Source organism: Butyrivibrio sp. AE3006 (assembly GCF_000424165.1).
Lineage (GTDB): Bacteria > Bacillota > Clostridia > Lachnospirales > Lachnospiraceae > Butyrivibrio.
On record NZ_KE384144.1, the window covers coordinates 151,265 to 265,425 of the forward strand.

110 protein-coding genes and 2 other annotated features are annotated in these 114,161 nt (G+C 40.5%); of the genes, 104 read left to right on the forward strand and 6 right to left on the reverse strand.

The window, feature by feature from the left end; genetic code table 11:
• Positions 1-510: 510 nt before the first annotated feature.
• From G603_RS0116410 to G603_RS0116500, 19 genes are all read left to right on the forward strand, one after another.
• Entirely contained in the window at positions 511-1,083 is a 573-nt protein-coding gene (locus G603_RS0116410; RefSeq protein ID WP_026670903.1) for a hypothetical protein, read from the forward strand.
• Positions 1,084-1,148: 65 nt separating this feature from the next.
• Positions 1,149-2,174: a hypothetical protein gene (locus G603_RS0116415; protein ID WP_026670904.1), complete on the forward strand. Its 1,026-nt coding sequence runs from the start codon at positions 1,149-1,151 to the stop codon at positions 2,172-2,174.
• A gap of 153 nt (positions 2,175-2,327) precedes the next feature.
• Positions 2,328-4,787: a polysaccharide pyruvyl transferase family protein gene (locus tag G603_RS0116420; RefSeq protein ID WP_026670905.1), complete on the forward strand. Its 2,460-nt coding sequence runs from the start codon at positions 2,328-2,330 to the stop codon at positions 4,785-4,787.
• The gene (locus tag G603_RS0116425; protein WP_026670906.1) at positions 4,778-5,842 is read left to right on the forward strand and encodes a hypothetical protein; all 1,065 of its coding nucleotides are present in this window, start codon (positions 4,778-4,780) and stop codon (positions 5,840-5,842) included. Before G603_RS0116420 ends, G603_RS0116425 begins: the two co-directional genes overlap by 10 nt.
• 19 nt (positions 5,843-5,861) lie before the next feature.
• The gene (locus G603_RS0116430) at positions 5,862-7,658 is read left to right on the forward strand and encodes a methyltransferase domain-containing protein (protein ID WP_081669962.1); all 1,797 of its coding nucleotides are present in this window, start codon (positions 5,862-5,864) and stop codon (positions 7,656-7,658) included.
• Positions 7,655-8,755, forward strand: coding sequence for a non-hydrolyzing UDP-N-acetylglucosamine 2-epimerase (gene wecB, locus G603_RS0116435; RefSeq protein WP_026670908.1), 1,101 nt, complete (start codon positions 7,655-7,657; stop codon positions 8,753-8,755). The genes G603_RS0116430 and wecB overlap by 4 nt, the downstream gene beginning before the upstream one ends.
• 25 nt (positions 8,756-8,780) lie before the next feature.
• A complete protein-coding gene (locus G603_RS21740) occupies positions 8,781-9,917 on the forward strand; it encodes a glycosyltransferase family 2 protein (RefSeq protein WP_081669963.1) in 1,137 nt (378 codons plus the stop codon).
• 72 nt (positions 9,918-9,989) lie between these two features.
• The gene (locus G603_RS0116445; RefSeq protein ID WP_026670909.1) at positions 9,990-11,384 is read left to right on the forward strand and encodes a glycosyltransferase family 2 protein; all 1,395 of its coding nucleotides are present in this window, start codon (positions 9,990-9,992) and stop codon (positions 11,382-11,384) included.
• A 265-nt stretch (positions 11,385-11,649) separates the two neighbouring features.
• A complete protein-coding gene (locus G603_RS0116450; RefSeq protein ID WP_051208022.1) occupies positions 11,650-12,612 on the forward strand; it encodes a hypothetical protein in 963 nt (320 codons plus the stop codon).
• Positions 12,613-12,706: 94 nt separating this feature from the next.
• Positions 12,707-13,969 carry a glycosyltransferase family 2 protein gene (locus G603_RS21745; RefSeq protein WP_051208025.1) on the forward strand — a complete coding sequence of 421 codons (1,263 nt, stop codon included), beginning with the start codon at positions 12,707-12,709 and terminating at the stop codon, positions 13,967-13,969.
• A 13-nt stretch (positions 13,970-13,982) separates the two neighbouring features.
• Positions 13,983-15,482 carry a glycosyltransferase gene (locus G603_RS0116460; RefSeq protein WP_026670911.1) on the forward strand — a complete coding sequence of 500 codons (1,500 nt, stop codon included), beginning with the start codon at positions 13,983-13,985 and terminating at the stop codon, positions 15,480-15,482.
• A gap of 36 nt (positions 15,483-15,518) precedes the next feature.
• Entirely contained in the window at positions 15,519-16,682 is a 1,164-nt protein-coding gene (locus G603_RS0116465; RefSeq protein WP_026670912.1) for a glycosyltransferase, read from the forward strand.
• A 53-nt stretch (positions 16,683-16,735) separates the two neighbouring features.
• The gene (locus tag G603_RS0116470) at positions 16,736-17,224 is read left to right on the forward strand and encodes a hypothetical protein (RefSeq protein ID WP_026670913.1); all 489 of its coding nucleotides are present in this window, start codon (positions 16,736-16,738) and stop codon (positions 17,222-17,224) included.
• 25 nt (positions 17,225-17,249) lie between these two features.
• Positions 17,250-17,657, forward strand: coding sequence for a hypothetical protein (locus G603_RS0116475; RefSeq protein ID WP_026670914.1), 408 nt, complete (start codon positions 17,250-17,252; stop codon positions 17,655-17,657).
• Position 17,658: 1 nt separating this feature from the next.
• Complete coding sequence (locus G603_RS0116480) at positions 17,659-18,705, forward strand: glycosyltransferase family 4 protein (protein WP_026670915.1); 1,047 nt, start codon at positions 17,659-17,661, stop codon at positions 18,703-18,705.
• Between the two features lie 26 nt (positions 18,706-18,731).
• Positions 18,732-19,853: a glycosyltransferase family 32 protein gene (locus G603_RS21750; RefSeq protein ID WP_051208028.1), complete on the forward strand. Its 1,122-nt coding sequence runs from the start codon at positions 18,732-18,734 to the stop codon at positions 19,851-19,853.
• A gap of 36 nt (positions 19,854-19,889) precedes the next feature.
• Positions 19,890-21,782: an adenylyltransferase/cytidyltransferase family protein gene (locus tag G603_RS21755; protein ID WP_051208031.1), complete on the forward strand. Its 1,893-nt coding sequence runs from the start codon at positions 19,890-19,892 to the stop codon at positions 21,780-21,782.
• 56 nt (positions 21,783-21,838) lie between these two features.
• A complete protein-coding gene (locus G603_RS0116495) occupies positions 21,839-23,014 on the forward strand; it encodes a radical SAM protein (protein WP_026670916.1) in 1,176 nt (391 codons plus the stop codon).
• A gap of 39 nt (positions 23,015-23,053) precedes the next feature.
• On the forward strand, positions 23,054-25,333 hold the full coding sequence (locus tag G603_RS0116500; RefSeq protein ID WP_026670917.1) for a glycosyltransferase: 2,280 nt from the start codon (positions 23,054-23,056) through the stop codon (positions 25,331-25,333).
• Positions 25,334-25,404: 71 nt separating this feature from the next.
• Here G603_RS0116500 and G603_RS0116505 read toward each other — a convergent pair whose 3' ends face one another.
• Entirely contained in the window at positions 25,405-26,325 is a 921-nt protein-coding gene (locus G603_RS0116505; RefSeq protein ID WP_026670918.1) for an Rpn family recombination-promoting nuclease/putative transposase, read from the reverse strand.
• A gap of 244 nt (positions 26,326-26,569) precedes the next feature.
• Here G603_RS0116505 and G603_RS0116510 point away from each other — a divergent pair, with 244 nt between their 5' ends.
• The 12 genes from G603_RS0116510 (at position 26,570) to G603_RS0116565 (ending at position 40,109) form a co-directional block, all read left to right on the forward strand.
• Positions 26,570-27,691 (forward strand): DUF4422 domain-containing protein, encoded by a 1,122-nt coding sequence (locus G603_RS0116510; RefSeq protein ID WP_026670919.1) that lies wholly within the window; start codon positions 26,570-26,572, stop codon positions 27,689-27,691.
• Between the two features lie 165 nt (positions 27,692-27,856).
• On the forward strand, positions 27,857-28,522 hold the full coding sequence (locus tag G603_RS0116515) for a ribulose-phosphate 3-epimerase (RefSeq protein ID WP_026670920.1): 666 nt from the start codon (positions 27,857-27,859) through the stop codon (positions 28,520-28,522).
• 17 nt (positions 28,523-28,539) lie between these two features.
• Positions 28,540-29,262: an IspD/TarI family cytidylyltransferase gene (locus G603_RS0116520; protein ID WP_242834902.1), complete on the forward strand. Its 723-nt coding sequence runs from the start codon at positions 28,540-28,542 to the stop codon at positions 29,260-29,262.
• 70 nt (positions 29,263-29,332) lie between these two features.
• Positions 29,333-30,394 (forward strand): galactitol-1-phosphate 5-dehydrogenase, encoded by a 1,062-nt coding sequence (locus tag G603_RS0116525; protein WP_026670922.1) that lies wholly within the window; start codon positions 29,333-29,335, stop codon positions 30,392-30,394.
• 82 nt (positions 30,395-30,476) lie between these two features.
• Entirely contained in the window at positions 30,477-31,445 is a 969-nt protein-coding gene (locus G603_RS0116530; protein ID WP_026670923.1) for an FkbM family methyltransferase, read from the forward strand.
• 33 nt (positions 31,446-31,478) lie between these two features.
• Entirely contained in the window at positions 31,479-32,957 is a 1,479-nt protein-coding gene (locus G603_RS21760; protein WP_051208034.1) for a LicD family protein, read from the forward strand.
• A gap of 117 nt (positions 32,958-33,074) precedes the next feature.
• The gene (locus G603_RS0116540; RefSeq protein ID WP_026670924.1) at positions 33,075-34,772 is read left to right on the forward strand and encodes a hypothetical protein; all 1,698 of its coding nucleotides are present in this window, start codon (positions 33,075-33,077) and stop codon (positions 34,770-34,772) included.
• Positions 34,773-34,868: 96 nt separating this feature from the next.
• Entirely contained in the window at positions 34,869-35,417 is a 549-nt protein-coding gene (locus G603_RS0116545; protein WP_026525937.1) for a helix-turn-helix domain-containing protein, read from the forward strand.
• A complete protein-coding gene (locus G603_RS0116550; protein WP_026670925.1) occupies positions 35,414-36,223 on the forward strand; it encodes a hypothetical protein in 810 nt (269 codons plus the stop codon). The genes G603_RS0116545 and G603_RS0116550 overlap by 4 nt, the downstream gene beginning before the upstream one ends.
• Positions 36,224-36,275: 52 nt before the next feature.
• Positions 36,276-37,937, forward strand: a complete 1,662-nt coding sequence (locus G603_RS0116555) for a glycosyltransferase family 2 protein (protein WP_026670926.1) — start codon at positions 36,276-36,278, stop codon at positions 37,935-37,937.
• 408 nt (positions 37,938-38,345) lie between these two features.
• Complete coding sequence (locus G603_RS0116560) at positions 38,346-38,678, forward strand: hypothetical protein (RefSeq protein WP_026496474.1); 333 nt, start codon at positions 38,346-38,348, stop codon at positions 38,676-38,678.
• Between the two features lie 159 nt (positions 38,679-38,837).
• Positions 38,838-40,109 carry a UDP-galactopyranose/dTDP-fucopyranose mutase family protein gene (locus tag G603_RS0116565; protein ID WP_026670927.1) on the forward strand — a complete coding sequence of 424 codons (1,272 nt, stop codon included), beginning with the start codon at positions 38,838-38,840 and terminating at the stop codon, positions 40,107-40,109.
• A 231-nt stretch (positions 40,110-40,340) separates the two neighbouring features.
• Here the strand turns inward: G603_RS0116565 and fliD are convergent, their stop codons facing one another.
• Positions 40,341-41,633, reverse strand: a complete 1,293-nt coding sequence (fliD, locus tag G603_RS0116570) for a flagellar filament capping protein FliD (protein WP_026670928.1) — start codon at positions 41,631-41,633, stop codon at positions 40,341-40,343.
• 294 nt (positions 41,634-41,927) lie between these two features.
• Between fliD and rpmG the strand changes: the two genes are divergently transcribed.
• The 18 genes from rpmG (at position 41,928) to G603_RS0116660 (ending at position 63,003) form a co-directional block, all read left to right on the forward strand.
• Positions 41,928-42,077 (forward strand): 50S ribosomal protein L33, encoded by a 150-nt coding sequence (gene rpmG / locus G603_RS0116575; protein WP_026496471.1) that lies wholly within the window; start codon positions 41,928-41,930, stop codon positions 42,075-42,077.
• An 82-nt stretch (positions 42,078-42,159) separates the two neighbouring features.
• Positions 42,160-42,366 carry a preprotein translocase subunit SecE gene (secE, locus tag G603_RS0116580; RefSeq protein ID WP_026525933.1) on the forward strand — a complete coding sequence of 69 codons (207 nt, stop codon included), beginning with the start codon at positions 42,160-42,162 and terminating at the stop codon, positions 42,364-42,366.
• A 14-nt stretch (positions 42,367-42,380) separates the two neighbouring features.
• Entirely contained in the window at positions 42,381-43,019 is a 639-nt protein-coding gene (gene nusG / locus G603_RS0116585) for a transcription termination/antitermination protein NusG (RefSeq protein ID WP_026525932.1), read from the forward strand.
• A gap of 148 nt (positions 43,020-43,167) precedes the next feature.
• Positions 43,168-43,593, forward strand: a complete 426-nt coding sequence (gene rplK, locus G603_RS0116590; protein ID WP_026496468.1) for a 50S ribosomal protein L11 — start codon at positions 43,168-43,170, stop codon at positions 43,591-43,593.
• Positions 43,594-43,607: 14 nt separating this feature from the next.
• The gene (rplA, locus tag G603_RS0116595) at positions 43,608-44,297 is read left to right on the forward strand and encodes a 50S ribosomal protein L1 (RefSeq protein WP_026525931.1); all 690 of its coding nucleotides are present in this window, start codon (positions 43,608-43,610) and stop codon (positions 44,295-44,297) included.
• A gap of 118 nt (positions 44,298-44,415) precedes the next feature.
• A complete protein-coding gene (locus G603_RS0116600; RefSeq protein ID WP_051208037.1) occupies positions 44,416-45,768 on the forward strand; it encodes a CapA family protein in 1,353 nt (450 codons plus the stop codon).
• 36 nt (positions 45,769-45,804) lie between these two features.
• Positions 45,805-45,927, forward strand: a sequence feature (ribosomal protein L10 leader region).
• A 23-nt stretch (positions 45,928-45,950) separates the two neighbouring features.
• On the forward strand, positions 45,951-46,556 hold the full coding sequence (gene rplJ, locus G603_RS0116605) for a 50S ribosomal protein L10 (protein WP_026670930.1): 606 nt from the start codon (positions 45,951-45,953) through the stop codon (positions 46,554-46,556).
• 56 nt (positions 46,557-46,612) lie between these two features.
• Positions 46,613-46,990, forward strand: a complete 378-nt coding sequence (gene rplL, locus G603_RS0116610) for a 50S ribosomal protein L7/L12 (protein ID WP_026525928.1) — start codon at positions 46,613-46,615, stop codon at positions 46,988-46,990.
• Positions 46,991-47,201: 211 nt separating this feature from the next.
• Positions 47,202-51,062 (forward strand): DNA-directed RNA polymerase subunit beta, encoded by a 3,861-nt coding sequence (gene rpoB / locus G603_RS0116615; RefSeq protein WP_026670931.1) that lies wholly within the window; start codon positions 47,202-47,204, stop codon positions 51,060-51,062.
• Between the two features lie 66 nt (positions 51,063-51,128).
• A complete protein-coding gene (gene rpoC, locus G603_RS0116620) occupies positions 51,129-54,824 on the forward strand; it encodes a DNA-directed RNA polymerase subunit beta' (RefSeq protein ID WP_051208051.1) in 3,696 nt (1,231 codons plus the stop codon).
• A gap of 182 nt (positions 54,825-55,006) precedes the next feature.
• Entirely contained in the window at positions 55,007-55,426 is a 420-nt protein-coding gene (gene rpsL / locus G603_RS0116625) for a 30S ribosomal protein S12 (RefSeq protein WP_026493590.1), read from the forward strand.
• A 165-nt stretch (positions 55,427-55,591) separates the two neighbouring features.
• A complete protein-coding gene (rpsG, locus tag G603_RS0116630) occupies positions 55,592-56,062 on the forward strand; it encodes a 30S ribosomal protein S7 (protein ID WP_022760818.1) in 471 nt (156 codons plus the stop codon).
• 52 nt (positions 56,063-56,114) lie between these two features.
• A complete protein-coding gene (gene fusA / locus G603_RS0116635) occupies positions 56,115-58,232 on the forward strand; it encodes an elongation factor G (protein ID WP_026670933.1) in 2,118 nt (705 codons plus the stop codon).
• 165 nt (positions 58,233-58,397) lie between these two features.
• Positions 58,398-59,588 carry an elongation factor Tu gene (gene tuf, locus G603_RS0116640; RefSeq protein WP_026525924.1) on the forward strand — a complete coding sequence of 397 codons (1,191 nt, stop codon included), beginning with the start codon at positions 58,398-58,400 and terminating at the stop codon, positions 59,586-59,588.
• Positions 59,589-59,930: 342 nt separating this feature from the next.
• Positions 59,931-60,605 carry a DUF3800 domain-containing protein gene (locus G603_RS0116645; RefSeq protein ID WP_026670934.1) on the forward strand — a complete coding sequence of 225 codons (675 nt, stop codon included), beginning with the start codon at positions 59,931-59,933 and terminating at the stop codon, positions 60,603-60,605.
• A gap of 235 nt (positions 60,606-60,840) precedes the next feature.
• Positions 60,841-61,599, forward strand: a complete 759-nt coding sequence (locus G603_RS21765) for a helix-turn-helix domain-containing protein (protein ID WP_051208040.1) — start codon at positions 60,841-60,843, stop codon at positions 61,597-61,599.
• A 39-nt stretch (positions 61,600-61,638) separates the two neighbouring features.
• Positions 61,639-61,938 (forward strand): hypothetical protein, encoded by a 300-nt coding sequence (locus tag G603_RS0116655; RefSeq protein WP_026670935.1) that lies wholly within the window; start codon positions 61,639-61,641, stop codon positions 61,936-61,938.
• Positions 61,939-62,475: 537 nt separating this feature from the next.
• The gene (locus G603_RS0116660; RefSeq protein ID WP_026670936.1) at positions 62,476-63,003 is read left to right on the forward strand and encodes a hypothetical protein; all 528 of its coding nucleotides are present in this window, start codon (positions 62,476-62,478) and stop codon (positions 63,001-63,003) included.
• 174 nt (positions 63,004-63,177) lie between these two features.
• Here the strand turns inward: G603_RS0116660 and G603_RS0116670 are convergent, their stop codons facing one another.
• Entirely contained in the window at positions 63,178-64,782 is a 1,605-nt protein-coding gene (locus G603_RS0116670) for a CTP synthase (protein ID WP_026670937.1), read from the reverse strand.
• 247 nt (positions 64,783-65,029) lie between these two features.
• Positions 65,030-65,290: a binding site (T-box leader), on the forward strand.
• A 95-nt stretch (positions 65,291-65,385) separates the two neighbouring features.
• Here G603_RS0116670 and trpD point away from each other — a divergent pair.
• From trpD to G603_RS0116725, 11 genes are all read left to right on the forward strand, one after another.
• Entirely contained in the window at positions 65,386-66,402 is a 1,017-nt protein-coding gene (gene trpD, locus G603_RS0116675) for an anthranilate phosphoribosyltransferase (protein WP_026670938.1), read from the forward strand.
• Positions 66,399-67,178, forward strand: coding sequence for an indole-3-glycerol phosphate synthase TrpC (gene trpC / locus G603_RS0116680; RefSeq protein ID WP_026670939.1), 780 nt, complete (start codon positions 66,399-66,401; stop codon positions 67,176-67,178). Before trpD ends, trpC begins: the two co-directional genes overlap by 4 nt.
• A 64-nt stretch (positions 67,179-67,242) precedes the next feature.
• On the forward strand, positions 67,243-67,845 hold the full coding sequence (locus G603_RS0116685) for a phosphoribosylanthranilate isomerase (protein ID WP_026670940.1): 603 nt from the start codon (positions 67,243-67,245) through the stop codon (positions 67,843-67,845).
• A gap of 12 nt (positions 67,846-67,857) precedes the next feature.
• Positions 67,858-69,333 (forward strand): anthranilate synthase component I, encoded by a 1,476-nt coding sequence (trpE, locus tag G603_RS0116690; protein WP_026670941.1) that lies wholly within the window; start codon positions 67,858-67,860, stop codon positions 69,331-69,333.
• Between the two features lie 13 nt (positions 69,334-69,346).
• Positions 69,347-69,952 (forward strand): anthranilate synthase component II, encoded by a 606-nt coding sequence (locus G603_RS0116695; protein ID WP_026670942.1) that lies wholly within the window; start codon positions 69,347-69,349, stop codon positions 69,950-69,952.
• 308 nt (positions 69,953-70,260) lie between these two features.
• On the forward strand, positions 70,261-72,030 hold the full coding sequence (locus tag G603_RS0116700; RefSeq protein ID WP_026670943.1) for an ammonium transporter: 1,770 nt from the start codon (positions 70,261-70,263) through the stop codon (positions 72,028-72,030).
• Between the two features lie 79 nt (positions 72,031-72,109).
• Complete coding sequence (asnB, locus tag G603_RS0116705) at positions 72,110-73,693, forward strand: asparagine synthase B (protein ID WP_026670944.1); 1,584 nt, start codon at positions 72,110-72,112, stop codon at positions 73,691-73,693.
• A 121-nt stretch (positions 73,694-73,814) separates the two neighbouring features.
• Positions 73,815-75,923: a glutamine synthetase III family protein gene (locus G603_RS0116710; RefSeq protein ID WP_035793711.1), complete on the forward strand. Its 2,109-nt coding sequence runs from the start codon at positions 73,815-73,817 to the stop codon at positions 75,921-75,923.
• A gap of 103 nt (positions 75,924-76,026) precedes the next feature.
• Positions 76,027-80,511, forward strand: coding sequence for a glutamate synthase large subunit (gltB, locus tag G603_RS0116715; RefSeq protein ID WP_026670945.1), 4,485 nt, complete (start codon positions 76,027-76,029; stop codon positions 80,509-80,511).
• A 16-nt stretch (positions 80,512-80,527) separates the two neighbouring features.
• Positions 80,528-82,015, forward strand: coding sequence for a glutamate synthase subunit beta (locus G603_RS0116720; protein WP_026525910.1), 1,488 nt, complete (start codon positions 80,528-80,530; stop codon positions 82,013-82,015).
• 140 nt (positions 82,016-82,155) lie between these two features.
• Entirely contained in the window at positions 82,156-83,370 is a 1,215-nt protein-coding gene (locus G603_RS0116725) for an LL-diaminopimelate aminotransferase (protein WP_026670946.1), read from the forward strand.
• Between the two features lie 15 nt (positions 83,371-83,385).
• Here G603_RS0116725 and G603_RS0116730 read toward each other — a convergent pair whose 3' ends face one another.
• Positions 83,386-84,186, reverse strand: coding sequence for a YlmH family RNA-binding protein (locus G603_RS0116730; RefSeq protein ID WP_026670947.1), 801 nt, complete (start codon positions 84,184-84,186; stop codon positions 83,386-83,388).
• A gap of 193 nt (positions 84,187-84,379) precedes the next feature.
• Between G603_RS0116730 and G603_RS0116735 the strand changes: the two genes are divergently transcribed.
• The 3 genes from G603_RS0116735 to G603_RS20870 all read left to right on the forward strand — a co-directional run bounded on the left by G603_RS0116735 (position 84,380) and on the right by G603_RS20870 (position 87,489).
• Positions 84,380-85,234 carry an endo alpha-1,4 polygalactosaminidase gene (locus G603_RS0116735; RefSeq protein WP_051208042.1) on the forward strand — a complete coding sequence of 285 codons (855 nt, stop codon included), beginning with the start codon at positions 84,380-84,382 and terminating at the stop codon, positions 85,232-85,234.
• Between the two features lie 40 nt (positions 85,235-85,274).
• Complete coding sequence (locus G603_RS0116740) at positions 85,275-86,498, forward strand: bacterial transcriptional activator domain-containing protein (protein WP_026670949.1); 1,224 nt, start codon at positions 85,275-85,277, stop codon at positions 86,496-86,498.
• Positions 86,499-86,643: 145 nt separating this feature from the next.
• Positions 86,644-87,489 carry a GTP pyrophosphokinase gene (locus G603_RS20870; protein ID WP_081667612.1) on the forward strand — a complete coding sequence of 282 codons (846 nt, stop codon included), beginning with the start codon at positions 86,644-86,646 and terminating at the stop codon, positions 87,487-87,489.
• A 130-nt stretch (positions 87,490-87,619) separates the two neighbouring features.
• Here G603_RS20870 and G603_RS20875 read toward each other — a convergent pair whose 3' ends face one another.
• Complete coding sequence (locus G603_RS20875; RefSeq protein WP_026525905.1) at positions 87,620-88,483, reverse strand: class I SAM-dependent methyltransferase; 864 nt, start codon at positions 88,481-88,483, stop codon at positions 87,620-87,622.
• Positions 88,484-89,046: 563 nt separating this feature from the next.
• Between G603_RS20875 and rpsJ the strand changes: the two genes are divergently transcribed.
• The 31 genes from rpsJ to G603_RS0116910 all read left to right on the forward strand — a co-directional run bounded on the left by rpsJ (position 89,047) and on the right by G603_RS0116910 (position 105,337).
• Positions 89,047-89,358 carry a 30S ribosomal protein S10 gene (gene rpsJ, locus G603_RS0116760; RefSeq protein ID WP_022761340.1) on the forward strand — a complete coding sequence of 104 codons (312 nt, stop codon included), beginning with the start codon at positions 89,047-89,049 and terminating at the stop codon, positions 89,356-89,358.
• A gap of 145 nt (positions 89,359-89,503) precedes the next feature.
• On the forward strand, positions 89,504-90,187 hold the full coding sequence (gene rplC / locus G603_RS0116765) for a 50S ribosomal protein L3 (protein ID WP_026525904.1): 684 nt from the start codon (positions 89,504-89,506) through the stop codon (positions 90,185-90,187).
• 25 nt (positions 90,188-90,212) lie between these two features.
• Entirely contained in the window at positions 90,213-90,836 is a 624-nt protein-coding gene (gene rplD, locus G603_RS0116770) for a 50S ribosomal protein L4 (RefSeq protein ID WP_026525903.1), read from the forward strand.
• Positions 90,836-91,135, forward strand: a complete 300-nt coding sequence (gene rplW / locus G603_RS0116775; protein WP_026496960.1) for a 50S ribosomal protein L23 — start codon at positions 90,836-90,838, stop codon at positions 91,133-91,135. Before rplD ends, rplW begins: the two co-directional genes overlap by 1 nt.
• Positions 91,136-91,220: 85 nt before the next feature.
• Entirely contained in the window at positions 91,221-92,063 is an 843-nt protein-coding gene (gene rplB, locus G603_RS0116780) for a 50S ribosomal protein L2 (protein WP_026496961.1), read from the forward strand.
• A 32-nt stretch (positions 92,064-92,095) separates the two neighbouring features.
• The gene (rpsS, locus tag G603_RS0116785; RefSeq protein ID WP_022761335.1) at positions 92,096-92,377 is read left to right on the forward strand and encodes a 30S ribosomal protein S19; all 282 of its coding nucleotides are present in this window, start codon (positions 92,096-92,098) and stop codon (positions 92,375-92,377) included.
• Positions 92,378-92,420: 43 nt separating this feature from the next.
• Positions 92,421-92,807: a 50S ribosomal protein L22 gene (gene rplV, locus G603_RS20880; RefSeq protein WP_035793715.1), complete on the forward strand. Its 387-nt coding sequence runs from the start codon at positions 92,421-92,423 to the stop codon at positions 92,805-92,807.
• A gap of 20 nt (positions 92,808-92,827) precedes the next feature.
• Positions 92,828-93,499, forward strand: a complete 672-nt coding sequence (gene rpsC / locus G603_RS0116795; protein ID WP_026496963.1) for a 30S ribosomal protein S3 — start codon at positions 92,828-92,830, stop codon at positions 93,497-93,499.
• On the forward strand, positions 93,499-93,936 hold the full coding sequence (gene rplP / locus G603_RS0116800; protein ID WP_026496964.1) for a 50S ribosomal protein L16: 438 nt from the start codon (positions 93,499-93,501) through the stop codon (positions 93,934-93,936). The genes rpsC and rplP overlap by 1 nt, the downstream gene beginning before the upstream one ends.
• A complete protein-coding gene (gene rpmC, locus G603_RS0116805; protein WP_026496965.1) occupies positions 93,926-94,129 on the forward strand; it encodes a 50S ribosomal protein L29 in 204 nt (67 codons plus the stop codon). The genes rplP and rpmC overlap by 11 nt, the downstream gene beginning before the upstream one ends.
• A 24-nt stretch (positions 94,130-94,153) precedes the next feature.
• The gene (rpsQ, locus tag G603_RS0116810) at positions 94,154-94,408 is read left to right on the forward strand and encodes a 30S ribosomal protein S17 (RefSeq protein ID WP_026496966.1); all 255 of its coding nucleotides are present in this window, start codon (positions 94,154-94,156) and stop codon (positions 94,406-94,408) included.
• Between the two features lie 45 nt (positions 94,409-94,453).
• Positions 94,454-94,822, forward strand: a complete 369-nt coding sequence (gene rplN / locus G603_RS0116815; protein ID WP_026493610.1) for a 50S ribosomal protein L14 — start codon at positions 94,454-94,456, stop codon at positions 94,820-94,822.
• A gap of 11 nt (positions 94,823-94,833) precedes the next feature.
• On the forward strand, positions 94,834-95,148 hold the full coding sequence (gene rplX / locus G603_RS0116820; RefSeq protein WP_026496967.1) for a 50S ribosomal protein L24: 315 nt from the start codon (positions 94,834-94,836) through the stop codon (positions 95,146-95,148).
• Between the two features lie 18 nt (positions 95,149-95,166).
• Entirely contained in the window at positions 95,167-95,706 is a 540-nt protein-coding gene (rplE, locus tag G603_RS0116825) for a 50S ribosomal protein L5 (protein ID WP_026525902.1), read from the forward strand.
• 19 nt (positions 95,707-95,725) lie between these two features.
• On the forward strand, positions 95,726-95,911 hold the full coding sequence (locus G603_RS0116830) for a type Z 30S ribosomal protein S14 (protein ID WP_026496969.1): 186 nt from the start codon (positions 95,726-95,728) through the stop codon (positions 95,909-95,911).
• An 85-nt stretch (positions 95,912-95,996) separates the two neighbouring features.
• On the forward strand, positions 95,997-96,398 hold the full coding sequence (rpsH, locus tag G603_RS0116835) for a 30S ribosomal protein S8 (RefSeq protein WP_026525901.1): 402 nt from the start codon (positions 95,997-95,999) through the stop codon (positions 96,396-96,398).
• Between the two features lie 15 nt (positions 96,399-96,413).
• Positions 96,414-96,953, forward strand: a complete 540-nt coding sequence (gene rplF / locus G603_RS0116840) for a 50S ribosomal protein L6 (protein WP_026496971.1) — start codon at positions 96,414-96,416, stop codon at positions 96,951-96,953.
• Positions 96,954-96,972: 19 nt separating this feature from the next.
• On the forward strand, positions 96,973-97,341 hold the full coding sequence (gene rplR, locus G603_RS0116845) for a 50S ribosomal protein L18 (protein WP_026496972.1): 369 nt from the start codon (positions 96,973-96,975) through the stop codon (positions 97,339-97,341).
• Positions 97,342-97,357: 16 nt separating this feature from the next.
• A complete protein-coding gene (rpsE, locus tag G603_RS0116850) occupies positions 97,358-97,867 on the forward strand; it encodes a 30S ribosomal protein S5 (protein WP_026525900.1) in 510 nt (169 codons plus the stop codon).
• A gap of 33 nt (positions 97,868-97,900) precedes the next feature.
• Positions 97,901-98,104, forward strand: coding sequence for a 50S ribosomal protein L30 (gene rpmD / locus G603_RS0116855; RefSeq protein ID WP_026496974.1), 204 nt, complete (start codon positions 97,901-97,903; stop codon positions 98,102-98,104).
• Positions 98,105-98,120: 16 nt separating this feature from the next.
• Positions 98,121-98,561, forward strand: a complete 441-nt coding sequence (rplO, locus tag G603_RS0116860; protein WP_026496975.1) for a 50S ribosomal protein L15 — start codon at positions 98,121-98,123, stop codon at positions 98,559-98,561.
• Positions 98,561-99,877: a preprotein translocase subunit SecY gene (secY, locus tag G603_RS0116865; RefSeq protein ID WP_026525899.1), complete on the forward strand. Its 1,317-nt coding sequence runs from the start codon at positions 98,561-98,563 to the stop codon at positions 99,875-99,877. The genes rplO and secY overlap by 1 nt, the downstream gene beginning before the upstream one ends.
• A gap of 100 nt (positions 99,878-99,977) precedes the next feature.
• Complete coding sequence (locus tag G603_RS0116870) at positions 99,978-100,619, forward strand: adenylate kinase (protein WP_026525898.1); 642 nt, start codon at positions 99,978-99,980, stop codon at positions 100,617-100,619.
• Between the two features lie 20 nt (positions 100,620-100,639).
• The gene (gene map, locus G603_RS0116875; protein WP_026525897.1) at positions 100,640-101,395 is read left to right on the forward strand and encodes a type I methionyl aminopeptidase; all 756 of its coding nucleotides are present in this window, start codon (positions 100,640-100,642) and stop codon (positions 101,393-101,395) included.
• 43 nt (positions 101,396-101,438) lie between these two features.
• Entirely contained in the window at positions 101,439-101,657 is a 219-nt protein-coding gene (infA, locus tag G603_RS0116880) for a translation initiation factor IF-1 (RefSeq protein ID WP_026496979.1), read from the forward strand.
• A gap of 119 nt (positions 101,658-101,776) precedes the next feature.
• Positions 101,777-101,890 carry a 50S ribosomal protein L36 gene (gene rpmJ, locus G603_RS0116885; RefSeq protein ID WP_022754357.1) on the forward strand — a complete coding sequence of 38 codons (114 nt, stop codon included), beginning with the start codon at positions 101,777-101,779 and terminating at the stop codon, positions 101,888-101,890.
• 167 nt (positions 101,891-102,057) lie between these two features.
• The gene (rpsM, locus tag G603_RS0116890) at positions 102,058-102,426 is read left to right on the forward strand and encodes a 30S ribosomal protein S13 (protein WP_026525896.1); all 369 of its coding nucleotides are present in this window, start codon (positions 102,058-102,060) and stop codon (positions 102,424-102,426) included.
• Between the two features lie 60 nt (positions 102,427-102,486).
• Positions 102,487-102,885 (forward strand): 30S ribosomal protein S11, encoded by a 399-nt coding sequence (gene rpsK, locus G603_RS0116895; RefSeq protein WP_026670951.1) that lies wholly within the window; start codon positions 102,487-102,489, stop codon positions 102,883-102,885.
• A 160-nt stretch (positions 102,886-103,045) separates the two neighbouring features.
• Complete coding sequence (gene rpsD / locus G603_RS0116900) at positions 103,046-103,639, forward strand: 30S ribosomal protein S4 (protein WP_026670952.1); 594 nt, start codon at positions 103,046-103,048, stop codon at positions 103,637-103,639.
• A 39-nt stretch (positions 103,640-103,678) separates the two neighbouring features.
• A complete protein-coding gene (locus G603_RS0116905) occupies positions 103,679-104,641 on the forward strand; it encodes a DNA-directed RNA polymerase subunit alpha (RefSeq protein WP_026496983.1) in 963 nt (320 codons plus the stop codon).
• Between the two features lie 159 nt (positions 104,642-104,800).
• Complete coding sequence (locus tag G603_RS0116910; protein ID WP_026496984.1) at positions 104,801-105,337, forward strand: bL17 family ribosomal protein; 537 nt, start codon at positions 104,801-104,803, stop codon at positions 105,335-105,337.
• A 133-nt stretch (positions 105,338-105,470) separates the two neighbouring features.
• On the opposite strand, the gene G603_RS22515 is transcribed toward G603_RS0116910, so the two are convergent.
• Positions 105,471-105,665, reverse strand: a complete 195-nt coding sequence (locus tag G603_RS22515) for a hypothetical protein (protein WP_155832710.1) — start codon at positions 105,663-105,665, stop codon at positions 105,471-105,473.
• Positions 105,666-105,824: 159 nt separating this feature from the next.
• Here G603_RS22515 and G603_RS0116920 point away from each other — a divergent pair, with 159 nt between their 5' ends.
• The 10 genes from G603_RS0116920 to G603_RS0116970 all read left to right on the forward strand — a co-directional run bounded on the left by G603_RS0116920 (position 105,825) and on the right by G603_RS0116970 (position 113,689).
• The gene (locus G603_RS0116920) at positions 105,825-106,688 is read left to right on the forward strand and encodes an energy-coupling factor transporter ATPase (RefSeq protein ID WP_026670954.1); all 864 of its coding nucleotides are present in this window, start codon (positions 105,825-105,827) and stop codon (positions 106,686-106,688) included.
• Between the two features lie 55 nt (positions 106,689-106,743).
• On the forward strand, positions 106,744-107,589 hold the full coding sequence (locus G603_RS0116925; protein WP_026670955.1) for an energy-coupling factor transporter ATPase: 846 nt from the start codon (positions 106,744-106,746) through the stop codon (positions 107,587-107,589).
• A gap of 51 nt (positions 107,590-107,640) precedes the next feature.
• The gene (locus G603_RS0116930) at positions 107,641-108,444 is read left to right on the forward strand and encodes an energy-coupling factor transporter transmembrane component T family protein (RefSeq protein WP_026525891.1); all 804 of its coding nucleotides are present in this window, start codon (positions 107,641-107,643) and stop codon (positions 108,442-108,444) included.
• A gap of 54 nt (positions 108,445-108,498) precedes the next feature.
• Positions 108,499-109,275: a tRNA pseudouridine(38-40) synthase TruA gene (gene truA / locus G603_RS0116935; RefSeq protein ID WP_026670956.1), complete on the forward strand. Its 777-nt coding sequence runs from the start codon at positions 108,499-108,501 to the stop codon at positions 109,273-109,275.
• Between the two features lie 149 nt (positions 109,276-109,424).
• On the forward strand, positions 109,425-109,853 hold the full coding sequence (gene rplM / locus G603_RS0116940) for a 50S ribosomal protein L13 (protein ID WP_026496989.1): 429 nt from the start codon (positions 109,425-109,427) through the stop codon (positions 109,851-109,853).
• A gap of 20 nt (positions 109,854-109,873) precedes the next feature.
• Entirely contained in the window at positions 109,874-110,272 is a 399-nt protein-coding gene (rpsI, locus tag G603_RS0116945) for a 30S ribosomal protein S9 (protein WP_026496990.1), read from the forward strand.
• 478 nt (positions 110,273-110,750) lie between these two features.
• Positions 110,751-111,179, forward strand: coding sequence for a hypothetical protein (locus G603_RS20885; RefSeq protein ID WP_051208045.1), 429 nt, complete (start codon positions 110,751-110,753; stop codon positions 111,177-111,179).
• A gap of 112 nt (positions 111,180-111,291) precedes the next feature.
• Entirely contained in the window at positions 111,292-111,714 is a 423-nt protein-coding gene (locus G603_RS0116960; protein WP_026670958.1) for a MarR family winged helix-turn-helix transcriptional regulator, read from the forward strand.
• Positions 111,715-111,729: 15 nt separating this feature from the next.
• Complete coding sequence (locus G603_RS0116965) at positions 111,730-112,383, forward strand: nitroreductase family protein (RefSeq protein ID WP_026670959.1); 654 nt, start codon at positions 111,730-111,732, stop codon at positions 112,381-112,383.
• An 85-nt stretch (positions 112,384-112,468) separates the two neighbouring features.
• The gene (locus G603_RS0116970; protein WP_181022460.1) at positions 112,469-113,689 is read left to right on the forward strand and encodes an alpha/beta hydrolase family protein; all 1,221 of its coding nucleotides are present in this window, start codon (positions 112,469-112,471) and stop codon (positions 113,687-113,689) included.
• Positions 113,690-114,161: the final 472 nt, after the last annotated feature.

Genomic DNA, 114,161 nt, shown 5'->3' on the forward strand with positions numbered 1-114,161 from the left:
GTAAAATAAAGATATAAATATTTGATAACAATACGCAAAAACGCACATTGAAAACTCAATAAAACATTAACTCATATTTAGAACTCCTTGATATCACTGAAACAAACAGTAGTTTATAAAATGATTATAATTTAATCAGATTTGCTTAATGGCATTTTAAATATGATTGATATAGACTACCTATAGGTGAGGGCCGTGGGTTATTCTGATTGATTATTTCGGTATTAGCCCCAAAGAAAAAAGAAATCTTTCGCTATAAAATATTGGTTTGAATATGACGATATATATCTTGAAACACTAAATTGTACAAGATGTATCTCAAACCGGTAATCGCGAAGGTACCATAGAAATGGGGTGATGCCTATGTGGGTTAAGAGGACACATAGTAAAGATAGTCAGAGGGACAAGCACCAAACCAGAGAGGTTCGAGAACCTCCTCCCATGAGACTATCCAATCGGGATACGGGGTAGATCTGTAATCAGATTTAAAACGAAAATGGAGGTGTCGATATGGCCGCACAGGCTAATGGACAGACTGGTAACGGAGGAAAAGGCAACAAGACAGTTGTAATCTTGCTGGGAGTGATAATCGTTCTTCTGATCGCAGTAGTTGGTGTGTTCGGAGCAATGCTTCTAAAGAGCAACAAAGCCAATGAAGAATTACAGCAAGCTGCTACTGAGACGCAGGAAAAACGAGAAGTGGTAGTATCACAGGACAATGCGGAAGAACTTGCCGAAGAGATGATTCAGCAGGAGTATGTTGAACCAGGGTATTACGAAGTTGTCATGAGTACAACATGGCATTTCCCAACAGGGGATGAAGAGTCAAAAGATTCTTATGTTGAAAATGTACCTTCAAACACAAATGACGTATACTTCGATTTATTCTTAAGTGATGATGAAGAGCATACTATTTATGAATCACCAATCATACCCCGAGGCGAAAAGCTGGAAAATATCAAATTAAACACAAAGCTTGAAGCGGGAACATACGATTGCTTGATGATATATCATCTGGTTGATGAGAATCAAAACAGCGTCAGTGAAGTTCGCGTTGGACTAAATGTAATAGTAGAGAAATAACTTAAGTAACAACCATTTCAAGGATGAAATGGATTATTTAACAAAAATCAAGGAGGAAACGAAATATGGTTAATTTTAAGAAATTTGTAGCACTTGCTCTTTCTGCAACAATGATCGTTGGCGGAAGTATGACAGCGTTTGCAGCTGCTCCAACTGAAGGTAGTCAGGATGGTTCTGGTTCCAATGAGGGACATGTAAATAAGGAAATTGTTGATGTCCTTATACCTACAACTACAACTACATCATTTGCTTATACTATGGACCCTGAGCGACTGATAACAGCTACAGATGCAGCTAAGTATGCTGAGGGAACAACTTTCCCTATTGGTGATGATGATACTGGAGTATATTTCTTGACAGCAACTAATACATATGCAAATACAAGCAATAAGGTTCAGGCTATCAACAAAGGTGCGGTTGCCCAGATGTTGACAGTAACTGCTAAACTTACCGCATCTGAAGGCGGAAAGGATATTGCTGTACTAACAGAAGCACCTGATTCCGAAGCAACTACTCCAGGATTGTATCTTGCAGCAAAAGTAGCAGGAGTAACAAATGCTTTATCAACAACAGGTAGTTCTTGGATTATTAATGTACCTGGTAACGAAGGTAATTATGAAGTTGCTGTTAAAGATGGCGCGTATGTATTCCAGAAGAAGACTTCAGGGCTTACCCCTTGGAAGGCTGCAGATATTGAGGTTACTGGTGCAGTAACTAATGGTATAGCTGTAGAAGATGGAACAACAGCACCCAAGATTACTCTTACTTGGAAGTTTGAGGCTGTTCCGCAGACAGCTCCTTCATGGACAGCAGGTACATCACTTAGTGATTTCTCTGATGGACCTGCTACAACTGCACTTAATGCAGTGGTTATTGATGGAAATGATGTTTATGTGAAGATATTTGCGGATAATTCATCAGTGGATGCAAGTAAGTTGACATCATTCAAATTGAATAATGTTGATAAGACCCCTAATGTGTTGTCAAATGGAGTTATAGAATTGCGTGGTGCAGCAACGGAGGCAGGAACATATAATGTAACTCTAGTATATGATGGAACTAATTATGCAGGGTCAGGGACAAAGCAGTAATTAGTTTATCTGAAAATATTAGTGATTGAGATAGTTTATAAAAGAGATGGGACAGTAGTTTCATCTCTTTTATGATTTTTGATGAGTATTATGAATATATAGGAAAGTGATAAAAAAGGGAATAACCATCGATTAACAGTAGGATAATTAAACATGAAAAGACTTAGCAAAGAAATAAATTTAAAAAAATGTACAGGATGTTTTTTATGTAGAAATCTTTGTGCAAGTAATGCGATAGACTATTCTTATGATTCTTTGGGGTTCAGATACCCAGTAATTAATACCGAATTATGCAAAAAATGTAATAAATGCGTGAATAATTGCCCTACAATGACAAAAATAAATGAGCATTCTTTGCCTGACTGTTATGCTGTACAGAATATAGATGAGATTCGGGCGATTAGTTCTTCTGGTGGAGTTTTCTTTGCTGTTGCGGAGGCATTTTTGAATTTAGGTGGATACGTATGCGGTGCTACTTTTATTGACGGTGAAGTTAAGCATATAGTTATAAATGATGCTAGTCAGTTAACATTACTTTGCAAATCGAAGTACGTTCAGTCTACCATAGATGATGTATTTAAGCCTATAAAACAACTTTTGATGCAAGGAAAACGAGTATTATTTTCTGGAACGCCGTGCCAATGTCATGCAATTAGTGTGTTTTGCGGAGAGACCGAAAATCTATATTTGATTGATTTGCTATGTATGGGGGTTCCATCACACAAATTGTTGGATAAATATATAAGTGAATCAATAGATATGAATGTCAAGTCGGTAGATTTTAGGCACAAACCGAATAATATGTGGAATTACTCTTTTTCGTTATCTTTTTTTGATGGAACTAATAAGATAATTATTCCTAATGAGGATTGTACATTTTTTAATTTCTTTAATAAAGGATTATCAATAAGAGAGTCATGTGTTGAATGTGAATATGCAACAGTAAATAGAGTTGGCGATATTACATTAGGTGATTTTTGGAATATTAAGTCTTATGACGAGAGTCTTGATGATGGGTATGGAACATCGCTTGTTTTGGTAAATGATTATAAAGGAGAGTTTTTAGTAAGAATAATTGAAAATAAAGTAAAACTTATAAAAAAGCTACCAATTGAAGTCGCAGTACAACTGTGTTCGTCATTAAGTAGTCCAATGGGAGATTCGTACTCTAGACAGCGATTCAAGCAGAAATGCAATGACGAATCATATGAAGAAATGATGATAAGCGTAATGAATGAAAAAGCTGATTGTGGAATATTAAATTATTGGCCATGTGACGATAATGGAGCAATACTTACTGCATACGCTTTACAGGTTAGTTTGGGAAAAATGGGATTTACAAGTTTGTTGATAGACTATGGGGTAAAAAGAAATCCTAGGGGAATATCACGTCATTTTGAAGCACAATATTTGAAGACTGCACTTTCTATTCCTAAAGCAGATAATAAGACATTAAATGATAGATTTGATAATTTTTTGGTTGGATCAGATCAAGTATTTAGAAGAGAATGGGTACCGGATTCATTTTTTTTGGACTTTGTAAACGATGAAAAAAAGAAAATCGCAGTTGCGGCATCTTTTGGTAAAGAAAATGTTAGCTGCGGGTATCAAGAAAAAAAGCAAATGAGCTATTGGCTAAGAAGATTTGATGCTGTTAGTACAAGAGAATTTTCCGGGATAAGGATACTGAAATCATTAGGGATTAAAGGAATACAAATCATTGATCCTGTTTTTTGGATACAATCACAAGAATATATAAAGAATTTTAGTTTAAGTAATAGAAAGCAAAACATGTTTTCAGTATATTATCGAGATATAAATGAGATAAATATTGAGACAATAATTGAGCTAGCAAAGAGTGAAGGCTGTTTTGTGAAAGTATTAGATGATAATACTGAAGTTACTGATTTTGTGGAATCAATATGTAATTCAAGATACGTGATAACGGATTCATATCATGGTGTATGTTTTTCAGTTATTTTTCATGTCCCTTTCCTTTGCACAATGAATGAGAAAAGAGGGAATGATAGGTTTTATTCGTTAATTGAAGGGCTTGGTATACCTTCATCAGCTTTTATAGAGGATAGTGAATTAAATAGCAAAAAATTGAGAGATATTGTATTTGATTGGGATGAAATTGATTATAGAGTTGAAAAAGAAGGAATAAAAGCAAGGTCATGGCTTTATAAAACGATTAAAAAGAGAAAGGGTAAAGCACCTCAAATTAGAGCGGAGGTATACAAATATAAAATAGAATTAGTAAATATGTTCAAACATTTTATAAATATTTATATATGGTGGATATCTAAAAAGAAACTAACTGTTTGTTATGGGGCAGGAAACTATGGTAAAAAAGCAATAACAGAGTTTGGTGATAGGATTGATTTCTTTATTGATAGAGACAAAAATAAAAAATTCATAGATAGATATTGTGTTTATCAATTCGGTAAAGCGCAAATGATAATGAATGAGGACACAGATATTATTATTACTGCCGCGGGTAATTTGTACGAAGAAATAAGGAGTATTCTCGTAAACAAAGGGTATAAAAAGATTTTTAGTATTGAAGAATACTCAGTACTATATCATTCAAGAGGTGATTTATGCAAATGAATTACATGGCGAATATTTTAGTTTGGCCTTGTGCGACCTTTAAAGAAGACGAGTATTTGTGGATTTTTCATGGGAAAATTAATGCATTATTTCGTTATAATTTAATGAAAGAAAAATTAGAATATATGGCATCTTTAGTAGATGAAAAATCTGTTCAAGAATCACTAATGTGTCAAATCGTTAAAGTATCAAAAAAAATTTACTTAATACCTCATTGGGGGAATCATATACATTTGTATGACGTTACATTGGGAAGAGATACTATAATACATTTGCGGAATGAAGAAAAGTATAGAGGAAAAAGATTATTTTGCGCCGCGTATTTGCTAAATAATCAAATATATTGTGTGCCAGATAGCTACAATTATTTTATTGCAATAAATCCGGAAAACAATGAGATTTACTATCTATTTGATGTAAAAAAACAACTAAGTGATTATGGTATAGATATGAAATACATTACTTCTTCAACCATCAATTTGCAACAAGAAATATATGCAGTTATGGCAGATAGTAATTTGCTTATTAAACTAGATTATGAGAAAAAATGTTTCTCATTGATAAAACCTATCAATGAGAAGTCGATAATTAGCCATTTGGTGTTCTTGAACGGCTGCAAGTATGCCATAGAATATGGATATGATGGAGAAAAGCGGAGAGTTGTTAGATTAGAAGACGGATGTGAAATTTATGAAGTTAATTCATTTATTACTTTTGGCGTACTAAAGGATTGCATTCTGGTTGATTCCGTACATGAGAATTGGATGGAAGTCATTGATGAACATGGAAAAGTTATTCAAAAAATTAGTGAAGAAAAATTATTAGGATATCCGATGTTATATTCATATAATCATGGAATACTAGTAGGAAATGAGCAGAAGGATTATTATTTTAGTAGAAGAACTAATAAAATTATGAAAGTTAGCAATGATAAAATTTTTACTCGAACGGGGAAACTATTATTCGGAAAGTGTCCGCTAAATCTTTTTTGTGGAAACAGTTTGTATGAGGATAGGTATACGAATTTAGAAGCATTGATGCGTTTATTAGGTTGATTCAGAAAAGAGAAATATTATGAAATATGTATTATTTGGTGCAGGGGAATATGGCCATAAAGCAGTACAGTATTTGGGTAAAGATAATGTTGATTTTTTTGTTGATAATTTCAAAGAAGGCATATCTGAAGATGGAATAGTTATATATAAATATAGTGAAGCAAAAAAAAATATTTTGAGAAAAAGAATAATTATCACTACATCAAATGATAGTATGGAAAAAATATCTAAACAATTATTACAGGATGGAATTAGTTTTATATCTTATGCCGATTTGCAAAAAGAGGTTGCTAAGAAAAATAGAGAATCCAAGCAAGATTTTTTATCAATATATAAAAATGCTATTCGCTGGATTAAGAATAATTCAAATATTGGAGAAGGAATATCTGTTTCAAACATAAATAGAAAAAGTTATCCAGAGGTAACTGGTTATTATATACCTACTTTATTAAGGTGGGGGTATAGGGAAACCGCTGTTTCATATGCAAAATGGTTAATAACGATCCAAAAAGAGGATGGTTCATGGTTTGACTCTGATGATAAGGATCCATATATTTTTGACAGTGCGCAGATAATAAAGGGATTGTTAGCAATAAGAATGATTCTACCGAGTGTAGATGAAGCCATTATAAAAGGTTGCAACTGGATTTTATCTTGCATGAATGAACAGGGAAGACTAATTACACCAAGTAAAGCTTCGTGGGGAAGTAGAGTAGGTGTTTGCGATGAGGTGATTCATCTATATTGTTTGTCACCATTAATAGAGGCTGGAAATATATTTATGAAACCACAGTATATAGAAGCAGCGAAAAATATCTTGGATTATTACAAATCTAACTATTACGATGAAATTATAAATTTTAGCCTATTATCGCATTTTTATGCTTATGTAATTGAGGGCTTGATTGATTTAGATGAAATCGAAATGGCTGAACTAGCCATGGACAATATAGAGAGTTTTCAAAAAGAAGATGGGGCAGTACCTGGGCTTAATAATGTAAGTTGGGTATGCTCTGTTGGATTATTTCAGCTCGCTCTTATATGGTTTCGATTAGGAAATATTTCAAGAGGAAATAAAGCATTTGAATATGCTTGTGGATTGCAAAATGCTAATAGTGGGTGGTACGGAAGCTATTTATATGACGCTAACAATGCAGAGGATAATTTTTATTTCCCAAATAGTGAGATAAGTTGGACGATAAAGTTTTTTTTGGATGCATTATATTATAAAAAAATGACTGAGTTTGATTTAATTTGCGACGATTTTTTAACTGATATAGACCGAGAAGATGGGAGATATAAGATTATTTTTGACGAGTTAAAGAAATTAGGAGAGGAAAAACATGCAATTTTAGATGTTGGATGTGGAAAGGGGCGATATTTAAATAATCTAAAGGTTGATTTACCTAATAATACCTATGCGGGCGTAGATATATCAGAAAAAATTTTGAGTTTTATAGATGACAAAAAAACTATGCTTAGGCAAGGTAGCATAACAAATATTCCATTTGAAAATGATGTGTTTGATTTTACCTATTCGTGTGAAGTCCTTGAGCATGCGATAGATATTGAAAGCGCAATATCTGAGATGGCAAGAGTGACGCATAAAGGTGGGAAGATAATAATAATAGACAAGAATATAGAGTGTCAGGGAAGATTGGAAGTAGACGATTGGGAACAGTGGTTTGATGTAGAAGAATTAAAAAACATTATTGCCAAGTATTGTTCAACTGTTAGTGTGTATAAAAATGTAAAATACGAAAAAAATAAGATGGATGGATTGTTTTGTGCATGGATTGGTACGGTAAATAGATGATAAAAATATTAACTGTATTTGGAACACGACCAGAAGCAATAAAGATGTGTCCAGTTATAAGAGAAATGCAAAGAAATAGTGATATAAGTAACATATTGTGTGTTACTGGTCAGCATAGAGAAATGCTTGATTCAGTACTAGATATTTTTGATATTTGTGCTGATTATGACTTGAATATTATGAAGGATAATCAAACATTATTGTCAGTTACGCAATGTGTTATAGAAGGGATTGATAAGATATTAGACAAAGTGTCACCAGATTTAGTGTTAGTTCATGGTGACACTACTACAGCTTATGCAACTGCTTTGGCTTGCTTCTACAGAAAAATTCCTATTGGCCATGTTGAAGCAGGCTTAAGAACCTATGATATAAAACAACCATTTCCGGAAGAATTTAATAGAAAATCAATAGATATGATGGCGGAAATTCTTTTTGCGCCGACCGAGAATGCAAGGAGGAATTTAATTGGTGAAGGGATTCCTGAGGACAAAATAACTGTGACTGGAAATACAATAATAGATGCTATGGGGATGACTGTTAAGCCAGATTATATGGATGAAAATTTGTTATGGGCTAGCGATAGTAGACTAGTACTTTTGACGGCACATAGGAGAGAAAATTTGGGCGAACCAATGAAACGTATATTTTTAGCGGTAAAAAGAATTGTGGAAGAGTATGAAGATGTTAAATGTATTTTCCCTGTTCATCTGAACCCATTAGTTCAAGAAACGGCTGAAAAGGTATTAGGTAATGTTGATAAAATAAGATTGATAAGACCGATGGATGTTGTTAGTTTCCATAATTATATAGCACATTCGTTTTTGGTTTTGACGGATAGTGGTGGAATACAAGAGGAAGCGCCAGCAATAGGTAAGCCGGTTTTGGTAATTCGAGATGTAACAGAACGACCAGAGGGAATACAGTCGGGTTCCCTAAAACTAGTCGGCACGGATGAAAAAAACATATATTCATCGATTAAATGTTTGCTCGAAAATAAGGATGAATATCATAAGATGAGTATAGCAAAGAATCCATATGGGGATGGAAATGCTTCAAAGCGTATTGTTGATACAGTATTGAATAGAATCAAATAGTTCATATAAAGCATTAAAGGGGAAAATGAGTAGAATGGTTTCTATTGTGCTACCTGTATATAATGGCGAAAAGTATTTAGATGAGTCTATTACAAGTATTATAGAGCAGAGTTATAAAGATTGGGAATTGATAATTGTAGATGACTGCTCTGAAGATGATTCGTACTATATAGAAAAAAAGTACGAACAAATTGACGGGAGAATCAAAGTTTATAAAAATGAAATGAATAAGAAACTACCGTTTTCGCTGAATGAAGGGTTTCGTCACGCGAATGGAGAGTATTTTACATGGACTTCTGATGATAATTTATATGATCATTTTGCAATCGAAAGAATGGTTCATGAATTAGATTCGGATAAAAATCTAAGTATGGTTTATGCAAATTATAGGAATATCGATGAAACGGGGTGTTTTATAAGGGAAAGTGATAATCAAGACGCTCAATATATGGTACACGGAAATGTTTTTGGGGCATGTTTTTTATATAGAAGAGATGTTGCCAATAAAGTTGGATTATATGATGAAGATTTGTTTTTGGCGGAGGACTATGATTACTGGATAAGAATATCAAAATATGGTCACCCCAAAAAGATTTCAGAAGTATTATATAGTTATAGACGGCATTTACAATCTTTATCTGAAACAAAGAAAGCGCTTGTTAATCAGCAGACGTATAAAGTATTGGAGAAACATTTTTTTTATCTATATAAAATTGCGTTAAAGTATAATCTTCAATTTCTGCTATTTGATCAAATGGTTAATAGAGTAGATGAGACTATGAAAGATGATATGATGGAAACATTATTAAATATGGATCCTGATTATGCTTTGAGAGTAAATAGAGGAGATGAAGTAGTAAAAATATCAGGAGTCATCTTTTGGGGGTGCGGGGTAATTGGACAAAAATCATTGGCATATTGGAAAATGTATGGACTAAAACCAGAATATATTTGTGATAGTAATGGACAATTAAAGGGAAGAGAGTATTATGGCGTTGAGGTAATAACGCCAGATATGTTGGATATTAATAAAATAAGATTGATAATTGTAACGGTAAAGGATGGTGGACCTATTATTAATTCATTGATAGATATGGGGGTTAAAAAAGAAATAATTAGCACCTCGATTTATCCATTTTCTAACGAGATACTTTTTAATTAATAAAAGGGTGTAATAACAGAGCTATAAGTTGATCAATCTACTATAATCTTAATTTGTATAGGAGCAGATTCTATGGGTGATATCTCAATTATTATTCCTGCATATAATGTAGATAAGTGGATTTCAGAATGTCTGGATAGCGTAGTGTGTCAATCGGAATACATAAAAGAAATAATAATAGTTAATGACGGATCAACTGATCGAACTATTGATATTTGCGAGAAATATAAAAAAAGGTGTCATAAGATATCTATTCTTACGCAGGAGAATAAGGGACTATCTGCAGCTAGAAACATAGGAATGGAGGTTGCTAATGCGGATTACTTGCTTTTTTTGGATGCAGATGATTATTTGGCGGAGAATTCTTTAGTTCAATTACATAAAATAATTAGTGAATTTAATTGTGATGCAGTATATTTTGATGCAGATATAATTGGGCGCAATATTACGCCCCCCAATCCATATGATAGAAAGAACATGATTGAAGAAGGTATGCATGATGGCAAGAGCTTTTTTGATTATTGTTACCCTGAAGCATATGTCGCATCCTCATGTATGACACTGTATTCAACTAGTGTTATAAAAGAGTGTGAAATCCAATTTCCTGAAGGAATATATTACGAAGATAATTATTTTACATTTGCGTTTATGCAAAGTGTGAGGAGCGTATATTATTTACCACTTAAATTATATCGTAGAAGATATAGGGAGGGAAGCATTACAACAAGTGAATATACGTTGTTACATTATGACAGTCATATTAAGTGTCTAGGATTCATAGAAAGCTTTATGTGGGATAATATATCAAGAAGTGGAGAAAAATGGGCACTGTATGTTCTGGATTGGCTGGAGTTGATAGTTCGTTATTCAGAAAGAGTAAAACAAAAAAACATATTTGAAGATAAGTTTTATGCTAATGCTATAAGGAATGTGTTTGATAATGCGACCGATATTATTGAACGTAATAATGTTAATGATTCACAATTAAATGATGAAATATGCTATAAAGTACTAGCTTTGGAAAAAGCATTGAATGATAAATCTATTTTACCTGGATATAAATGGGGTAGATGTGTAAAAAAATATTCTCTTTTTACTAAGGAAATTTGTAAATATGAAGCAATTAAAACATTACTATTTGATAGAGGAGTAAAGATTGCAATATTTGGTATCGGGAAACGAACGGATGATTTGTGGTTTGTTTTATCTAAGTTGGATATTATGATTCAGGCAGAAATAACATATATGGATAATGAAAAGCATGGACATAACTATCGAGGGGAAATAATAAAGTGGCCGGCTGATTTTGATATATATGATTTGATACTAATTACTGCAGATTATCCAGTAGCGGAAGATATTGCTAAAGAAGTAAAAATGACTAGTAGTGATGTTAATATACTACATGTAGCATCTTCATATAGAAAAACTTTTTTTAGAGCCTCCAGGATGATTGCATGGGAATGATATGGAATTGTAATCGGATTTTTGCAGGGTGTTTGAGAAAAATACTTAATCAATAAATGTACCTTGAAAAATTCATACTTTACAAATGGATAATAAGATGCTATCCTTACATCTGTGCTTTTTCCATGCACGGTGTATGACGTTTCGTCAAATATTCCCAATTAGAGATTTAGTGTAATGATATGCTTTTGTTAGTCTGTTGTTAATCTTTTTTCTCGCCAATGTATGGAGAAATCACAAAATCTACGCATTGGAGGTTAAATTATTGAACGAAAAAGAAGATAATTCTATATATTCTGACACAGCATATGATGATGCTTTCAGAACAATGGAGAGCGAATGTGATGATCTGATAATTCCTTTTATCAATCACATGTTTGGGGAACATTATGACAAAACTGCAGTGATACACAGGCTTCGAAATGAGCACTTCGTGGAACATGAGGATGGCTCAAGTGACAGGAGAATAACAGATTCTCATTTTGAGATTATCGCTTCAAGTATCAAGAAAAAATATCATCTTGAGTGTGAGAGCAAAAAATACGATGGTACCATTCTTGTTAGAATTTTTGAATATGATGCTCAAATCGCCAAGGATGAAGGAAAGAGCGACATGGAGCGTTTTCGCGTTAGATTTCCTAACACAGGACTTTTGCTTTTAAGAAGATCTTCAAAGGCACCATCAGATGCAATCATAGAAATAGAGCTTCCGGATGGGAATGTAAAGTCTTATCCTATACCAATCATGCAGGTGGCGGACTATACCATTGATGAGATTTTTGATAAGAAGCTCTATATGCTGATTCCTTTCTATATTTTCAATTACGAAAAACAGCTTGAAATAATAAATGAGGATGAAGCAAAGATAGAAAAACTGATGGCCTTTTATCGCGAAATGTTTGATAAGCTCTTATCAGAAGTGGATAGTGGAAACTTGTCGCCATTATCTTGTAGTGCTATTATTAAATTAACGTATAGGGTCGCTTACAAGCTGACAAAGAAACGTCAGAACGTTCAGAGGAAAGTAGGTGATGTGATGGGCGGAAAAGTTTTGGATTTACCCGAGTTTAGAATATATCATCAAGGTCTGGAGCAAGGAATAAAAATATATATCAAAGATAAGATTGATGATAAAGTTCCGGAAGAAAAAATTATAGAGAAACTTATCTATAATTTTGATATATCTCCTGAAAAAGCAAAAGAGTATTATGAACGATTTGCAAAATGATTGATCGCTATAATTTGAAATCCACTGTGAAGTATGGTAATGACATGTTTTACAGTGGATTTTTGTATAAATACTAAAAGGGAACCAAATAGTAATGAGTAAACCTTGGATTTCGATAATAATAGCTACATATAATGCTGACGAATACTTAAAGCAATGTTTAGATAGCATTGTTAGTCAGAGCATATTTGAAAAAATTGAATTGCTCATCATTGATGATGGTTCGACAGACGGTTCCTCCAAAATAATCAGTGAGTATCAGAATAAATATACGAATATTGTCTATCAATATCAGGAGAATCAAGGAGCCGGGCCTGCCAGAAACAATGCACTTGAATTAGTCCATGGTTCATTTGTGGCATATATGGATGCGGATGATTATTATCCAGATAATACATGCTTAGAGGATTTATATAATGTTGCAGTTCGAGAGAATGCACTTATGTGCGGAGGAAATATAAAGACCATAGATAATGGCGTTGAGAAATATCGTTATAAAGCCGGAGATATGGATGATAATCATACCCAAAATGGTTTTATCAACTCTTATGAATATGGATCTGCGTATGGACATACGAGATATTTGTATAGCTTAGAATTATTGAAAAAGAATGATATAAAATATTCAAAATGCAAAAGATATGATGATGTTATATTTGTTATTGATGCCATAGTAAGCGCTAAGAAAATTTATGAATTAGATAGAGATGTATATGTAGTTAGAGTTAATCATAAATCATCGGATTACTCGGTATATTTATGGAAAGATAAACTATATGGATATAGAGATGCAATAGCTCATTTACAGCAGCTCGATATGCAATATCTATATCAGCATACTATAACGGGTATCATAGAAGATAGACTTTTTTCAGTTATTGTAAATAAGAGATTATACGAGGATGAAGAAGCAAGGCGGGCTATATATGAGATTGAGAATCTGATATCTAAGCCTGAATGGCGAGAGTACTTGAACAGACCGAATAATATATTGGAATATATAGACAGTGGCCTAAGATTACGAGAAGAATTAAAGAGTGTAGCAGTTATTAATAAATGCATAATATATGGTGCAGGCAATTATGCAAAACAGTGCCTGAAAATTATTAGTGAATACGTAGATGATAATATTTTGGGGATAGCGGTCACTGAAAAAAAAGGTAATCCGGACTATATTGATAAGGTAAAAGTAAGAGAAATTAAAGAGTATATACAAAATCTTGATGCATATGTAATCATTGCTGTTTCTGAAAAGTTCAGAGATGGCATTGTTAACGAATTGAATAAATACGGATTTAGAAAATATAAATGTTTTGATATGGATTTTGAAGACTTGATTTCCAGATATTCTGTATAGAATGGGGTGGTAGATGAAAAAGCGAATAGCTATCATATGCCCTACATTGAGTGGTGGCGGAGCGGAGAGAATAGCAGGGTTATTATCAATTCGACTTGCAGATTTGTATGAAGTATATGTGGTTGTTTTATGTGAAGATAAAGTTACCTATGATTATGGCGGGAGATTAGTTCTTTTCAGTGATGTAGCTGATTATAGAAATATGTCTAAGCCAGAAATTCTTCGTGTAATAAAGATTAAATACCGGATCGATATTTCTATAAGCTTTTTAGATTTAATGAATTATTATAATTTGATTGCTCGTGAGCAGGATAAAATTATTATCTCTGAGCGTAACACTTTAAGTCACTCAGATGGAATAAGCTATGTTGAGAAGCATAGAGCAAAGCAGTATTATCCAGCAGCAGATCATATAGTTGCGTGCTCTGCTGGAGTTGGGCAGGAGCTTGTAAAGGATTACGCAGTTCCGTCCGAGCTTGTATCAACAATTTATAATTATGTAGATATTGAGGATATCCGAAAAAAAGCTAATATGCCACTGGAAGACGAGATTATAGATTATCTTGGCGGTTCAGATTATTTCATTAATGTTGGAAGGCTATATAGTCAGAAGAATCAGGAAACACTAATAAAACAATTTTATGTTTATCATGAAAGCAAGCCGGAGGTAAAATTGCTGATAGTCGGTTCCGGCGAGAAGTATGAAGATTTATCAAGGCAGATTCAAGAATTGGGACTTAGGCAATTCGTTCGGATATTACCTTATCGAAATAATCCATTTAATCTTGTAAAAGGAGCAAAGGCTTTTATTTTGACAAGCCGATATGAAGGATTGCCCAATGTTCTAATAGAGGCAATGGCTCTTGGGGTACCGATTATCAGTACAGATTGTTTCTCCGGTCCGCGTGAATTGTTGAATGATGAAGTTGATTATAGTAAATATCTTGGTGACTTTGTTGTTGGAAAAAGGGGTATTTTACTTGGCAATCCGAAAGAAGATTTTACAGATGTTAGATTAGTAGATGCCATGAACTGGATAGATGATAATCCGGATAAAGTTCAAGCTATTGTTCATGAGCAGCGAAAATATATGGAGAATTATAGCATCGACAGTATTACAAACAAATGGATTGATGTTATAGAGAATACTCCAATAAATAAAGAGGCAAAGACAGTCAGAGAAATAGAAGTAGATTTGATGCAGGCAACCACAAAGCGATTTGTATATGGCGCTGGAGAGATAGCGCATAAGATATATAAGTATTTTGATGATTTATATGGAATAGATGGATTTATTGTAACAAAGCTGGGGGATGAAAAAGAAATAGACGGGATACCTATCCTTGAATATGATAAATCAATGATTGATGATCCGGATGTGACGGTTATAGTTGGGGTTGGTATCCAATATTTAAAGGAAGTGACAGAGCTGTTAGAAGAATCAAAATGTAAGATTTTTTATCCTAATACAGAATTTATAGATAATAGTGCTTACAAAAACTGCTGCAAATAGTTAAAAAGAGGTTGTTATAAGCTTTGGGTAAATTGTATGAACGTTGCTATTATTATAGATAATCTTAATGGCGGTGGTGCTGAACGCGTTGCGCAATATCTGGGTAATCATCTCTTGAAGCAAGGGGTAAATGTTTATTATTTTCTGTTAAATAAATCAAGAACAGATGTATATGAGGTTTCAGGGGAAATAGTAGATACCGGTCTAGGAAGAAAACTCGCAGGATTTGGATCTGATAAGTACAAAGATTCATATATAATATTTCAGTGTGGGCAGAAGCTTAAGAAGTATAAGAAGCAATATGGCATCGATATTTCAATTTCATTTATGGAAATGTGTAATTTTCTCAATGTTGCTTCTAAATGTAATGACAGGGTTATACTGACGATTCATACTACTTTGTCAGCAAGAAGCGATTATCATGGCACTTTATATGATCATAAAAATATTAGAAAAGTGTGCGAAAGAGCTGATACAGTCGTTGCTGTAAGCGAGTATATTAAAGCGGATTTAGTTAAAGACTATTGTGTAAAAGAATCCAAACTGGTAGTGATACCTAATACAGTGTACGGTGTAGATAAGAATGTTGATTCGGGCTCTCGCATATCAGGAAACAGCATTCTCTGCGTCGGGCGGCTTGTCGGGGTAAAGCAACACGACAGAATACTTAGAGCATTTTCATATGTTCGAAAAAGGAATAAGGAAGTAAAACTCTATGTTTTGGGCACGGGGAGTAATCTTGATTATTTGAAGTATATAGCTCAGAAACTTGGGATAGACGACTCTGTGTTTTTTATGGGGTTTTGCAACAATATGGGAAATTACTATTCAGGTGCAAGAGCTCTGGTAATGGCATCAATGGCAGAAGGATTTCCTAATGTTATGGTTGAAGCTATGACTTATGGAGCGCCTGTAATTACCACAGATTCACCCGGCGGTTGCGGAGAAATTGTGGGCAAAACAATGAATAGTTCGGGTATTCAGTATTGTGATTATGGTATTCTGACACCTTATATTAAGGGGAAAGCTCCGAGATCATCGGAATTAGAGCCGGAGGAAATTTTACTTGGAGAAGCTATGCTTAATATTATTGATAACGATGGTTTATATAAACGATATCATGAAGCATCGTTAAAAAGGGCAGAATACTATAGTGAAGAAAAAGTGATGAAAATGTGGGAGCAACTTATAGGCATTTGACGTGTTTTAAGACAACAAATTATTGAGTTACGAGTGAATATGCGGGGGAATGAATGACACGTATAGTTAAGCTATTATTTCTCTTTATAATTGGTGCTGTATGTGGTATTGCGGTTGACGAATTATCTTTGGGTAGAATGAAAACCAAATCCATTGATAAAGCGGTTGATATGAACCGGAAGTTCTATGAGTTCTATAAGATATTACTGCGATGGTTAAAGGTTCATCAAGACGGTCGAAGTGTGACTTCATATCTGAAAAAGCACGGATATAAGAGGATAGCTATTTATGGGATGAAGGAGCTTGGAGTAGCACTATTGGATGAATTAAAAGATAGTGAAATAGAAGTTGCCTACACTATTGATAGAGATGCTGACAATATCTATGTTGCTGCGGATGTATATAAGCCGGATGAGAAACTAGAACCTGTTGATGCTGTTGTTGTAACGGCAGTACATTTTTATTACGAAATAAAGAATGATATGTCGAAAAAACTTGATTGCCCAATTCTTTCACTTGAAGAAATAGTGTGGGAGGCATAGCCATAGCGCTTATAGTGGAGGTCGTATGACTTTTGAAAATGAGATAAAAGTTTTAAAAGAAGAAAACTTAAAATATAAAGAGCATATTGAACTCCTTCTCATGTGGCTTCAGGATTATCAGGATGGAAGAAAGATAATTGATTATTTTAAGAAGAATAATATCCGAACGATAGCAATTTACGGGTATGCTGATTTAGGGATAGCATTGGCAAATGAGTTGGATGAAACAGACGTGGAGGTAAAATATATCATAGACAAAGCGGCTGATCATGTATACACCGAACGAAATGTTATGAAACCTGATGGTGACCTACCGTATGTAGATGCTATTGTTGTTACAGCAATACATTATTTCGATGCGATAAAAGCAGATATGGAGGATAAAGTAAATTATCCTATATTATCACTTGAAACAGTGATATGTGGTGCATGATATGGCAAGAGGAGAAAACAGAGATCTGATTATTATGCCTGAATACAGGTGGGGAGGCGCTGAAACTCAGTTCAGGGCTTATCTTGCTCATGCGCTTGAGAGTGAATTGAAGACAGATGTAATCATTACGCATGGATTTGAAAACTATTCAGATGAACTACCTGTATTCGATAATGGTGTTATTCGTTTCTTTGAAATAAACAGCGAAGCTGCTATGCAAATGCATTTAGAAAATGTTTCAGAGGATACGAATTATAAAAGATGTCTTATTTATTTTCCCAGGGACTTGCGATTTTTTGATGTTCTAACGCGCTTTAATATTGAGGTTATCTATTCTGAAAGGAATGATGGTGCAGTCGTTTTAAATAGTCCGTCTTATTCAGATATTTTAAAAAAATGCAGATTTGTAACATGTAATTCTGAATACGCTGCTGAAAAGTTGCAGAGTAAGCTTAGTGTTCAAGTATTAGTTATTAATAATGGCATTGGTTTACATGAAATGTTTCCGTTAAAAGAAAATAAAGTAATAAAAAATATCTTGGTTCCTGCCAGAATTGATCGAATTAAAAATCAAATGCGTGTACTTAGTTTTTTAAAGACAAATGATGATGCGTTTAAAGTGACATTCGCAGGACGGATACAGGATAAGCCGTATTTTCTTAGGATGAAGCATTTCATCGAGGATAATACACTTGAAGATTCAGTATTATTTTGCGGCGATATGAAAGAAATGAGTAATCTTTACAAGGAAACAGATGTGGTTTTGCTATCATCTTTGTGCGAGGGAACGCCTAATGTAATTCTCGAATCCTATATGTATGGGAGACCAGTTATTGCGATGAATATTGAAGCAGTCCAGGGTATTGTTGATAGCAGATTCATATATGATGTAGCTGACAATGATGGTATTTCGCGTTGTTTGCGCATGCTAAAAGATATGACATCAGACGAATACTCTGAATTGATTCATGGAAACAGGAAAAAGGTAATAGTAGATTATAGTATGTCCAAAATGGTCGCAGAGTATCAGAGAATACTAAGAATGTGATTAAGTGAAACTGTAGGGGGAAATCAGTGAAGTTCATAAACTGTTCATACGAATCATTTATTCAATCCATCGGCCAGAGAAACATAATTCAATTTGGTGTTTCCTCAGCATGGCCATATTTCTGTGGGATTTTTCCGGATGTAAAAAAAGAGATAGTTGATAACACATTGTTCATTGTAGACAACTCTTTAGAAAAACAAAATCATTCATTTCAGATTATGGGCAGGGAGATAGATGTAAACAGTCCTGATGTCTTGTCAAGTGAGACGGGATATTTGATTTTAATAACTGCGTCTCTTATGCATCATGAGGCTATCTGTGAGCAACTACAAATAATGGATTTGGGAGAGGACGTAGAGTGTTATTCATTGTATTTAATGACAATTAGTAAAAGTTCAGTTGATAACACTGCGGTAAATAAATATTTTGAAGATAGGAAAGACAAATGTATTCCGGCACGTATACACTCATTTTGGTTTGGCAAGGCTGAAAAACCTGATCTATATAAGAAGTGCATTGATAGTTGGTATAGGTATTGTCCTGACTATGAAATTATTGAGTGGAATACTGAGAATTATGATATATCCAAGAATAGATATATGCTGGAAGCATTTGAACATCAAAAATGGGCATTTGTTTCAGATTATGCGCGACTTGACTGTGTTTATAACCAAGGCGGAGTCTATTTGGATATGGACGTGGAACTGGTAGCATCTCTTGATCCTTATTTATTTGCGGACATATTCTTTTGTAAACAAGATGATGGAATGATGGAGCTTGGTTCGGGGTTTGGCGCTGCGAAAGGGAATGCGCTAATTCGAGAAATGCTTGAAAGCTATGATGATCGGACCTTTGTTTTACCGGATGGGAGTATTGATAATACGCCGCAGCCGGAACTGATGCATCCGATTTTTTTGAAGAACGGATTTAACAGGAATCATGATTCGCAGATAGTGGGGGATTGTCTGGTTCTTTCAAATGATTATATAACATGTTATGCGGGGGATGGCTCTGTTGATAATGCACGATTGGGTATTCATTGGCATAATGCAAGCTGGTTGGATGATAAAGACAGACATAATTTAAAAGCATCAGCTGAAGCGAAGGAACCGTTGATTAAGAAGTATTTCACTGTGACATATGATTAGAGTCTGATTATGTTAATTTCAACGTGAGGGTAGATCATGACATTATTACGATGGGCTATGCTGGAAGACGATGATATTGAATTTTTAAAAAATCAATTATCTGAGATGGCAGATTATTATGAGAGGAAGGGCATTCATTTTATTTGTATAAAATATCCTAGGCTTTCTGAGGTAATGGATATTCAGCAACGAAAAGCATTCGAATGGAAATTGGAGTTACCCGATTCACGTGAAGATTTCATGCCCATTGAGGAGCAGAAAAAGTTTTATGGAAGTTTGTATCGACCGGGACTGGCTGAAGAAATGGTTGAGGCCAGGAGAGGAGCACGATGGCAACGCAATAATGGAATTTTAAAATACAACGATTTAGAAACAGAATTGGTGACGATCATTGATGGACATAGAGTTGTGCCAAATGCACCTAAGAAATCTGTAAGTAAGGTTTTTCTCGTTGGGAATTGCAACATTTTTGGTGTTTATCAGGATAATAGTCATACAATAGGCTTTTACCTTCAGGAAAAGCTAAATGATCGATATGGAGACAATTACGAGGTAATAATAGCTTCAAATATGGGAGTATATGAGTTTTCAGCGTTGAATGCTGAAAAAATGAGAAAAGGCGATCTTGTTATTTGCCAGTCGCCCATGGTGGAGAATATCAATGAATCTGATATGCCTAATATTATTTCAGTAAAAGAAGCGTTTTCTTCAACGCCTGATCTTCAGAATCACTTATACAATAGTCTTTGGCATCATGACTATGTAATCAATAAAAAGGTAGCTGAAATCCTATTTGATTCAATTTTGAAATATACGGATAATTTGTATTCAACAGATGAAGAAAGAGTAGCAAAGCAGGATTATTATATTCCGGTAGAGGCAGATAGATGCTATAGGTATTTAAAACGCGCAGCAGATATGATGGCTATTCCCAAGAACAGTAATATCGGAGCGATTGTGATGAATTGTAATCCATTTACGAAAGGGCATAGATATCTAGTGGAGGAAGCTTTAAAAAGAGTTGATTTCCTGTATGTATTTGTCGTTCAGGAGGATAAATCGCGGTTCCGCTTTGATGACAGATTGAGGATGGCAAGGGAAGGATTAAAGGATCTTGCTGACAAAGTATGTGTACTCAAGTCAGGCAGCTTTATCATTTCCAAAGAGACATTCGAGCAATACTTTGATAAAGAATACGATGTAGATTATGTAGAGGATATGGAATATGATCTTCGGGTATTTTGTGAAGTTGTCTGCAAGTACTTTAATATAATTGTTCGTTTTGTGGGAGAGGAGCCTTTTGATAAAGTCACATCAAAATATAACGAGACCATGAAGAAGCTGCTTCCTGAATATGGAATTGAAGTTGTAGAAATCCCGAGGGTGAAAAGCAATGATAATATTGTCAGTGCCACCAGGGTGCGAGCAGTTCTTGATAACTGTTTCGAGGAATTAGAGGCTCTTATGCCTAAAGAAATAGTGCTTGATGCAGTCAGATCATATGGTTCGTCTTCTGATTTATCGATGCCGTCTGAAGGCCAAGTGGATAAAGATCAATATATAGAGATTTCAAGATTGTGTAATGCTGATAATTTGAAAGTAGAAACGTTGATGAAACAGTTTTGCAGAGATGATGATTATGATATATACATATTTGGCGCAGGAAAATGGGGTAAGAGCCTTTTGGAATATCTACAGGACAATAAAATAAAGGGTTTTGTGGTAGATGATGAGTATGTTCCTGAAACCAAGGTAAGTGAAGAACATACTGTGATTGGTTTTTCTAAACTTAATGCAGGAACGGATAAAGTGATTCTGGCTACTTCAAGACAAGCTGCCTATAATCAGCTTCTTTTGTGGGGCGGTTCGTTTGTACGTATTCCGGAAGCATTTATTCGTAAGATTTCCGGTACTGAAAGAAATGAGTAAAAGCTTTCGTCCGAAGAGTAAATATTCGATAACGATATTTAAAGGATTTTCGTAATATGAGTAATGAGAAACGAATCATAATTTTTGGAGCCGGTTTTTATGGTAAGAAAGCGTTAGAGCAATATGGGCGCGACATTGTAGATTATTTCATTGATAATGATGCAGATAAAATTGGTTCTCAATATGAAGGAAAAGAAATTGTATCTGCAAAGAGAGCGGCAGAGATTGTTGTAAGCAGGGAATATCACGTAGTAATTGCAAGTCTCTATGCTGAGAGTATGGCAGCTCAGTTAGAAGAGCTTGGCATCAAAGAATACTCATTTTTCATAAATCCTGTTCATGGTATGTATGAGACAGATGAGCTCGTGTTGAATCCGTATCAGCAAAATGCAGAGGCGATTACGGAACAGGAATGGTCCGATTCAAAGAAGATGGAGTTCGCAAGATCAGAGGTTTTTAAAGCAGTAGAAAGACTTCATGATTCAGAATCGTTATTCAATCATGTGGAAGTTGAAACCATAAACAGATGTAATGGCATATGTAGTTTTTGCCCTGTTAATAGGAATTCAGATCCCAGAGAAAAAGCCATTATGTCAGAAGATTTATTTAAGAGAATAGTTGGCCAGTTGGAGGATTTGCAATATTCCGGCAGATTCACCACTTTTTCAAATAATGAACCGCTTCTTGATGATCGTATAGTGGAATTCAACAGATATGCCAGGGAGCACCTTCCAAAGGCTAGGATACATATGTACACAAACGGTACACTCTTTAATCTGGAGTTGTTTAAAGAATTGGTAGATGTCCTTGATGAGCTGATAATAGATAACTATAATCAGGAACTTGAACTAATTAAGCCTGTTCGTGAGATTAAAGAGTATTGTGAAACTCATTCGGAACTGGAACTAAATAAAAAAGTAACTATTGTACTTAGGAAGCCACAGGAAATATTGACCTCCCGTGGTGGTAATGCACCAAACAGAAAAGAGATCCGTGAATATCCGGATGACAGGTGTCTTTTGCCTTACAGGCAGATGATCGTTCGCTCGACAGGAGAAGTATCACTGTGCTGCAATGATGCTTTGGGCGAGTGGACGCTTGGTGACTTGAGGACAGAGTCCATCACAGATGTGTGGTATGGGACGAAGTTTAAGAAGGTCAGAGAAGCACTTTATAAGGGACGTCAGTATTGCGGCAAGTGTAAATACTGCGATACATTTTCAATGGGATAAACTTTTCGTTTAGAAAGCATATTATAACTGGAGGCTTAGGTGGTCAGCGTAATAGTACCTGCATATAACACTGAAAAATATATAGGTAGATGTCTTCGAAGTATTCTTGACCAGACGTATGAGGATATTGAAGTCATAGTTATAAACGATGGATCAACTGATGACACATTGGATGTAATAAATGCTATTGCAGATGAAGACAGAAGAATCAGTGTTATAAGCCAGGAAAATCACGGCCTTGTATACTCCCGCAAACAGGGCATACTACGCGCTAGTGGCGAATACGTATTGTTTGTGGATAGTGATGATTATATTGACTCTTTAATGGTTGAGGAACTAGTCAAAGTCGCAAATGCAAATGATGCAGATGCGGTCTTTAGTGGTGCTTTTTTGCATGTTGTAGGAGGGGTTGATTCTGGTGAGCAGGAAATAGGTTCATCAGATGTTGTAGATGCTGAAAGCACTGATCGTGAAATCCATAATTTCTTCGCAGCCGGAGTCTATGAAGGCGAACGACTTAGAGAACTTAAAGACAAGCTGTTTTGCGCAGAAGATTATTGCACGATGGCGGTATTGCCGTATTTGTGGAATAAGCTTTGGAAAATAAGTGCAATTAAAGAGCATGTCCTTTCCTGCGATGAGCAGCTTAAGGTTGGAGAGGATGTTGCTATAGGCTTTCCTGCCATTTTGACAGCTGAGAAGATAGTGATTGTTAAGGAGGCATTTTATCATTACTGCCAGTATCCTGATTCAATGATGCGTGGGAACCGGGATGAGGATGCAGAGTATGATAATGCAATAAGGCTTTATAAGTTTTTATTGAAAAAAGGTAAAGAATTAGGTGCATCAGATGCTTTTTGTACTACCCTTGATAGATTGCTGGTGAACCAGCTATTTACTAGGTGCTACGAGAAAACAAATGTCATTCTTGGAAGTGAAGGCCTTTTGGGATTTATTGATAAATTGCCCGATGAGCTAGTTATTTATGGCGCAGGTGAGCTTGGCAAAGCAGTCTATGGTTATGTGAAAGACAGATGTCATGTAAAAGCATGGATTGATGCAGGGTATGATCATTATCGAAAATTGGGATATCCGGTGGAATCAATTGAAGATTTCCAATTTGAAGAAAGCGATGAAGTTATTGTGGCGGTATTTAACACCAGAGCTGTATCGGCTATAGAAAAGTCGCTTATATCCAAAGGGGTTAATAAAGGTAAGATTCATTGTTTTTGCGGCTTCGATGACTATTCTATGCTTATGAAGAAGCTTGATATTGATGCTAAGACAGAACTTTTATCTAAGGAGAGAGTAATCATCTACGGCACAGGCAGGCGTGCAGCTATGTACTACAAATGGATTGCAAGTTTTTGCGATATCCGGGCTTTTGTCAGTGATAGTAAAGACGCTTATGGGAAGTTTGAGATGGAGGATTTAGACTTTCATAAAGCATCAGCCACTGATGTGATTGGTAGAGAGAATATTGGTGATTATGAATTTGATAAGATAATTGTTACGGCAGAGAATGATAAGCTGGAAGAATCTCTTAAGCAAATAGAGGAGACGGGATGTAATTACATTAAGAAAATTATCAGCTTGGATGAGTTTACTTCCTTGCATAAAAAGGATACGAATAATTATCTGAGATTTGTGGGTGATGTGCAGCTTGAAGTAATAAAAGAGATTCTAAATGCAACTGACGAACAGGTTTCTGATTTTTATTGGATGATCGAGAGAGTCAGACGATATGGTATGTTTTGCTTTCCAAACAAATGGATGCACAACGCTGCTAATTGTAATTTCTTTGTTTATGGTCTTCAGCAGGTTGCAGAAGAATTTGCAGCTTTTTGTAACTATATTTCTGATTTGAAAATAGAAACTGCTGCGGAGATCGGAGTATATCGTGGTCGCAGTTCGTTTTTTATCTGTGCTGTACTTGCGAGGAAAAATAAAAATCTGACTTATAAGATGATTGATCTATACGACAGGATAGATGATTTTGACGGGTTTTATGCGCTTTTACCTCAGCTTCAAAAGTGTATACCATCAAGCTCTGATGATTACAAGAATGAGTCTTTTGATTTTGTTTTCATAGATGCGGACCATTCCTATGATGCATCGATAAATGACTTTAATAATGTAGGTCAGAAGGCAAAGGTTTTAACTGCTTTTCATGATGTATATGCACATGAGTATGATCATGAGAATGGCGGCACTGTGCGAATGTGGAATGAAGTTTTGGAGAGAACCGCTGATCACGAGCATGCTGTTTTTTCTGAGTATCCTGATAAATGGATGGGAATCGGCGTTGTTAAATGGTGAAAAGGGAGTGATATAATGAAACGCTCCACTTTGTTAAAGTGGAGCGCCTGTGATTAAAGCTATAAAGGGTGTTATTCTATATCACCAAATTTCTCTTTGTATTTTTGGATAAGAGCATCCATATCGGCAATAGCAGCATCTTTATCGGCAATAGCGGCATCCTTATCAGCAATGACAGCGTCCTTATCAGCAATAGTAGCATCCTTTTCAGCAATAATTGGACCAAGCTTTTCTTCGGCATCGGTATAGCCGGCAACATACTGAGTGGCGAGCATTTCCTTATAGCGGCGCTGGCCTTCGAGCATTTCTCTTGCAGCATCGTCAGTGTTAAGTTCAAGGATCATAGTGACTACCTCCTCTATTACTGGGTTATCCTTGGCAAGAGCCTTAAACTCCTCCCAAGTAGTTGCTTTAAATAACTTAGCCCAGTACACAAGATTATTAGAAATATCTTCCTGTGTTGCTAGTTCTATATGATTTAATTGTAACACGTTTATGCCGAATTTTTCAGTATAGGGAGTATGATTTTTGGTATTTAGCAAAAGATAATGTGAATAAAACTCGGTGTTATTTGGTAAGAGTTCCTGGTCAGTTATGCAGTAATGTGTTGTTGGTTTAAGAAGCGAGTAATTATCGCCACCCTTTAGGTTATCATAAGCTCTGCATAGATAGAGAATTGACCGCGGGATCCAGTATTTATCCTCATATACCTGAAGCTCGATGTTCATGGTTTCATTGTTGTTTAGAGTCAGCAGAAGATCCAGAACGGTTTCTTTTGAGAAATTCCCGATAGATATGGGATTTTTTACGAAAATCTTTTTGACATCGGAAGGCTTGATGCCTTTTAGAGCCGAAACAAGACCGATTAGAGCCTTTTCTGAACGCTGCATAATGAAATGGAAAACGATGTCACTTGTAAGTGTGAATTCGATTGGCCCTGTGGCATCTGCTAAATTAATGTTTGAAGTTTTTGTGGATTGATTATTATACATCTTTTACCTTTCTTTGTAATTGTGGTAGTGCGTAAAATACATGGGATTTATGCGTTTGGGAGTAGTCAAACGAATTTCTAAATCAAAGATTTTTGATTTGCCGAAACGAATATATCAGATGATAAATGAAATGTGAATGACATTAATAGAATCTTAAGGAAAATTGGATGAATCTTAAGAATCTTAAGAAATATACTTAGTTTAGCAAACTTGAATTAACCATCGTATGAGAGGACATAATTTCGTGAAAAAATACTATATTTTCGGTGCACATTCCAGGGCTCAGACTTTGGGTGTATATTTGCAAAAATTGTATCCTGACTGGGAGCTTTTGGGATACCTATATGATGACGATGAAGATAATCCGGAAGCCGTGGAGGGAGTGCCTGTTTTTAAGATAGATGCTGCCGGAGAAAATGACTTAGATACAAGTGCGGATGCTTACATAGGTACAAGAGGCGTGAATTTCGCGCATGCTGAGGAGGTGCTTAAGAGCATCGGTTTTTCTGAAATACACTATTATGATATAGAACTCGATAATGATCTTCGCAACAGATTTATTCCGGAATATTATAAGGATCATGGCAGAGTATTCGTAAAGCTTGATGACCAGTTAAAGGAGCCAAGGCCTGCAGAAGCTCATATAAATGAGCAGCCGGATAAAAGCTGCAAATCAAACAATACCATATATGTTGTTAGATCAATCTATGATTCGCCGATCGACAACGAACCTGCGCTAAGACCATACGAGTCCTACATTCAGGCTGGGAAAGCGCTAACAGATCAGACGATCATAAGCTGCAGCATTTTTGACGATGCAGGTGATAATATTTCTGATAAAAATAAGCAAATGTGCGAGCTTACAGCCATGTACTGGATTTGGAAAAATTCTGATCGTAAGGTTGTAGGACTTGAGCATTACAGGCGAAGATTTATATTGCCTGAGGATTTTGGAAGAGTCTTTGATGATGGGAAGGCTGACGTTATCCTTCCTGTTCCGCTTTTGGTAAGGCCAAGCCTTATGGAAAATTACACATCCCGCCATCTGGGAGAGACCTGGGCTGCAATGATGGAGGCTTTGGAATCACTTCATCCTGAATGTCTTGATGCTGCAAGGGAATTCTTGGAAGGTACTGCCGTTTATTCTCCGTGTAATATGTTGATTGCGAAAAAAGAGGCGTTCGATGAAATGTGCGAGTGGCTTTTTCCTGTTCTGTTTAAGGTGCAGGAAAAATGCGGGATCTTTGGGGATAAATATCAGGATCGCTATCCGGGATTTCTTGCAGAGAGATTGATGACATTTTATTTTTACTGGAAGCGTGATGAAATAAAGGTTGTATATGCTGATAAGGTTTTTTTGAAATAAATAGTTCTAGAGAGATGTAGCAAGGTAAAATTTCATAATCTGAAAACGATTGTCTGCTAAAGTTTTGCTTACAATAAGCCGATAATATCTTAACGGTATTATCGGCTTTTGTGTTATGATTATATTAAGACTAGACACATGAAATATGTGTAAGCAGGAGGCTGGATGAAACATATTTTTATGGCATCTATGATGTGCGCTGATTACAGCAATCTAAGGAAAGAAGTTACTGAAATTGATGAGGCAGGAATAGATTCATTTCATATCGATATTATGGATGGTCGATATGTGAATAATTTTGCAATGTCTCTTAATGATCTAAGAGCAATTCGCGGGTTGACCAAAAAGCCACTTGATGTGCATCTTATGGTTGAGCATCCGCTTAACACTATTGACCTTTTTACAAGAGCACTTCATAAGGGAGATACAATATACATCCACCCTGAGGCGGAGTACCACCCTGCAACGACGCTTCAGAGAATCATAAACGCAGGTCTTATACCGGGCATTGCAATAAACCCGGGAACCAGTGTGGAGACCATTTATGAGATGCTAAGGATTGTTGACAAGGTCCTTGTTATGACAGTTAATCCCGGGAATGCGGCTCAGATGTATCTGCCCTATGTAGGTGAGAAGTTTGAAAAGCTTCTTCCGCTAAGAGATGAGATGAAATTCGAGGTTTATTGGGATGGCTCGTGCACTGCAGATAAGGTTCAGGAGTTTGCGCCAAAAGGCGTCACGGGATTCGTCCTTGGAACAAATCTTCTTTTTGGAAAAGGCAGACCATACTCTGAACTGTTAAAAGAGATTAGAGGTCTTATCAACGAATAGAGGGCAGATCACTGGCTATGAATAGATCGCAGGATATGAATATAGCAATTTTATTATCCGGGGGAATCGGTACGCGGCTTGGCGGCAACATCCCGAAACAATACCTGGAGGTAGGTGGAAAAAGGGTCATTACTTATGCTCTCGAGAGCCTGCTAAGAAATAGAAATATTGATTTTCTGTGTATAGTTGCTGAAGAAAATTGGCAGGCTGAAATAGAAGATCAGATTAGAAAGATAGAAAAATCCGGTGCGAGTTTATGTGAAAAAAGAACATTTTTCGCATTGCGTGGGCGTAATAGACAGGAATCCATACTTAATGGTATGAAGAAAGTAAAAAAGGAATGCAGTGATGCAAAGACAGTTTTTATCCATGATGCTGTTCGACCTTTACTTTCGGATGAGTTAATAAATGCTTGTTTTGATGCATTGCAAGGACATGATGGTGTTATGCCGGCCCTCCCTATGAGTGATACGGTATATTCGAGTGATGATGGTAAAAGTATTTCGGGCCTTTTAGACAGGTCCAGGATTTTTGCAGGTCAGGCTCCGGAACTGTTTGACTTTGAGAAATATTATGATGCTAATAATAAATTATCTGAGGCAGAGCTTTTGGAAATAAAGGGGTCAACGCAGCCTGCTATTATGGCAGGGATGGATATAGCAATAATTCCCGGCGATAAGTCGAATATTAAAATTACTACGCAAGAGGATCTTGATGCTTTTAAGCGTCTGATAGATTGAAATAGTCCGCATTTTTGTAAGCTTTACGTTATGTCTGGCGTAAGTATTTTGATTATGGAGGAAGCCTTAATTGAAAGCATGGGTTCTTCGTGGAATACAAAATATAGGATATGAGGAAGTTAAAGCGCCTGTTCCCGAGAAAGGGTGGGCGCTTGTTAAAGTTATGGCCTCGGGTATCTGCGGGTCTGATATCCCTAGAATATATAAGACTGGTGCGCATAATCATCCAATCATTCCGGGACATGAGTTTTCAGGAATTGTTGAGAGTGTAGGGGATGAGAGCGATTCGTTATATATAGGCAAAAGAGTCGGTGTTTTTCCACTTATTCCTTGCGGGAAATGTGAGTGCTGCCGGAATCGTCATCCGGAGATGTGCGAGAATTATAATTATTTAGGTTCAAGGTGCGATGGCGGTTATGCGCAATATGTTAAAGTGCCGGTTCGTAATCTTGTAAATATTCCGGATGAGGTCTCATACGAGTGTGCAGCTATGCTCGAACCGATGGCGGTGGCAGTTCACGCTATGAGGCAGGCCGGGATTTTTGCAAATGATGATAATGATAAAACTGCTCTGGTAATAGGGCTTGGCACAATAGGTCTTTTACTAACAATGTTCCTTCTTGATGCAGGCGTTAAAAAAGTCTTAGTTGTTGGTAACAAAAGTGTTCAGCATGAAGCAGCGGTGGCTCTGGGAATTAGCGAAGAAGACTATTTTGATGCCGGGAGCGGAGAAGAAGCTTTTTCCAAATGGTTATCTCAAAAAGCAGGTTCCGGTGCTGCTTATGTTTTTGAATGTGTTGGTTCTAATGATACATATAGGCAGGCAATACTTGCTGCGGGCCCTGGTGGGAATGTTGTTACTGTCGGAAATCCTCATGGAGATATGATGCTTAAAAAGGACGAATATTGGAGAATCCTTAGAAAACAGTTAAGGATTTCCGGAACCTGGAATTCTACTTTTCTTGGAAGAGCCGGAGATGACTGGGATTATGTGATTCAGAGGTTAAAAACCGGAAAGATAAGACCGGAAAAGCTGATAACGCACAGATTTAGTTTGGAGGAACTTGAAAGCGGTTTTGAGATTATGAGAGATAAGACTGAAGCCTATATTAAGATTATGGCTGTATTTTGAGAACCGGCTTAATAGGAATAGTGTTATACAGGCTTGCGAGAGATTTGGCTGTGAGCTTAAAGGTTTATGAGGGGAAATAAAATTGAGATATATTACATCAACAAAAATTGAAGACATACGTGACAGATATGATCTTATTATTGGCTGGGGCAATAGTAACTTTCATTATGAAAGGTTTTACAACCCATCTATGTACAAGATAGATTACATAATTAACGGACTAAATAGAGACATCGGAAAAGTTATATGCGGTAATCAGATTTTTGGAACTGATAAGGTAAGCGAAATCAAAGATGAGCAGAGACTGCTTATAATCATTTATTCAAATATTGAAGATGTGGTTATGGGTCAGCTTGAGGAATACTTAAAAGGAAAACAGTATGACACCATAGTCAGTCGCCTGATATGTAGTGGAACTCATCCAAAGGGATTTACTTATTCATCTGATGGCGAGGATGTCATAGTTCTTGACCTGCTTAACAAAATGGGAATCAGTAATCCGAGATATATGGATATAGGCGTATGTCATCCGGTTGCAAGTAATAATACATTTCTTTTTTATGACAATGGTTTTTCAGGAGTGCTGGTAGAGCCTAATCCCAGTATGGCTGGTTTAGCAAAGGCATACAGATCCAGAGATGTAATAGAAAATGTTGGAGTAACTGCCGGTGCAGATGGGAAATTGCAATATGTGATGAGAAAAGTACATCCCGGAATTAATCATATTCTAAGAGAGGGCGAGAAAATTGATGAACGACTCGATAAAATAATAGATATTGATACTATAAACATCAATAAGCTCCTTGAGAAAAATAAATGTGAAGAATTGGATTATTTGGATATCGATATTGAAGGGATGGATTATGACGTAATAAATTCAGTAGATTTTCATAAGTTCAAAATAAAAGTAATATGTGCGGAGTATAAAGGATGGGGCGAGAATAGAGATTTTAGAGCAATGATGCAAACGCATGGGTATGTTCACTATATGACAACTATGGAGAATCATATTTATTTAAGAGAAGATCTTTTACAGCTAGTGAGCGAGTGATTATTATAACAGTCATGGTATTGGAGAAGCCATATGACAGAATGTGAACGTTTGATAAAAGAGGGCTTTTTGCCTCCTGAATTTTTCAAAGAAGAAGTTATATGTGACTATCTTGTTACTGAAAGGCAGAAGAAAATCTGGGCTATTCAGCTGGATCTCCTTGTGCGTTTTAGTGAGGTGTGCAATAAACATGGTCTTCGCTGGTTTATTTTCCTGGGGACACTTCTTGGCTGCATCAGGCATCAGGGGTATATTCCCTGGGATGATGATATCGATATTGTTATGCCAAGGGATGACTATGAGAAGCTCATGACTTTGCAGGATGAATTTGATGACAGATACTATCTGCAAAATCACCTGACAGATCCGGGATTTGCGTATACTGTCGGTCGCCTTTGCAATCTTAATACCACCTTCATTGACAGGAAGTTCCGCAATGGAAAGTGGCGTATGGGAATATGCATAGATATTGCGGTTCTCGAACCTTGGGATTCCAATGTGAAAGCAGATGATCCAAGGGTTCAGAGGATAAGAAAGATATGCCGTGACCTGGCTACGGTTATGAGGAAGGATACGCCTGATCTTAGCCCTGAGGATAAGAAACGTGTAGAAGAGCTTGAATGTGATGACATATTAAAAATGCACGAAGAACTCAGAACATTGGAAAAGAGCTGTATGGGAGAACGCCCCGATTCTTGGCAGATAATCACACAGCCTGCGGCTAATGCCTGGGAAAATAATTACTCCAACGAAGAAATTTTCCCGATTCAAAAGAGATTGTTTCATGGTTTTGAAGTGAACGTGCCAAACGATTTTTTTTCAATGTTATGGAAAAATTACAGGGGTAGTCTTGGCTTCATAGATAAAGAGCATCGCGGCATGTGGCATGGCAACTTTGGGTTTGATCCGGACAGATCATACCTGGATTTGACGGAAGAAGAGCGCGCACACCTCTGGGATGAGAAGGAAGAGGATGCCATCAGGGATAAGAGAGTTAACAGAAGCTATGATGGCTCAGAGACAAAATCGGAAGATGATAGGAAGAAGCCTCTTTTTGGCACGGAGGAATATTCTGCCTATCTTTTGAGCTGCAAGGAAAAAGCTGATATACCGGAGGACTGGAACAGAATCATAAGGCGCGAAGATGGCTCTTATAAAAAGGTGATGCTGTATTGTACAACAGCTGGTAAGCTCCTTGGCGAAAAGAGAATGCTTGATAAGATGCGGGAGAATTTTGAACTTTTCAGGGAAAATTCTGATAAGATTGCCCTGATCTGGCGCCCTGAACCCGGTGTAGCAGAAATTGTGGCAATGTTGAATGCTGATCTGGCTGCTAAATATAATGAAATTGTCACATGGTTTAAGGAAAATCATATAGGTATTTATGATGATTCTGCAGATGTAGACAGGGCTGTTGCTATTGCAGATGCTTTTTATGGAGATGAGAGCACTGTGACATCCATGTGCGTTGAGAAGGGTATCCCTGCGATGATACAATCTGCGGATGTATAATGTCAGGTTTTAATGCTCTTTTAATAGATTTATAACATAAATATTAAACTTTATAGCGGTTTCCTCCGATATAATATATGTAGTATCGGCAGAACATGGATGTTGGAGGTGGCCGTTATGAAGAAACATTTTTTTAGATCAATAATCGCGCTTAGCGTAACTACGCTACTGGTGGGTAATCCACTGGTGGCTTTTTGTGCGTATGAGGAAGGCGACGATTATATAGATGGTATCGATGAGTTGAGCGCATCTGAGCTTGAGGATATAGAGGATGAGGCGCTTTCGGAGGTCGATGAAGATGAGATTCGAAGTGAGATTGATGTAGATGACCTATATTCTCAGATCAATGATGATGAACTTCTTAATTCGATTGACATGGACCAGCTTGAAGCTCAGATAGATGAAGAGGAGCTTCTTACGCAGATAAAAGATGAAGACATCGAAGATGAGCTTGACAGGCGGGAAGCAGAGGAAGCTGAGGCGAATGGCGAAGGAGTAAAAACTGCGAAGGTCGAGATTGATCCGCATCCCCTTGATGTTACAAATATCAGGTATCCTACAGTTGAGGAAGTTTCTCCTTTTGACTATATTCTTGATCCCCAGCAGCTTATTTTTGCAACGGATGCTGTGCTTTATGGCGGCGGAAAAGTTGAGGAAGGCGCAACCCTTCTTTTCAGAAACAGAGAGGGAGACTACGATTTCTCATCAAAAAGTGAGATGCTGTCCGTTATGAATATGGGCAATGTGCCTGTAAAATTTGAGCTGGTGGCTGAACTTAAATATGTCAGTCAGGTGACGGTTTCTGATACCGATGATTTATCCGGTGACGAGTGCAGTATGTATTTAGCTGTGGTTGATTCTGAGGGCAATGAGACTCCTATCGGTAGCGATTTAAAAGCGAGAGTTGAAGTGGAGCTTGATGCTGCGCCTGAAAATGCCTATGCCTATAAATGGAATGAGGAAAAAGGTGCGTTCGATTACAGTCTGACGGATGATCCTGAAAATATAGGTTTCGATTCCTATTCATTTGGTCTTGTAGGACGTTGCAATGCTGATGCCGACTGGGAAGACGTGACGAGATGTCCTAAGATCGAGATAAAGTGGAATGCCGAATCCATCCTCACCGATTGGGATGCAGTAAATGCAAAAAAAGCTCAGGAGGAAGCAGAGCGCAAGTCTCTTCGTGATGCCAAGATTGATTCCCTTAGAGATGAAAAGCTTGCAGAGCTTAAGGCAGCAGCCCTTGAAGAGCTGGTTGATGAGAAGCTTTCGGAACTAAGAGATGAGAAGAAGGATGAGCTTTTTGAAGAAGAGTATGACAGACTTTTCAAAGAAGAGTATTTGAGGATCAGGAAAAATAAGATTGAAAATTATATTTCCAATAAGCGTGAGCAGGAATCTGATGATGACGACGATACCTATTATGATGCTTCGGGTGATGAGTCAGGTGGCGGCTCTGGTGATGAGAATTCAGGTGCAGGCGATAGCAGTGATAGCGGCGGTGATTCGTCAGCCGGCGAAGTTTCCGGCGACGACGGATACAGTGATGAAGGAAATGCCGCTTCGTCAGAAGGTGAGAGCTCAGAAGACAGTAATACAACTGATACTAATATCGAGGCGTCAGGTAGTGACAGTGATATAGTTAATTCAGATGCATTTTATGGAGAGGATGCAGGTGATGAGTCTTATGATTCTGACGATTCCGGGGACGATGCATCTACACTTGATAGCAGCTATGAGGATTCTTATAATCCCGATACATATTACGAAGATGTACCATCTGAAGATTCCGATGATGCAGGATTTGAAGGCTGACCGGTAAATTTGGAAGTAACCCAAAAAAATATAAAACCATCAAAATAATGGTAAAAATCTATTTACAAACCATTATTTTGATGGTTTAATTATTGCATGAAGGATAATACTTTTATTACACCAAATTTTATAAAGTCAGATGATATCAAGGCACTTAGGGCAAAACTTAAGATGACTCAGAAAGAGTTTGCCTTTTTTTGCAATGTATCAAAGCCTACTGTTGAGCGCTGGGAGATGTCTGATAAGGAGATAACAGGTCCCATAACGCTTTTGGCACAGATTGTTCTAAGGCATCCTGACATTGCCGATGAACTATCGCTTCCTGAGAAGAAGTTTCCTATGAGACTTTGGTATTACTATATGAATACAGTGTGCACGATTATTGATGTGGACACCATCAATCAGCGCGTTCGAATTAAGAACTATACAGATAATCTTGTTTTTAGAGCTTTTGGCCGAAATGATAATCCTACTTTTGCGGATTATGAGGAGTTCTTGAGGTCCAGATGTTTTCCGGAGGAACGAGATAAAATGAAGCTTATGCTAAGAGAGCTGGATATTCCTTTTTATGACCCGCTTATGATCATTGAGAAGACAGATGGCCGCATGGCAGAGGATGATTTCTGGATAAGGATAGATAGATGATAGAGCTATTTGATAAAGAAAAAAGAGATATTAATAGGAAATCTTCAAAAGGAAATCAGCTGAAGTGGGAGAGAGAAGGCATATGGTATAAAGCTGATTATACCGGATATGAAGGATTGTCAGAGTATGTGATTTCGCATCTTTTGCGAAAAAGTACGTTGGAAGATCAGGAATATGTGGTATATGAGCAGGAAGAGATAAAATATAAAGCACAGATATATATGGGGGTATCCAGTAAGGAGTTTAAGAAAGATGGAGATCAGCTGATAACATTAGAGAGGCTCTTTCAAACTACTTATGGGATTGGGCTGAATAAGATGATATACAGTACATCAGACCATGAGGAAAGGCTTAAACTCCTTGTTTCAAAGACTCGGGACATAACCGGATTAGAGGATTTTGGAACATATATGAACAAGCTACTGACAATAGATGCTTTTTTTCTGAATGAAGATCGTCATACTCACAATATTGCTGTTATACTTGGAAGTGATGGACAATATAGGTATTGTCCGATATTTGACAATGGAGCCGGGCTCCTTGCAGATACAACGATGGATTATCCTATAGGCGTTGATACATATGAGCTTATGGACAGTGTTCAGGCGAAAACATTCTGTCAGGATTTTGGTGAGCAATTGGAAATATCGGAAAAGTTATATGGGAATAATCTTGGGTTGAGATTTGGCAAAAAAGATGTAGATGTAATCCTTGAAAATGCCTATGGTTATGAAAGTGTGATTGTAGACAGAATAAGAGATGTTTTATTTGAGCAGATGCGAAGGTATCATTATTTATTTTCGTGATACTGCATTGTGAAATCAAACTGATTATCTAAACTGTTTTTGGGGGGACAATATGAAAGCACATGAAGAGAAAATACATAGAGAATCTGCGGAATCTTTTATCCTGCGAGCAGGGGAATTCGAGCAGGCGGGCAGCAGCATAGACGAGTATGCTGTGCTTATTGAGGGACTCCGCGCTCACTATGATAATTATGAATTGTTTTTTATGCTTGGTCTGTATTACAGGTATCGCAATGCAGATCAGGCATTTTTATGTTTTGAAAATGCTCTTCATTACTGCGATGAGCCTGAAGATGAAAAAGTTATCCGTGATGCTATGGCAGACATCTCTGATAGAGCAAGGGTTCGCGGCACTTCCATAGTGATTGTTTCTTACAACGATTTTGAACTTATTAGGGAATGCATCAGGGCTATCCGCAGATATGTAAAAGAGGGAAGTTATGAAATTATCGTCGTGGACAACGCATCCTCCGATGATGAATTAAAAGAGTATCTTAGAAGTCAGGCAAAAGAGCATGATGATTTTGTACTGGTCGAGAACTCTGAAAATGCGGGATTTCCCGCGGGCTGCAACATCGGACTATCCCATGCAAAAGCTGATAACGATGTATTTTTCCTGAATAATGATGCTGTTCTTATGCCAAATGCTCTTTTCTGGCTGAAAATGGGACTCTATGCAGATAAGAGAAATGGTTCATCCGGTGCGGTTACAAACTGTGCGCCGTCCCAGGAGGTATCGCAGGAATCCCTTGAACCGTATATAAAGATGGCGCCTATGAACGATGCAAGGCCTCTCACGGATCTGTCCGCTAATCTGATAAATAGCCAGACAGAGGCGCCGGAGCCTGAAAAAGAGCACCGCTGGTGGAGGACCATAAGCCTTGATTCAGCAATTGAAGCGTCCAAGAGCTATGCAAAAGATCACAACGTTCCTATGTGGAATCCTTATGAAGTCAGGACGAGACTTACAGGCTTTGCACTTTTGCTTAAACGGGACGCATTATCTGATGTAATAATTCAGTCAGGACCCCAAAACTTTCCCGGCATTTTTGATGAGCGTTTCACTCCCGGCTATTTCGAGGATGATGATCTTGGAATAAGGCTGTGCCTTGCAGGCTGGAGGCAGGTGCTTTGCCACAATGCGTTCATTTATCACCATGGTGGAAGCGGTTTTGCAGGTCATAATGATGCAATGGAAAAATCCCGTGACAAGTTTGGCGAGAAGTGGGGCTTTGATATCTGGAACTACACTCTTCCTGAGGAAGATAAAATATCTGCCCTTATGAGTGCTATTTCTGCAGATGGTGAGGCGTCTGTTGCAGGTATCTCAAATTCCGGTGCGGACGTTAACCAAGCAGCAGATTCCCTTGATGCTGATAGTACCGCCGAAAGGGCATCTGACCTAAAACTCTACAACCGCGTGATCAGAATTCTTGACCTTAGTGCCGGAATGGGAACAACCTTGTCTTTCATAAAATATCTCATTCCCGGAAGTTTCACTGCAGGTATAACAAATGCGGATGTCTTTGCAGGGCTTTCCAAGTACATGGCCGACGATATGATATCCGGGGATCCGGAACTTGTCACTTTCCCATGGCCTGCGAAGAGCTTTGATTATATCCTTGCGGGCGATGTTGTTGCAGGCGCTTCCGATCCTGAAAGACTATTGAAAAAATTGTCTGCATACTTAAATGGAAACGGTAAGATAATATAACGTTTACCGGAATTGCGCATAGACACACGGCGGAAACGATACAAAAATATCACACGAAAAAGCAAAAAATAATTTTTGTACAATTTGAAAAATTTGTTTGTAATTTCGATAAAGTTTTTGAAATTTACGAACATTTGTAAAAATAATTTTCAGTATGTTGTCGTATTTAAGGAAAAACTAATACGTAAAAAAGAAAATGATATTTTGCAAGGCACAGATAAATACGTTATCTGTGCCTTTTTCGTTAATTTGCCCAAAAACCGAAGATAAATTTATTTAATTTTATTATAAAATTTAAGAAAAAAATAAGTGACGAAAAAACGTACATATGATATATTTGTAACTGCTACAAAGAGACGAAAAAACATTTGCAGCGAATTGAAAAACAGAATAAAGGAGGTAATGCAGATGACAAAGGCTGAAATTCTTAAAAGAGAAATATTGGCACAGTACAAGAGCGTAAGGCAGTTTGCGATTGACATGTCGATTCCATATAGTACCCTTGTAACAGCACTGGATAGAGGAATAGAAGGAATGGCCTATGGTACAGTTATTCGTATGTGCGATAAGCTCAATCTTAACCCGGTTGACTTCAGTACTCTTGAAAAGGGCACAGATCTTGGCAATAAGATTGTAGAGAACAGAGTTATGCAGCAGTATGTTAAGCTTAACAAGGTTGGACGTAAGAAGGTCCTTGATTATATGGGGGATCTTACAGCTCTTGATAAGTATCAGGCATAATTAAGTAAAGTTAGACAGGCTCACGGGATTATCCCGTGGGTCTATTTTATTTTGCGGGTGTGATACCTTTCTATATTGAAGATATGGGTGTTTTTGTATAATTTGCATCTTTACTTCTGCGTTGTTACAATAACCATATGTAATTTTTCGGAGGGAAATATGAAATACGATTATTTGGTAGTAGGAGCAGGACTTTTTGGCAGTGTTTTCGCACATGAGATGGCGCGCCAGGGCAAAAATGTTCTTGTGATCGACAGAAGAAATCATATCGGCGGAAATATCTATACAGAGAACAGGATGGGAATAAATGTCCATATTTACGGAGCTCACATTTTTCACACATCCGATAAAAAGGTATGGGAGTACATAAACCGCTTTACGGAGTTTAACCAGTACATCAATTCACCCGTTGCGGTTTATCATGATGAACTCTACAATCTTCCTTTTAATATGAACACATTCAGCAAGATGTGGAATATCCGTACACCTGAGGAGGCCCGCGATATCATTGATAAGCAGGCAAAAGCTGAGGTTAAGCGAATCCTCAAAGAACGCGCTGAAAAGGGAGACGAGGAGGCAGCAGAATTCCTCGAGGTGGCAAAGGCCAGCGGACAGGACATTCGCGATGGCTTTGAAGCAGCTAATCTTGAGGAGCAGGGACTTTCTCTTGCCGGACGAGATGTTTTTGAAAAACTGGTGAAGGGCTACACTGAGAAGCAGTGGGGACGTGATTGCAAAGAGCTTCCTGCATTTATTATAAGAAGACTTCCGTTCCGTTTTGTCTATGATAACAATTATTTCAATGACAGATATCAGGGAATTCCTATAGGCGGTTACACAGCTATAATTAAGAAGCTTCTTTTAATTGATGCTAATGATAATGAAAAAGAGCAGGGAATTTCAGGAAGCATTACCGTGAAAACAGAGTGCAATTTTGCTGATTTCATAAAGATGGAAGACGGAGTACCTGCAAAGCCCTTTGAATCAGTATCAGGAGACAGCTTTGATAAGGTACTTTTCACCGGAATGATAGATGAGTTCTTTAATTATAAGCTTGGCAATCTGGAATACAGGTCACTTCGTTTTGAGACAGAGGATATGCCCGAAGTCGATAATTATCAGGGTAACGCTGTTGTGAACTACACGGAGCGCGATATTCCTTATACCAGAATCATTGAGCACAAGCACTTTGAATTTGGTTCAGGAAAAGGCACAATTATCACTAAGGAATATCCTGCAGACTGGAAGATGGGTGATGAGCCCTACTATCCTATGAATGATGAAAAAAACAACTCCCTGTTTGAGGAGTATAAGAAGCTTGCCGATGGTTACGGCGATGTTCTTTTCGGAGGACGTCTTGGCCAGTACAAGTATTACAACATGGATCAGGTCATAGCGGCAGCTCTTGAAATGGTGGACAGCGTAAGATAAAACAAAAAATCCATTCTGATCGATTATGCGCCAAGCGCAACGAGAGCAGTGATTGCATGTTGAATTCATAATAAAATAAAAATAATCCATTCTGATCGATTATGCGTAATGCGCAACGAGAGCAGTGATTGCATGTTGAATTCATAATAAAATAAAAAATCCATTCTGATCGATTATTCGCAAAGCGAAATGAGAGCAGAATGGATTTTATATTTCTAATTATGAAAAGCTTCAACAGTAGTTGTTGAACATCATGCCACTGTATTCGCTGGTGATGTAAGGTGAAGGATTGTCACTGCCGTGCGGATCCTTGTAATTAAATACCGGCCTCTCCACATATTTCATGGGATCGATGGATATTTCCTCGGTTTTTGCTACCAGTGCCTTGGTGAATTCCTTAAGAGGTTCTATGGCCTCTTTTGTTTTTCCTGCGTTAGCTGCATCCCTGAGCTTTTGTGCGTCATAATCGATGCGGCCCTCGGCATTTATGGTTATACCATAAGGCTCTGTATTTTGCAGATGGTGCTGGGCTATGGATACCGTCTCGCCAACAAGCTTTGAACTCTTAAAATCTGAGTTTTGAACACCGCTTACGCTGTCGATGAATCCGTTGTATCCATTAACGAGACCTCTTACGTTCTCGATTAGGGCATCATTTTCGTTTTTAACACCGATAGAAACCGGAACACCGGGCTCTGTTGCCTGTTTTAATGTGATATCGAACTGGTTTCCTACCGTGAATCTGTTGGAAGAGGAGTAATGCTCATTACCATTTAAATAGAAGTGAGCGTTCACAGGCTCCTGTGCAACCAGGTTTAATCCAAAGTATGCGACATTCAGACCCTTTTCACTGGAGGACGATTCGCTTATTTCGAACCTGAGCGTATATCCTGTTTTCAATCCTGTATCATTTGAACCTATTATAATAGTAGATTGATTTTGTGAATTCTCCTGAAGACCTGCCACAAGTCCTATGCCTGCCTTGTTTATAAGTCTTGTCAGCTTGGATTGAATATCTTTGTTTGTATCGCCTTCATGTATGCTATACTGGAATTCATACTCGTGTCCGTTTACATTAGCATTGAATGCGTAATTTCCTTTTGGAAGAGCAACCTCTTCGTCAGGTAGGAAATGACCTGCATTTATCTGATTGGTGGCCAGCTGATCAACTGCGATGGTGAATTCTGTGGAATTCTCCTGACCGCTGCCGACATATTCAACGGACACCTTATCGCTGTCGGAAGATACGGCAGATCGCTTGCTCAGAGCGGATTCTTCTTCGCTTCCTATATCCTGAAGCTGACTTCGAAGAGCCCGGGCATGCTCTTTAATACCCACGGCCTCAGCCTGAGCATTATCGTCCTGTTTTAAAACATGAAGAGGGGATTCTTTATTGATCCTGGCGATAGACTTGTAGACATTCTGAAGATCGCTCTTTTTGTGCTTGTCTACATTCGCGTTCTCTTTAGCAACGTATGTGCTTGCGAAATTATTATATGCTTCATTAATACCAATGCCTGCCATGATGCCCCTCCTTTCTTCCTTGATGTCATGCGATAACTTCTGCCAATCCATTGGCAACCTGCATGTGGGCATACAAAGACATGTTTTCTTACTATTACATTAGCATTCGCTAAGCAAGCGAGTCAATTAAAAAAGTATGAAAAAAACATAAAAAGATGCCTCTGGGAAAAATTTTGATTGACGATTTGCATTTACCATGCTATATTATGTAGGCGACAGAAATTTAGGTCTTTTTTTTATGCCAAAAAATAAGACTGTATTTAAAGTATAGAAAACGCACGGAGGAATGAACAAATGCGTACAAGAATCACACTTGCCTGCACTGAGTGCAAAAACCGTAACTATGATACAACAAAGGATAAGAAGACACATCCTGACAGAATGGAGATCAAGAAGTACTGTCCTTTCTGCAAGAAGCACACAACTCATAAAGAAACAAAGTAATGCTATTTGTTATTGCACTTTATTTGTTGAAGCATTATAAACAAAGTTGTATTCATCCTATGGGTGAAGGGAGTTTATTGTTATGAGCGAGAATAAAGCACAGAAAAGCGGATTATCTTCTTTTATAAATGGGGTAAAAGCTGAGTTTAATAAAATCATGTGGCCCAGCAGAGATGATATTATCAAGCAGACTACATCAGTTGTTGTTATTTCACTGATCGTAGGCGCTTTGATTGCTGTTTTTGACTATGGTTTTGGATATCTTGTTAACCTTATTACCAGTATTTGATAAAAAGGAGTATTATGGCTGAAGAGATGCAGAATGAGAATGAACTCGATCTGACTGCTGCTGCAGCAGATGCTGAGAATGCCGCTACTCCGGCTGAGGTAGCTGATAGCACTGAAGCTTCCGGAGAGCAGGTTGTAAATTCAAATGCACATTGGTATGTTGTACACACTTATTCAGGTTATGAGATGAAGGTTAAGGCTAATCTCGAGAAGACTATCGAGAACAGACACCTTCAGAATCAGATATTTGAAGTTCGCGTGCCTGTTCAGGATGTCGTAGAGATGAAGAACGGCACACGTAAGAATGTTTCACGTAAGATGTTCCCCGGATATGTTCTTGTGAACATGGATATGAACGATGAGACATGGTATGTTGTTCGTAATACCAGAGGTGTTACCGGATTCGTAGGACCGGGAAGCAAACCCGTTCCGTTATCAGATGCGGAGATTAAACCGCTTGGAATCAAAACCGAGAATATGTCTATCGACTTTGGTGTTGGTGACGAGATCGAGGTTGTTGCAGGTGTATGGAATGGTACTGTTGGTATCGTTCAGCGTATGGATTTCGGCAAGCAGAGTGCTACTATCAATGTTAATCTGTTTGAGAGAGAAACACCTGTTGAGATCAGCTTTTCTGAGATCAGAAAGGTTTGATGCAATATTGGTATAATGTGCTAATGCACTTTATATATGTAGTATGAGTTGGAATTAAGATGTTTCAATTCATGGGAACTGGAGTGGGAGCATTTGAGCAATTTTGCAATGAATGCGCCTGACCACATTATTTCTAGGAGGTGCCACAATGGCAAAGAAAGTCGAAGGATACATTAAGTTACAGATCCAGGCTGGTAAAGCAACACCAGCACCGCCGGTTGGTCCGGCTCTTGGTCAGCACGGTGTTAACATCGTTGAATTTACAAAGCAGTTCAACGCTAAGACAGCTGACAAGGGTGATCTTATCATCCCCGTAGTAATCACAGTTTATGCAGACAGAAGTTTCACATTCATCACAAAGACTCCGCCTGCAGCAGTTCTTCTTAAGAAGGCTTGCAATCTTCAGAAGGCTTCTGGTGTTCCGAACAAGAACAAGGTTGCAACAATTTCTAAGGATAAGATCAGAGAAATCGCTGAGACAAAGATGCCTGATTTGAATGCAGTTGACATCGAAGGTGCTATGAGCATGATCGCTGGTACTGCACGCAGCATGGGTATCGTGGTAGAAGACTGACGGAGGGCTAAGAGATGAAACACGGAAAGAAGTATGTAGAGGCTGCTAAGCTTGTTGACAGAGCACAGCAGTATGAGACCGCAGAAGCAATCTCTTTAGTAAAGAAGTCTGCTACTGCAAAATTTGATGAGACTGTTGAAGTACACATTCGTACAAGCTGCGACGGTCGTCATGCGGATCAGCAGATCCGTGGTGCGGTTGTTCTTCCGCACGGAACAGGTAAGACAGTTAAGGTTCTTGTTTTCGCTAAGGGAACAAAGCTTGATGAGGCACAGGCTGCAGGCGCTGACTATGTTGGCGGCGAGGAGCTTATTCCTAAGATTCAGAATGAAGGTTGGCTTGACTTTGACGTTGTAGTTGCTACACCTGACATGATGGGTGTTGTAGGACGTCTTGGTAAGGTTCTCGGACCTAAGGGTCTTATGCCTAACCCGAAGGCTGGTACAGTAACAATGGATGTTACAAAGGCTATCGCTGATATCAAGGCTGGTAAGATTGAGTACCGTCTTGACAAGGCAAACATCATCCATTGCCCTGTAGGAAAGGCATCTTTCTCAGAAGAGCAGCTTGAGCAGAACTTCACAGCTCTTATGGATGCTATCGTTAAGGCTAAGCCTTCAACAGTTAAGGGCCAGTACCTTAAGAGCATCACTCTTGCAACAACAATGGGACCTGGTGTCAAGGTTGTAGCAAACAGATATTAATTCATAACTGTGAATTATTTAAGAAGCAGAAACTTAGGTTTCTGCTTCTTTTTTATGCTGATATACTATATATAGAAGTGATGTTTATGTTTTCTACATAATATGGTATTCTTAGTGTATGAAATACATTTATGATTATGTAAAAGAAAAAATAAATGATAGCAAAGGCGGCGTGAATTCGGCGGTCATTGCTTTTGTGTGCGCTTTTTTGGTGACTGTTACGATCGGTGCAGGGGTTCTTGCAGTTTTGCATTCTAGGAATATTAAAGAGCCTGCGCAGGATATTGCTGATACTGAGCCTTCTGTTACAAGGGTTCCATACGCTGAGAAGATAGTGACCTCTGATACTGATGAATCACAGACAGGTACGGACAATGTTATAGTCCGTGACGACTCTGTGGGGGCGAATGAAGCAGGCGAGGCGGATGTAGAAAATCAGGAGGAAGAGCCGGAAGCTGTTGAAGTTGCTAGCCTTCCGGAGGGAAATCTTGAATACAATATCACCTCTGCTGATGGGGATTATATTTCATTTGGATTTGCAGGGGACATCCTTTTTGATCCGGGATATGCGATTATGAACAGAATAAGACAGAACGGCGGAGCGATTTCCGGAGTTATCGGCGACAGCCTTCTTTCTTATATGAGAGCTGCGGATATAATGGTTGTGAATAATGAGTTCCCATATTCTAATGGTGGAGCTCCGAAGGAAGGAAAAACCTTTACATTCAGAGCTGATCCTTCATCAGTAAGTCTTCTTGGCGATATGGGTGTGGATCTCTGCACCATAGCCAATAACCATGTTTTTGACTACGGCGAAAGTGCTCTTTTGGACACCCTTACAACCATTGATAATGCGGGCATAGCCAGAGTTGGTGCCGGAGTTAATATTGAGGAAGCATCAAGACCTGTTTACTATACTTCACAAAGCGGAGTAAGAGTTGCTATAATAGCAGCTACGGAGATAGAAAGACTTGATAACCCTGACACAAGAGGCGCAACGGATACATCACCCGGCGTTTTCAGATGCCTGGATATCACAAGACTTTGCTCTCGCATTAGAGAAGCTAAGGAAACGGGAGCCTTTGTAATAGTTTGCATCCACTGGGGCACTGAGAATCAGGAAGAAATCGACTGGTGGCAGCAAAAGCAGAGCGTAGAAATTGTTGAAGCCGGTGCAGACCTGATTGTTGGTGGACATCCGCATATATTACAGAAGATAGAGTATCTTAACGGAGTACCAGTTGTTTACAGCCTTGGTAATTACCTGTTCAATTCAAAGACACTGGATACAGGACTCTTAAGTGTTAAGGTACATAAGGATGGAGCATGTGACCTTCAATTTATACCTGCAGTGCAGAGTGGTTGTAATGTAAATGAAGCCACGGGAGCAGACAGAGACAGGGTTCTTAGCCACATGAGAGCTATATCCGCAGGTGTTTCTATTGATGAAAATGGAATAATTAGTAAATAATGCTTGACATTTTATGGCTTGTTATGATACTGTATTCAAGGTCGTCATGACCAGCCGAAGACAGTAGGTGTCCTATGGGACGTAAGCGATGCGCCTACCGAGGAAAGTTTGTTAAGACTTTTATGCCTCTCGTCTTCGAGAGGTTTTTTCTTTGGCGGTAAATTCTATAAGGAGGTAAAAAGATGGCAAAGGTTGAATTAAAACAGCCTGTAGTAAAAGAGATTTCTGACAAAATTCAGAACGCACAGGCACTCGTACTTGTAGATCACCGCGGATTGACTGTTGCTCAGGACACAGAGCTTCGTAAAAAGCTTCGTGAGGAGAACGTTAGTTACAAGGTTTACAAGAACACCATGATGAACTTTGCATTCAAGGGTACAGACTATGAGCAGCTCGCTGATCTTCTTAACGGTCCTAGCGCACTTGCTATTTCCGAGACAGATCCTGCAGCTCCTGCACGTGTACTTTATGATTTTGCAAAGAAGGCAAAGGCACTTGAGATCAAGGGTGGTGTGATTGAAGGCAAACTTTATGATGCAGAAGCACTTAAGGAGATTGCTACAATTCTTCCCAAGGATCAGTTGCTTTCCAAGTTGCTTGGTTCTATGCAGTCACCTATCGCAAACTTCGCTCGTGTGGTTAAGCAGATCGCAGAGAAGAAGGCAGAGGGTGGTGAGGCAGCTCCCGCTGAGGAAGCAGCACCTGCAGAAGAGGCAGCACCTGCAGAAGAGGCAGCACCTGTAGCTGAGGCTCCTGCTGAAGAAGTAGCAGCACCTGCAGCAGAGTAATTTAAACAATTAGTATTATTAGAATTATTATCAAAAATTTATGGAGGTAAATAATAATGGCAAAGTTATCCACAGCAGAGATTATCGATGCAATCAAAGAGTTATCCGTTCTTGAACTGAACGATCTTGTAAAGGCTTGCGAGGAGGAGTTCGGTGTATCAGCAGCAGCTGGTGTTGTTGTAGCAGCAGCAGGCGGTGCAGCAGCAGGCGCTGAGGAAGAGAAGAGCGAGTTCAACGTAGAGCTTACAGAAGTAGGTCCTAACAAGGTTAAGGTTATCAAGGTTGTTCGTGAGATCACAGGTCTCGGACTTAAGGAAGCTAAGGATCTTGTTGATGGAGCTCCTAAGATGCTCAAGGAAGGCGCTTCTAAGGAAGAGGCTGATGACATCAAGGCTAAGGTTGAGGCTGAAGGCGCTAAGGTTACTCTTAAATAAGATTAACTATTATATCTTAGAGATAGCTAAGAGGGATATGCACATGTTGCATATCCCTTTTTTATCATTAAAATAAAAAAACACTTGACTGGTAAATTTGCTTGTTGTAGAATGGAAAATGCACTATTGTGGAGTGGTAGGCGTATTATGCTCTTTTTTAGGGTATTAACGCTTTTCTACTAAATAAAAATTAAGAACGGGGTGAATGTCAATGGAAAAAAACAGATTGCATCCTAGTGGTACTGGTAAAAACGTACGAATGAGTTTCCAGCGCCAAAAGGAAGTCCTTGAGATGCCGAACCTGATTGAAGTTCAGAAGAACTCATATCAATGGTTTCTTGACGAGGGCCTTAAAGAGGTCTTTGATGATATCTCTCCTATCGAAGACTACAGTGATAAGCTTAGTCTCGAATTCGTTGACTTTAAGTTATGCGAAGATGAGATAGACAAGAACAAGAATACTATTGAGAAATGTAAGGAAAGAGATGCTACTTTTGCAGCTCCTTTGAAAGTCAGGGTACGTCTGAATAACAAGGAAAGCAGAGAAGTTACAGAGCATGAGATCTTCATGGGTGATCTCCCGCTTATGACTGCAACCGGAACATTTGTAATAAATGGCGCAGAGCGTGTTATTGTCAGCCAGTTAGTACGTTCCCCCGGTATTTATTATGATATTACCCGTGATAAGATCGGTAAGAAGCTTATTGCCTGCACTGTTATTCCTAACCGTGGTGCATGGCTTGAGTATGAGACTGATTCTTATGATGTATTCTACGTAAGAGTGGACAGAACCAGAAAAGTACCGGTTACTGTTCTTATTCGTGCGCTTGGTATTGGATCAAACGAGGAGATTTCACAGTTATTCGGTGATGAGCCCAAGATTCAGGCCAGCTTTGCTAAGGACCCTTCAACTGATTACCAGAGTGGTCTTTTAGAGCTGTACAAGAAGATTCGTCCCGGCGAACCTCTCAGCGTAGAGAGCGCAGAGAGCCTTATTCACGCTATGTTCTTTGATGCAAGAAGATATGATCTTGCTAAGGTTGGACGTTATAAGTTCAATAAGAAACTTCACTTCAAGAACAGAATTAGCGGCAAAATCCTTGCAGAGGACGTAATCGATGAGAATACAGGCGAGATGATCGCAGCAGCAGGCACAAAGGTTGATCGTGCTCTTGCTACTGAGATTCAGAATGCAGCTATTCCTTATGTAATGATCCAGGGTGAAGAGCGCAATATTAAGGTTCTTTCTAACCTTATGGTAGATATTACAAGCTTTATTGATTGCAATCCTGAAGAGCTTGGAATCACAGAGAGCGTATACTATCCTGCTCTTAGAGATATCCTTGCTGAGTTTGCAGAGAATACAGATCCTGAGAGTCTTGCAGAAGCAATCCGCAAGAATGTTAATGAGCTTATTCCTAAGCACATTACAAAGGAAGATATTCTTGCTTCTATTAACTATAATATGCACCTTGAGTATGGCATTGGTAATGATGACGATATCGATCACCTCGGTAACCGTCGTATCCGTTGCGTAGGTGAGCTTTTACAGAACCAGTATAGAATCGGTCTTTCAAGACTTGAGCGTGTTGTACGTGAGCGTATGACAACACATGATGCTGATGAGATTTCTGCACAGGGTCTTATAAACATTAAGCCTGTACAGGCAGCTGTTAAGGAGTTCTTCGGATCTTCACAGCTTTCACAGTTCATGGATCAGAATAACCCGCTCGGTGAGCTTACTCACAAGCGTCGTCTTTCAGCTCTTGGTCCTGGCGGTCTTTCAAGAGACAGAGCCGGATTCGAGGTTCGAGACGTACACTATACACACTATGGACGTATGTGCCCTATTGAGACTCCTGAAGGACCTAACATCGGTCTTATCAACTCACTTGCAAGCTATGCAAGAGTTAATCAGTATGGTTTCATTGAGGCACCTTACCGTAAGGTAGATCAGTCAGATCCTCAGAACCCTCGTGTAACTGATGAGGTTGAGTACCTGACAGCAGATGAAGAGGATAATTTCCATGTAGCTCAGGCTAACACACCTCTTGATGAGAACGGATACTTTAAGAAGAACAATGCATCCGGTCGTTACAGAGATGAGACATCTGAGTATCCTAAGACAGCGTTCGAGTACATGGACGTATCACCGAGAATGGTATTCTCAGTTGCTACAGCACTTATTCCTTTCCTTGAGAACGACGATGCTAACCGTGCTCTGATGGGTTCAAACATGCAGCGTCAGGCAGTGCCGCTTCTTACAACAGAAGCACCTGCAGTTGGAACAGGTATGGAGCGCAAGGCTGCTGTCGATTCAGGTGTCTGCGTTGTTGCCAAGAAGGCAGGAACAATCGATTTTGTAGACAGTAAGCTTATTAAGATGACATACGATGATGGTGAGAAGGAAGAGTACCACCTTATCAAGTTCCAGAGAAGTAACCAGAGTAACTGCTACAACCAGCGTCCTATCGTATTTAAGGGCGATCATGTTGAAGCAGGCGAAGTTATCGCAGATGGTCCTTCAACAAGCATGGGTGAGCTTGGTCTTGGTAAGAACCCTCTTATCGGATTCATGACCTGGGAAGGTTATAACTACGAGGATGCTGTACTTCTTAGTGAGAGACTTGTTCGTGACGATGTATTTACATCTATTCACATCGAGGAGTACGAGGCAGAAGCTCGTGAAACAAAGCTCGGACCGGAAGAGATCACAAGAGACGTTCCCGGTGTTGGTGATGATGCACTTAAGAATCTTGATGATCGCGGAATCATCCGTATCGGTGCAGAGGTTCGTGCCGGTGATATCCTTGTAGGTAAGGTTACTCCTAAGGGAGAGACAGAGCTTACAGCAGAAGAGAGACTTCTCCGTGCTATTTTCGGTGAAAAGGCAAGAGAGGTTCGTGATACATCACTTAAGGTTCCTCACGGTGAGTATGGTATCGTTGTTGATGCCAAGGTATTCACAAGAGAGAACGGCGATGAGCTTAGCCCCGGTGTAAACCAGGCAGTTCGTATTTACATTGCTCAGAAGAGAAAGATTTCAGTCGGCGATAAGATGGCTGGTCGTCACGGTAACAAGGGTGTCGTTTCCCGTGTACTTCCTATAGAAGATATGCCGTACCTGCCTAATGGTCGTCCTCTTGATATCGTGCTTAATCCTTTGGGCGTGCCTTCTCGTATGAATATCGGACAGGTCCTTGAGATTCACCTTTCTCTTGCAGCTAAGGCTCTTGGATTTAACATCGCTACACCTATTTTTGACGGTGCAAACGAGAAAGATATTCAGGCAACACTTACCATGGCTAATGATTATGTAAATAACACATGGGAAGAGTTTGAAGAGAAATATAAAGATTCAGTTGATCCTGAGATCATGAAGTATCTCTATGACAACAGAGATCACAGAGAGCTTTGGAAGGGCGTTCCGATCCACACAGATGGTAAGGTTCAGCTTCGTGACGGACGTACAGGTATTCCGTTCGATTCACCGACTACAATCGGACACATGCATTACCTCAAACTCCATCACCTTGTTGATGATAAGATCCATGCTCGTTCAACCGGCCCTTACTCACTGGTTACACAGCAGCCTCTCGGCGGTAAGGCTCAGTTCGGTGGACAGCGTTTCGGAGAGATGGAAGTTTGGGCTCTTGAGGCTTATGGCGCTGCCTATACACTTCAGGAGATCCTGACAGTTAAGTCTGATGATGTTGTTGGTCGTGTTAAGACTTATGAAGCAATCATCAAGGGTGACAACATTCCTGAACCCGGCGTTCCGGAATCATTCAAGGTTCTTCTTAAGGAACTTCAGTCACTTGGTCTTGATGTAAGAGTACTTCGCGAGGATAACACTGAGGTCGAGATTATGGAATCTGTTGATTACAGCGATTCTGATTATCGTTATGAGATCGAAGGCGAAGTAAACCGTGATTATGATCGTGAGTCATTTGCGGAAAATGGTTACCAGACAGGTTCATTCAGCGAAGACGGTGAGCTTGTAGCGGATGAAGAAGACGATGCAGCTTTTGAAGAAGAGTTTGATGCTGCAGACGGTCTGGATGAGAACTAAAGCAACTTAGTAGTTTTAGAAACCATGTAAACAACAGAAAAGAGGTTACGAATGTCTGATTCTACAATGAATAAAGCAATAAATGATGCTTCAAACGGTAGGGTAGCTGCTACACCTACATATCAGCCAATGACATTTGATGCAATTAAGATTGGTCTTGCTTCTCCCGAGAAGATCAGAGAGTGGTCACACGGAGAAGTACTCAAGCCTGAGACTATTAACTATCGTACTCTCAAGCCTGAGCGCGACGGTCTTTTCTGCGAGAAAATCTTTGGACCCACCAAGGATTGGGAATGTCACTGTGGTAAATATAAGAAAATCCGTTATAAGGGCGTTATTTGTGACAGATGTGGTGTAGAAGTTACAAAGAGTAGTGTACGTCGTGAGCGTATGGGTCACATCGAACTTGCTGCTCCTGTTTCCCACATTTGGTACTTCAAGGGTATCCCCAGCAGAATGGGTCTTATCCTTGACCTTTCACCCAGAGTACTTGAGAAGGTTCTTTACTTTGCTTCTTATATAGTACTTGATCCTGGTGAATCAAACCTTGAGTACAAGCAGGTTCTTTCTGAGAAAGAATACCAGGAAGCACGCGATGAGTTCGGAATGAAGTTCCGTGCAGGCATTGGTGCAGAGGCTATTAAAGAGCTTCTTATGAACATTGATCTTGAGGCTGAGTATCAGGAGCTTAAGGATGGTCTTGATACATCCAGCGGACAGAAGAAGCAGCGTATCATTAAGAGACTTGAAGTGGTTGAGTCATTCCGTGAGTCCGGAAATGAGCCTTCATGGATGATCCTTGACTGCATACCGGTTATTCCTCCGGATCTTCGTCCTATGGTACAGCTTGATGGTGGACGTTTTGCTACATCAGATCTTAACGATCTGTATCGTCGTATCATCAACCGTAACAACCGTCTTAAGAGACTTCTTGATCTCGGTGCTCCGGACATTATCGTTAGAAACGAGAAGCGTATGCTTCAGGAAGCTGTAGATGCGCTTATCGATAACGGTAGACGTGGAAGACCTGTTACAGGCCCCGGTAACCGTGCACTCAAGTCACTTTCAGACATGCTTAAAGGTAAGGGCGGTCGTTTCCGTCAGAACCTTCTTGGTAAGCGTGTTGACTATTCAGGACGTTCAGTTATCGTCGTAGGTCCTGAGCTTAAGATTTATCAGTGCGGACTTCCTAAGGAAATGGCTATCGAGCTGTTCAAGCCTTTTGTTATGAAAGAGCTTGTTTCCAGAGGAATCTCACAGAACATAAAGAATGCTAAGAAGAAGGTTGAAAGACTCGAGGAAGAGGTTTGGGATGTACTCGAGGATGTAATCAAAGAGCATCCTGTAATGCTTAACCGTGCTCCCACACTTCACAGACTTGGTATTCAGGCATTTGAGCCCATACTTGTAGAAGGTAAAGCTATTAAGCTTCATCCCCTTGTATGTACACCTTTCAATGCCGACTTCGATGGAGACCAGATGGCTGTACATCTTCCTCTGTCAGTTGAGGCACAGGCTGAGAGCCGTTTCCTTATGCTCGCTCCCAACAACCTGCTTAAGCCTTCTGACGGTGGCCCTGTAAACGTTCCTACACAGGATATGGTACTTGGTATCTACTATCTTACACAGGAGCGCGAAGGTGCTAAGGGCGAAGGAAAGTTCTTCAAGAATATTGATGAAGCTATCCTTGCTTATGAGAATGATTACATCACACTTCAGTCTCGTATCAAGATCCGTGTTACACGTAAGGATGAGAACGGTGAGGATGTTACAGGTGTAGTTGAGTCAACACTTGGTAGATTCCTTTTCAACGAGTTCATTCCTCAGGATCTCGGATTTGTTGATCGTAAGGATCCCGAGCATAAGCTTGACCTTGAAATTGACTTCATGGTTGGTAAGAAGCAGCTCAAGAAGATCGTTACAAATATGATCAATACACACGGAACTTTCGCAACAGCAGAAGTTCTCGATAAGATCAAGGCTACAGGTTACCATTACTCAACAAGAGCTGCTATGACAGTTTCTATCGCTGACATGACAGTTCCTCCGCAGAAGCAGCAGATGCTTGATGAAGCTCAGGCAGTAGTTGATAAGATTGCTACTGAGTACAGACGCGGTAAGATGACAGACGAAGAGCGTTATCGTCTTGTTGTTGAGACATGGATGAAGACCGATAAAGAGCTTACAGATGCCCTTCTCGAAGGCCTTGATAAATATAACAACATCCACATGATGGCTGATTCCGGTGCCCGTGGTAGTAACCAGCAGATCAAGCAGCTGGCAGGTATGCGTGGACTTATGGCAGATACAACCGGTCGTACGATCGAACTTCCTATTAAGTCCAACTTCCGTGAAGGTCTTGACGTTCTGGAATACTTCATGTCAGCGCATGGTGCTCGTAAGGGTCTGTCAGATACAGCTCTTCGTACAGCCGATTCAGGTTACCTGACACGTCGAATGGTTGACGTATCTCAGGAACTTATCATCCGTGAGCTTGATTGTAGCGAAGGAAAGGCAACTATTCCCGGAATTACAGTTAAGGAATTCAAGGATGGTAATGCAATGATCGAGCCTCTTGAGGATCGTATCACTGGCAGATATACATGTGAGGATATCAAGGACAAGGACGGAAACGTTATTGTTAAGAAGAATCACATCATCACACCCAGCCGTGCTAAGAGAATCTTAAGCCAGGGTGTTAACAGTAAGGGTGAGCCGGTTAGCGCTGTAAAGATCCGTACAATCCTTACTTGCCGTTCACACATTGGTATCTGTGCTAAGTGCTATGGTGCAAACATGGCAACAGGTGAGCCTGTTCAGGTCGGTGAGACAGTTGGTATCATCGCCGCTCAGTCAATCGGTGAGCCTGGTACACAGCTTACAATGAGAACATTCCATACCGGTGGTGTTGCCGGTGGCGATATTACACAGGGTCTTCCCCGTGTAGAGGAGCTTTTCGAGGCAAGAAAGCCTAAGGGACTTGCTATTATTTCAGAGCTTGACGGAACAGCTCAGATTAAGGATACAAAGAAGAAGCGTGAAGTAGTCATCACAAATGACGAAACAGGAGAGTCTAAGGCTTACCTGATTCCTTACGGATCACGTATCAAGGTTACAGACGGCAAAGTCGTTGAAGCCGGCGATGAACTTACAGAAGGTAGTGTAAATCCTCACGATCTTCTTAAGATCAAGGGTATCCGTGCTGTTCAGGACTATCTGCTCCGCGAGGTTCAAAGAGTTTACCGTCTCCAGGGTGTTGATATCTGTGATAAGCATATCGAGGTTATTGTACGTCAGATGCTTAAGAAGGTTCGCATCGAGGAGAGTGGAGATACAAGCTTCCTGCCCGGTACACTCGTTGACGTTCTTGATTTTGAGGATGATAATGAGAGACTTATCAGCGAAGGTAAGAAACCCGCTGAAGGAAAGCAGGTAATTCTTGGTATTACCAAGGCTGCACTTGCTACCAACTCATTCCTTTCAGCTGCTTCCTTCCAGGAGACAACAAAGGTTCTTACAGATGCAGCTATCAAGGGTAAGGTTGATCCTCTTATCGGTCTTAAGGAAAATGTTATTATCGGTAAGCTGATTCCTGCTGGTACAGGTATGAAGCGTTATCGTAACACAGCACTTAATACCGATGCTAACTTCAAGGATCCCGAGAAGCTGATCCTCAAGAAGAGAGCAATCGATGACGACGATGTATTTGTTGAAGAAATCGACGATACAGAGGAAGTTACAGTCGTTGATGACGAGGAGTAATTTATAAATATTTAACTTGACAATATATATTGATATACGTATACTTTAAAACTGTGCGACAAGCGAGAGGGGTAGTTTGCCCCTTTCGCTTGAAGTATGTGTTGATTTTCAGATAGTTTCTATGTCAGAGAGCTGTCTGTTTATCATAAATTGTTTTACTACTAAAATAGGAGGTAAAAGGAATGCCAACATTTAACCAGTTAGTTCGTAAAGGTCGTCAGACTTCTGAGAAGAAGTCTACAGCTCCTGCACTTCAGAAAGGATTCAATTCCCTTCACAAGAAGGCTATCGACACTGCATCACCGCAGAAGAGAGGCGTTTGCACAGCTGTTAAGACTGCTACACCTAAGAAGCCTAACTCAGCTCTTAGAAAGATCGCCAGAGTACGTCTTTCTAACGGTATCGAGGTAACAAGCTACATTCCCGGAGAAGGTCACAACCTTCAGGAGCACAGCGTTGTTCTCATCCGTGGCGGAAGAGTTAAGGACCTGCCTGGTACAAGATATCACATTATTCGTGGAACTCTTGACACAGCAGGTGTTGCAGACCGTAAGCAGGCTCGCTCCAAGTACGGCGCAAAGAGACCTAAGGCTGCAAAGTAATCTAAGTAACTATCATTACAAGATCTAATTTTTTTAAGAGTGTTGGTGTTTCTTTTTTCGTAATAAAAAGACCCGCACGTACACTAAAAATTAGTGAGTACCTATGATCTATAGTAAACAGATGAAGACTGACACTCATCTGCGATTCTAAAGGAGGGAAGAACCGTGCCGCGTAAAGGACATATTGTAAAACGTGACGTATTAGCGGATCCTTTATACGATAACAAGGTTGTAACAAAGCTTATCAACACAGTTATGCTTGATGGTAAGAAGGGTGTTGCACAGAAGATCGTATATGGTGCATTCGCACAGGTAGAGGAGAAGGCTGGAAAGCCTGCTCTTGAAGTATTCGAGGGTGCTATGAACAACATCATGCCCGCTCTCGAGGTAAAGGCTAGACGTATCGGTGGTGCTACATATCAGGTACCGATCGAGGTTCGTCCGGATAGACGTCAGGCCCTTGCACTTCGCTGGCTTGTAACATTTTCTCGTAACAGAGGCGAGAAGACCATGGTTGACAGACTTGCATCAGAAATTCTTGATGCATTCAACAACACAGGTGCATCTGTTAAGAGAAAAGAAGATATGCACAAGATGGCAGAAGCAAACAAGGCATTCTCACACTACAGATTCTAATTTTTGGATTCTCAGTGTAAGAAACGTCGTAATTTATTAGGAGGATAAACCTTTGGCTGAAAGACAATATCCATTGGAAAGAACCAGAAACATTGGTATTATGGCTCATATCGATGCTGGTAAGACTACACTTACAGAGCGTATTCTTTACTATACCGGTGTTAACTACAAGATTGGTGAGACCTATGAAGGTACTGCTACCATGGACTGGATGGAACAGGAGCAGGAGAGAGGTATCACTATCACATCTGCAGCTACAACATGCCATTGGACACTTCAGGAAAACGGAAAGGTTAAGCCCGGTGCTCAGGAGCATCGTATAAACATTATCGATACTCCCGGCCACGTTGACTTTACCGTTGAGGTTGAGCGTTCACTTCGTGTACTTGACGGCGCTGTAGGCGTATTCAGTGCAAAAGAAGGTGTTGAACCTCAGTCTGAGAACGTATGGCGTCAGGCTGATGGATTTAATGTTCCTCGTATGGCATTCATCAACAAGATGGATATCATCGGAGCAAACTATTTCGGAGCTGTTGAGCAGATCCGTAATAGACTTAAGAAAAATGCTATTATGATCGAAATCCCGATCGGAGCTGAGGATCAGTTCCAGGGTATTATCGACCTTTTTGAGATGCAGGCTTATATCTATAATGATGATAAGGGTGAAGATGTTACTATCGGCGAGATCCCTGCTGATCTTAAGGATGATGCAGAGCTTTATCGTAGTGAGCTCGTAGAGAAAATCTGCGACCTCGATGAAGATCTTATGATGAAGTACCTTGAAGGTGAGGAGCCTACAAAGGAGGAGCTTAAGGCTGCTCTTCGTAAGGCAACTTGTGAATGTAAGGCTTTCCCTGTTTGTTGTGGTTCTGCTCACAGAAACAGAGGTATTCAGAAGCTCATCGATGCTGTTATCGAGTTCATGCCTTCACCTCTTGATATCCCTGCTTGTAAGGGTACAGACATGGATGGCAATGAGGTTGAGGTTGAGTCAACAGATGATGGCCCCTTCGCAGCTCTTGCATTCAAGATTGTCAGCGATCCTTTCGTAGGAAAGCTTGCATTCTTCCGCGTATATCGTGGTACTGCAAATTCAGGTTCTTATGTACTTAACAGTACAAAGGACAACAAGGAGCGTCTTGGACGTATCCTTCAGATGCACGCTAACAAGCGTTCAGACCTTGATAAGGTTTACTCAGGTGATATCGCTGCAGCTGTTGGTCTTAAGAACACAACTACAGGTGATACTCTCTGTGATGATAAGAACCCCGTAATCCTTGAGTCTATGGAGTTCCCGGATCCCGTTATCGAGCTTGCTATCGAGCCTAAGACTAAGGCTGGTCAGCAGAAGCTTGACGAAGCTCTTATGAAGCTTGCAGAAGAGGATCCTACATTCAGAGCACATACTAACTCTGAGACAGGTCAGACAATCATCGCTGGTATGGGTGAGCTTCACCTTGATATCATCGTTGACAGACTTCTTCGTGAGTACAAGGTAGAGGCTAACGTTGGTGCACCTCAGGTTGCATACAGAGAAGCTCTTCTTAATGCTTGCGATATCGAGAGCAAGTATGCTAAGCAGTCTGGTGGACGTGGTCAGTATGGTCACTGTAAAGTTCGCTTCGAGCCCATGGATGCTAACGGAGAGAACCTTTACCAGTTCGATAGCGAAGTTGTTGGTGGTTCTATTCCTAAGGAATATATCCAGCCTATCAGCGAAGGTATCGAAGAGGCTATGAAGGCCGGATCTCTTGGTGGATTCCCTGTTGTAGGTGTACATGCTACAGTTTACGACGGATCATACCACGAAGTCGATTCATCAGAAATGGCATTCCACATTGCCGGATCAATGGCATTCAAGGATGCTATGGCTAAGGGCGGAATGGTTCTCCTTGAGCCCATCATGAAGGTTGAAGTTACTATGCCTGAAGAGTACATGGGTGATGTTATCGGTGACGTTAACTCACGTCGTGGACAGGTTGAAGGTATGGATGACATGGGCGGCGGAAAGATCGTTAGAGCACATGTTCCGCTTGCTGAGATGTTCGGATATGCTACAGACCTTCGTTCAAGAACACAGGGTCGTGGTAACTACTCAATGTTCTTTGAGAAGTATGCTCCTGTTCCGAAGAACATCCAGGAGAAAGTACTTTCCAACAAAAATTCATAAATAAATTAAGGGTGGCAACGATTTCTTATGAAATCGTGCCACAAAGCCCTTGTTTATACTATTTTATGCTTGATTTCAAGCGTAAATTTCTATATAATCGATATAGTCGGTTATTATGAGAAAAAATGTTAAAGTAACATTTTTATTTAAGGAGGATATTTAAAAATGGCAAAAGCTAAGTTTGACAGAAGTAAGCCGCACGTAAACATTGGTACAATCGGACACGTTGACCATGGTAAGACAACTCTTACAGCAGCTATCACAACTGTTCTTGCAGACAGAGGATTCAGCCCTGCTGTTGCTTTCGATCAGATCGATAAAGCACCCGAGGAAAAAGAGCGTGGTATCACAATTAACTCTGCTCACATCGAGTATGAGACAGCTAGCAGACACTACGCACACGTTGACTGCCCTGGCCACGCTGACTATGTAAAGAACATGATCACAGGTGCTGCACAGATGGATGGTTCCATCCTCGTTGTTGCTGCTACTGATGGTGTTATGGCTCAGACAAGAGAGCACGTTCTTCTTGCTCGTCAGGTAGGTGTTCCTTACATCATCGTATTCATGAACAAGTGCGATATGGTTGATGATCCTGAACTTCTTGACCTCGTTGAGATGGAGATCAGAGACCTTCTTACAGAGTATGAGTTCCCTGGAGATGATATCCCGATCATTCGTGGTTCTGCACTTAAGGCTCTTGAGGATCCTAAGTGTGAGTGGGGCGACAAGATCATGGAGCTTATGGATACAGTTGATTCTTACATCCCTGAACCTACTCGTGAGACAGATAAGCCTTTCCTTATGCCTGTTGAGGACGTATTCACAATCACAGGTCGTGGAACAGTTGCTACAGGTCGTGTAGAGAGAGGTCACCTCAACCTTAACGACGAAATCGAAATCGTTGGTATCAAGGAAGAGACAGCTAAGTCTGTATGTACTGGTATCGAGATGTTCCGTAAGACAATGGATTACTGCGAAGCTGGTGACAACGTTGGTCTTCTTCTTCGTGGTGTTGACCGTGATGGTATCCAGAGAGGTCAGTGTATCACAAAGCCCGGTTCTGTAACTTGCCACAAGAAGTTCACAGCTGAGGTTTACGTTCTTACAAAGGATGAAGGTGGACGTCATACACCTTTCTTCAACAACTATCGTCCTCAGTTCTACTTCAGAACAACAGACGTAACAGGTGTTTGCAACCTTCCTGAGGGAACAGAGATGTGCATGCCTGGTGACCACGTAACAATGTCAATCGAGCTTATCCACCCCATCGCTATGGAGCAGGGTCTTAAGTTCGCTATCCGTGAGGGTGGACGTACAGTTGGATCAGGTAAGGTTGCTACAATCGTTGAGTAATCTTAACAAACCTAGATTTTATGCAGCTTCCAGAGTTTCTCTGGAAGCTGTTTTTTTGTATACAATCTTGCTAAAATTGGTCTCTGGCTCTAATTTGGCTCTAAAAATTTTGAGTTTTTTCTAAAAGGCAGTATTTATGCGCCTTTGTAAAGGGGGGTTCCGGTGCCAAAATTGAGCCATGAAAATAGTATAAATTTATTATTCTTGTACTTGTTTTTCAATACGGATAATGGTAATATTCTCTTAAGAAGAGAGCGAAAGCTTTCTGGGCTGGTCGAAAGACCCGGGTCCACCTATTGGCGGGTAAGACACCCGCTTTTTTCATGCAATAAATGGAGGGGTATGAAGGAATTAAGTATATTTGTAGACGAATCTGGTGATTTTGGTGAATATGATCCCCATTCTCCGTTTTATATAATATCAATGGTAATGCATGACCAAGCAGTTGATATCACTGAGGATCTGGCTAAACTTGAAACGCAGATGCAGTATTTGGGATTGCCGCATCATTGTGTGCATGCAGGACCAATAATTAGATCTGAGCATGAGTATAAGGAATATACTGTAGAGAATAAAAGGAAAATTCTAAGGAATATGATGACTTTCACTAGAAAAGTTGATGTGAAGGTAAAATCTATCCATATAGAAAAGAAAAATATAGATGATTCGGTTGAGGCTGTTGGAAAACTGAGTAAGCTTCTTGCTGCGTTTATAAGGGCCAATATGGATTTTTTCATCGGGTATGATTGTGTGAAAATATACTACGATAATGGTCAGGTAGAAGTGAGTAGAATTCTGTCATCTGTATTTAATGTTCTTTTGGACAATGTTGAATTTAGAAGAGTGCTTCCTTCTGAGTATAGGCTGTTCCAGGTTGCTGATCTTATTTGTACTATAAAATTGGCGGAGCTGAAGCTTGAAAAACATATACTTTCTAAATCTGAGAAATTCTTTTTTGAAGATGTCAGGACACTAAAAAAGAATTATCTCAAGCCTATTAGTCAGAAAGAAATGTAGCGATTGTAACTGATCTATTACGGCTTTGAATTGTGGATTTGTTATGGTTTCCTTTTGGGGTAAATAGTTTATGCGTTAACTGCTTAGAAAAGCGTATTAGTTGCTGTATCTACGATTCGTAGACATCGGTACTTGGTAAAAATATACTTTTATCTATGCTCTATAGGTTACAATATACTTAGAAATATCCTACGCTTAAGTTGTAACCATTAACGCGCTGATAGGAGTGTTAAAAATGATTGATCAAAAGAAAACAGGACAGTTCATATCAGATATCAGAAAAGAAAAGGGCCTTACTCAGAAACAGCTGGCTGACGAGATTGGAGTTAGCGACAAAGCTATATCCCGCTGGGAAACGGGGCGTGGCATGCCTGATACTTCAATTATGGCAGATCTATGCAAGGTACTTGATATTAGTATTAATGAACTGTTATCTGGGCAGCGCCTATCCAGCGTGGATTACAACGGAAAGGCGGAAGAAAATATGGTAGAACTTATAAAAACAAATGAAAATGTCAAAAGACAAGGCAGAAACGCCGTTGTCGGAACTGTTGCTGGTATTATTTTGTTGTGCCTCTTTATTTATCTGATTACAATTATATCTGGCGGAGTTGGGATGATAATCTACTTCATCGATCCTCCATCCTTAATCTCACTGCTTGGGATTCAGCTTATTATCCTTGGCGCTTCCGGTCATTTTGCAGAGTTTTTTAGAAGCTTCAAACTTCTTTTTTCATCTAAAAGATATTCTGATGAAGAACTTATGCAGTTATCAGAAAAATCAGAATATGCCTTAAACTTTGGCATAAAGGCCACGCTTCTTGCTGGTATATGCGTTGTACTGATTGGTTTCGCCGTTTTCATGCATACTATGTCTGATCCAGCAACCATCGGTCCTAGCCTTGCTGTGATGGAGCTTACGACACTTTATGCTTGCATAATCTCTCTTATTCTTTTGATGATTAAAGGACGACTTCATCGTTTTAATTCATAAGGAATATATGCAAAATAAGCAACATAAGGAGGTATTCTGATGGCTTATGAAGATCCTCAAATAGTTCAGGAATGGCTCGATTCACTTGGTGAAATGGATGTAAAAGTGAAAAAGATGTTCGGTTGCTATTGTTTATATTGTGACGGGCAGGCTGTTGGATGGATCTATGACAGTGTCATGAGTCTGAGGGAAGTTGGTCTGGATTACTTGCCGGATGATATAAAGAGACCCGGTAAAGATGATAAGATCCAAGAACTGGTAATTCCTCTTGATTATGTCAGAGAAGATTGGCTGCCAAGGGCTGTTCAGGATACAGCAGATTTTAGAAAAGAACAATAAAAGAAACTGAGAAAAAGAGCTTTTGAAAAGTATCTTGCTTATTGGCTCTAAAATGGCTCTAAAAATTTCAAAAACCACCAAAAATGAAGCGAAACATGAGATATGTGCGAATAGAAACCACGTAAAATCAAGGCTTTTCAAATAGATATAATTAACGTTAAGCCGTGAGGGTGGTCGTACAGTTGGATCAGGTAAGGTTGCTACAATCGTTGAATAATTTTAACGATAACCTTTACCTAATTGCATAAAATGCTAATTAGATAGCCATTGCAGGTTTTCCTGCAGTGGCTGTTTTTTTATATTTAAATAGTATTCGCGCGGGAAATTGCAAAATGCAATAACATATTTAAAATTAAATACAAAAATATATTGACAAATGATTTTAAATAAGTTATCATTCTTTTCGGTCGATGACCACACTAGATATCAGGGAGTTTCTCCCAGTTTTTTCACTTTTCACGTTTTTTTATTGCGAATGTCTTTAAGAGTGCATACGCTTTATTTTCATGCGCAAAAATACTAATTTAGGAGGGTAAGATGGATAATCTTAACAGTGTTATTTCTATGGAAGGTGCATATAAGGATAAGTTACTTGCTTTTATTTTGGGAAGTCCTGAGAATAAAAGTATGATGTTTAAAAGACTTGATTCTGAGGGTAGAATAAATCAGAATGAGCAGGAATTGATGGAAATCAGTTCACTTATGGAATCCTGCAGACCAGTATATGAATATGCCTGGCTTGTAGCAAAGGTCAAAGATAATACCAAGAAGTTTACTAAAGAGGCAGCTGTTGAACTGGCAGTTGAGTTTATGCCTGATGATTTTGTTATTAAGCCTTTTATGAAGAAAAACACACAGGCAGTTTACGAGATGATGGTCAAGGAATATGACGATGTGAAATCCCTGGAATTGTCAAAAGAAGAAGGGTTTCGCGAAGGGCTTAATGATGGCATCAGAAAGGCTGTGTCTATGCTTAAAAGTATGAAGATAAGCAAAGAGCAGATAATTGAAAAGATATGCTTTGAGTTTGGAGTAGGACAAAGAGAAGTTTTGGAGCTGGTTTGATTAAAGTCATCAAATGATTGATTATCAAAGTTTAAGCGTGATTAGAAGAGTTCAGTACTTGAATAAACAAAAAATCACCCAAGCGAAATTAGATAATCTCACTTGGGCTGAAAATAGTTTATGGATGTTTTTCCTTCACGAAATTATAAGATTAAGAGACGCTTATTGGTTCTATTAACCTTCAAATTCAGCAGCGGCTTTAATAAATCCTGCAAATAAAGGATGCGGGTTGTTGGGACGGGATTTGAATTCCGGATGAGCCTGAGTTGCGATAAAGAAAGGATTCTCAGGATATTCAATCATCTCAACGATTCTTCTGTCAGGTGAAAGACCGCATAATTTAAGACCATTATTTGTAAGAGTCTCTCTATAGTCATTATTAACTTCATAGCGATGACGATGTCTCTCTGTGATATCACATGTGCCATAAAGGCTGTAAGCAAGGGTGTTTTCTTCAAGAGTACAAGGGTAAGAACCAAGTCTGAGAGTTCCACCAAGATCTTCGCCTGCGCTGTGATCAGGCAGGAATGCAATCACAGGATGAGTTGTAGAAGGATTAAACTCGATAGAGTGCGCATCACTGTGACCAATCACATTTCTGGTAAATTCAATAATTGCAAGCTGCATACCGAGGCAGATTCCAAGGAAAGGAATCTTGTTTTCTCTGACGTATTGAATGGAAGTGATCATTCCTTCAATTCCACGGTCTCCAAAGCCGCCGGGCACAATTACACCTGAAACATCTGAAAGCTTTTCTGCTACATTTTCAGAAGTAATCTCTTCTGAATCAATCCATTTAATCTTTACTTCTCTCTTAGCAGCAATTCCGCCATGCTTTAATGCTTCTACAACACTGATGTAAGCATCGTGGAGCTGAGTATATTTTCCGACAAGAGCAACAGTAACAGTCTTATCAAGTGCATAGAGTGTGTTCACCATATCAGTCCAGTCATCAAGCTTGGGTTCTCTATGCTCGAGATGCAGGCATTCAAGTGCTACGTCCGCAAGATGCTCCTTTTCCATGGCAAGAGGTGCTTCATACAAGTATTTAAGATCCAGGTTATTAAGTACATACTTGCTTGGTACGTTACAGAAAAGAGAAATCTTTTCCTTGGTTTCATTATCAAGTTCTACTTCACTTCTGCAAACGATAACGTCGGGGCTAAGACCCATTCCCTGCAAGGTTTTAACTGCAGACTGAGTGGGCTTTGTTTTAATCTCCTGTGAGCAGCGAAGGTAAGGGATAAGAGAAACAAGGATTATCATTGCATTCTCGTGTCCAACCTCATGCTGGAACTGTCTTATTGATTCAAGAAAAGGCTGTGACTCGATATCACCGACAGTACCGCCAACTTCTATGATAGCGATGTGAGTATTATCTTCATCGTAATTACGATAGAATCTGCTTTTTATTTCATCTGTGATATGAGGGATTACCTGAACTGTGTGTCCGCCGTAGTCACCACGGCGCTCTTTGTGAAGTACTGACCAGTAGATTTTACCGGTTGTAACGTTAGAATTCTTGTCGAGGCTTTCGTCGATAAAGCGCTCATAGTGTCCCAGGTCAAGATCAGTTTCTGTGCCGTCCTCTGTAACGAAAACTTCACCATGCTGAATCGGATTCATTGTACCGGGATCGATGTTGATATAAGGGTCAAACTTTTGCATGGTAACTTTATAGCCGCGAGCTTTTAAAAGTCGACCGAGAGATGCTGCTGTTATACCTTTTCCAAGACCTGATACTACACCACCAATTACGAATACATATTTTACTGACATAATCCACCACCTTTGACATTATAAAAAAGAAAAAAAGCGCACAAAACAATAAGTAAAATACTACTGTTTTGGCGCCTTTGCCTTAACTAGATAATAATAGATATATTTGGGTTTAGTGTCAATATATTTTGGACCGGAAAATGAAAAAAATGTAGCGAAATTAATATATGAATTTTTTTGAAAAAAATAAATTTACACCCTTGACGATTATATGGTTAGAGAAGTAATATAAATAAAAATTTAATAGTTTAAACCGTTGAAGTGGAGATAACGGCAATGATGCCTTTACAGAGAGCCTGGATTGCTGAGAACAGGTGAGAAACAAGTTGTCAAATGGACCACTGAGGGCGCAGTGAAAAGTGAGATAGGAAGTCTTTCATAAGCTTAGTATTCTGCGACGTTGGGCATACGTTAGTTGCCGGGGATATGTTGGTATCCTGTTAAGCGCACAGCTTTAACTGTGAATTCGAGGTGGCACCGCGGATAGATTAGATTATTCGTCCTTGATAGAAACCGTACCGTTTCTATCAGGGACTTTTTTTCGTGAAAAGCAGAGCCATGCAGAGCCATTGATAGAAACACAACCAGAAGGAGGAGACACACATGATCAGAGAAGCAATCGAAAAAATCGTAAACAAGCAGGACCTTACTTATGATGAGGCCTACACAGTAATGAATGAGATTATGAGCGGTGAGAGTACACCTACTCAGAATGCTGCATTTTTGTCAGCACTTTCAACAAAGAGTGCAAAGGCTGAGACAACAGATGAGATCGCAGGCTGTGCTGCAGCAATGAGAGATCACGCTACCAAGGTTGAGACAAATATGGATGTATTCGAGATAGTTGGAACAGGCGGAGATAACGCAGGCAGCTTTAATATTTCAACAACATCTGGTTTAGTTGCAGCAGCTTGTGGCATGAAGGTAGCAAAGCATGGTAACAGAGCAGCATCTTCAATGTGCGGAACAGCTGACTGCCTTGAAGCTCTTGGTGTTAATATCAATCAGGATCCTGAAAAGTGCGTAGAGCTCCTTAATGAAGTGGGAATGTGCTTCTTTTTTGCGCAGAAGTATCACACATCAATGAAGTATGTGGGACCTATCAGAAAAGAACTTGGATTCAGAACAGTTTTCAATATACTTGGACCTCTTACAAACCCTGCAACTCCTACGATGCAGCTCCTTGGTGTATATGACGAGTACCTGGTTGAGCCTCTTGCGCAGGTTTTAATAAACCTCGGTGTTAAGAGAGGAATGGTTGTATACGGAATGGATAAGCTTGATGAGATCTCCCTCAGCGCACCTACCAAGGTTTGTGAGATAAAGGAAGGATGGTACAAAACATATACAATCGAGCCTGAGGATTTCGGTTTTAACAAGTGTACCAAGGACGACCTTAAGGGCGGAACACCTGAGGAAAATGCAAAGATCACCAGAGAGATTCTTGGCGGCGCAAAGGGACCTAAGAGAGATGCTGTTCTTTTAAATGCAGGCGCATCACTTTATATCGGAGGAAAGGCTGACAGCTTTAAGGAAGGCGTCGAGCTCGCAGCAAAGACCATCGATTCAGGAAAAGCACTTGAAACTCTCGAGAACTTTATAAAGGTAAGTAACAGATGAATATTCTTGATAAGCTAAGTGATTATGCAAAAGAACGAGTTCAGATATCAAAACAGGAGATGTCACTGGAAGAGATAAAGCTGAAAGCTCTGTCTTTTCCAAAAGGCGGATTCGAGTTTGAGAAAGCTCTTAAGAAGAATGATGTTGCATTTATATGTGAATGCAAAAAGGCATCTCCTTCAAAGGGCATAATCGCAGAGGAATTCGATTATCTCAGGATTGCAAAGGAATATGAGCAGGCAGGCGCGGATTGCATTTCTGTTTTGACTGAGCCCAAGTGGTTTCTTGGGAAAAACGAGTACCTTAAAGAGATAACAGAAAATGTATCAATCCCCTGTATCCGCAAGGATTTTACAGTTGATGAATACATGATATATGAAGCTAAGTGCCTTGGAGCCGCCGCTGTTCTTCTCATATGTGCGATTCTTTCTGAGGAGCAGATAAAAGAATACATAGGAATCTGCGATGAGCTTGGAATGAGCGCACTTGTAGAAGCTCATGATGAGAACGAAGTTCAGATGGCAATAAGAGCAGGCGCAAGGATAATCGGTGTAAATAATAGGAACCTTAAGGACTTTAGCGTTGATCAGAATAACAGCAAATCCTTAAGACAACTGATTCCTGAGGATGTGATTTTCGTATCTGAGAGTGGAATCCAGTCTGCTGAAGACATTGAAGCTTTAAGACAAGCAAAAGTAGATGCTGTGTTGATTGGTGAAACACTCATGCGTGCAGAAGATAAAACACAAAAGCTCAGAGAGTTAAAAGGTCATTAATTCTTTAAAACTCCATAAGGTGTGAGATTTTAAGAGCAGAACTAATATATCAGGAGATACGTAAATGACATTAGTTAAGCTGTGCGGCCTGACAAGAGAAAAAGACATAATTGCTGCAAATGAGCTGAAGCCGGATTACATTGGCTTTGTCTTCTTTGAAAAAAGTAAACGCAATATATCAAAAGAAGACGCAGCCATATTAAAAAAGAAGCTGGATAAAAGTATAAAGGCTGTAGGCGTCTTTGTAGATGCGACGATAACATTTATTTCGGATCTGTACAATGAAGGAATAATTGACTATGCGCAGCTTCACGGACATGAGGATGATGACTATATCCGGGCACTGCAAGACAAAGGAATAAGTGTCATAAAAGCCTTCAAAGTAACAGATGAATCAGGAGTCTTTGAAGCTGAAAACAGTAAAGCTGATATGATCATGTTTGATGCCGGTGCCGGCTGCGGCGAGACCTTTGATTGGGGATTTTTACAGAAGGTTAAACGGCCATATTTTCTCGCAGGAGGACTTGATACTGAAAATGTCACAGAGGCTGTTAAGAACCTTAAGCCTTATGCCGTTGATGTCAGTTCCGGTATAGAAACAGATGGCAAAAAGGATCCAGATAAGATGGAGCTATTTGTAAGCAGAGTTCGGACAATAAATATGTAAGGGAGCAGAAAGATGAAAATACTTCCGGAAATAACTGAAATAGAAAAAATAGCAAAGGAAGGAAACTACAATGTCCTTCCCGTAAGCTGTGAGATACTGTCTGATTTCACAACACCCATAGAGGCAGTTCGTATACTTAAGAATGTATCTAAGCATGTTTATATGCTTGAATCCGCTCAGGCTAACGAGACCTGGGGTAGATATACATTTCTTGGATATGAGCCTAAGATGCTTATTACGTGCACAGACGGTCAGATCACGATAACATCTGAGGATGGCCGGGAGAAGAGCATGCAGGGTGATCCTTCCGAATGCCTGCGAGACATTCTCAAAGATTTTAAGAGTCCAAGATTATCATATCTTCCTCCCTTTGCAGGTGGAATGGTTGGATATTTTTCCTTCGATTATCTTGGTTACAGTGAACCCACAGTAAGGACAAATCCTGAAGATACTGAGAACTTTAAGGACATGGATCTGATGCTATTTGATAAGGTTATTGCATTTGATAATATCAGGCAGAAGATTGTTTTGATAGTGAATATCAATATCAAAAATAATAATATAGAAGAAAACTATAAAAAGGCAGCTGAAGAACTTAAGAAAATGGCAGACCTTCTTCATAACGGAGAAAAGAAGATTGAACCCGACGGTAAAATGACAGGTGAGATCACACCACTCTTCGATAAGGAAAGATTCTGCGATATGGTTGAGAAGGGAAAACATCACATATTCGAAGGTGATATTTTCCAGATAGTTCTTTCAAACAGATTCTCAGCAGAGTTTGAGGGTAGTCTTTTCAATACCTACAGGCATTTAAGAACAATCAATCCTTCGCCTTACATGTTCTATTTTTCAGGAACGGATGTGGAAGTCGCAGGAGCATCACCGGAGACGCTGGTTAAGCTTGAGGATGGCATACTTCATACCTTCCCGCTGGCAGGTACAAGACCTCGCGGTAAGACGCAGGAAGAAGATGAGCAGCTGGAGAAGGAGCTCCTTGCAGATGAGAAGGAGCTGGCTGAGCACAACATGCTGGTGGACCTTGGAAGAAATGATCTTGGAAAAATAAGTAAATTCGGAACGGTTCAGGTAGAGACTCTGCATTCGATTGAGAGGTATTCCCATGTAATGCATATCGGTTCAACGGTACGAGGTGAAATCAGAGATGATAAGGATGCTCTTGATGCAATATCTGCAGTACTTCCTGCAGGGACACTATCCGGAGCACCTAAAATAAGGGCCTGTCAGCTCATAGGAGAGCTTGAAAATAACAAGCGCGGCATTTATGGCGGGGCCATTGGATACATTGATTTTACAGGCAATATGGATACCTGTATTGCAATTAGAATCGTATATAAGAAAAATGGCAAGGTTTTTGTAAGGAGCGGTGCCGGAATAGTTGCAGATTCAGTCCCCGAAAAGGAATTTGAGGAGTGCATGAATAAGGCTAAAGCATCTTTTAAGGCGCTTTTGCCAGAAGATGAATAGGAAGGACAATTTCATGGTTTTACTAATAGATAACTACGATAGCTTTTCATATAATCTGTATCAGATGATAGGCGAGATTGAGCCTGATATCAAAGTTATAAGAAATGATGAAATGACTGTACAGGAGATTTTGAATCTTAAGCCTGACAGGATAATACTGTCTCCCGGTCCTGGAAGACCAGAAGATGCCGGTGTCTGCATGGATGTGGTAAAAGAGATAGGCGATAAGATCCCAATCCTTGGTGTATGTCTTGGGCATCAGGCTATTTGCGCATCTTTTGGAGCCACAGTGACCTATGCTAAGAAGCTTATGCATGGAAAACAGTCAGATGTAAAATTCGATAAAAACTGCGCTCTTTTTAATGGCTGCCCTGACGTAGCACCGGTTGCAAGATATCATTCACTGGCAGCAGATCCTGATACAATTCCGGATGAGCTTATGGTTACGGCTGTGACAGTTGACAGTGCGACCAATGCCTTAAAAGCCGGTGAAACAGAGGCAGGAGAAGTAATGGCTGTTAAGCACAAAGACTATCCGATTTACGGAGTTCAGTTCCATCCGGAATCCATCATGACACCGGATGGAAGAAAAATGCTTGAGAATTTTGTGTTAAAATAAATCAATCTAAAGTTTTTAAAAAACAATAAAATTACTCCTTGACACATAAATAATCAAAGCGTAAAATCACAAACTATAAAAGACAAGGGCGTCTTAAAGAGGTAAATACTCTTTAAGGCGCTTTTTTCTTTAGCTTCAGGCATGATCAACCTGAGACTGCTGTAGAATACATAACTCCGGATAGCGTATGCACGCAAGTGTATACATGTATTCTCGAATAAAATGAATTATTGAATTAGCGGTGCAATGGGGCATCTAAAGTTAAAACCAAAGTCCCTTTGCGCCGCTTTTTTATGGAGGAGCGGATTATGAGTGAAGAAATTTTGAGTGGAATCAATGCGAGTGTTTTCGGAGTGTGGTTCTTAATAGGTGCAGCTCTTGTATTCTGGATGCAGGCCGGATTTGCAATGTGTGAAGCTGGTTTTACCAGAGCAAAAAATACAGGAAATATCATAATGAAGAATCTTATGGATTTCTGTATTGGTACTGTAGTTTTCATCCTTATCGGTTTTGGCCTTCTTCTTGGCGAAGACATGATGGGTATCATCGGAAGACCGGGATTTGATATTTTCACAAGCTATGCAAATTTTGACTGGTCCAATTTCGTATTCAACCTTGTGTTCTGTGCAACAACAGCAACGATCGTTTCAGGATCCATGGCTGAGAGAACAAAGTTCATTTCTTACTGTGTATATTCAGCAGTTATCTCAGCAATCATCTATCCCATTGAAGCACACTGGACATGGGGCGGCGGATTCCTGGCACAGATGGGATTCCACGATTTTGCAGGATCCACATGTATCCACATGGTTGGCGGTATCTCAGCTCTCATCGGCGCAGCTTTTCTTGGAGCCCGCATCGGTAAGTTTGAGGTTAACGCAAAGGGAGAAGTTACTAAGGTAAATGCTTTCCCCGGCCACAATCTTACAGCAGCAGCTCTTGGTGTTTTCATTCTCTGGCTTGGCTGGTACGGATTCAACGGAGCAGCCTGCACATCAGTAGAACAGCTTGGTTCAGTTTTCGTAACAACAACAATCGCACCTGCACTTGCAACAGTTACCTGCATGATCTTTACATGGTTAAAGTATGGTAAGCCTGATGTTTCAATGTGTCTCAATGCTTCACTTGCAGGTCTTGTAGCTATCACAGCTCCCTGTGATGTAACAGATGCTTTTGGCGCAATTGTGATCGGTATTGTAGCAGGACTTCTTGTTTGCTTCGGTGTATGGTTCCTTGATTATAAGCTTCATGTTGATGATCCGGTTGGCGCGGTTGCAGTACATTGCCTGAATGGTATCTGGGGAACACTGGCAGTTGGTCTTTTTGCAACAAATGCAGCTCCCGGTTATTCAATCGCAGATGCAGCTGGAAACGAGATGGTAGGTCTTTTCTACGGCGGCGGATTTAAGCTTCTTGGAATTCAGTTTATTGGATTCCTTGCAGTAGCAGCATGGACAGCAGTAACAATCACAATTACCTTCGCAGCAATCAAGGCTACACTTGGTCTTCGTGTTTCTGAGGAAGAGGAAATCACAGGACTTGATGCAACAGAGCACGGTCTTGCATCAGCATATTCAGGATTCGCTATCATGGATGTTTCTAACACACTTAACATGAGCATAAATGAAAACACAGATCTTGGTGTAAGTGATTATGATTCAGCTACAGAGTTCCAGAAGAACGCTTCTGTACCTGTTGTAACACAGGCTGTTAAGACTGATAGCGGTATTCATAAGGTAGTAATCGTTACAAAGCTTTCAAGATATGACAAGCTTCGTAAGGCTATGAACGAGCTTGGTGTAACAGGTATGACAGTTACTCAGGTTATGGGATGTGGTGTACAGAAGGGCTCAGGTCAGAAGTACCGCGGTGTTGAAATGGATGTGACACTCCTTCCTAAGATCAAGCTTGAAGTAGTTGTAAGTAAGATCCCTGTAGAGGATGTTATCGAGGCAGCTAAGAGAACACTTTACACCGGCAAGATCGGTGATGGTAAGATCTTCGTTTACAGCATCGACAACGTAGTAAAGATCCGTACAGGCGAAGAAGGTATAGCTGCTTTGGCAGATGCAGAGTGATATAGCATGAAGAACGCATAAGTGGTGTTATGCGCTCCTCATTCAAATATACAAATAATTAGTATCAGGAGGAAACAGTATGTGCGCAATACTTGCATACGAAGGAGAAGAAGTATCAGAGGATTATTTTAAGGGATTGCTGGAGAGAACAGCATCCAGAGGTCCGGACAAGTCCAGGACTCTTAAGGTGAAAAACGGATGGCTTGGTTTTAACAGACTTGCAATCATGGGACTTAATTGCAAGGGCATGCAGCCCTTTGAGTTGAATGGTAATGCAGTTATCTGTAATGGAGAGTTGTACGGTTTCACACACCTTAGAGACTATCTTAAATCCCTTGGATACAGCTTCAACAGTGATAGCGACTGCGAGATATTGCTTCCTCTTTATGAAAAGCTTGGAACTGCAATGTTCTCTATGCTGGATGCGGAATTTGCATGTGTTATCTACGACGGCGAGAAAAACAAATTCATAGCTGCAAGAGATCCGATAGGAATCAGACCTCTTTACTATGGATATGATAACGATAAGCACATCGTTTTTGCATCAGAGCCTAAGAACCTCACCGGGGTATGTGACAGGATCGAGCCTTTCCCTCCCGGACACTATTATGAGGATGGAAAATTTATCTGCTACAGAGATCTGACAAAGGTCAAAGAGGTAAGAACAGATAATCTTGAAACAGTTATAGAGAACATTCACGATAAGCTTCTTTTAGGAATTAAAAAACGACTTCAGGCTGATGCACCTGTAGGTTTCCTTCTTTCAGGAGGGCTTGATTCATCACTTGTATGCGGCGTGGCAGCAAGACTTTCAGATAAGCCTATCGAGACCTTTGCAATAGGTATGGATATAGATGCCATTGACCTTAAGTATGCAAGAGAAGTTGCTGATTATATTCACAGCAATCATCACGAGGTCATCATTACCAAGCAGGATGTTATAGATGCCATCGAACCTGTAATACACGCACTTGGAACCTATGACATCACAACAGTAAGAGCATCAATCGGAATGTATCTTCTTTGCAAATGGATACATGAAAATACCGATATTAAGGTTGTTCTTACAGGTGAGATTTCTGATGAGCTTTTTGGATACAAGTACACGGACTTTGCTCCCAGTGCGGAGGCATTCCAGGAAGAAGCAGAGAAAAGAATCAGAGAGCTTCATATGTATGACGTTCTCAGAGCCGACAGATGTATAAGCGTGAATTCGCTTGAAGCAAGAGTTCCTTTCGGAGATCTTGATTTTGTAGATTACGTAATGAGTATTGATCCTGCTAAAAAGCTTAACACCTACGGAAAGGGCAAGTTCCTTCTAAGAAAAGCTTTTGAAAAGGACGAGTTCATTCCTCGCTCAATATTGATGAGAGAAAAAGCAGCATTTTCAGATGCTGTGGGACATTCTCTTAGAGATGATATTATCGAGTATGCAGAAGCAACATACACTGATGCAGCATTCGAAGCAGGAAAAGCAAAGTACTCACACGCTACACCTTTTACTAAGGAATCACTTTTATTCAGAGATATTTTTGAAAAGTATTATGAGAATCAATCTCATATGGTTGTAGACTTCTGGATGCCAAATAAATCCTGGAAGGGCTGCGATGTAAATGACCCCTCGGCCCGTGTTCTCTCAAATTACGGTGCCAGTGGTGAATAAAATGTTAATTATTTAAGTGAGGTTCCATGAAAGATATGTTCCAATTTCAATCGATTATGCGTAAGCAACGAGAGTGAAATTGGAACATATCTGGGAAGGAGCCGTACAAAAGGAGGAAGATATGATTGATGCCAGCAAACTTACAGAAGAATATGGATGTCTTGTTTTTAATGACAAGGTAATGAAACAGCGTCTGCCTAAGGATATTTACAAGGCAGTACACAAAACAATAGAGATGGGTAGTCACCTGGAACTTGAGGTTGCAAACACAGTTGCCGCTGTTATGAAAGAGTGGGCAGTAGAGAACGGTGCAACACATTTTACTCACTGGTTCCAGCCTATGACAGGCCTTACAGCAGAGAAGCACGACAGCTTCATTTCACCTGCTGATAACGGAACTGTAATCATGGAGTTTTCAGGAAAAGAGCTTGTAAAGGGCGAGCCTGATGCTTCAAGTTTCCCTTCAGGCGGTCTTCGTGCCACATTTGAGGCACGTGGATATACAGCATGGGATCCTTCATCTCCTGCCTTTATTAAAGATGGTTCACTTTATATCCCGACTGCTTTCTGCTCCTATGGAGGAGAGGCTCTTGATAAGAAGACACCTCTTCTTAGATCCATGGAAGCTCTTTCAAGAGAAGCAGTTAAGATGCTCCACCTCCTGGGACATGAGGATGTAAAGCGCGTAAACACCACAATCGGCTCTGAGCAGGAGTATTTCCTTATAGATAAAGACTTCTATAAAAAGAGAAAGGACCTTCTTTTTACCGGACGTACACTTATCGGTGCTCCGGCATCAAAAGGGCAGGAGATGGAGGACCATTACTTTGGCGTAATCAAGCCCAAGGTTTCAGCTTACATGCATGATCTTGATGAAGAGCTTTGGAAGCTTGGTATTCCTGCTAAGACAAAGCATAACGAGGTTGCTCCTTCACAGCATGAGCTTGCACCTGTTTTTGAGACAGCCAACATCGCTGTTGATCACAACCAGCTCACAATGGAAGTTATGAAGAAGGTTGCAGATAAGCACAACTACGCATGTCTGTTACATGAAAAGCCCTTCGAGGGAATCAATGGTTCAGGTAAGCACAACAACTGGTCAGTTTGCACTGATACAGGCCTTAACCTGTTAGATCCCGGAAAACATCCCGGAGAGAACATTCCTTTTCTTGTTTTCCTGATGGCAGTTATCGCAGCAGTTGATGATTATGCAGGTGTTCTCAGATTATCAGTTGCTTCTGCAGGTAACGATCACAGACTTGGCGGAAACGAAGCACCGCCGGCAATCATCTCCATTTTCGTAGGTGATGAGCTTGCTGAAGTACTTAAGGCAGTTGAAGCAGGAACCGCATACGAGGGCTCAGGAAAAGTTCAGATGGCTATGGGTGCTCAGGTTCTTCCTCACTTTACAAAGGACAACACAGACAGAAACAGAACATCACCCTTCGCATTTACAGGTAACAAGTTTGAGTTCAGAATGCCCGGTTCTGCAGTTTCTGTAGCAAATGCAAACATCGTTCTCAACACTGCAGTTGCAGAAGAGGTTGCCAGATTATACGAGAAGCTTGAAGGTTATAGCGGAGACGAGCTTAAAGAAAAGATCGCTGAAGTTCTTAAGGAAGAGCTTGCAGCACACAAGAGAGTTCTTTTCAACGGTAACGGCTACACAGATGAGTGGGTTGCAGAAGCAGAAAAGAGAGGACTTCTTAACCTTAAGTCTCTTCCGGATGCAATGCCTCACTGGATTTCTGATAAGTCCATCGAGCTTTTCACAAAGCACGGTATCTTCACCAAGGAAGAGATTTTCTCAAGATATGAGATCCTGCTTGAGAACTACTCAAAGTCAATCCATATCGAGTCTCTTACAATGCAGGAGATGATCAGAAAGGATCTTACAGAAGGTCTTGTAGCATACCAGAAGGATCTTACAAAGGAAATTCTTCAGAAGAAGAGTGTACTTGAAAGCGCAGATTGTGCTCTTGAAACAGGAGTGCTTAAGACTCTGGATGAGCAGGGTGCTAACATGTGCAAGGCACTTGCAAAGCTCGCAGAGGACACAAAGACAGCTGAAGGAATGACAGAGGTTCTGGAAACTGCAGCATATTATCAGAAGACAATCCTTGCTGATATGGATGAGCTTCGTAAATATGCAGATACTGCTGAAGCACTTATTCCTGATAAGTATCTCAGCTATCCTACATACGGACAGATGCTGTTTTCACTTCGATAACCTTTCATATTTTTTCTAATAATGTACATCTCACCCGGCCCAGGTTCTCCTGACCGGGTGAGGTGGCATACAGAGTTTAAAATTTGAGGAGCTTTTATTTATTATGAATACTTGGATGAACGAACGTGATGCCTGCGGTATCGGTGCAGTCATCAATATAGATGGAAGTGCAGACAATAAAGTTTTAGATGATGCTCTTTCCATAGTAGAGAAACTTGAACACAGAGCAGGTAAGGATGCAACAGGAAAAGTCGGAGACGGTGTAGGCATCCTTATTCAGATTTCCCATAAATTCTTTTCAAAAGAAGCTGCTAAGATCGGCATTAAGCTGAAGAAAGCCGGGGACTACGGAATCGGTATGTTCTTCTTTCCCCAGGATTCCATGAAAAGAATGTTCGCGAAGCGCATGCTTGAGGTCATTGCTGAAAAGGAAGGCCTTAAGGTCCTTGGATGGAGGGATGTGGAAATACATCCTGAAATTCTTGGTGAGGTTGCAAGAAACTGCATGCCTTATATTTGCCAGTGCTTTGTTGAGAGACCTTCAGATGTTCAGAGGGGTATTGATTTTGACAGACGTCTCTACTGCCTTAGAAGAGAGTATGAAAAATCTTCAGAGGATACCTATATCTGTTCGTTTTCATCCAGAACCATTGTCTACAAGGGTATGTTCCTTGTAGGTCAGCTTAGAAATTTCTACGGAGATTTATTATCTCCTGATTATCATACTGCGGTTGCCATGGTACACAGCAGATTTTCAACCAACACAACACCTTCATGGCAGAGAGCTCATCCCTACAGAATGATCGCACACAACGGTGAGATCAATACCATCCGCGGTAACAGTGACAGAATGCTGGCTCGTGAAGAGACCATGGATTCTGATGTTTTCGGGGATGATCTTGGTAAGGTTTATCCTGTAATCGCATCTTCAGGTTCTGACTCTGCGATGCTTGATAACACCCTTGAATTTTTATATATGAATGGCATGGATCTGCCTCTTGCCATGATGCTTACTATTCCTGAGCCTTGGAAGCACAACGATTTCATGGATAAGGACAGGAAGGATTTCTATCACTACTATGCAACCATGATGGAGCCCTGGGATGGCCCTGCGGCTGTTCTTTTCACAGATGGAGAAGTATTCGGAGCAACTCTCGACAGAAACGGTCTTCGTCCTTCCAGATACTATGTGACAAAGGATGGCAGACTTATTCTGGCTTCCGAGGTTGGTGTGCTTGATATTCCCGAGGAGAACATTCTGAAAAAGTCCAGACTTTCACCGGGACATATGCTCCTTGTTGATACCAGAGAAGGCCGCATAATCTCAGATGAGGAGTGTAAGGAGAAGTATTCCAAGGCAAGACCCTACGGTGAGTGGCTTGACAGATATCTCCTTCATCTGGATTCACTTAATATTCCGAATAAAAAAATCCCGACCCACACACAGGTTATGAGGGATAAGCTCTACAAGGTGTTCGGATATTCCTATGAAGATGTGAAAAATCAGATCATGCCTATGGCAATGAATGGCATAGAGCCTACAGTTTCCATGGGTACGGATATTCCCCTTGCCATGCTTTCAAAGCATCATCAGCCGCTGTTTTGCTATTTTAAGCAGCTTTTTGCGCAGGTTACAAATCCGCCCATCGACTCCCTTAGAGAGAAGGTTGTAACGGATACGACGGTTTACATCGGATCTGATGGTAACCTTCTTAAGGAAAAAAGCGATAACTGCAGAGTTCTTGAAGTGAACAACCCGATCCTTACAGGCGTTGATCTTATGAAAATAGAATCACTGGATCAGCCGGGATTTAAGGTAAGGAAAATCTCACTTCTTTATTACAAGAATACTCCTGTTGAAAGAGCACTGGAGCAGCTTGATGTTTCCGTGGACAGAGCGGTGGCAGACGGCGTTAACATCATCATTCTCTCTGATAGAGGAGTTGATGAAAACCACATGCCTATACCGTCACTTCTTGCTGTGTCATCAGTGGAGCAGCATCTCGTAAGAACAAAGCAGCGCACGGTAGTTTCTCTTATTCTTGAGAGCGGTGAGCCAAGAGATGTTCATCAGATCGCAACACTGCTTGGTTTTGGTGCAAGAGCAATCCACCCTTATCTTGCTCAGGAGTGCATAGCAGAGCTTATCGATATAGGCATACTTGATAAAGACTATCACACTGCAATAGCAGATTATAATAAGGCTCTTCTTAGCGGCGTTGTAAAGATTGCAGCCAAGATGGGTATATCCACACTTCAGTCATATCAGTCAGCAAGGATTTTTGAGGCGATTGGTCTTTCAAAGGAGCTTGTTGATAAATACTTTACAGGAACCACAAGCCGCGTAGGCGGAATCGGTATAAATGAGATTGGTGAGGATGTGGAATTTCGTCATAACAGAGCATTTGATCCCCTTGGACTTTCCACGGATTCAAGCCTTGATTCCATCGGTTTCCATGCTCTTAGAAGCGGCGAAGACAAAGAAGATCACATGTACAGTCCAAAGACAATCGTTACTCTCCAGAGATCTGTAAGAGAGGGTGACTACGATATGTTCAGACAGTACACTCATATGGTTGATGACGAATCAAGACCTCATACACTTAGGGCACTCCTTTCATTTGTACCTGCAAAAGAGCCTGTACCCCTTGATGAGGTTGAGAGCGAAGAAGAGATTGTAAAGCGTTTCCAGACTGGAGCCATGTCCTATGGCTCACTTTCAAAAGAAGCTCATGAGACTCTTGCAATCGCCATGAACAGACTTGGCGGAAAATCAAACACCGGTGAAGGCGGTGAAGATGCAGCTCGTTTTGGAACAGAGAAAAACAGTGCTGTTAAGCAGGTGGCATCAGGAAGATTTGGTGTAACAAGCCAGTATCTTCAGAGTGCAAAAGAGATCCAGATTAAGATGGCACAGGGTGCAAAGCCAGGCGAAGGCGGACATCTTCCCGGTAAAAAAGTATACCCCTGGGTTGCAGCAACTCGTTTTTCAACTCCCGGCGTAGCACTTATTTCACCTCCGCCGCATCATGATATTTACTCGATCGAGGATCTTGCGCAGCTGATTTACGATCTTAAAAATGCCAATGATAAGGCACGTATTTCAGTTAAGCTCGTATCTGAGGCAGGTGTTGGAACCATCGCTTCAGGTGTTGCAAAAGCAGGCGCACAGGTAATTCTTGTGTCAGGTTATGACGGAGGAACAGGCGCAGCGCCTTCATCCTCAGTTCACCATGCGGGACTTCCCTGGGAGCTTGGTATCAGTGAAGCACATCAGTCACTTCTAGATAACGGTCTTAGAAGCAGAGTTGTCCTTGAGACAGACGGTAAGCTGATGACAGGTAGGGATGTTGCTATCGCAGCGCTTCTTGGTGCAGAGGAATTTGGTTTTGCTACAGCGCCCCTTGTATGTATGGGCTGCATGATGATGAGAGTTTGCTCCAAGGATACATGCCCTGTTGGTATCGCTACTCAGAACGAAGAGCTTAGAAAGAGATTTGCAGGAAAGCCTGAATACGTAATGAACTTCATGCTCTTTGTTGCAAGACAGCTTCGAGAGATCATGAGCGAGCTTGGCTTTAGAAAACTCACAGATATGGTTGGTAGAACAGACTGCCTTAAGATGAGAGTGGTTTCTGATGCAAGATGTAAGGATGCCGCTGACCTTAGCAGAATCCTTAATAAGGCATATACAAGTCCTGAGAAAAACCATTTTGATCCTGTAGATGTTTATGATTTTGCTCTTGAAAAAACACTGGATTCAAAGGTACTTATACCTGCCTACGAGAAGGATAAGAATGCTCATATCAAGGTGGATGTATCCAGTACGGACAGAAGCTTTGGAACTCTTCTTGGCAGCAGAGTAACTGCGAATTATCAGAATACACTTCCCGATGATTCCGTGATGATAGAGGCCCACGGAGGCGGCGGTCAGTCCTTTGGCGCATTCCTTCCGAAGGGTGTGACTATAAAGCTTTACGGTGATGCCAATGACGGTTTTGGAAAAGGATTGTCAGGCGGTAAGGTCATTGTAAGACCTGCAACAAAGGCTACCTATAAAGCACATGAAAACATCATTATCGGTAACGTTGCACTTTACGGTGCAACAGCAGGTAAAGCCTATGTTTGCGGCATAGCAGGAGAGAGATTCTGTGTAAGAAATTCCGGTGCAATAGCTGTTTCTGAAGGCTGTGGCGATCATGGCCTTGAGTACATGACAGGCGGAAGAGCTGTAATCCTTGGAATGACAGGTAAGAACTTTGCAGCCGGCATGAGCGGTGGTATAGCTTATGTTCTCGATAAGGAGCATACTCTTTACCTTCGCATGAACAAGGATATGGCTTCACTTTGTGAGCTTACTGAAAAATATGATATCGCTGAGCTTTACGGAATCCTTGAGGACTACGTAAAGGAAACCGGATCAGAGTACGGCCGCGAGATTTTGGACAATTTTGATGATTATATTCCTGATTTTAAAAAGATAGTTCCTAACGACTACCAGAAGATGCTTACAGCCATCGGAAGGCATGAGGAGCAGGGAATGGATCACGAGCACGCAGTACTTGAGGCATTTAAAGAGCTATCATAAAAACAGGAGCAAAAAGATGGGAAAAGATACAGGATTTCTTGAATATAAAAGAACAAATAATAAGGATGTTTCACCGGCTGAGAGGCTTAAGAACTTTGAAGAATTTCATAAGCCTCTTATCCCGGATGAGCGAAGAAAACAGGCTGCAAGATGTATGAACTGCGGCGTTCCCTTTTGTCAGTCTGCCATGAATCTTGGCGGCATGGTTACAGGATGCCCTCTTCATAATCTGATACCTGAGTGGAACGATGAGATTTACAGAGGTCATGACAATCATGCTTTTGCAAGACTTCGTAAGACCAGTAATTTTCCGGAATTCACCGGACGCGTGTGTCCTGCACTTTGCGAAAAGGCATGTATGTGCGGACAGAACGGAGATGCGGTTACTGTTCATGATAATGAGCTTTTCCTTATAGAGACGGCTTTTAATCATGGATACATAACTCCCAGAATCCCGGAGATCAGAAGTGGGAAAAAGGTGGCAGTAGTAGGAAGCGGACCTTCCGGTCTAGCAGTTGCAGATGAACTTAACCACAGAGGTCATACGGTAGAAGTTTTTGAAAGAGAGGATGAGATCGGCGGACTTCTTATGTATGGAATCCCCAACATGAAGCTTGATAAAAGCGTTATTAAGAGAAGACGAGCTTTGATGGAGGAAGAGGGTGTTGTTTTCCATACAGGCGTTGATGTAAATAAGAAGGAGGCAGCAGGGCTCCTTAAGGAATTCGATGCAGTTGTTTTGTGCTGCGGTGCTAAAAAGGCAAGACCTCTTCCGGCAGCAGATCCTGCAAGTGTTAAGGGTGTTTACTTTGCGGTCGATTTTTTAACACAGACTACAAAGGCACTTATGGATTCCGAGGACAGGTCGGTAGAAGCCTTGAAAAAACATGGCGGTTACATTGATGCGGCAGGTAAAAATGTTGTGATCGTAGGCGGCGGTGATACAGGTAACGACTGCATCGGAACAGTTTTAAGACACGGTGCAAAAAGCGTAACTGCCCTTGAGATGATGCCAAAGCCACCTGTAGAAAGAGCTCAGAATAATCCATGGCCTGAGTGGCCAAAGACCCTTAAAACTGATTATGGTCACGAGGAGGCAATCCATGTTTTTGGAGATGATCCAAGAGTATATGAGACCACGGTTAAGAGCATAACCACAGATAAAAAGGGTGCTATCAAAGAGATAGAAACCGTAAAGGTGACATTCAAGGATGGCAAGCTTACAGAGGTAAAGGGTTCAGAGAAAAAACTTAAGTGTGATATTCTCCTTATCGCAGCGGGCTTTATCGGATGCGAGGATTACTCAGCTGATGCTTTTGATGTAAAGAGAAGTCAGAGGGGAATTGTTATCACAAATGAGAATGGTTATCATATTGAAGGTACAAAAATCTTCTCCGCAGGTGATATGCACAGGGGACAATCCCTCGTAGTATGGGCTATTGCAGAAGGCAGAGCCTGCGCTGTAGAGGTTGATGAATTCCTTATGGGATATTCAAATCTATAATTTGACATTATGTTTTCATGAAGGTAAGATGTATCTTGATGAAGACAAAGGCGTCTTAGAGTGATAACTCTAGGGCGCTTTTTGCGTTTTTGCAAAAGCTTGCAGAGGATTTTACTAAGAGAGGAGTATGAAAATTTATCATGGCTACAATAAACAAGAATTATTTGAAGTTACCCGGAAGCTACCTTTTTTCCAGAATTGCAAAAAAGGTAGCAGCATACAGCGAAGCTAACCCTGATGCAAAGATCATCAGGCTTGGTATAGGAGATGTTACAAGACCTATTGCACCAAAGGTTATAGAGACTCTCCACAACGCTGTTGATGAGATGGCTGATCCTTCTACCTTTAAGGGATATGCTCCTGATCTTGGATATGAGTTCCTTAGAAAGGTTATTTCCGAAAAGGATTTTAAGGTCAGGGGATGTGATATTTCTCCGGATGAGATTTTTGTTTCCGATGGAGCTAAGTGCGACTGCGGTAATATTCAGGAGATTTTCGGACTTGATAATGTGATCGCAGTGTGTGATCCTGTATATCCTGTTTACGTTGATTCCAATGTAATGGCAGGAAGAACAGGCGAGTTTGATGCAGCTGCAGACAGATATAAGGGCGTAATTTACATGCCCTGTAAGGCTGAGAATGGCTTTGCACCGGAGCTCCCCGAAGAGGTGCCGGATCTTATTTACCTGTGCTTCCCCAACAACCCTACCGGAGCTGTTATTTCAAAGGAAAAGCTGCAGGAGTTTGTAGATTATGCCAATAAGAATGATTCTGTAATTCTCTACGATGCGGCTTATGAAGCATATATTTCCGAAGAGGGCGTTCCCCACAGTATATATGAGTGCGATGGAGCAAAGGACTGCGCCATCGAGTTTAGATCATTCTCCAAGACTGCCGGATTTACAGGGCTTAGACTTGGTTACACGGTTATTCCCAAGCAGCTTAAAACAGGCGGCGAGGAGCTTTGGCCTTTGTGGGCAAGAAGACATGGAACAAAGTATAACGGCGCTCCATACATTATTCAGAGAGCAGGAGAAGCTGTTTATTCTGAGGAAGGAATGAAGCAGGTAAAAGAGCAGATTGCTTATTATATGTGGAATGCTAAGTATATCCATGACGGTTTAAAGGAGGCAGGCTTTGAAGTGTCAGGCGGCGTAAATGCACCTTATATCTGGCTTAGAACACCGGATAACATGACCAGCTGGGAGTTCTTTGATATGCTTTTGGAAAAAGCAAATGTGGTTGGAACACCGGGATCAGGCTTTGGCCCCGGAGGTGAGCATTACTTCAGACTGACAGGCTTTGGAAGTAAGGGAAATACCATCGAAGCGATTGAGAGAATAAAAAAGATGTAATGAGATTTTGAAATCTCAATACACCTTGATTTTTACGGAGAGCCGCCCTTTACGGGTGGCTTTTTGTACGCCGTCATATACGAATTTGCCATAGCCTCTTACGGAGACTCTTGAGCCTTCCTTAAGGTCATAGCCGCCGCTGTGGGCTGTTTTGCCATCCACGAAAACAGATTCCGATTCCACCAGATCCTGGGCTTTGCTTCTGCTTAGCTTGTATACAAGAGCCAGAATCGCATCAAGTCTTTCAGAGGAAACTGTGCCCTCAAGAATCCTGAACTCCGGAATGATATCACATTCGGAAACCGGTACTTTTTTACACTTGACGGTAGTGTGTTTTATCCTGCAAAGCTCATCGCAGATAAGCGATGCCACATCCTTCATGACAAATACGTAGCCTCTTGTCTGGTCTGTTCTGATATCGCCGATTCTGTTTCGCTCGATTCCAAGGTTCATAAGAGATCCAAGGAAATCTCTGTGTGTCAGCTCATCGGCAAATTTCCTGTTAGCGGGTTCTATCAGAATGCAGCTTACAACGTCACTTTCAGAGCGCTCCTGTAACAGGAAGGCTTCGGAATCAAGGTATGAAGGGAGAAAGCAGATGACTGCTCTTTCCGGATCTTCAATGCCTCCGTAAATACAGTAATCCACACCTTCAATCTGGTTTTCTCCGGTGATGAGTCCGTTTGATACGCATAGTGAAGTTACATCATACAGCTCAGACTGTGAGAGAAAATCAGTGTGCGTTACGTAGTTGTTTTCATAGGCACGTCTTGCCAGGTCTTTAATTCGTCCTAATAATAATCTTTCGTTGTCCATTTTTTTAATCTATATTTTATGCAGATAAATGTCAATAATTTGCATGTGGCATCTTGTCGTGGAAACTCGGATAATTTAGAATTATAAAGGATGATTGGACACACAGAAGGTATTTCATATATCTTCTTTATGGTATAATAAGTTTTGGTGTATAGTTACTTTATTTATTATATTATGATAGCAAGGGATGAATATGAGAAAAAAGCTTATAGCATCTGCACTTGCGCTGATGATGCTTGTGGGTATTCTTGCTGCGACGGCAAGCACGGTATCAGCTAAGAAAACCTTTGCCAATGATTACGGTGTTTTCCTCAGTCTTAACAGTAATAAGAAGACTATGAGGAAACTGGCCGGGTATAAGACCATCGTGATCGATGTTCAGAATGATTTTACCAAAGAGGACATACGTAAGCTCAGGAAGGCGGGGCATAAGGTATACAGTTATATAAATGTCGGAGCCATAGAGAATTACAGAGATTACTATAATGATTTCAGTGATGTCATGCTCGATGTTTATGAGAACTGGGAAGATGAGCGATGGGTTGATGTATCCAAGGAAAAATGGCAGAACTTCATTGTTAATGATCTCTCTGAGAGAATCAAGGCAACAGGCGTTGATGGTTTTTTCGTTGATAATGTAGATGTCTATTATATGTATAAGGATGCTGCATTTGGCCCCGGTATCTACGATGGACTTGAGATTATATTGAAAGGCTTGTCCAAAAAGGGCAAGGTAATCATTAACGGCGGAGATACATTTGTAACCGAGTACTACGACAGGAACGGTTCTCTGGACGGAATACTTGACGGTGTTAACCAGGAGAGTGTTTTTACCAGGATAATTGATTACGATAAGAACAAGTTTGGTAAGAGTGATAAGGACTCAGAGAAGTACTTCACCTCTTATTTGAAAAAAGTAAAAAAGTGTAAGAAGAAGGTTTACCTTTTGGAATACACTAAAAATAAAAGGCTAAAGAAAAAGATAAAGAACTATTGTAAGAAAAAAGGATATAAGTATTATATATCCGGTAATTTGAACCTATCATAAAGATCTTGATTATCAAGGACAGAAGGCAAGAGAGAGGGATATGAAAAAAATAAGTATAAGAGTAACAACACTTGGGGGATTTGGAATTGAATGTGACGGCAAGAGCCTCACACTGGGAAGGAATAAGGGATCTAAGTATATCCAGCTGATAACCAGAATCTGCGTTGCCGGCGAAGAGGGTGTACTTAAAGAGGATCTTCAGGAAGATATTTATTCTGATGATCTTGGCGTAAAGAGTAATCTCAATAACAGTCTTAACAACCTTGTATATCAGTTTAAGAAGGTTGCTGAGAAAGCCGGTATTCCCGGAGGAAAGCTTATTGCCATTTCTGATGGAAGATACGTGATTGATCAGGATGTTGATATCTCTTCCGATATAATTGAGTTTGAACAGTTCTTCAGAGAAGCCAGGAAGCAGAAGTCCGATAAGAAAAAGACTGAGCTTATGAAGCAGGCCTTTGATCTTTATAAGGGAGCTTTCCTTCCTGAACTTGATGATCTTTACTGGATTTCAAGAAGGGCTGAAGAATACAGGACCATGTATGATGAGTGCGTAGATTATCTGGCAGCTCAGTACAAGGAGAATGAAGAGTATTCTGAGATGGCTTATGTATATCATACAGCTGCCGACATCGATAAGGACTGTGAGTGGCAGGTAGGTGAGATCGAAGCTTATATGTTCCTGAAGGACTATAAGAAGGCTTATGCTCTTTATGAAGAGATGGTCAGATACTACGCTGAGGAGCTCGGTGTTTCTCCTACTGAGAATATGCAGAGATGCTATCAGAACCTGCAGGATTCTGCTTTTTCCGATCTTGGTATCAGCGATCAGGATGACTACATGGATCATCCCATCGGCGGCGAGCTTGTGGAAGAAGAGGATAATAAGCCTTATGAATGTCTTTTCCCTGAGATGAGTGCTTCATATCATATTCTTAGCCGTAACATGGAGAGACACGGACTTACAGTATTCCTTCTGCTTTTGACTATTGCCGATTATGAAGGTAAAGAGATCAGACAGGAAGAAAAAGCAGAGAGAAGAATGGAATCTCTTAAGGTTGCTATAAACGAGACACTTCGTCACGGCGATGCTTTCTGCAGATACTCCAGAACTCAGTACCTTGTACTTCTTACCGGAACCGGTGTCGAGGAGTGCATGCTGGTACACAGACGTTTGCAGGACAGACTTAAGGAGCTTGCAGGACCGAGAGCTTCACTGAATTACAGAATTATTTCATATAAAGATATAGCTGATGAAAGATAAGTTTTTCTGAGGCAAAGGTTCACACTTATTTCATATAATAAAGTTTTCTAGATGATATAATTGGTTTATGGGCGAGCGCATTTGGGGAATATTAGCGTGATCACCCATTTTGAGGGGGCATACGTTAGAGCTTGGAGGAATGCCCATGGCTATTGGTAATTTGGACTTAACTCAGCTTGATCGGTCGTTCATGACTGATGAGCAAAAGTCTCTTTTAAATGTTAGTAATATATCTCAGAAGGAAATCGAGCAGCTGCTTATTATGAGAGGGCAGGTGCAGGAATTCCAGATGATGATGATGAAATATGATTGTGCTTTATCGGAAGTAAGAACCAAACTTGAGGTTTTAAACAAAGAGCTTACACTCAGATATAACCGCAATCCTTTTGAAAACATAAAGAGCAGAATTAAAACACCCGTAAGTATTTACGAGAAGTTAAAGAGAAAGGGCGTTGCTTTTTCCCTTGAAAATATTCAGGACAATATATCGGATATTGCAGGATGCAGAGCGATATGTTCTTTTGTTGATGATATTTATATGCTGGCTGATTGCCTTAAGAAGCAGGATGATGTGGAAGTTCTTGTTGAGAAGGACTACATCGCTGTTCCCAAAGACAGTGGCTACAGAAGCCTTCATCTTATAGTAGAGATTCCGATATTCCTTACGGATACAAAGGAATATATGAAGGTTGAGGTTCAGTTCAGAACCATTGCAATGGACTTCTGGGCAAGCCTTGAGCATAAGATGAAATACAAAAAGGACATCGAGAACGCAGAGCTTATTTCCGAGGATCTGAAGTTCAGTGCGGATCTGATCAATCAGCTTGACCGCAGAATGCAACAGATCAGAGAACGTATTGATGCAGGTGACGGTTCACCATACAATATGATTCCTACAGAGGAAGAGGAAAGAGCATCCACTGAGACACTGGAGATAATAAGGCGAGAGATTCAGGCAGAACAGAGAGCAATGCTTGAAGATGATGATTGATAATTTTTAATATGTGGTTTCTATAATAAAAGGAAGGCTTTGGTGCCTTCCTTTTTGTTGTGCTTATAAATTTGTTTTTGGGCTTTGTAAATACGTATGCTTTCGGATTTATTATTTTTCGTGGTTTAAATTACTTTGCAACCCATCGTCCGCTTGCGCCGCAGGGAAGAACCAGACCGTTTGATTTAACGGGAAGTCCTACTTCATCAGCTTCCACATATCCCTCGTGAAGCGGATCGATTGCTGTATGGAGCATGTAGGAAAGCACTGCGGGCTGTAATCCTGTGGTGTATGAATTAATTAAGAAGAAAAGCGGTTTATCTGATAAGAGCTTTGCGCTTCTAAGGATCAGATCATATACGCAGTCTTCTATTTTCCAAATTTCGCCCTTGGGACCTCTTCCATAAGAAGGGGGATCCATGATTATGGCATCATAGCTGTTGCCGCGTCTAAGCTCTCTGTCAACGAACTTGCCGCAGTCATCCACAAGCCATCTGATAGGAGCATCTGCAAGTCCTGATGATGCAGCATTCTCCTTTGCCCACTGAACCATGCCCTTAGCAGCATCTACGTGGGTAACGGCTGCACCTGCTTTTGCGGCGGAGACTGTAGCGCCACCTGTATATGCGAACAGGTTTAATACCTTGATTGGTCTGTCTGCATTTTTGATAAGCTCAGAGAACCAGTCCCAGTTAGCAGCCTGCTCCGGGAAAAGTCCTGTATGCTTAAAGCTGAAGGGTTTTAAATGGAAGGTAAGTTCCTTATAATTAATAGTCCATTCCTCCGGGAGGTTTCTAAAATCCCATTCACCGCCGCCTTTGTTGCTTCTATTATAACGGGCGTTGAATTTCTTCCAGCCCATGTGCTTTTTCTCTGTGTTCCATATTACCTGGGGATCGGGGCGCACCAGCATATAGTCGGCCCATCTCTCCAGCTTCTCGCCGCTAGAAGTATCTATTACCTCATAGTCCTTCCAATTATCTGCAATCCACATATTTGACTCCTAAAACTAAAAATGATAAAACAAACATTATTTATAGAAGAAATACAGTCACATAAAAACAGGATGTGCTTTCTTCTTCCATATTATATAATAATCATGTTTTCTTCCATATAATATAGAAGAAACATTTATAGATTTTATATAAAATATGAAAAAAAGAAACAATGCAGGCGAAATAGATTAAAAAACATCAAGTCAAAATGCTCGAAATTGCCTATTTTACGTAAAAAGTAATTAATTTTGAAAATAATGCTTGCATATGGAAAAGAAATAGGATATATTTATCAATGCTGTGACATGATAGCTGTGAAGCGTGAGGTTGCTGCCTTATCCAGTGAGGCAGGTTTTCCGTGGAGCGAATGTCAAGAGACCTTAAAGGTCAGACAATCTGACGACAAGTCACTGTACAAACAATATGTCTGTGAAGCTTAGCGAACAGAAACGACGTGTGAAAAGATTGTGGATGTGAAAGTTCACGACACACACGGGAGAGTGTACAGTCACCGCTTGTCGTACTTATCTAATTAAAGTGCGAAAAGGAGGCGACTTTTTTTATGGCAAATCAGGTAATGAGAATTACACTTAAGGCTTATGATCATCAGCTTGTTGATGCATCTGCCAAGAAGATCATCGAGACAGTCAAGAAGAACGGATCTCAGGTTAGTGGACCTGTACCGCTTCCCACTAAGAAGGAAGTAGTAACAATCCTTCGTGCGGTACACAAGTACAAGGATTCCAGAGAGCAGTTCGAGCAGAGAACACATAAGAGACTTATCGATATCATCACACCTACACCTAAGACAGTTGAGGCTCTTCAGAGATTAGAGATGCCCGCAGGTGTAAATATCAATATCAAGATGAAATAATTCATCGGCTACTAATGTTAAACCTCTACTAGTATGATGCAAGACGCATGATGCCGTGAAAACTGGAGAATTGCCAATGTGCAATTAAAGCGACATTGCGAACGATGTAAGCATCCGCTGTAGATGTAATAAGGAGGTAAATACAATGAAGAAGGCTATCTTAGCTACGAAGATCGGTATGACACAGATCTTCAACGAAGACGGTTCACTTGTACCTGTAACTGTTCTGCAGGCAGGCCCCTGTGTAGTAACACAGATCAAGACCGTTGAGAACGATGGTTACAGTGCGGTTCAGGTTGGTTATGTTGATAAGAAAGAAAAGATCATCAACAGAGACAAGAACGGCAAGAAGACAATCGTACATGCACATGGTGTAAACAAGGCTCAGCAGGGTCACTTCAAAAAGGCTGGCGTTTCCTGCAAGAGATTCGTTCGCGAGTTCAAGTTCGAGAACGCATCTGAGTATGAGCTTGGAAGCGAGATCAAGGCTGACATCTTCGCTGCTGGCGACAAGATCGATGCTACAGCAACTTCCAAGGGTAAGGGATTCCAGGGCGCAATCAAGAAGAATGGTCAGCACAGAGGACCTATGGCCCATGGTTCCAAGTTCCACCGTCATCAGGGTTCTAACGGATCCAGTTCTGATCCGAGCCGTGTATTCAAAGGAAAAGGAATGCCTGGTCACATGGGATGCGTTAAGGTAACAGTTCAGAATCTTGAGGTTGTTCGCGTAGACGCTGACAAGAATCTGATCCTTGTAAAGGGCGCAGTACCCGGACCGAAGAAGGGACTTGTAACAATCAAGGAAACTACAAAGGTTGAGGCATAAACTTTTCGAAAGGAGGAACATACAGATGGCTAACGTATCTGTTTACAATATGGAAGGCAAAGAAGTTGGCAACATCGAACTTAACGATGCCATCTTCGGAGTTGAAGTAAATGAACATCTTGTACATCTGGCAGTAGTTCAGCAGCTTGCTAACAAGCGTCAGGGTACACAGAAGGCAAAGACTCGTTCCGAGGTTAGCGGAGGCGGTCGTAAGCCTTGGAGACAGAAGGGAACCGGTCATGCAAGACAGGGTTCAACAAGAGCTCCTCAGTGGACAGGCGGTGGTGTAGTATTCGCACCCGCTCCGAGAGATTATTCTTTCAAGATGAACCAGAAAGAGAAGAGAGTTGCTCTTAAGTCAGCACTCACTGATAAGGTTCAGACAGGTAAGCTTATCGTTCTTGACGAGCTCAAGATGGATGAGTTTAAGACAAAGAAGTTTGCAGAGGTTATGACAAACCTTAAGGCTACACGTAAGGCACTCGTTGTTCTTGCAGATAACGATGCTAAGGTTGTTAAGTCAGCAAGCAATCTTCCTGAAGTAAAGACAGCACTTACAAATACAATCAATGTATATGATATTGTAAATGCACAGACACTCGTTCTTACAAAGGACGCAGTTGCTAAGATTGAGGAGGTGTATGCATAATGGCAGCTATTCAGTATTATGACGTAATCCTTGAGCCCGTGCTCACAGAGAAGAGCATGAACGCTATGGGTGAGAAAAAGTACACTTTCTTCGTACATCCTGAAGCTAACAAGACAATGATCAAGGAAGCTGTTGAGAAGATGTTCGATGGCGCTAAGGTTGCTAAGGTAAACACTCTCAATGCTAACGGAAAGCTTAAGAGACGCGGAATGACTTATGGCAGAACTGCTAAGGTTAAGAAGGCAATCGTACAGCTTACCGAGGACAGCAAGGATATCGAGATTTTCCAGGGACTTTAATTAACCAATAGACTATACGCACAGGATCAATCAAAGTCCGGATCCAGGCACAAGCCGTGCGTGATAAAAACAAAAGGAGATTATCATGGGAATTAAGAAATACGGCCCATATACACCGTCCAGAAGAAACATGACAGGTTCTGATTTCTCAGAGATCACAAAGAAGACTCCCGAGAAGAGCCTCCTCGTTTCTAAGAATTCAATCGCTGGACGTAACAACCAGGGTAAGATTACAGTAAGACATCGCGGTGGCGGTGGAAGAAGAAAATACAGAATCATCGACTTCAAGCGTTATAAAGATGAGTGCACAGCTAAGGTTATCGGTATCGAGTACGATCCTAACAGAACAGCAAACATCGCACTGCTTGAGTATGAGGATGGCACAAAGGCTTACATCCTTGCTCCTCAGGGACTTAAGGATGGCATGACAATCATGAATGGTCCTGCAGCCGAGGTTCGTATCGGTAACTGCCTCCCTCTTGCAAACATTCCTGTCGGTGAGAGCGTACATAACATCGAGCTCTATCCCGGAAGAGGTGGTCAGCTCGTTCGTTCAGCTGGTAACTCAGCTCAGCTTATGGCTAAGGAAGGTAAGTATGCTACACTTCGTCTTCCTTCTGGCGAGATGAGACTTGTTCCTATCGAGTGCCGTGCTACAATCGGTACAGTTGGTAATATCGATCACAACCTTATCAACATTGGTAAAGCTGGTCGTAAGCGCCACATGGGTATCCGTCCTACAGTTCGTGGATCAGTTATGAACCCGAATGATCACCCGCATGGTGGTGGTGAGGGTAGAGCACCTATCGGTCGTCCCGGCCCGTGCACACCTTGGGGTAAGCCTGCTCTTGGTTACAAGACACGTAAGAAGAAAAAGGCTTCTAACAAGATGATCATCAGAAGAAGAGACGGTAAGGCTATTAAATAAGCCATGTTGAGTTATTTGAGAGGAGAATGACAATGTCAAGATCACTTAAAAAGGGACCTTTCGCAGACGCAAGCCTGCTTAAGAAGATCGATGCAATGAATGCAGAGAATCAGAAGCAAATCGTTAAGACATGGTCCCGTCGTTCCACGATTTTCCCTTCCTTCGTTGGACACACAATCGCTGTTCATGACGGAAGAAAACATATTCCGGTATATGTAACGGAAGATATGGTTGGTCACAAGCTTGGTGAATTCGTTCCTACAAGAACCTATAGAGGTCATGCAGGCGCTGAGAAGAAGGGCGGAGTTCGCTAAATCGACCGGTTACAGTTTTTGAACAGTGAAAGGAGGTTATTCTATGGCTACAGCGCATAGAACCCAAGTTAAGAGAGAGAGAAATGCTCAGAAGGACAACAGACCTTCAGCAAAGTTATCTTACGCAAGAATCCCTGTTCAGAAGGCATGCTTTGTTATGGATGCCATCAGGGGTAAAGACGTTGAGACAGCACTTGCTATTTTGGAATACAATCCGAGATATGCATCAAGCGTAATTTTTAAGTTACTTAATTCTGCAATTGCTAATGCTGAGAACAATAACGGCATGAACAGAGCAAATCTGTACATTGCAGAGTGCAATGCAAGCAATGGCCCGATTATGAAGAGAATTCAGCCTAGAGCTCAGGGTAGAGCTTACAGAATTCAGAAGAAATTAAGCCATTTGACATTGATTCTGGATGAGAGATAAGAAAGGAGATAGTAAGTTCAATGGGACAGAAAGTTAATCCTCATGGCCTGAGAGTTGGCGTCATCGCAGATTGGGATTCCAAATGGTATGCAGATAATAATGAATTTGCAGACAATCTTGTTGAAGACTACAAGATCAGAAAGTTTCTGAAGAAGAAGCTTTATGCGGCAGGCATCTCCAAGATCGAAATCGAGAGAGCATCTGACCGTGTTAAGGTAATCGTTTATACAGCAAAGCCCGGCGTAGTAATCGGTAAGGGTGGCGCAGAGATCGAAGTTACTAAGAAAGAACTTTCAAAGATCACAGATAAGAAGGTTCTTGTAGATATTAAGGAAATCAAGAAGCCCGATAAGGATGCTCAGCTTGTTGCAGAGAACATCGCACAGCAGCTCGAGAACCGTGTATCATTCCGTCGTGCTATGAAGTCCTGCATGAGCAGAACAATGAAGACAGATGCACAGGGTATCAAGGCTTGCTGCAGTGGTCGTCTTGGTGGTGCTGATATCGCTCGTAGCGAGTTCTACAGCGAGGGAACAATCCCGCTTCAGACACTTAGAGCAGATATTGATTATGGATTTGCTGAGGCAGATACAACCTATGGTAAGGTTGGTGTTAAGGTATGGATCTATAAGGGTGAAGTACTTCCCACCAAAGCATCCGAGAATTCAGATAAGGAAGGGAGCGATAAATAATGTTAATGCCGAAGAGAGTAAAGCATCGTAAGCAGTTCCGCGGTTCTATGGCTGGTAAGGCTACACGCGGCAACACAATCGCATACGGTGAGTATGGAATAGTAGCGCTTGAGCCCTGCTGGATTCGTTCTAATCAGATCGAGGCAGCCCGTGTCGCTATGACTCGTTTCATCAAGCGTGGCGGTCAGGTATGGATCAAGATTTTCCCTGACAAGCCTGTTACAGCAAAGCCTGCTGAAACTCGTATGGGTTCCGGTAAGGGTTCTGTAGATTACTGGGTAGCTGTTGTTAAGCCTGGACGTGTTATGTTTGAAATCGGCGGAGTCGATGAAGAGGTAGCTAGAGAGGCACTTCGTCTCGCAGTTCACAAGCTTCCTTGCAAGTGTAAGATCGTATCAAAGGCTGATTTGGAAGGCGGTGCATCCAATGAAAACTAATAAGTATGTAGAAGAGCTGAAGGCTAAGTCTGCTGAGGAACTTAATCAGGAGCTTGTATCAGCTAAAAAGGAACTTTTTAATCTGAGATTCCAGAATGCAACTAACCAGCTGGATAACACAGCAAGAATTAAAGAGGTTAGAAAGAACATTGCAAGAATTCAGACTGTTATTACACAGAATGCTGCAAAGTAATGGAATCCTGAAAGGAGATATATCGTGGAAAGAAATTTAAGAAAAACGCGTGTTGGTAAAGTAACAAGCGATAAGATGGATAAGACCATCGTTGTTTCCATCGAAGATCATGTAAAGCATCCTCTTTACAAGAAGATTGTAAAAAGAACCTATAAGCTGAAGGCTCATGATGAGAACAATGAATGTCGTATAGGTGATACAGTCAAGGTTATGGAAACAAGACCCATGTCTAAGGATAAGAGATGGAGATTGGTTCAGATTATTGAACGTGCTAAGTAATTAGCGGATGGTTTTCAGATTGTTGATTATAAAAGGAGAAATAACATGATTCAGCAGGAAAGCAGACTTAGAGTTGCTGATAACACAGGTGCTAAAGAGCTTTTAACAATCCGTGTTATGGGTGGTTCTACAAGAAGATATGCGAGAATCGGCGATGTAGTTGTTGCTTCGGTTAAAGAAGCAACACCAGGCGGCGTTGTAAAGAAGGGTGATGTTGTTAAGGCAGTTGTAGTACGTACTGTTAAAGAGACTCGCCGTAAGGATGGTTCTTACATCCGTTTTGATGAGAACGCTGCTGTTATCATCAATGATGAAGGTAACCCGAAGGGAACTCGTATTTTTGGACCCGTTGCAAGAGAGCTTCGTGATAAGAAATACATGAAGATTCTTTCTCTCGCTCCGGAAGTATTATAAGGAGGCACCGAATGTCTACAAGTAAGATTAAGAAGGGCGATACTGTTAAGGTTATCGCTGGTAAGAGCAAAGATAAAGAAGGCAAGGTACTCTCCGTTGACACAAAGAATGGTAAGGTAGTAGTAGAGGGTGCTAACATGGTAACAAAGCACACAAAGCCCTCTGCTTCCAACCCCAACGGTGGTATCATTCAGCAGGAAGCTCCCATGGACATCTCCAATGTTATGTATGTTCATAAGGGGAAGGCAACACGTGTTGGTTTTAAGGTTGAGGACGGCAAAAAAGTTCGTATCGCAAAGTCAACTGGTGATGTCATTGACAAATAAGAAAGGAGGTAAGGAGCTTTGAGTAGATATAGAGATTTATACAAAGACGAGATCGTGGACGCTATGACAAAGAAGTTCGGTTACAAGAACGTTATGGAAGTTCCGAAGCTCGATAAGATCGTTATAAACATGGCTGTAGGTGAAGCTAAAGAGAACGCTAAGGTTCTTGAGAACGCTGCTAACGATATGCAGATTATCGCTGGTCAGAAGCCTGTTTACACTAAGGCAAAGAAGTCCATCGCTAACTTCAAGATAAGAGAGGGTATGCCGATCGGATGTAAAGTAACTCTTCGTGGTGAGAAGATGTATGAGTTCATGGATCGCCTTGTTAACCTTGCACTTCCTCGTGTACGTGACTTCCGTGGTGTTAACCCGAACGCGTTCGATGGTAGAGGAAACTATGCACTTGGTATCAAGGAGCAGCTTATCTTCCCTGAGATCGAGTACGATAAGGTTGATAAGACAAGAGGTATGGATATCATCTTCACAACAACTGCCAAGACTGATGAAGAGGCTCGTGAGCTTTTAACACTCTTCAACATGCCTTTCGCTAAGTAATTAAGGAGGAATCGAACACATGGCTAAATTATCCATGAAGGTAAAACAGCAGATGAAACCGAAGTTTTCTACACGCGGTTATAACCGTTGCAGAATCTGCGGACGTCCGCATGCTTATCTTAGAAAATACGGAATCTGCAGAATTTGTTTCCGTGAGTTAGCTTACAAGGGTGAGATCCCGGGTGTACGTAAGGCTAGTTGGTAATATAAAACATTGCGGCTTCGTGTCTCTGTGCAGACGGGCACAGTAAGGCGAAGCAATAATAGAAAATAAGGAGGCTTTTTCAAAAATGGCAATGAATGATCCTATTGCAGATATGCTTACAAGAATTCGTAACGCTAATACTGCAAAGCATGATACTGTTGACGTTCCTTCATCAAAGATGAAGCTTGCAATCGCAAACATTCTTCTTGACGAAGGTTATATCAAGAAGCTTGATGTAGTTGAAGAGAATGGTTTCAAGACTCTTCACATCACACTCAAGTACGGTGCTGACAGAAATGATAGAGTCATCACTGGTCTGAAGAGAATTTCCAAGCCTGGTCTTCGTGTATACGCAGGCAGAGAGGATCTTCCGAGAGTACTTGGCGGTCTCGGAATCGCTATCATCTCTACAAACCAGGGTGTTGTAACTGATAAAAAAGCAAGAGAGCTCCAGGTTGGTGGCGAAGTTCTTGCATTCGTTTGGTAAATTGGAGGTACGGGCATGTCACGAATCGGAAAAATGCCAATCGCAGTTCCTGCTGGTGTAACAGTAGAAGTTGCAGAAAATAATAAGGTGACTGTTAAAGGTCCTAAGGGCACTCTTGAGAGAGTTTTCCCTGCAGAGATGCAGTTCGAACAGAAAGATGGTCAGATCGAAGTTAAGAGACCTGATGATCAGAAGAAGACAAGAGCTCTTCACGGACTTTCAAGAAGTCTTCTGAACAACATGGTTGTTGGTGTAACAGATGGCTATGAGAAGAAACTTGAAGTTAATGGTGTAGGTTATAGAGCAGCAAAGAGCGGCAAGAAACTCACCTTGACCCTTGGATATTCACATCCTGTAGAACTCGAGGATCCTGAAGGAATCGAGACAGTAGTTGATGGTAACGCTATCATCGTCAAGGGTATAGACAAAGAAAAGGTTGGCCAGTTTGCAGCAATTATCAGAGAGAAGAGAGCTCCTGAGCCGTATAAGGGCAAGGGAATCAAGTATTCTGATGAAGTTATCCGCCGCAAGGTTGGTAAGACCGGTAAGAAGTAAGAGATAAGGAGAGTAAAAAATGGTTAGTAAAGAATCCAGACAGAAAAGTCGCGAAAAGAAGCATCTGAGAATTCGCAATCGTTTCAGCGGCACTGCTGAAAGACCGCGTCTTGCAGTTTTCAGAAGTAATAATCATATGTATGCTCAGGTTATCGATGATGTTGCCGGTAAGACACTTGTTTCTGCTTCCACACTTGAGAAGGACATTAAGTCAGCTCTGAAGGCTACAGATAATGTTGATGCAGCTGCATATATTGGTGATGTTGTTGCTAAGAGAGCAATGGAAAAAGGTATCAAAGCTGTTGTTTTCGACAGAGGCGGTTACATCTACCATGGTAAAGTAGCAGCGCTTGCTGATGCAGCTAGAAAAGCAGGCTTAGAATTCTAAGGAAGGGAGAAAGATAATGAAGCGTACAATCGTTGATGCAAGTCAGCTTGAATTAACAGATAAAGTCGTTACCATTAAGCGAGTTACAAAGGTAGTTAAGGGTGGACGTAACATGAAGTTCACAGCACTCGTTGTAGTTGGTGACGGAAACGGTCACGTTGGTGTAGGTCTTGGTAAGTCAACTGAAATACCTGATGCTATTCGTAAGGGTAAGGAGGATGCTACAAAGAACCTCATCTGTGTACCGCTTGATGAGAACAACAGTATCACACATGATTTCGTTGGTAAGTTCGGTTCCGCAGAGGTTCTGCTTAAGAGATCTCCTGAAGGTACTGGTATCATCGCTGGTGGTCCTGCACGTTCTGTATGTGAGCTTGCTGGAATCAAGAACATTCGTACAAAGTCACTTGGTTCTAACAACAAGCAGAATGTAGTTTATGCAACCATCAATGGTCTTGCAAACCTTAAGACACCCGAAGAAGTTGCTCAGAAGCGTGGTAAGTCTGTAGAAGAAGTTATCGCGTAAGTAGTAAGCAACATCTAGTAAAGGAGAAAATCAATGGCAGCTAAAAATGAAAGTGGAAAAAAGCTTAAAATCACATTGGTTAAGTCCACTATTGGTGCTGTTCCGAAGCAGGTTGCTACGGTAAAATCAATGGGATTTAAGAAACTTAACAGCAGTGTTGAACTGCCGGATAACTCTGCAACAAGAGGTCAGATCCAGCAGATTAGACACCTTGTTAAAGTCGAAGAACTGGACTAATTTAAGGAGGAAAATCATGGAATTATCAAATTTGAGACCTGCTGAGGGTTCTGTTCAGAGTGACAATTTCAGAAGAGGCCGCGGTCATGGTTCAGGAAATGGAAAGACCGCTGGTAAGGGACACAAAGGACAGAAGGCTCGTTCAGGTGCTCCGAGACCCGGATTTGAAGGTGGTCAGATGCCCCTGTTCCGTCGTCTTCCTAAGAGAGGCTTTAAGAACATCAATTCTAAGCATATCGTAGCTGTAAATGTAAGTTCACTTGAGTGCTTTGACAACGATAGCGTTGTTGATGTACAGGCACTTAAGGATAAGGGCATCATCAAACACGAGTATGATGGTGTTAAGATACTTGGAAACGGTGAATTTACCAAAAAGCTTACGGTTAAGGTAAATGCATATAGTGCATCTGCTAAGGAGAAGATCGAAGCTCTTGGGGGAACGGCAGAGGTGATTTAATGTTCACGACCATTAAGAATGCATTCAAAATCAAAGATATCAGAATGAAGTTATTGTTCACCTTCTTTATGTTGTTGGTGATCAGATTAGGTTCAGCTATACCGGTACCTGGAATGAATGTTTCAGTATTCCAGGACTGGTTCAAAGAGCTGTCCGAAAATAATGCTTTTGGTTTTATGGATCGATTTACAGGTGGTTCATTTGAGAATATGTCAATCCTGGCACTCAATATTACACCTTACATCACATCATCCATTATCATCCAGCTTCTCACAATTGCTATTCCTAAGTTTGAGGAATGGCAGCGTGACGGAGAGGATGGTAGAAAAAAGCTTGCAGCACTTACAAGATATATCACTGTAGTGCTTGCACTTATCGAGTCAGTTGCTATGGCAATTGGCTTCTACAGAAGTGGCTTCCTTGTAGAGAAGTCACCTCTCTATGTAGTTGAGATTGTTGCTGCGCTTACAGCCGGCAGTGCATTCCTTATGTGGATTGGCGAGCGCATTACGGATAATGGTGTTGGTAATGGTATTTCTATAGTACTTACTATCAACATTATTTCCAGAATGCCATCCGATTTAAGTAGCTTGTTTACACAGTTTGTAACAGGCAAGAGCATTGCAAAAGGGGTTGTATCGGCAATCATTATTATTGCAATTATTGTAGCAATGGTTGTTCTGGTTGTTCTTTTGAACGGCGCAGAGCGTAGAATCCCAGTACAGTATGCTAAAAAGATACAGGGCAGAAGAACCTATGGTGGTAATCATTCAGAGATTCCTCTTAAGGTTAATACCGCAGGTGTTATGCCTATTATCTTTGCTATGTCACTGTTCCAGTTCCCTATAATCATTTCACAGCTTGTAGGATACAAGGGAACAGGTGCATGGAGCGAGATACTTAAGTATCTCAATCAGAGCTATTGGTGTGAGCCTTCCAATCTTAAATATTCGATTGGACTTGTAGTATATGTATTGCTTTTAATATTCTTTGCATATTTCTACACATCAATAACATTCAATCCTTTAGAGATTGCTGATAATATGAAAAAGCAGGGTGGATTTATTCCCGGCATTCGTCCCGGAAAGCCCACTAGCGATTATTTAACAAACATTCTGAATTACATCATCTTTATCGGAGCTATTGGACTTACCATTATTGGTGTTCTTCCGATATTCTTTAATGGTGTATTCGGAGCTAACGTATCCTTCGGTGGTACGAGCCTTATCATTGTTGTAAGTGTTATTCTTGAAACGGTGAAGCAGATTGAATCACAGATGTTGGTACGTAATTATAAAGGCTTTTTAGATGATTAAAAACATGAGAGGTTTAGGGATTTGCTACTGCTTATCTTTGAACCTCTTGTTGTACTTTTATTAAAAATCCAGACCTAAATATGAGAAGGGAGAATTGGTAATGAAGATTATCATGTTAGGGGCACCTGGTGCAGGAAAAGGCACACAGGCAAAAATGATAGCAGAAAAGTATAAGGTTCCGCATGTTTCTACTGGAGACATTTTCAGAGCAAACATCAAAAACGGAACAGAGCTTGGTAAAAAGGCTAAGGAATATATGGATAAGGGACAGCTTGTTCCCGATGAACTCACTGTTGAGATCCTTCTTGACAGAGTAGCTCAGGAGGATTGCAAGAATGGTTATGTTCTTGATGGTTTCCCGCGTACAATTCCTCAGGCTGATGTTCTTGATAAAGAGCTTACAAAGCTTGGCGATAAGGTGGATTTTGCTATAAACGTAGATGTTCCGGATGAGAATATCGTTCGCAGAATGTCTGGAAGAAGAGCATGCCTTAAGTGTGGTGCTACATATCATATTGAACATATTCCTCCGAAGCAGGAAGGAATCTGTGATGTTTGTGGCAGCGAGCTTGTTCAGAGAGATGATGATAAGCCTGAAACAGTGCAGAATCGTCTCAGTGTTTACCACGAGCAGACACAGCCTTTGATCGACTACTACAATGAGAAGGGTATCTTAAAGTCAGTAGACGGAACAAAGGATATGCAGGATGTATTCAGTGAAATAACAGGTATTCTTGGTTAATTCAATCTGAGGTAATAGGAATGCCGGTTACGATTAAGTCACAAGAAGAATTGAACCTCATGAGAGAGTCAGGACATTTACTGGCGCAGGTTCATGAAGAACTGCATGAAGCGCTCAGACCCGGGATTTCAACACTTGAACTTGATGCTATTGGAGAGGAAGCGATTCGCAGACTCGGAGGTATCCCGAATTGTAAAGATTATGAGGGATACCCGGCATCAGTTTGTATTTCTGTAAATGATGAAGTGGTTCATGGAATACCCAAAGCTGAGACAATCCTTAAAGAAGGCGATGTTGTCACTTTTGATACAGGGCTTATATATAAAGGATATCATTCAGACGCTGCCAGAACATGGGGAGTGGGAAAGATATCCGAAGAGGCTGAAAAGCTCATAGAAGTGACAAAGCAAAGCTTTTTTGAAGGAATAAAGTATGCTAAGGCAGGCGGAAGACTTTATGATATATCACGGGCAATTCACAGATATATCAAGCCTTACGGATATGGTATAGTTCGAGAATTGACAGGACACGGAATAGGAAAAGAGCTTCATGAAGAGCCTTATGTTCCAAATTTCTGGAAATTAAGACGAGGCCTTGTCCTGCAGCCCGGAATGACATTATGCGTTGAACCCATGATTACTATGGGGAAACGTAAGATTGCTTTTCTCGATGATGAATGGACGGTAGTTACTATGGATGGATCCATAGCAGCTCATTATGAAAATACCATTGCCATTACTCCTGATGGAGAGCCCGAGATATTAACAATGATTTAATGAACATGCAAAAGTAATAGAAGATTTTAAAAGTGAGGTAAAAATGTCTAAAGCAGATGTAATTGAAATTGAAGGAAAGGTAGTTGAGAAACTTCCTAATACTATGTTTAAGGTTGAGCTTGAGAACGGACATGTTGTTCTTGCACACATCAGTGGAAAGCTCAGACAGAATTTTATCCGTATTCTCCCCGGTGATAAGGTAACAATGGAGCTTTCACCTTATGATCTTTCAAAGGGAAGAATTATTTGGAGAGATAAGTAATAACCTTATAAATTAGTACTTGTAAATGGACTCTATATATGTTATGATTGAATGCGGTCGTTTTTAAGGGTATAAGTATGCCCTTTTATTCGCATATATATACCAGAAAGGAGTTACAAATGAAAGTTAGGTCTTCTGTTAAGCCTATGTGCGAAAAGTGCAAGGTTATTAAGAGAAAAGGCGTTATTCGTGTAATTTGCGAAAACCCTAAGCACAAACAGAGACAGGGCTGATTCGAGTCATTTGACATTACTTTTTGATACCAATGTGTATTGGAAAGATCGGATTAACTTCTGTCCGATTGGGCTGATCATTCGCCCCAATCAAACAAGTAACATTAATACGGAAATAAAGTATTTCCGCAAAAACAAATCTTTTTATTTAATGGAGGAAAATTAAAATGGCTCGTATTGCAGGTGTTGATTTACCTAGAGATAAGCGAGTTGAGATTGGTCTTACATACATCTATGGAATTGGAAGAACAAGCTCAAACAAAATTCTTGAGGTTGCAAAAGTAAACCCGGACACACGTGTTCGTGATCTTACAGATGATGAAGTAAAGAGAATCGCAGAGATTATCGGTAAGGATTATGAAGTAGAAGGTGATCTTAGAAGAGAAATCGCTATGAACATCAAGCGTCTTTCAGAGATCGGATGCTACAGAGGAATCCGTCACAGAAGAGGACTTCCTGTTCGTGGTCAGAGAACAAAGACCAATGCTAGAACAAGAAAAGGTCCCAAGAGAACAATCGCTAATAAGAAGAAGTAATTTTTCTTATTATATAGTAACTAAAGAATATTCAATAGGAAGAAAGTAGGTTAGTTTAAAATGGCAAATCAGAAATCAAGTGCTTCTAAAGGTAAGAAGCGTGTCAAGAAGAACGTTGAACACGGACAGGCACACATTCAGTCATCTTTCAATAACACAATCGTTACATTGACAGATGCTGCAGGTAATGCTCTTAGTTGGGCAAGTGCTGGCGGTCTTGGATTTAAAGGTTCAAGGAAATCTACTCCTTATGCTGCACAGATGGCTGCAGAGACAGCAACAAAGGCTGCACTTATTCACGGCCTTAAGACTGTTGATGTCTTTGTAAAGGGACCGGGATCAGGAAGAGAAGCTGCAATCAGAGCTCTTGCTGCAAGTGGTCTTACTGTTACCAGTATTACGGATGTAACTCCTGTACCTCATAACGGATGCCGCCCGCCCAAGCGCCGCAGAGTATAATCCTATTTTACAGATGTTCACAGTCAGGCTTGAATTTCATAATTCAATAGCCTGACTATGAAATATAGACACTATTAACCTTTAACTCGTTGGAAGAAGGCACATGTCTATAGTGCTGTAAACAACATCAGGATTTTCCTGAAAAAGAAAGGAGCCAATAATGGCAGTAAACAGAGTTCCAGTACTTAAGAGATGCAGATCCCTTGATTTGGATCCCACATTCCTTGGATATGACAAGAAGTCCAAGAGAACAAACAGCAGAGCAAACAAGAAGATGAGCGAGTATGGTCTTCAGCTTCGTGAGAAGCAGAAAGCTAAGTTCATCTATGGCGTTCTTGAGAAGCCTTTCCGTAACTACTACGACAAGGCAGATCGTCAGAAGGGTCAGACCGGTGAAAACCTCATGGTTCTTCTTGAGCGCAGACTTGATAATGTAATTTTCCGTATGGGCTTTGCAAGAACAAGAAGAGAAGCTAGACAGGTTGTTCTTCATAAGTTCATCACAATCAATGGTAAGGTTGTAAACATTCCTTCATACCTCATCAAAGCTGGTGATGTTATCGAGGTAAGAGAGTCAGCAAGAAGCACTCAGAGATTCAAGGATATCGCTGAGATCACAAATGGCAGACTTGTACCCGAGTGGCTTGATGTAAATAAGGATAATTTCAGTGGTACAGTTAAAGAATTCCCTTCAAGAGATGTAATCGACGTTCCCGTTGACGAAATGTTGATCGTCGAGTTGTATTCTAAGTAATTTTAGGACACATAATAAAACCAAAAGGAGGGTATGTCCGTGTTTGATTTTGAAAGACCAAATATTGAAGTTGCTGAGATTTCAGAGGATAAGAAGTATGGCAGATTCGTTGTTGAGCCCCTTGAAAGAGGCTACGGCATCACACTTGGAAACTCACTCAGAAGAATTATGTTATCTTCATTGCCTGGAGCAGCAGTAAGTCAGGTCAAAATCGAAGGTGTACTGCATGAGTTCAGTTCTATTCCCGGCGTAAAGGAAGATGTTACTGAAATCATAATGAATATCAAGAATCTTGCTATTCGCAACAATTCTGAGACAAATGAGCCCAAGACAGCTTATATCGAGTTCTCAGGAGAAGGTGTTGTAACAGCTGCAGATATTCAGGTAGATCAGGATATCGAGATCACAAATCTTGATCAGGTAATAGCTACACTGTCCGGTAAGGATGCTAAGCTCTACATGGAGCTTACAATCACAAAGGGCAGAGGATATGTAAGTTCAGACAAGAACAAGCTTGCTGATCTTCCTATCGGTGTTATTGCTGTAGATTCAATCTACACACCTGTAGAACGTGTAAATGTCAGCGTTGAGAATACACGTGTAGGTCAGGTTACTGACTATGATAAGCTGACACTTGATGTTCACACAAACGGAACACTTGGCCCCGATGAGGCTGTCAGCCTTGCAGCTAAGGTCCTTAGTGAGCATCTTAGCCTCTTCATCGATCTGTCTGAGAATGCTAAGACTGCAGAAGTTATGGTAGAGAAGGACAATGATGAGAAGGAAAAGGTTCTTGAGATGAGCATCGATGAGCTTGAGCTCAGCGTTCGTTCCTTCAACTGCCTCAAGAGAGCCGGCATCAATACCGTTGAAGAGCTTACAAACAAGACTTCTGACGATATGATGAAGGTTAGAAACCTTGGACGTAAGTCACTTGAGGAAGTGCTTGCTAAGCTTGATGAGCTCGGACTTGCACTTAGAACAGGTGAAGATCAGAACTAAGATATTGTACTAATATGTGTTCGCTGAAGGTAAAACCGATGTGTACTGAGGCGGATTCTCATAGGTATAAACACAACATACCGAAAGTAAATCCAAAGAGTATTTTGGTATGCACCACAGCAGAGGGAACTCTGCGATTGAGAAAGGATGTAAATAATTATGGCAATGTACAGAAAGTTAGGCAAAGCAACAAAGCCTAGAAGAGCACTTCTTAGAAACCAGGTAACACAGCTTCTTTACAACGGCAAGATCGTTACAACCGAGGCTAGAGCTAAGGAAGTAAAGAAGATCGTTGAGCCTATCATCGCTCTTGCAGCTAAAGAGATGGACAACTACGAGACTGTAACAGTTGAGGCAAAGGTTGCTCGTAAGGATAAGGACGGCAAGCGCGTTAAGGAAGTTAAGGATGGTAAGAAGGTAACAGTTTATGATACTGTTCAGAAGGAGATCAAAAAGGATAAGCCTTCACGTATGCACGCTAGAAGACAGATCCTCAAGACTCTTTATCCTGTAACTGAGGTTCCTGCTGAGAAGGCTGGAAGAAAGAAGAACACAAAGCAGATTGACCTTGTTGATAAGCTTTTCACAGAGTATGGTCCTAAGTATGCTAGCCGTAACGGTGGTTATACAAGAATCGTTAAGATTGGTCAGCGTAAGGGCGATGCAGCTATGATGGTTGTTCTTGAGCTTGTATAAGTTTCATAACTATTAAATTTAAAAGACCTGGCTTTTTGCCAGGTCTTTTTACGTCTAAATAAAGTATTAGCCAATTTAATTGTCGATAGAAAGTACTACTCGATTTAATCATTAATAGAAAGTACTATTTGATTTAATCGTCGATAACTTCTTCTGCTTGTGTGCTGTAGGCTTTATCCGGATGTTTTGCAGCATATTCTGCGAGAGTCTCTCCTCCGTTCATAACTCTGGCGATTATGGCACAAGCCGCAATCAGAACTATTATGATAATTAGTTGTTTAAAATAATCTCTAAGCATATGGTAATTGTAGCAGAATTCTGTTACCAATAAAACATTTTCATGATTATTAAGTAATCCGGCTAATATAGGAACTGATGACTCAAAAATATCATGAGATAGCTTAGTTGCGCTTGTTTTTAGCAACTTCATATAATAAAATGGATAGGATATACGACAAAAAGGCATAGTTACAGTAAAAGAGGAAAAATGAGCTCAGAAAACATGCTTAAAGCTGAAAATCTGACATTTGAATATATAAGGCGAGATGAAGAAGGCAACGTTGAAGGAATAACCACAGCCATTGATAATACAAGCCTTGAGGTTAAGCCCGGTGAGTTTATCTCAATACTTGGCCATAATGGCTCAGGCAAATCGACACTTGCCAAGCATTTTAATGCGCTTTTATCACCCACTGAGGGTACAGTCTGGGTTGACGGAATGGATACCATGGATGCAGATAATGTCTGGGATATCAGGCAGGAAGCAGGAATGGTTTTCCAGAATCCAGATAATCAGATAATCGGACAGATAGTTGAAGAGGATGTGGGATTTGGACCTGAAAATATGGGGATTCCCACTGCTGAGATCTGGGAGAGAGTAGAAGAGAGCCTTAAAACAGTAGGGATGTATGAATTCAGGAAGCACTCACCTAATCACCTTTCCGGTGGTCAGAAGCAGAGAGTATCAATCGCCGGTGTTATAGCCATGCACCCCAAATGTATTATTCTTGATGAACCTACCGCCATGCTCGATCCAAATGGACGAAAGGATGTAATCAGGGCTGCAAGAGCACTTAATCAGGTTGAAGGCATAACAATAATCCTTATCACTCATTACATGGAGGAAGTAATCTATTCTGACAGAGTTTTTGTAATGGATAAGGGACATATTGAAATGCAGGGTACACCAAGAGAGATATTTTCACAGGTGGACAGACTTAAAGAACTTAGACTTGGTGTTCCGCAGGTCACACTTTTAGCTTATGAGCTTAAGAAACGCGGTCTGAACATCCCTGATGGCATTTTAAGCAAGGATGAGCTTGTAAATGCCATTAAAGGACTTAGATATTAAAAATGAGCAAATGACGCCTTTAAAAGGGCTTTAATTATTAAATAGAGAGTATAAGATGTCAATTATTCTTGATCATGTAAATTACATATATGACGCTGATACCGCCATGGCACATACAGCCCTGAAGGATGTTTGCCTTCAGATACCTGACGGTCAGTTTATTGGGCTTATAGGCCATACAGGTTCAGGAAAATCTACGCTGATTCAGCACATGAACGGACTTGTTAAGCCTACCTCGGGATCAGTTTTCTTTGATGGCAAGGATATAAGCGATGATGATTATGATAAAAAGAAGCTTCGCGCCAGAGTAGGACTTGTTTTCCAGTATCCGGAGCATCAGCTTTTCGAAGTTGACTGCTTTTCAGATGTTTGCTTTGGACCTAAGAATCTCGGGCTTTCCAAGAAAGAAGTCGAGCTTAGAGCATATGAAGCTTTGAAACAGGTGGGACTTCCGGATGAGTATTTTTATCAGTCGCCATTTGACCTATCAGGTGGTCAGAAAAGACGTGTAGCCATTGCAGGAGTACTGGCAATGAAGCCTGACGTTTTGATTCTTGATGAACCTACGGCGGGCCTTGATCCAAAGGGACGAGAGGAAATACTTGGACTGATCAGGAAGCTTCATGACACTATGGGCATTACGGTAATACTTGTATCTCACAGTATGGAGGATGTTGCTGATTACGTCGAGCGAATCATTGTCATGAATAAGGGTGAGGTTTTTCTTGATGATGAGCCCAAGAAGGTTTTTGCATATTATGAGGAGCTTGAAAAAATAGGTCTTGCAGCACCGCAGGTAACCTATGTCATGCAGGAGCTTAGTAAGGCCGGGATTCCGGTAAATACAGATGTTACCACCATAAAAGAAGCAGCTGATGAGATTATGAGAGTATTCGGATAGTTTGCTGCGATAAGATACATAAATTCCTGGAATTTGGAGAAATGAAACCAGATGCTAAGAGACATCACGTTAGGGCAATATTATCAGACTGATTCATGTATCCACAGACTTGACCCCCGTGTCAAGATAATGGCTACGTTACTGTTTATAATTTCCCTTTTTATTATTGATAATTACATAGGATATGTTGTTGCCGCAGCATTTCTTATAATGGCTATAAAGCTCAGCAGAGTGCCTGTAAAATTCATTTTTAAGGGCATGAAGGCCATTTATATGCTCCTGGTAATAACAATGGTCTTTAACCTTTTTTTGACGCCGGGAGAGCCGATATTTGAATTCTGGGTACTGAAGATTACAAGAGAAGGTATTAGGACAGCGATTCTGATGGGAATCAGACTTGTTTTTCTGATAACAGGTTCGTCTATAATGACGCTTACTACTACGCCCAATCAGCTTACTGACGGACTTGAAAAGCTTATGAATCCGTTGAAAAGACTGCATGTTCCGGTTCATGAGATTGCTATGATGATGGCGATTGCCCTCAGATTCATTCCAATTTTGCTTGAAGAGACTGACAAGATCATGAAGGCACAGATAGCAAGAGGTGCTGACTTTGAGAGCGGATCAATCATGAACAGGGCAAAAAGTCTTATTCCGCTTCTTGTACCGCTTTTTATTTCAGCTTTTAGAAGGGCAAATGACCTTGCTATGGCTATGGAAGCCAGATGTTACCGCGGCGGCGAAGGCAGAACCAAAATGAAGCCTCTTATCTATAAAAAGAGAGACGTTATAGCCTATCTTATAGTTATTTTGTACATGGCACTTTGCATTTTATTAGGGAAAATACTGTTCTGATAAATGGAAAAAGAAAATACTCATTTAGGAAGTGAAAATAAAATAGAGAAAGCAATGCCGGTAAAAAGAAGGATACTCCTCAAAGTAGCTTACGATGGCAGTGCGTACAGTGGCTTTGCATATCTTGAGAACGCCAATACCATTGAAGGAACCATCAACACAGCTATTGAGAAGCTGACCGGAGAAAAAACTGAGGTTATTGGAGCCAGTAGAACTGATGCCGGGGTACATGCCTATGGTAATGTGGTTGTTTTTGATACAGCTTCAACAGTCCCTGCAGAGAGCTTTTATATGGCGTTAAATAGTAAACTTCCTAACGATATAAGGATAATGGAATCTTTTGAGGTTCCGGGGGATTTTCATCCTAGAAAATGCAGATCTGAAAAGACCTACGAATACAGAATACTTAATACTAAGCTACCTATCCCCACAAAAAGACAGTATTATTGGCATTGCAGCTATGATTTAGATGAAAAGCTGATGAATGATGCAGGAAAATATATGGAAGGGGAGCATGATTTTTCCAGTTTTTGTGCTTCAGGATCTCAGGCCCTTACCCATGTGAGGACGATTAAATCCGTGGATGTGGCAAGAGATGGGGATGTTATTACCATTCGAGTTGTCGGCAACGGATTTTTATATAATATGGTACGTATAATTGCAGGTACGCTGATGGAAGTTGGCAGAGGGAAAATAGCTCCCGAAGCGGTAAAGGATATTATAGAAGCCTGCGACAGAACCAAGGCAGGACCTACGGCACCGCCACAGGGACTTTTTTTGGTAAAATATGAATTTCCAGATGGTTTCATATTGACAAATTCGACAAAATGAGCATATAATATATGACTGTGTGACGATAATCGCCGAATTATCCCGGTAAGTAATGAGGCGTGCATCATATATCATATAGCGGATGGATCAGGTGAAGGGTCCTTCGCACCAGAGTTTTTACTTATTAACTGGTTATGGAGGTAATAAATATGAAGACATATATGCCTACTGCTTCTACTGTTGAGAAGAAATGGTATGTTGTAGACGCAACTGATATGACACTCGGTCGTCTTGCTTCTAACGTAGCTAACGTACTTAGAGGAAAGAACAAGCCGATTTATACACCTAACATTGATACAGGTGATTATGTAATCGTTATCAATGCTGATAAGATCAAGGTTACAGGTAAGAAGATGGACCAGAAGATGTACTGGCACCACACTGATTACGTTGGACACCACAAGGAGTTCACTCTTCGTCAGATGATGGAGACACACCCGGAGCGTGTTATCGAGCATGCTGTAAAGGGAATGCTTCCCAAGGGTTCTCTTGGCAGACAGATGTACACAAAGCTTCATGTATATGCAGGTCCTGAGCACGAGCACGCAGCTCAGAAGCCTGAAGTACTTACATTCTAATCTGAAAGGAGAATTTGAAAATGGCTAAAGCAGCAAGTTTCTATGGCACAGGTAGAAGAAAGAAGTCTATCGCCAGAGTTTATCTTACACCCGGTAAGGGAAATATCACTATCAACAAGAGAAACATCGATGAGTATCTTGGACTTGAGACTCTCAAGGTTATTGTTCGTCAGCCTCTCGTTCTTACAGAGACACTTGACAAGTTCGATGTTAACGTAACAGTTCGCGGTGGCGGCACAACAGGTCAGGCTGGTGCAATCCGTCACGGTATTTCAAGAGCACTTCTTCAGGCTGATGCAGAAGAGTACAGACCTGCACTTAAGAAGGCTGGATACCTTACACGTGATCCTAGAATGAAAGAGAGAAAGAAGTACGGTCTCAAAAAGGCTCGTCGTGCTCCTCAGTTCTCAAAGAGATAATCATCTGCTATTGCAGATTTCAAAAGGCTCGGTACGAAAGTACCGGGTCTTTTTTGTGTGCCGAAAGCCTTTAAAACATTCAAGGAATGGTGGGACAAGACTAAGAAGCCTGAGATAGCTGAAAAGGCTAAAACGAGCATTTTACAAAAGCTAAGAGAAAGCCAGGCAATAGTTGATCAGAGGAAGGAGCAGCAAAGTCCAAATCTGAATAGGAATAAACTAAGACCGGAGAGATGAATACTCTGATAGCAGTAAGCAGGGGCGTGAAAACGCCCTTGTTTTATGCACATAATATTGAACAGGATGGTAGATATAGGTATAATTATAAACAGTTGCTACAAAGAAAAAATTTAAGTATTTCTGAATAGATTAACTTTCAGTTTAATCTGCTTAATCTGCACATCAACCCATGAAGGGGTGTTAAGTATTTCTGCATCGTCACCCACAAAAACTCTGCTTGCTTCCCCGTCATTCATCAATGTATATCGAGAAGCGGAAGCTGACGCCGTATGACGCGAAGGATTCTGGCGGCGAGACGGTCAAGTGGTACCGTGTCAGGAAGACATGGGCGGATAGTAAGAGTCAGAAGGGCACTTACAAGGTTCTTGCCAATGCGAAGAAGTGTGCAGATCAGAATCCTGGATATAAGGTGTTCGATGCTGACGGCAAGGTGGTGTATGAGCCTAAAACGGCGGAGCCTGCGGCGAAGGTGCCGTTTCTGGTACAGGTGAAGATCAGTGATCTGAATATCAAGAAAGGTCCAGGAACCAACTATGATAGGGTTCAGTTCTGTCCTCCGGGTATTTATACCATTGTGACTACTTCCAGTGGTGCGTGGGCTTCTCTTTGGGGGAAACTGAAAAGCGGGATTGGCTGGCTGAGTTTGGATTTCTGCCAGAGAGTGTAATAATTGCGGCTGATGGAGTTTTGTCTGTCAGCTGCCTTTTTTTGAATTTTCAGTTGACAAGTCAATACAATTTTAGTACAATTGACTTGTCAACTGAGATGGAGGAATTAAAATGTTAAAAGCAGGAACATATATATCTGTGTTGATGCGTCAGCTGAATTTGTTCTTTGGTCATGAACTATCTGATGTTGAGATTACAGCATCGGAGCTGATGTACCTTTCACAGCTGTATAATAGAGACGGACTTACCCAAGAGGAGATGGCAGCTGTGATTACCGTAGATAAGGCGGCAACGACAAGAACTATCCAGGGAATGGAGAAGAAAGGGCTTGTCCGCAGGGAAGCGCACGAAGAAAATTACCGGGCAAAAAGGGTGTATCTGACTGATAAGGCGAAGAACGCAGAGCCGCGGATCCGTGAGCTTCAGAAGAAATGGGTGGATTTTATTACACAGGACATGACGCAAAAGGAAGCAGAGGTCTTTGCTGCTCAGTTAAAGAAGATGGCACAGCGGGCAAAGGAAATCAACCAGTAAATGGAGGAATTTCATATGGATATGAAACAGGCAATGTTAGAACGGCATATGGTGCGTAAATACACGGATAAAGCTATCCCGGAGGATATCGTGACGAAACTGAATGACCGCGTAAGAAAAAATAATGAGCAGTTTGGACTATCCATTAAGCTCATGACAAATGATAATACTGCGGTTCCGGGCGTGATCAAGCTGATCCTGGCCAAGGGCGTGAACAACTTTTTCATTATGGCGGGGCCGGAAGGTGCTGATGAACTATGTGGCTATTGCGGCGCAGACCTTATGCTGTATGCGCAGACACTGGGGCTGAATACATGGTGGGTCGGTGGAACCTTTAACAGGAAGGGAGCACAGGAGAAGTCAGAGGGAGCAAAACCGGTGGGGATCATTGCTGTAGGTTATGGTCAGACACAGGGGGTGCCGCATAAGTCTAAGAAGGCATCCGATGTCAGTACTTATGACGGAGAAGTGCCCGAGTGGTTTAAGAATGGTGTGGATGCAGCACTTCTGGCACCTACGGCGTTGGCAAAGCAGGCATTTACTATAAGCGGAAAAGAAAGCAAGGTTTCCATTTCCTGTGATAATGGAATCTTTACCGGGGTGGATACCGGCCTTGTGAAATACCATTTTGAGCTTGGAGCAGGAAAAGATAATTTTGCGTGGGAATGAAATAAGGCCGGCAGACACAGAATGCTACTGCCGGATTTTATTCAAAAACACAGTTGACAAGTCAAATGAATAAGGAGGTACCTCAATGAGTATTTTAAAGAAAAACAACGGTCCAATGTCAAAAGGACCGAGCATACAGTCAATCTCAGGCGATCATTGGTCTGAGCTTAAGTTTACGGACGGGATCATGACGGATGCCATTATGAAGCATGTGATGGGTCTCTGCTATCTTGGCATGGCGGATGCCGGAGAAGCGTTCGAGGTTGTAAGCCGTTTGAATGACAAGGAAACCGACAGTTGGGAGAATACGTGGGCTGATCTTGCATCAAAACTTAAAACGAGGGCACAGAACTCTGAGAAAAATGAAAAGAAGATTAGTGCATCTACTGCGTATCTTCGTGCGTCAACATATTACCGTATGGCAACCATGTATATGGAGGATGTGCATTCTCCTAAGATGGAAGAATATACAAGGCATAGCTTTGACTGTTATGAGAAATCGCTGGCGCTGTCAGGGTATCCAGGGAAATATGTGGAGATCCCATATGAGGGGACTTATCTTCCGGGTCATTTCTACCAATCTCCTTATGCAAAAAGGGATAAGGCTCCGCTTCTGGTGCTTACTCCAGGCAGGGATACCTGGGCTGTAGATACCAGATGGATGTTTGATGCTGCATTAAAACGTGGAATACACTGTCTTACCTACGATGGACCAGGACAGGGGTATGCCCTTCGATTTCAGAATTTGAAGTTTCGACCGGACTGGGAAAAGGTTATGGGACCTGTTCTTGATTATGCTGAAACGATGGATTGTGTTGACATGGATCATGTAGCATGTATGGGGTTCTCCTTTGGTGGATTCTTGATGCCGAGAGTGGCAGCGTTTGACAAAAGGATTAAGCTGATCATTACGGATCCCGGAAATATCAGTTGGGGAAAAGGAATCGGAGAGAGACTGGCAATGATACAGAAGATGCCGTCTAGGATGCGTCCGAAGTTCATGAGTGTTATGCTGGAGGATTATGCATGGAAGCATGGAGTGCCGGAAGAAGCAGTCGTTGATGAATTAAAAAAATATGACAACACAAAGATACTTGATAAGGTGGAGTGCGAGGTTTTAGTTCTTGACGGTACAGCGGAAATGACATTCGGAGCGGCTAAGGAGCTTTATGATGCGCTTGTGAATGCAAAAAATAAGGATTACATTCTGTTTGATGATGACAGTACTGCACAGTGCCATACTCAGATGGGTGGTTATGCAACCGGCGCTGAAACCATTATGGACTGGTTGGAGGATCATATCTGATCTTTAATATACGAGTGATTCATATAGATGAACATATCCAATCAGGTAATAATTGTTCAACTTAATAATAACTGACCGTATGCAATCATTTATTGAGGATTTGCAATAATAAATTCGAGTTGAACAAAATCGCTGCGCGATGGCCTGCCTAGGCTGTGTGCAGTGATTTTCTTTTTATCAAAAAGGCAGTAGAAAGTAAGTCCTAATAGTAGTATTGTTGTAGTCGCGAAACTTAACAATCAAACAGGATCATTACTAACACTGCCATGAAAAGAATATCATTCGCTTGTGCAAAGTACAAGCATCATTTTGATGTACATGCACCTCCGAAGTTTTAGTTGTTCCTATCAATGACTATACTTTCGGAGGTTTTACTATGTATGATGAATATTTGAAAAAACTTGATGAAGCAGGAAAAATACGTAATCTTAAGGAACGTTCTATATCCTGCTATCATAACTATGTTGCTTAT

Coding starts and splice junctions, on each gene's coding strand:
- G603_RS0116410 (WP_026670903.1), top strand. CDS start 511: ATGGCCGCACAGGCTAATGGACAGACTGGTAACGGAGGAAAAGGCAAC.
- G603_RS0116415 (WP_026670904.1), top strand. CDS start 1,149: ATGGTTAATTTTAAGAAATTTGTAGCACTTGCTCTTTCTGCAACAATG.
- G603_RS0116420 (WP_026670905.1), top strand. CDS start 2,328: ATGAAAAGACTTAGCAAAGAAATAAATTTAAAAAAATGTACAGGATGT.
- G603_RS0116425 (WP_026670906.1), top strand. CDS start 4,778: ATGCAAATGAATTACATGGCGAATATTTTAGTTTGGCCTTGTGCGACC.
- G603_RS0116430 (WP_081669962.1), top strand. CDS start 5,862: ATGAAATATGTATTATTTGGTGCAGGGGAATATGGCCATAAAGCAGTA.
- wecB (WP_026670908.1), top strand. CDS start 7,655: ATGATAAAAATATTAACTGTATTTGGAACACGACCAGAAGCAATAAAG.
- G603_RS21740 (WP_081669963.1), top strand. CDS start 8,781: ATGAGTAGAATGGTTTCTATTGTGCTACCTGTATATAATGGCGAAAAG.
- G603_RS0116445 (WP_026670909.1), top strand. CDS start 9,990: ATGGGTGATATCTCAATTATTATTCCTGCATATAATGTAGATAAGTGG.
- G603_RS21745 (WP_051208025.1), top strand. CDS start 12,707: ATGAGTAAACCTTGGATTTCGATAATAATAGCTACATATAATGCTGAC.
- G603_RS0116460 (WP_026670911.1), top strand. CDS start 13,983: ATGAAAAAGCGAATAGCTATCATATGCCCTACATTGAGTGGTGGCGGA.
- G603_RS0116465 (WP_026670912.1), top strand. CDS start 15,519: ATGAACGTTGCTATTATTATAGATAATCTTAATGGCGGTGGTGCTGAA.
- G603_RS0116470 (WP_026670913.1), top strand. CDS start 16,736: ATGACACGTATAGTTAAGCTATTATTTCTCTTTATAATTGGTGCTGTA.
- G603_RS0116475 (WP_026670914.1), top strand. CDS start 17,250: ATGACTTTTGAAAATGAGATAAAAGTTTTAAAAGAAGAAAACTTAAAA.
- G603_RS0116480 (WP_026670915.1), top strand. CDS start 17,659: ATGGCAAGAGGAGAAAACAGAGATCTGATTATTATGCCTGAATACAGG.
- G603_RS21755 (WP_051208031.1), top strand. CDS start 19,890: ATGACATTATTACGATGGGCTATGCTGGAAGACGATGATATTGAATTT.
- G603_RS0116495 (WP_026670916.1), top strand. CDS start 21,839: ATGAGTAATGAGAAACGAATCATAATTTTTGGAGCCGGTTTTTATGGT.
- G603_RS0116505 (WP_026670918.1), bottom strand. CDS start 26,325: ATGTATAATAATCAATCCACAAAAACTTCAAACATTAATTTAGCAGAT.
- G603_RS0116515 (WP_026670920.1), top strand. CDS start 27,857: ATGAAACATATTTTTATGGCATCTATGATGTGCGCTGATTACAGCAAT.
- G603_RS0116520 (WP_242834902.1), top strand. CDS start 28,540: ATGAATAGATCGCAGGATATGAATATAGCAATTTTATTATCCGGGGGA.
- G603_RS21760 (WP_051208034.1), top strand. CDS start 31,479: ATGACAGAATGTGAACGTTTGATAAAAGAGGGCTTTTTGCCTCCTGAA.
- G603_RS0116540 (WP_026670924.1), top strand. CDS start 33,075: ATGAAGAAACATTTTTTTAGATCAATAATCGCGCTTAGCGTAACTACG.
- G603_RS0116545 (WP_026525937.1), top strand. CDS start 34,869: ATGAAGGATAATACTTTTATTACACCAAATTTTATAAAGTCAGATGAT.
- G603_RS0116550 (WP_026670925.1), top strand. CDS start 35,414: ATGATAGAGCTATTTGATAAAGAAAAAAGAGATATTAATAGGAAATCT.
- G603_RS0116555 (WP_026670926.1), top strand. CDS start 36,276: ATGAAAGCACATGAAGAGAAAATACATAGAGAATCTGCGGAATCTTTT.
- G603_RS0116560 (WP_026496474.1), top strand. CDS start 38,346: ATGACAAAGGCTGAAATTCTTAAAAGAGAAATATTGGCACAGTACAAG.
- G603_RS0116565 (WP_026670927.1), top strand. CDS start 38,838: ATGAAATACGATTATTTGGTAGTAGGAGCAGGACTTTTTGGCAGTGTT.
- fliD (WP_026670928.1), bottom strand. CDS start 41,633: ATGGCAGGCATTGGTATTAATGAAGCATATAATAATTTCGCAAGCACA.
- rpmG (WP_026496471.1), top strand. CDS start 41,928: ATGCGTACAAGAATCACACTTGCCTGCACTGAGTGCAAAAACCGTAAC.
- secE (WP_026525933.1), top strand. CDS start 42,160: ATGAGCGAGAATAAAGCACAGAAAAGCGGATTATCTTCTTTTATAAAT.
- nusG (WP_026525932.1), top strand. CDS start 42,381: ATGGCTGAAGAGATGCAGAATGAGAATGAACTCGATCTGACTGCTGCT.
- rplK (WP_026496468.1), top strand. CDS start 43,168: ATGGCAAAGAAAGTCGAAGGATACATTAAGTTACAGATCCAGGCTGGT.
- rplA (WP_026525931.1), top strand. CDS start 43,608: ATGAAACACGGAAAGAAGTATGTAGAGGCTGCTAAGCTTGTTGACAGA.
- G603_RS0116600 (WP_051208037.1), top strand. CDS start 44,416: ATGAAATACATTTATGATTATGTAAAAGAAAAAATAAATGATAGCAAA.
- rplJ (WP_026670930.1), top strand. CDS start 45,951: ATGGCAAAGGTTGAATTAAAACAGCCTGTAGTAAAAGAGATTTCTGAC.
- rplL (WP_026525928.1), top strand. CDS start 46,613: ATGGCAAAGTTATCCACAGCAGAGATTATCGATGCAATCAAAGAGTTA.
- rpoB (WP_026670931.1), top strand. CDS start 47,202: ATGGAAAAAAACAGATTGCATCCTAGTGGTACTGGTAAAAACGTACGA.
- rpoC (WP_051208051.1), top strand. CDS start 51,129: ATGAATAAAGCAATAAATGATGCTTCAAACGGTAGGGTAGCTGCTACA.
- rpsL (WP_026493590.1), top strand. CDS start 55,007: ATGCCAACATTTAACCAGTTAGTTCGTAAAGGTCGTCAGACTTCTGAG.
- tuf (WP_026525924.1), top strand. CDS start 58,398: ATGGCAAAAGCTAAGTTTGACAGAAGTAAGCCGCACGTAAACATTGGT.
- G603_RS0116645 (WP_026670934.1), top strand. CDS start 59,931: ATGAAGGAATTAAGTATATTTGTAGACGAATCTGGTGATTTTGGTGAA.
- G603_RS21765 (WP_051208040.1), top strand. CDS start 60,841: ATGATTGATCAAAAGAAAACAGGACAGTTCATATCAGATATCAGAAAA.
- G603_RS0116655 (WP_026670935.1), top strand. CDS start 61,639: ATGGCTTATGAAGATCCTCAAATAGTTCAGGAATGGCTCGATTCACTT.
- G603_RS0116660 (WP_026670936.1), top strand. CDS start 62,476: ATGGATAATCTTAACAGTGTTATTTCTATGGAAGGTGCATATAAGGAT.
- G603_RS0116670 (WP_026670937.1), bottom strand. CDS start 64,782: ATGTCAGTAAAATATGTATTCGTAATTGGTGGTGTAGTATCAGGTCTT.
- trpD (WP_026670938.1), top strand. CDS start 65,386: ATGATCAGAGAAGCAATCGAAAAAATCGTAAACAAGCAGGACCTTACT.
- trpC (WP_026670939.1), top strand. CDS start 66,399: ATGAATATTCTTGATAAGCTAAGTGATTATGCAAAAGAACGAGTTCAG.
- G603_RS0116685 (WP_026670940.1), top strand. CDS start 67,243: ATGACATTAGTTAAGCTGTGCGGCCTGACAAGAGAAAAAGACATAATT.
- trpE (WP_026670941.1), top strand. CDS start 67,858: ATGAAAATACTTCCGGAAATAACTGAAATAGAAAAAATAGCAAAGGAA.
- G603_RS0116695 (WP_026670942.1), top strand. CDS start 69,347: ATGGTTTTACTAATAGATAACTACGATAGCTTTTCATATAATCTGTAT.
- G603_RS0116700 (WP_026670943.1), top strand. CDS start 70,261: ATGAGTGAAGAAATTTTGAGTGGAATCAATGCGAGTGTTTTCGGAGTG.
- asnB (WP_026670944.1), top strand. CDS start 72,110: ATGTGCGCAATACTTGCATACGAAGGAGAAGAAGTATCAGAGGATTAT.
- G603_RS0116710 (WP_035793711.1), top strand. CDS start 73,815: ATGATTGATGCCAGCAAACTTACAGAAGAATATGGATGTCTTGTTTTT.
- gltB (WP_026670945.1), top strand. CDS start 76,027: ATGAATACTTGGATGAACGAACGTGATGCCTGCGGTATCGGTGCAGTC.
- G603_RS0116720 (WP_026525910.1), top strand. CDS start 80,528: ATGGGAAAAGATACAGGATTTCTTGAATATAAAAGAACAAATAATAAG.
- G603_RS0116725 (WP_026670946.1), top strand. CDS start 82,156: ATGGCTACAATAAACAAGAATTATTTGAAGTTACCCGGAAGCTACCTT.
- G603_RS0116730 (WP_026670947.1), bottom strand. CDS start 84,186: ATGGACAACGAAAGATTATTATTAGGACGAATTAAAGACCTGGCAAGA.
- G603_RS0116735 (WP_051208042.1), top strand. CDS start 84,380: ATGAGAAAAAAGCTTATAGCATCTGCACTTGCGCTGATGATGCTTGTG.
- G603_RS0116740 (WP_026670949.1), top strand. CDS start 85,275: ATGAAAAAAATAAGTATAAGAGTAACAACACTTGGGGGATTTGGAATT.
- G603_RS20870 (WP_081667612.1), top strand. CDS start 86,644: ATGGCTATTGGTAATTTGGACTTAACTCAGCTTGATCGGTCGTTCATG.
- G603_RS20875 (WP_026525905.1), bottom strand. CDS start 88,483: ATGTGGATTGCAGATAATTGGAAGGACTATGAGGTAATAGATACTTCT.
- rpsJ (WP_022761340.1), top strand. CDS start 89,047: ATGGCAAATCAGGTAATGAGAATTACACTTAAGGCTTATGATCATCAG.
- rplC (WP_026525904.1), top strand. CDS start 89,504: ATGAAGAAGGCTATCTTAGCTACGAAGATCGGTATGACACAGATCTTC.
- rplD (WP_026525903.1), top strand. CDS start 90,213: ATGGCTAACGTATCTGTTTACAATATGGAAGGCAAAGAAGTTGGCAAC.
- rplW (WP_026496960.1), top strand. CDS start 90,836: ATGGCAGCTATTCAGTATTATGACGTAATCCTTGAGCCCGTGCTCACA.
- rplB (WP_026496961.1), top strand. CDS start 91,221: ATGGGAATTAAGAAATACGGCCCATATACACCGTCCAGAAGAAACATG.
- rpsS (WP_022761335.1), top strand. CDS start 92,096: ATGTCAAGATCACTTAAAAAGGGACCTTTCGCAGACGCAAGCCTGCTT.
- rplV (WP_035793715.1), top strand. CDS start 92,421: ATGGCTACAGCGCATAGAACCCAAGTTAAGAGAGAGAGAAATGCTCAG.
- rpsC (WP_026496963.1), top strand. CDS start 92,828: ATGGGACAGAAAGTTAATCCTCATGGCCTGAGAGTTGGCGTCATCGCA.
- rplP (WP_026496964.1), top strand. CDS start 93,499: ATGTTAATGCCGAAGAGAGTAAAGCATCGTAAGCAGTTCCGCGGTTCT.
- rpmC (WP_026496965.1), top strand. CDS start 93,926: ATGAAAACTAATAAGTATGTAGAAGAGCTGAAGGCTAAGTCTGCTGAG.
- rplN (WP_026493610.1), top strand. CDS start 94,454: ATGATTCAGCAGGAAAGCAGACTTAGAGTTGCTGATAACACAGGTGCT.
- rplX (WP_026496967.1), top strand. CDS start 94,834: ATGTCTACAAGTAAGATTAAGAAGGGCGATACTGTTAAGGTTATCGCT.
- G603_RS0116830 (WP_026496969.1), top strand. CDS start 95,726: ATGGCTAAATTATCCATGAAGGTAAAACAGCAGATGAAACCGAAGTTT.
- rpsH (WP_026525901.1), top strand. CDS start 95,997: ATGGCAATGAATGATCCTATTGCAGATATGCTTACAAGAATTCGTAAC.
- rplF (WP_026496971.1), top strand. CDS start 96,414: ATGTCACGAATCGGAAAAATGCCAATCGCAGTTCCTGCTGGTGTAACA.
- rplR (WP_026496972.1), top strand. CDS start 96,973: ATGGTTAGTAAAGAATCCAGACAGAAAAGTCGCGAAAAGAAGCATCTG.
- rpsE (WP_026525900.1), top strand. CDS start 97,358: ATGAAGCGTACAATCGTTGATGCAAGTCAGCTTGAATTAACAGATAAA.
- rpmD (WP_026496974.1), top strand. CDS start 97,901: ATGGCAGCTAAAAATGAAAGTGGAAAAAAGCTTAAAATCACATTGGTT.
- rplO (WP_026496975.1), top strand. CDS start 98,121: ATGGAATTATCAAATTTGAGACCTGCTGAGGGTTCTGTTCAGAGTGAC.
- secY (WP_026525899.1), top strand. CDS start 98,561: ATGTTCACGACCATTAAGAATGCATTCAAAATCAAAGATATCAGAATG.
- G603_RS0116870 (WP_026525898.1), top strand. CDS start 99,978: ATGAAGATTATCATGTTAGGGGCACCTGGTGCAGGAAAAGGCACACAG.
- map (WP_026525897.1), top strand. CDS start 100,640: ATGCCGGTTACGATTAAGTCACAAGAAGAATTGAACCTCATGAGAGAG.
- infA (WP_026496979.1), top strand. CDS start 101,439: ATGTCTAAAGCAGATGTAATTGAAATTGAAGGAAAGGTAGTTGAGAAA.
- rpmJ (WP_022754357.1), top strand. CDS start 101,777: ATGAAAGTTAGGTCTTCTGTTAAGCCTATGTGCGAAAAGTGCAAGGTT.
- rpsM (WP_026525896.1), top strand. CDS start 102,058: ATGGCTCGTATTGCAGGTGTTGATTTACCTAGAGATAAGCGAGTTGAG.
- rpsK (WP_026670951.1), top strand. CDS start 102,487: ATGGCAAATCAGAAATCAAGTGCTTCTAAAGGTAAGAAGCGTGTCAAG.
- rpsD (WP_026670952.1), top strand. CDS start 103,046: ATGGCAGTAAACAGAGTTCCAGTACTTAAGAGATGCAGATCCCTTGAT.
- G603_RS0116910 (WP_026496984.1), top strand. CDS start 104,801: ATGGCAATGTACAGAAAGTTAGGCAAAGCAACAAAGCCTAGAAGAGCA.
- G603_RS0116920 (WP_026670954.1), top strand. CDS start 105,825: ATGAGCTCAGAAAACATGCTTAAAGCTGAAAATCTGACATTTGAATAT.
- G603_RS0116925 (WP_026670955.1), top strand. CDS start 106,744: ATGTCAATTATTCTTGATCATGTAAATTACATATATGACGCTGATACC.
- G603_RS0116930 (WP_026525891.1), top strand. CDS start 107,641: ATGCTAAGAGACATCACGTTAGGGCAATATTATCAGACTGATTCATGT.
- truA (WP_026670956.1), top strand. CDS start 108,499: ATGCCGGTAAAAAGAAGGATACTCCTCAAAGTAGCTTACGATGGCAGT.
- rplM (WP_026496989.1), top strand. CDS start 109,425: ATGAAGACATATATGCCTACTGCTTCTACTGTTGAGAAGAAATGGTAT.
- rpsI (WP_026496990.1), top strand. CDS start 109,874: ATGGCTAAAGCAGCAAGTTTCTATGGCACAGGTAGAAGAAAGAAGTCT.
- G603_RS20885 (WP_051208045.1), top strand. CDS start 110,751: ATGTATATCGAGAAGCGGAAGCTGACGCCGTATGACGCGAAGGATTCT.
- G603_RS0116960 (WP_026670958.1), top strand. CDS start 111,292: ATGTTAAAAGCAGGAACATATATATCTGTGTTGATGCGTCAGCTGAAT.
- G603_RS0116965 (WP_026670959.1), top strand. CDS start 111,730: ATGGATATGAAACAGGCAATGTTAGAACGGCATATGGTGCGTAAATAC.
- G603_RS0116970 (WP_181022460.1), top strand. CDS start 112,469: ATGAGTATTTTAAAGAAAAACAACGGTCCAATGTCAAAAGGACCGAGC.